The sequence below is a fragment of the Flavobacterium sp. UBA7680 genome (assembly GCF_002482975.1).
Taxonomy (GTDB): Bacteria; Bacteroidota; Bacteroidia; order Flavobacteriales; family Flavobacteriaceae; genus Flavobacterium.
Window position 1 is genome coordinate 1 of the sequence record NZ_DLHA01000017.1, and the last position, 102,836, is coordinate 102,836.

Annotated in this window: 80 protein-coding genes and 1 tRNA gene; 34 read left to right on the forward strand and 47 right to left on the reverse strand. The window is 34.2% G+C overall.

Features of this window, described 5'->3' with window-relative positions; genetic code table 11:
* Positions 1-484 precede the first annotated feature (484 nt).
* Positions 485-1,030 (forward strand): DUF6252 family protein, encoded by a 546-nt coding sequence (locus B3C18_RS02570; RefSeq protein WP_291141904.1) that lies wholly within the window; start codon positions 485-487, stop codon positions 1,028-1,030.
* A gap of 67 nt (positions 1,031-1,097) precedes the next feature.
* Here the strand turns inward: B3C18_RS02570 and carB are convergent, their stop codons facing one another.
* Both carB and rpmH read right to left on the reverse strand, forming a co-directional pair.
* A complete protein-coding gene (carB, locus tag B3C18_RS02575; protein WP_291141907.1) occupies positions 1,098-3,953 on the reverse strand; it encodes a carbamoyl-phosphate synthase large subunit in 2,856 nt (951 codons plus the stop codon).
* 147 nt (positions 3,954-4,100) lie between these two features.
* Positions 4,101-4,262, reverse strand: a complete 162-nt coding sequence (rpmH, locus tag B3C18_RS02580; protein WP_008464848.1) for a 50S ribosomal protein L34 — start codon at positions 4,260-4,262, stop codon at positions 4,101-4,103.
* A gap of 167 nt (positions 4,263-4,429) precedes the next feature.
* On the opposite strand from rpmH, the gene B3C18_RS02585 reads away from it, so the two are divergent.
* Positions 4,430-4,945: a DUF2892 domain-containing protein gene (locus tag B3C18_RS02585; RefSeq protein WP_291141910.1), complete on the forward strand. Its 516-nt coding sequence runs from the start codon at positions 4,430-4,432 to the stop codon at positions 4,943-4,945.
* A gap of 980 nt (positions 4,946-5,925) precedes the next feature.
* Here the strand turns inward: B3C18_RS02585 and B3C18_RS02590 are convergent.
* The 5 genes from B3C18_RS02590 to B3C18_RS02610 form a co-directional block, all read right to left on the reverse strand.
* Positions 5,926-7,227 (reverse strand): peroxiredoxin family protein, encoded by a 1,302-nt coding sequence (locus B3C18_RS02590; protein ID WP_291141913.1) that lies wholly within the window; start codon positions 7,225-7,227, stop codon positions 5,926-5,928.
* A 192-nt stretch (positions 7,228-7,419) separates the two neighbouring features.
* Entirely contained in the window at positions 7,420-9,066 is a 1,647-nt protein-coding gene (locus tag B3C18_RS02595; RefSeq protein ID WP_291141916.1) for a hypothetical protein, read from the reverse strand.
* 91 nt (positions 9,067-9,157) lie between these two features.
* Positions 9,158-10,555, reverse strand: coding sequence for a hypothetical protein (locus B3C18_RS02600; RefSeq protein WP_291141919.1), 1,398 nt, complete (start codon positions 10,553-10,555; stop codon positions 9,158-9,160).
* 142 nt (positions 10,556-10,697) lie between these two features.
* Positions 10,698-13,055, reverse strand: a complete 2,358-nt coding sequence (locus B3C18_RS02605) for a hypothetical protein (protein WP_291141923.1) — start codon at positions 13,053-13,055, stop codon at positions 10,698-10,700.
* A 195-nt stretch (positions 13,056-13,250) separates the two neighbouring features.
* Positions 13,251-13,451, reverse strand: a complete 201-nt coding sequence (locus B3C18_RS02610; RefSeq protein WP_291141928.1) for a hypothetical protein — start codon at positions 13,449-13,451, stop codon at positions 13,251-13,253.
* Positions 13,452-13,550: 99 nt separating this feature from the next.
* Here B3C18_RS02610 and B3C18_RS02615 point away from each other — a divergent pair, with 99 nt between their 5' ends.
* Positions 13,551-13,913 (forward strand): hypothetical protein, encoded by a 363-nt coding sequence (locus B3C18_RS02615; protein ID WP_291141931.1) that lies wholly within the window; start codon positions 13,551-13,553, stop codon positions 13,911-13,913.
* An 863-nt stretch (positions 13,914-14,776) separates the two neighbouring features.
* On the opposite strand, the gene B3C18_RS02620 is transcribed toward B3C18_RS02615, so the two are convergent.
* Complete coding sequence (locus B3C18_RS02620) at positions 14,777-15,436, reverse strand: YqiA/YcfP family alpha/beta fold hydrolase (protein WP_291141934.1); 660 nt, start codon at positions 15,434-15,436, stop codon at positions 14,777-14,779.
* Between the two features lie 285 nt (positions 15,437-15,721).
* On the opposite strand from B3C18_RS02620, the gene B3C18_RS02625 reads away from it, so the two are divergent.
* Positions 15,722-16,033, forward strand: coding sequence for a GNAT family N-acetyltransferase (locus B3C18_RS02625; protein ID WP_291141937.1), 312 nt, complete (start codon positions 15,722-15,724; stop codon positions 16,031-16,033).
* On the opposite strand, the gene B3C18_RS02630 is transcribed toward B3C18_RS02625, so the two are convergent.
* The 5 genes from B3C18_RS02630 to B3C18_RS02650 form a co-directional block, all read right to left on the reverse strand.
* The gene (locus B3C18_RS02630) at positions 16,030-17,460 is read right to left on the reverse strand and encodes an anion permease (protein WP_291141940.1); all 1,431 of its coding nucleotides are present in this window, start codon (positions 17,458-17,460) and stop codon (positions 16,030-16,032) included. The two genes, B3C18_RS02625 and B3C18_RS02630, sit on opposite strands and share 4 nt — an antisense overlap.
* A gap of 20 nt (positions 17,461-17,480) precedes the next feature.
* Positions 17,481-18,632 carry a porin gene (locus tag B3C18_RS02635; RefSeq protein ID WP_291141943.1) on the reverse strand — a complete coding sequence of 384 codons (1,152 nt, stop codon included), beginning with the start codon at positions 18,630-18,632 and terminating at the stop codon, positions 17,481-17,483.
* 232 nt (positions 18,633-18,864) lie between these two features.
* Positions 18,865-20,499 (reverse strand): ABC-F family ATP-binding cassette domain-containing protein, encoded by a 1,635-nt coding sequence (locus B3C18_RS02640; RefSeq protein ID WP_291141946.1) that lies wholly within the window; start codon positions 20,497-20,499, stop codon positions 18,865-18,867.
* Positions 20,500-21,488: 989 nt separating this feature from the next.
* The gene (locus B3C18_RS02645; RefSeq protein ID WP_291141949.1) at positions 21,489-22,664 is read right to left on the reverse strand and encodes a GlmU family protein; all 1,176 of its coding nucleotides are present in this window, start codon (positions 22,662-22,664) and stop codon (positions 21,489-21,491) included.
* Positions 22,665-23,257: 593 nt separating this feature from the next.
* Positions 23,258-23,512 carry a type B 50S ribosomal protein L31 gene (locus B3C18_RS02650; RefSeq protein ID WP_011921626.1) on the reverse strand — a complete coding sequence of 85 codons (255 nt, stop codon included), beginning with the start codon at positions 23,510-23,512 and terminating at the stop codon, positions 23,258-23,260.
* A 250-nt stretch (positions 23,513-23,762) separates the two neighbouring features.
* Here B3C18_RS02650 and B3C18_RS02655 point away from each other — a divergent pair, with 250 nt between their 5' ends.
* The 5 genes from B3C18_RS02655 (at position 23,763) to B3C18_RS02675 (ending at position 30,210) form a co-directional block, all read left to right on the forward strand.
* Positions 23,763-24,290, forward strand: coding sequence for a DUF4199 domain-containing protein (locus B3C18_RS02655; protein WP_291141952.1), 528 nt, complete (start codon positions 23,763-23,765; stop codon positions 24,288-24,290).
* A 9-nt stretch (positions 24,291-24,299) separates the two neighbouring features.
* Complete coding sequence (locus tag B3C18_RS02660; RefSeq protein ID WP_053472784.1) at positions 24,300-25,256, forward strand: glycosyltransferase family 2 protein; 957 nt, start codon at positions 24,300-24,302, stop codon at positions 25,254-25,256.
* 86 nt (positions 25,257-25,342) lie between these two features.
* Complete coding sequence (locus tag B3C18_RS02665) at positions 25,343-27,070, forward strand: phospho-sugar mutase (RefSeq protein ID WP_291141957.1); 1,728 nt, start codon at positions 25,343-25,345, stop codon at positions 27,068-27,070.
* A gap of 277 nt (positions 27,071-27,347) precedes the next feature.
* Complete coding sequence (locus B3C18_RS02670; protein WP_291141962.1) at positions 27,348-29,177, forward strand: ABC transporter ATP-binding protein; 1,830 nt, start codon at positions 27,348-27,350, stop codon at positions 29,175-29,177.
* Between the two features lie 331 nt (positions 29,178-29,508).
* Positions 29,509-30,210, forward strand: a complete 702-nt coding sequence (locus B3C18_RS02675; RefSeq protein ID WP_291141967.1) for a DUF2971 domain-containing protein — start codon at positions 29,509-29,511, stop codon at positions 30,208-30,210.
* Between the two features lie 194 nt (positions 30,211-30,404).
* On the opposite strand, the gene B3C18_RS02680 is transcribed toward B3C18_RS02675, so the two are convergent.
* From B3C18_RS02680 to B3C18_RS02695, 4 genes are read right to left on the reverse strand one after another with little or no spacing between them, the layout of a single operon-like run.
* Positions 30,405-31,124: a hypothetical protein gene (locus B3C18_RS02680; protein ID WP_291141971.1), complete on the reverse strand. Its 720-nt coding sequence runs from the start codon at positions 31,122-31,124 to the stop codon at positions 30,405-30,407.
* A 29-nt stretch (positions 31,125-31,153) separates the two neighbouring features.
* On the reverse strand, positions 31,154-31,753 hold the full coding sequence (locus tag B3C18_RS02685) for a hypothetical protein (protein WP_291141974.1): 600 nt from the start codon (positions 31,751-31,753) through the stop codon (positions 31,154-31,156).
* A 44-nt stretch (positions 31,754-31,797) separates the two neighbouring features.
* A complete protein-coding gene (locus tag B3C18_RS02690) occupies positions 31,798-34,263 on the reverse strand; it encodes a TonB-dependent receptor (protein WP_291141978.1) in 2,466 nt (821 codons plus the stop codon).
* A gap of 11 nt (positions 34,264-34,274) precedes the next feature.
* Positions 34,275-35,957 carry a M23 family metallopeptidase gene (locus B3C18_RS02695; protein ID WP_291141981.1) on the reverse strand — a complete coding sequence of 561 codons (1,683 nt, stop codon included), beginning with the start codon at positions 35,955-35,957 and terminating at the stop codon, positions 34,275-34,277.
* A gap of 179 nt (positions 35,958-36,136) precedes the next feature.
* On the opposite strand from B3C18_RS02695, the gene B3C18_RS02700 reads away from it, so the two are divergent.
* The 3 genes from B3C18_RS02700 to rny all read left to right on the forward strand — a co-directional run bounded on the left by B3C18_RS02700 (position 36,137) and on the right by rny (position 38,497).
* The gene (locus B3C18_RS02700; RefSeq protein WP_053472792.1) at positions 36,137-36,427 is read left to right on the forward strand and encodes a hypothetical protein; all 291 of its coding nucleotides are present in this window, start codon (positions 36,137-36,139) and stop codon (positions 36,425-36,427) included.
* Between the two features lie 5 nt (positions 36,428-36,432).
* Entirely contained in the window at positions 36,433-36,726 is a 294-nt protein-coding gene (locus B3C18_RS02705; RefSeq protein ID WP_056246511.1) for a cell division protein ZapA, read from the forward strand.
* 208 nt (positions 36,727-36,934) lie between these two features.
* On the forward strand, positions 36,935-38,497 hold the full coding sequence (gene rny / locus B3C18_RS02710; RefSeq protein ID WP_291141987.1) for a ribonuclease Y: 1,563 nt from the start codon (positions 36,935-36,937) through the stop codon (positions 38,495-38,497).
* Between the two features lie 57 nt (positions 38,498-38,554).
* Here rny and B3C18_RS02715 read toward each other — a convergent pair whose 3' ends face one another.
* The 5 genes from B3C18_RS02715 to B3C18_RS02735 all read right to left on the reverse strand — a co-directional run bounded on the left by B3C18_RS02715 (position 38,555) and on the right by B3C18_RS02735 (position 44,219).
* Positions 38,555-40,075: a PAS domain-containing sensor histidine kinase gene (locus B3C18_RS02715; RefSeq protein WP_291141990.1), complete on the reverse strand. Its 1,521-nt coding sequence runs from the start codon at positions 40,073-40,075 to the stop codon at positions 38,555-38,557.
* 142 nt (positions 40,076-40,217) lie between these two features.
* A complete protein-coding gene (gene xerD / locus B3C18_RS02720; RefSeq protein ID WP_291142904.1) occupies positions 40,218-41,114 on the reverse strand; it encodes a site-specific tyrosine recombinase XerD in 897 nt (298 codons plus the stop codon).
* Between the two features lie 78 nt (positions 41,115-41,192).
* Entirely contained in the window at positions 41,193-42,734 is a 1,542-nt protein-coding gene (locus B3C18_RS02725) for a hypothetical protein (protein ID WP_291141993.1), read from the reverse strand.
* A gap of 156 nt (positions 42,735-42,890) precedes the next feature.
* Positions 42,891-43,475, reverse strand: a complete 585-nt coding sequence (locus tag B3C18_RS02730; protein WP_291141996.1) for a porin family protein — start codon at positions 43,473-43,475, stop codon at positions 42,891-42,893.
* 228 nt (positions 43,476-43,703) lie between these two features.
* Complete coding sequence (locus tag B3C18_RS02735) at positions 43,704-44,219, reverse strand: outer membrane beta-barrel protein (RefSeq protein ID WP_291141999.1); 516 nt, start codon at positions 44,217-44,219, stop codon at positions 43,704-43,706.
* Positions 44,220-44,498: 279 nt separating this feature from the next.
* On the opposite strand from B3C18_RS02735, the gene B3C18_RS02740 reads away from it, so the two are divergent.
* From B3C18_RS02740 to B3C18_RS02750, 3 genes are all read left to right on the forward strand, one after another.
* On the forward strand, positions 44,499-45,065 hold the full coding sequence (locus B3C18_RS02740; protein ID WP_291142002.1) for a porin family protein: 567 nt from the start codon (positions 44,499-44,501) through the stop codon (positions 45,063-45,065).
* 125 nt (positions 45,066-45,190) lie between these two features.
* The gene (gene aroQ / locus B3C18_RS02745) at positions 45,191-45,604 is read left to right on the forward strand and encodes a type II 3-dehydroquinate dehydratase (RefSeq protein WP_180857410.1); all 414 of its coding nucleotides are present in this window, start codon (positions 45,191-45,193) and stop codon (positions 45,602-45,604) included.
* 171 nt (positions 45,605-45,775) lie between these two features.
* Positions 45,776-48,265, forward strand: a complete 2,490-nt coding sequence (locus B3C18_RS02750) for a DUF5686 and carboxypeptidase regulatory-like domain-containing protein (protein ID WP_291142011.1) — start codon at positions 45,776-45,778, stop codon at positions 48,263-48,265.
* Between the two features lie 257 nt (positions 48,266-48,522).
* On the opposite strand, the gene B3C18_RS02755 is transcribed toward B3C18_RS02750, so the two are convergent.
* The 4 genes from B3C18_RS02755 to B3C18_RS02770 all read right to left on the reverse strand — a co-directional run bounded on the left by B3C18_RS02755 (position 48,523) and on the right by B3C18_RS02770 (position 51,914).
* Positions 48,523-49,398 (reverse strand): cation diffusion facilitator family transporter, encoded by an 876-nt coding sequence (locus tag B3C18_RS02755; RefSeq protein ID WP_291142015.1) that lies wholly within the window; start codon positions 49,396-49,398, stop codon positions 48,523-48,525.
* Positions 49,399-49,479: 81 nt separating this feature from the next.
* Positions 49,480-50,793, reverse strand: coding sequence for a UDP-N-acetylglucosamine 1-carboxyvinyltransferase (murA, locus tag B3C18_RS02760; RefSeq protein ID WP_291142019.1), 1,314 nt, complete (start codon positions 50,791-50,793; stop codon positions 49,480-49,482).
* 97 nt (positions 50,794-50,890) lie between these two features.
* Complete coding sequence (locus B3C18_RS02765; protein WP_073486305.1) at positions 50,891-51,613, reverse strand: DUF4290 domain-containing protein; 723 nt, start codon at positions 51,611-51,613, stop codon at positions 50,891-50,893.
* 4 nt (positions 51,614-51,617) lie between these two features.
* Positions 51,618-51,914, reverse strand: coding sequence for a DUF493 family protein (locus B3C18_RS02770; RefSeq protein ID WP_291142027.1), 297 nt, complete (start codon positions 51,912-51,914; stop codon positions 51,618-51,620).
* Positions 51,915-52,189: 275 nt separating this feature from the next.
* On the opposite strand from B3C18_RS02770, the gene B3C18_RS02775 reads away from it, so the two are divergent.
* From B3C18_RS02775 to B3C18_RS02800, 6 genes are all read left to right on the forward strand, one after another.
* Positions 52,190-53,101 carry an alpha/beta hydrolase family protein gene (locus tag B3C18_RS02775; RefSeq protein WP_291142030.1) on the forward strand — a complete coding sequence of 304 codons (912 nt, stop codon included), beginning with the start codon at positions 52,190-52,192 and terminating at the stop codon, positions 53,099-53,101.
* Positions 53,102-53,706: 605 nt separating this feature from the next.
* Positions 53,707-54,240: an AAA family ATPase gene (locus B3C18_RS02780; protein ID WP_180857405.1), complete on the forward strand. Its 534-nt coding sequence runs from the start codon at positions 53,707-53,709 to the stop codon at positions 54,238-54,240.
* Between the two features lie 65 nt (positions 54,241-54,305).
* On the forward strand, positions 54,306-56,201 hold the full coding sequence (locus tag B3C18_RS02785) for a RecQ family ATP-dependent DNA helicase (RefSeq protein ID WP_291142035.1): 1,896 nt from the start codon (positions 54,306-54,308) through the stop codon (positions 56,199-56,201).
* A complete protein-coding gene (gene fmt, locus B3C18_RS02790; protein WP_291142037.1) occupies positions 56,201-57,148 on the forward strand; it encodes a methionyl-tRNA formyltransferase in 948 nt (315 codons plus the stop codon). Before B3C18_RS02785 ends, fmt begins: the two co-directional genes overlap by 1 nt.
* 180 nt (positions 57,149-57,328) lie before the next feature.
* Positions 57,329-57,601 (forward strand): HU family DNA-binding protein, encoded by a 273-nt coding sequence (locus B3C18_RS02795; RefSeq protein WP_012022249.1) that lies wholly within the window; start codon positions 57,329-57,331, stop codon positions 57,599-57,601.
* Between the two features lie 129 nt (positions 57,602-57,730).
* Positions 57,731-58,291, forward strand: a complete 561-nt coding sequence (locus B3C18_RS02800; RefSeq protein ID WP_053472839.1) for a YqgE/AlgH family protein — start codon at positions 57,731-57,733, stop codon at positions 58,289-58,291.
* Here the strand turns inward: B3C18_RS02800 and B3C18_RS02805 are convergent.
* Both B3C18_RS02805 and B3C18_RS02810 read right to left on the reverse strand, forming a co-directional pair.
* Positions 58,288-59,124: an aminotransferase class IV gene (locus B3C18_RS02805; protein ID WP_291142046.1), complete on the reverse strand. Its 837-nt coding sequence runs from the start codon at positions 59,122-59,124 to the stop codon at positions 58,288-58,290. The two genes, B3C18_RS02800 and B3C18_RS02805, sit on opposite strands and share 4 nt — an antisense overlap.
* A 54-nt stretch (positions 59,125-59,178) precedes the next feature.
* Entirely contained in the window at positions 59,179-59,571 is a 393-nt protein-coding gene (locus tag B3C18_RS02810; RefSeq protein WP_026727620.1) for an START-like domain-containing protein, read from the reverse strand.
* A gap of 151 nt (positions 59,572-59,722) precedes the next feature.
* Here B3C18_RS02810 and B3C18_RS02815 point away from each other — a divergent pair.
* A tRNA-Met gene (locus B3C18_RS02815) sits at positions 59,723-59,796 on the forward strand.
* 111 nt (positions 59,797-59,907) lie between these two features.
* Here the strand turns inward: B3C18_RS02815 and B3C18_RS02820 are convergent.
* From B3C18_RS02820 to B3C18_RS02830, 3 genes are all read right to left on the reverse strand, one after another.
* Positions 59,908-60,744, reverse strand: coding sequence for a class I SAM-dependent methyltransferase (locus B3C18_RS02820; RefSeq protein ID WP_291142053.1), 837 nt, complete (start codon positions 60,742-60,744; stop codon positions 59,908-59,910).
* 298 nt (positions 60,745-61,042) lie between these two features.
* Entirely contained in the window at positions 61,043-61,864 is an 822-nt protein-coding gene (locus B3C18_RS02825) for an alpha/beta fold hydrolase (protein WP_291142056.1), read from the reverse strand.
* 38 nt (positions 61,865-61,902) lie between these two features.
* Positions 61,903-62,673, reverse strand: coding sequence for an alpha/beta hydrolase (locus B3C18_RS02830; protein ID WP_291142059.1), 771 nt, complete (start codon positions 62,671-62,673; stop codon positions 61,903-61,905).
* A gap of 425 nt (positions 62,674-63,098) precedes the next feature.
* Between B3C18_RS02830 and B3C18_RS02835 the strand changes: the two genes are divergently transcribed.
* The 4 genes from B3C18_RS02835 (at position 63,099) to B3C18_RS02850 (ending at position 65,807) form a co-directional block, all read left to right on the forward strand.
* On the forward strand, positions 63,099-63,389 hold the full coding sequence (locus tag B3C18_RS02835; RefSeq protein WP_073486324.1) for a GNAT family N-acetyltransferase: 291 nt from the start codon (positions 63,099-63,101) through the stop codon (positions 63,387-63,389).
* Positions 63,390-63,603: 214 nt separating this feature from the next.
* Positions 63,604-64,224, forward strand: coding sequence for an alpha/beta hydrolase (locus B3C18_RS02840; RefSeq protein WP_291142064.1), 621 nt, complete (start codon positions 63,604-63,606; stop codon positions 64,222-64,224).
* Positions 64,224-64,574 carry a hypothetical protein gene (locus B3C18_RS02845; RefSeq protein WP_291142067.1) on the forward strand — a complete coding sequence of 117 codons (351 nt, stop codon included), beginning with the start codon at positions 64,224-64,226 and terminating at the stop codon, positions 64,572-64,574. The genes B3C18_RS02840 and B3C18_RS02845 overlap by 1 nt, the downstream gene beginning before the upstream one ends.
* Before the next feature lie 294 nt (positions 64,575-64,868).
* Positions 64,869-65,807 carry a ring-cleaving dioxygenase gene (locus tag B3C18_RS02850; protein ID WP_291142070.1) on the forward strand — a complete coding sequence of 313 codons (939 nt, stop codon included), beginning with the start codon at positions 64,869-64,871 and terminating at the stop codon, positions 65,805-65,807.
* Positions 65,808-65,918: 111 nt separating this feature from the next.
* Here B3C18_RS02850 and B3C18_RS02855 read toward each other — a convergent pair whose 3' ends face one another.
* The 9 genes from B3C18_RS02855 to B3C18_RS02895 all read right to left on the reverse strand — a co-directional run bounded on the left by B3C18_RS02855 (position 65,919) and on the right by B3C18_RS02895 (position 73,408).
* Positions 65,919-67,829, reverse strand: a complete 1,911-nt coding sequence (locus tag B3C18_RS02855) for a protein-disulfide reductase DsbD family protein (protein ID WP_291142073.1) — start codon at positions 67,827-67,829, stop codon at positions 65,919-65,921.
* 2 nt (positions 67,830-67,831) lie between these two features.
* Positions 67,832-68,356, reverse strand: a complete 525-nt coding sequence (gene msrB / locus B3C18_RS02860) for a peptide-methionine (R)-S-oxide reductase MsrB (RefSeq protein WP_291142077.1) — start codon at positions 68,354-68,356, stop codon at positions 67,832-67,834.
* Positions 68,357-68,364: 8 nt separating this feature from the next.
* Entirely contained in the window at positions 68,365-69,003 is a 639-nt protein-coding gene (gene msrA / locus B3C18_RS02865) for a peptide-methionine (S)-S-oxide reductase MsrA (RefSeq protein WP_291142082.1), read from the reverse strand.
* Positions 69,004-69,063: 60 nt separating this feature from the next.
* Positions 69,064-69,513 carry a thioredoxin family protein gene (locus B3C18_RS02870; protein WP_291142085.1) on the reverse strand — a complete coding sequence of 150 codons (450 nt, stop codon included), beginning with the start codon at positions 69,511-69,513 and terminating at the stop codon, positions 69,064-69,066.
* Between the two features lie 102 nt (positions 69,514-69,615).
* Complete coding sequence (locus B3C18_RS02875) at positions 69,616-70,158, reverse strand: peroxiredoxin (RefSeq protein WP_291142087.1); 543 nt, start codon at positions 70,156-70,158, stop codon at positions 69,616-69,618.
* A 120-nt stretch (positions 70,159-70,278) separates the two neighbouring features.
* Positions 70,279-70,695, reverse strand: a complete 417-nt coding sequence (locus B3C18_RS02880; RefSeq protein ID WP_291142907.1) for an OsmC family peroxiredoxin — start codon at positions 70,693-70,695, stop codon at positions 70,279-70,281.
* A 162-nt stretch (positions 70,696-70,857) separates the two neighbouring features.
* Positions 70,858-71,856 (reverse strand): hypothetical protein, encoded by a 999-nt coding sequence (locus B3C18_RS02885; RefSeq protein WP_291142090.1) that lies wholly within the window; start codon positions 71,854-71,856, stop codon positions 70,858-70,860.
* A 33-nt stretch (positions 71,857-71,889) separates the two neighbouring features.
* Entirely contained in the window at positions 71,890-72,384 is a 495-nt protein-coding gene (locus B3C18_RS02890) for a hypothetical protein (protein WP_291142092.1), read from the reverse strand.
* A gap of 166 nt (positions 72,385-72,550) precedes the next feature.
* Positions 72,551-73,408 (reverse strand): AraC family transcriptional regulator, encoded by an 858-nt coding sequence (locus B3C18_RS02895; protein WP_291142096.1) that lies wholly within the window; start codon positions 73,406-73,408, stop codon positions 72,551-72,553.
* A 200-nt stretch (positions 73,409-73,608) separates the two neighbouring features.
* Here B3C18_RS02895 and B3C18_RS02900 point away from each other — a divergent pair, with 200 nt between their 5' ends.
* From B3C18_RS02900 to B3C18_RS02920, 5 genes are all read left to right on the forward strand, one after another.
* The gene (locus tag B3C18_RS02900) at positions 73,609-74,019 is read left to right on the forward strand and encodes a VOC family protein (protein ID WP_291142099.1); all 411 of its coding nucleotides are present in this window, start codon (positions 73,609-73,611) and stop codon (positions 74,017-74,019) included.
* A gap of 138 nt (positions 74,020-74,157) precedes the next feature.
* A complete protein-coding gene (locus tag B3C18_RS02905) occupies positions 74,158-75,009 on the forward strand; it encodes a helix-turn-helix domain-containing protein (RefSeq protein WP_291142102.1) in 852 nt (283 codons plus the stop codon).
* Between the two features lie 75 nt (positions 75,010-75,084).
* The gene (locus B3C18_RS02910) at positions 75,085-76,242 is read left to right on the forward strand and encodes an MFS transporter (protein ID WP_291142104.1); all 1,158 of its coding nucleotides are present in this window, start codon (positions 75,085-75,087) and stop codon (positions 76,240-76,242) included.
* Positions 76,243-76,454: 212 nt separating this feature from the next.
* Complete coding sequence (locus B3C18_RS02915; RefSeq protein ID WP_291142107.1) at positions 76,455-78,836, forward strand: TonB-dependent receptor; 2,382 nt, start codon at positions 76,455-76,457, stop codon at positions 78,834-78,836.
* A gap of 136 nt (positions 78,837-78,972) precedes the next feature.
* The gene (locus tag B3C18_RS02920; protein ID WP_414655337.1) at positions 78,973-79,992 is read left to right on the forward strand and encodes a PepSY-associated TM helix domain-containing protein; all 1,020 of its coding nucleotides are present in this window, start codon (positions 78,973-78,975) and stop codon (positions 79,990-79,992) included.
* A gap of 76 nt (positions 79,993-80,068) precedes the next feature.
* Here the strand turns inward: B3C18_RS02920 and B3C18_RS02925 are convergent, their stop codons facing one another.
* Positions 80,069-81,997, reverse strand: a complete 1,929-nt coding sequence (locus B3C18_RS02925; protein ID WP_291142113.1) for a glycoside hydrolase family 97 protein — start codon at positions 81,995-81,997, stop codon at positions 80,069-80,071.
* 186 nt (positions 81,998-82,183) lie between these two features.
* Entirely contained in the window at positions 82,184-83,215 is a 1,032-nt protein-coding gene (locus B3C18_RS02930) for an aldose epimerase family protein (protein WP_291142116.1), read from the reverse strand.
* Positions 83,216-83,351: 136 nt separating this feature from the next.
* Here B3C18_RS02930 and B3C18_RS02935 point away from each other — a divergent pair, with 136 nt between their 5' ends.
* From B3C18_RS02935 to B3C18_RS02945, 3 genes are all read left to right on the forward strand, one after another.
* Entirely contained in the window at positions 83,352-84,260 is a 909-nt protein-coding gene (locus B3C18_RS02935) for an AraC family transcriptional regulator (RefSeq protein ID WP_291142119.1), read from the forward strand.
* A 128-nt stretch (positions 84,261-84,388) separates the two neighbouring features.
* Positions 84,389-85,798 (forward strand): sugar porter family MFS transporter, encoded by a 1,410-nt coding sequence (locus tag B3C18_RS02940; protein WP_291142122.1) that lies wholly within the window; start codon positions 84,389-84,391, stop codon positions 85,796-85,798.
* Positions 85,799-85,816: 18 nt separating this feature from the next.
* Positions 85,817-89,125: a DUF5107 domain-containing protein gene (locus B3C18_RS02945; protein ID WP_291142125.1), complete on the forward strand. Its 3,309-nt coding sequence runs from the start codon at positions 85,817-85,819 to the stop codon at positions 89,123-89,125.
* A 257-nt stretch (positions 89,126-89,382) separates the two neighbouring features.
* Here the strand turns inward: B3C18_RS02945 and B3C18_RS02950 are convergent, their stop codons facing one another.
* The 5 genes from B3C18_RS02950 to B3C18_RS02970 form a co-directional block, all read right to left on the reverse strand.
* On the reverse strand, positions 89,383-91,650 hold the full coding sequence (locus tag B3C18_RS02950; protein WP_291142128.1) for a GH92 family glycosyl hydrolase: 2,268 nt from the start codon (positions 91,648-91,650) through the stop codon (positions 89,383-89,385).
* Positions 91,651-92,017: 367 nt separating this feature from the next.
* Positions 92,018-94,357, reverse strand: coding sequence for a glycoside hydrolase family 95 protein (locus B3C18_RS02955; protein WP_291142131.1), 2,340 nt, complete (start codon positions 94,355-94,357; stop codon positions 92,018-92,020).
* 197 nt (positions 94,358-94,554) lie between these two features.
* A complete protein-coding gene (locus B3C18_RS02960) occupies positions 94,555-97,500 on the reverse strand; it encodes a discoidin domain-containing protein (protein WP_291142134.1) in 2,946 nt (981 codons plus the stop codon).
* A 196-nt stretch (positions 97,501-97,696) separates the two neighbouring features.
* Positions 97,697-99,226 (reverse strand): RagB/SusD family nutrient uptake outer membrane protein, encoded by a 1,530-nt coding sequence (locus B3C18_RS02965; protein WP_291142137.1) that lies wholly within the window; start codon positions 99,224-99,226, stop codon positions 97,697-97,699.
* A gap of 33 nt (positions 99,227-99,259) precedes the next feature.
* Entirely contained in the window at positions 99,260-102,283 is a 3,024-nt protein-coding gene (locus B3C18_RS02970; protein ID WP_291142140.1) for a SusC/RagA family TonB-linked outer membrane protein, read from the reverse strand.
* Positions 102,284-102,836 lie beyond the last annotated feature (553 nt).

Genomic DNA, 102,836 nt, shown 5'->3' on the forward strand with positions numbered 1-102,836 from the left:
ATATATTTTATTCGACAAACAAATACACAAAGCATATCGTAGAGATGTACAGCAGTGCGCCTTATGTGCAAAGTATATTTCAAAACACACGTGAATACTGGACGTAGACGCACTGCTGTGCGCCTCTACGGAAAATTGGGATGAATATATTTTATTCGACAAACAAATACACAAAGCATATCGTAGAGACGCACAGCAGTGCGTCTTATGTGCAAAGTATATTTCAAAACACGCGTGAATACTGGACGTAGACGCACTGCTGTGCGCCTCTACGGAAAATTGAGATGAATATATTTTATTCGACAACAAATACACAAAACATATCGTAGAGACGCACAGCAGTACGTCTTATGCGCAAAGTAAAAAAGCTTCAATTTTCAATGGAGTTTTTTTTAATGTATAATATACATTTTTTCTAATCTTACAAATTAAATGTTAAAATAAATTCATTTACATTTACTTCTTAATATAACAAATACCATTAATGAAAACACCAAAAATCCTTTTTCTATTTTTACTTTTAGCATTAAACAGCTGTTCAAGCGATAACAGCGAAAACCCGGAAGACCCAGAAACATCAAAATTTGCAATGACAGCAAAAGTTGATGGTACATTATGGGAAATGCAAAATCCGTTTGGTTCAGATTATGCTACAAAAACATTATTTGATATGTATCCGGCAGAAGAATATATTCTTTTACAAGGAAGAAACAAAAATTTTGTAGATGAAATTAGACTTTACATTAAGAGAAGTGATCTAAAAGTTGGGACATACCCTATAACAAAAAATACATTTGACGCTTCAAAAACACAAGTTGAAATCTCGTTCAACACTAAAGGAAAAAGTCAATATCCTGTTAATGGTTCAGTATCAATTACAGCAATTGACTTAACTGCTAAAAAAGTAACCGGAACATTTTCATTTAATTGTGTAGATGATGATGATGAACCAATTAGCGCTACTAACCCTGTTACAACAAAAGTAACTGACGGTACTTTTAGCTACAGATATGATGTAGTAGAGAAATAATCCTGATATATTTCTATATAAAAAAAGCTCCTTTAATGGGAGCTTTTTTTTATAATAGAATCTGAGATTATTTACTCAAATACATTTTTCTTCTAGAGTACAATTCGTAGAATTGATCATCTTTTAAGTCATCAATAAACAAGATGCTTTCTCCTGTTGATTTCATTTCTGGCCCTAACGCTTTGTTTACGTTCGGGAATTTACTGAAAGAGAAAACCGGTTGTTTGATTGCATATCCTTTTAATTGTGGATTGAAATCAAAGTCGGTTACTTTATTATGACCTAACATTACTTTTGTAGCGTAGTTTACATAAGGTTCTCCGTAAGCTTTTGCAATAAACGGAACCGTTCTTGAAGCTCTTGGATTTGCTTCGATAATATAAACTGTATCATCTTTAATCGCAAACTGAATGTTGATTAAACCAACAGTCTTTAAAGCTCTCGCAATTTTATATGTATGATCTTTAATTTGCTGCATTACGAATTCTCCTAAGTTAAAAGGAGGCAATGTTGCATTACTATCTCCAGAGTGAACTCCGCAAGGTTCGATATGCTCCATAATTCCTATGATGTATACATTTCCGTCAGCATCACAAATCGCATCCGCTTCAGCTTCAATTGCTCCGGCTAAATAGTGATCTAGTAATAATTTGTTTCCTGGAATTGTTTTCAACAAGTCGATAACGTGCTCTTCAAGCTCTTTTTTGTTGATTACAATTTTCATTCCCTGACCTCCTAATACATAAGAAGGACGAATTAAAAGCGGGAAATCTAAAGTATCAGCTAATTTTGAAGCTTCGTCTGCCGTTTCAGCGATTCCGAATCTTGGGAAAGGAATATGTAATTCTGTCAATAAATCTGAGAATCTTCCTCTGTCTTCAGCTAAATCAAGTGCATCAAAACTAGTTCCGATGATTTTTACACCATATTTAGATAATTTATCCGCTAATTTAAGAGCCGTCTGACCACCAAGCTGAACGATTACACCTTCTGGTTTCTCGTGTTGGATGATGTCATAAATATGTTCCCAGAAAACTGGTTCGAAGTATAATTTATCAGCAGTGTCAAAATCTGTTGAAACTGTTTCAGGATTACAGTTGATCATGATCGTTTCGTAACCGCATTCTTTTGCTGCTAAAACTCCGTGTACACAAGAGTAATCGAACTCAATTCCTTGTCCAATTCTGTTTGGTCCGGAACCTAGAACGATAACTTTCTTTTTATCTGTCAGGACACTTTCGTTTTCTACATAACGTTCTCCGTTTGCTTTTTCGATTTCTGCCTCAAAAGTAGAGTAGTAATAAGGTGTTTTTGCTTTAAACTCAGCCGCACAAGTATCAACCAGTTTAAATACACGGTTGATGTTTTTTTCCATACGTAAAGAATGTACTTCACTTTCCAGACAATTCATCATGTGCGCGATTTGTCTGTCGGCAAAACCTTTTTGTTTGGCTTCAAGCAATAATTCTTTAGGAAGGGTTGAAATTTTATAGTTTGAAATTTCTTTTTCCAGAACATAAAGTTCTTCGTATTGTTTTAAGAACCACATATCGATTCTTGTAATTTCATGAATGCGGCTCAACGGAATTCCCATTGCGATGGCATCATAAATTACAAAAACTCTGTCCCAGCTTGCATATGTAAGCTTTTCGATAATCTGCTCGTAATCTTTGTATCCTTTTCCGTCAGCTCCTAAACCGTTTCTTTTAATTTCTAAAGATTGGGTTGCTTTGTGAAGTGCCTCTTGAAAAGAACGTCCAATTCCCATAACTTCACCTACAGATTTCATCTGAAGACCTAAAGTTCTGTCAGATCCTTCAAATTTATCGAAGTTCCAACGTGGTATTTTTACGATTACATAATCTAAAGTTGGTTCAAAAAGAGCCGAAGTTGATTTTGTAATTTGGTTTTGTAATTCATCTAAATTGTATCCTAAAGCCAGTTTAGAAGCAATTTTTGCAATTGGGTAACCTGTTGCTTTTGATGCTAATGCAGAAGAACGAGATACACGAGGGTTAATCTCGATCGCTACGATATCTTCTTTATCATCTGGCGAAACTGCGAATTGTACGTTACATCCTCCGGCAAAATTTCCGATACTTCTCATCATTAAGATAGCGTAGTCACGTAATTTTTGGAAAGTTGTGTCTGATAATGTCATTGCCGGCGCAACTGTAATCGAATCTCCAGTGTGGATTCCCATTGGATCCATATTTTCGATCGAACAGATAATTACAACATTGTCGTTTTTATCTCTTAAAAGCTCTAACTCGTACTCTTTCCATCCCATTAAAGCTTTATCAATTAAAACTTCATGAATTGGAGACGCTTCAAGTCCGCGTGTTAAAAGCTCATCAAAATCTTCTTTTTTGTAAACTACTGCAGCTCCCGTTCCTCCTAGTGTAAACGATGGACGAATTACAAGCGGAAAACCAAATTCCTGTGCAATTTCTTTTCCTTCTAAATATGAAGTAGCTGTTTTTGCAGGTGCAGTTGGTACATTTATTCTTTCTAAAAGCTGTTTAAACTGCTCTCTGTCTTCGGTAATATTAATTGCGTTTACATCAACTCCTATTAATCTTACTCCGAAATCCTGCCAAATTCCTTTTTCTTCAGCTTCCAGACACAAGTTCAAAGCGGTCTGCCCTCCCATTGTTGGCAAAACTGCATCAATTTGCGGGTGCTCCTTCAGAATTTCAATAATCGATTTAGTAGTTAAAGGTTTCAAATAAATATGATCGGCCATAGAGGGGTCGGTCATAATTGTCGCTGGATTGGAGTTAATCAAGATAACTTCAATTCCTTCTTCACGAATCGAACGTGCAGATTGAGATCCCGCATAATCGAATTCGCAAGCTTGACCAATAACAATAGGTCCCGAACCTATTATTAAAACTGATTTAATTGATGTGTCTTTAGGCATTTTTGTATGTATTGTGTAGTTATATAAGTATTTTAAAAAACATTCTTAGTGTACTAAAAACTAGAATGTTGAGAAAATTTTTACCGACAAGGTATAAAAAAAGGCGATACTAAAAAAGTAATCGCCTTATGTATGTTTATACAAACATTATTTTTTGTGTCTAGGCTCGCTAGAAACAGTCAATTTATGTCTTCCTTTTGCTCTTCTACGCGCTAGAACTTTTCTTCCATTCGCAGAAGCCATTCTGTCCATAAATCCGTGCTTATTTCTTCTTTTTCTTTTCGATGGTTGAAATGTTCTTTTGCTCATTGCTTTGTATCTTTAAAATGGTGTCTATTATCTCTTTTTCTGTTTTTGAATACTGTTGCTCAAAAACCGAGTGCAAATATACAAAGACTTTTTTTTCTGGCAAGTAGTTTTATAAAAATATTTTTAATTCATTTTACTATATTTGCAATCACAAATTTACATGAATTATGTTTAATAAAATTATCAAACTTATTTTAGCCGGACTTCTTATTATAGCTGGCGTTTGGCAAATTATAGATAAAGAAACCGGTAATGGTATCTTCCTTATATTATTGTCTGCAATTCCTATTTTTCTTTATTTTAAAAATGAATTTATCCTTTTAGCCTTTCTTAAATTGAGAAAACAAGACTTCGAAGGTGCTAAAAAATGGCTGGCATACATCAAAAATCCAGAAACAGCGTTAGTAAGAAAACAACAAGGTTATTTTAATTACCTTCACGGTATCATGCTTTCGCAGACTAATTTGATCCAGGCTGAGAAACATTTCAAAAAAGCTATCGAACTTGGACTATCAATGGATATGGATCTTGCCGTTGCAAAATTAAACCTTGCAGGAGTTGCAATGTCACGCCGCAGAAAACTGGAAGCTACTAATTTATTAGCCGAAGCTAAAAAATTAGACAAACAAGGAATGCTGAAAGAGCAAATCTCAATGATGAAAGAACAAATGAAGAAAATTTAAATTTTCTTTAAATTACAATATTTTAAAATCCCAAATTCCAAAAAGAGTTTGGGATTTTTTTATTTTAGTCTGGTTTGTCATCCTGAGCGAAGTCGAAGGACACGCAAGAAACTCGACAAAGATTCTATAACCGCACCGTTTTAACGCAAAGAGACCCGACAGGTTTTAAAAACCTGTCGGGTCTGAGTAATATTGCGGAGTTACTTTGCGCCCTTCGACTTCGCTCAGGGTGACACCGATAATGTTAACCACACCGTTTGTCTTTGCGAGGAACGAAGCAATCTCATTAAGTTTATTACTAAAGTTGTTCTTTGTTAGTGCGGTTGCTTCGTTCCTAGCAATGGCAAGATTGGATAAAGATTCTGTAACCGTACAGTTTGTCATCCTGAGCGAAGTCGAAGGACACCAAGTAACTCGACAAAGATTAAGTTAGGAATTAACAGTACCGTTTGTCATTTCGACCGAAGGGAGAAATCGCACTAGAAATTCGACAAAGTATGTCGCCAATCTTTGTCGAATTTCTAGTGCGATTCCTCGTTCCTCGGAATGACAAAAATAACTCATAATTATATTACGGAGTTACTTTGCGCCCTTCGACTTCGCTCAGGGTGACACCGATAATGTTAACCACACCGTTTGTCTTTGCGAGGAACGAAGCAATCTCACTTAGTTTATTACCAAAGCTGCTTCTTGTTAGTGCGGTCGCTTCGTTCCTCGCAATGACAAGATTGGATGAAGATTCTGTAACCGTACAGTTTGTCATCCTGAGCGAAGTCGAAGGACACGAAAGAAACTCGACAAAGATTAAGTTAGGAATTAACAGTACCGGTTGTCATTTCGACCGAAGGGAGAAATCGCACTAGAAATTCGACAAAGATTGGCGACATACTTTGTCGAATTTCTTTGCGGAGCTACTTTGCGCCCTTCGACTTCGCTCAGGGTGACAAAACAATTATTAATTATCAATTATTAATTGTTAACTATTTCAAAATATCAGTATCCACAAGTCTCGCATATTTACCTGTGATTTTACCTTTTTCATCAATAGTAAAAAAAGTTGGGGTTCCTATTATGGCGTAGGTTTGGAAGTTTGGGCCTGCGAAACCTTTATAGTCGCATAATTGTTCCTTCCATGGGAGTTCGTGATTGTGGTCTGCGGCATCTTTGGTCATGTCTGCGGCTACGCTTATGATTTCGTAGCCTTTGTTTTTTACGATTTCGTAATTGCCTAATAACTGGTGAATTTCGTTTTCGCAGTTATTGCAGCCCGATTCGTAAAAGAATAATAACGTTTTTTTATTGATTGTTTTTTTGCCCGAAGCTGTCTGCAAAGCGGGCGCCGAACCGCCAATTACCGGAGCATTAATCGTATTTGCTAATTTCTTACTTGGCTTTTCCAGTCTTCCGGATTTTGAAGCATACTGACTTATGGCATCTACTAAATCGTCTTTTCCTTCTTTGGTAAAAACTGCTACTATTTTTTCTGTAAAAGCCGTATAGATTTCATTGCTTTTTATACGTGAGAGGATTTGTTTGGTATCTGTCAGTAAAACAGCATCGTCTTTAATTATCGTTTGCTGTAAATTGACCCAGCCTTCTATTCCCTGATTCCAGAAACCGCTGTTGTAAAGCGCCTGCATATCGAGTTTTTCTTTTACAAAAAGGTTTAACTCTTTTGCTTTTTCTTCTTCGGGCTGGTTAAAGGTGCTGCCTATGCCCATTAAAAAACGGTATATTTCTATAAAACGCGCTGCATATAAAGTACTTTTTGCGGTTTCGTTGCTGAGTGCCGTAAACTGCTGCTGCAGGTTTTCATTTTCTTTTTGAAAAGCAGTAAATAACGGCTCTTCCTTTTTATACAAATTAAGACCATACTGCACAAAACCCACTTTGTCCAGAATTACTTTTTGCTGCTCTATTTTTCGATTTAAAAAATCATTCTCGGGCGAGCCTTCGTATTTGGTGTTCTCAAAATTGGGCTGTTCTTCGAGGCAGGAAATAGAGAAATTTTCCTTGTTTACAATAAAATCCATGCCGCCGCCATCTGTAAGCATAAAATGCGAAATGCCGGCATATCCTTTTTTTGCTTGCGGAATAACCAGCACCGCTTTACCCGAGGTGTCGAGTGTTCCGGTAATAATAGTGTCTTTTTTACTGCCTCTTTCGAGTACATAAACATATTGTTTTCCGCCATAATGAGAAAAATTAATGTTTATGGTTTGTGAATGTACCGAAGTCAGCATGCCAAAAACAGCAAGACCTTGCAATAATATATGTTTCATGTTTTGTTTTATGATTGATTTAAAATTTTATTAAATACCAAAACGCCCTTCATTCCTGCTTGTGAGCAGGAAATGAAAAGCGCAGCGGTTCTTTTGGTAATCTTACTTTTAAATATTGTATAATTGAGGCGATTAAATATCACCTCCATTAAAGTTTTATTTCATCCTGAAAGCAGTTCTTGCTTCTAAGATTTATTTCTCTGATATACAACGTACTGGAAATGCGTAGCGTTGTTCTCCTTTTGGTAAAGGCGAAATAGCAGAATTTCCTCCTCCAGAATAAAAGTAATATTGTGTAGATGAGTAAACATCTGTACTCGAGTAAAAAAGATTACCAGAAGGTTTCAGAGGGCTGGTTATAACATCAGCAGTAAAGAAATTACCCTCAGAAGGAAGAAATAATGAAGTACCTATTTGCAACCCTCCTTTTAAGGCTCCAGCTACCCCTTTATAAGTTAAAGTATTGTATTTAATTACTGCCTCCCATTCTGCTTTGGTAGGTACACGATAACCGGGATCGCAGGGATCATTAGTTGTATTTTTTGGATTGCTCCACATACCTGCAGGTCTAACGGCAATCCAACCAACCGTCGTTCCTGGAACAAGAGAGATAGGATCTTTTGATCCCCATTGATAATAATTAGTTTTATATAAATCCGGGTTAGTATAGTCAAATGGATCTAAAGACTGGTCAGTCCCTAAATTATGACACATAAAGGCTCTCCACTCTGTATCGCTGACTTTTGCACCGCAGCACATACAGTCTTTTATTTCTGCTTTTAGTTTTACTGTTTTTTCCGCACCGGTCCCATCATTAAAAATAGCATATATAGTCACATATGCAGCATTTGCAGTTGATAAACCTTTAGCTTTTCCTTGCGGACCACTTAATGTTGTTTGATATGTTACTTTTACTGTATAACCATTAGGTTCAAAGTTACTGACAATCTCACCCTTATATCCCGATTTTTCTACATATTGAAAATGAACATTACTTACAGAACCTTGTGGAGTAAAAGTGTAAATCTGTGTGTTTATATTTGATTTAGTAAAATCTGCCTGCTGAGATAAACGAGAGCTTAATGTACCACAAGTATCTCCTCCTTCGGTTTGTGCAATATCAAAACAAGTTCTTCCGCTTAAAGTACCATTTCCTGCCGCTATATTCTCCGGATTAGCTGCTGCAGTAACTGCAAATACATGAGAATTTCCCGTTGGGTTACCTGTACAGCCGTTTTTTACAACACAGTAAAAACTAGCGGTTCCCGCACCCGAAGGTGTATATAAGTATGAAGCCGAAGTTGCACCACTTATAGATGCCCCAGATGGACTGCTAAACCATTGATAAGTAGCCTGAACAGCATTTGTTACAGATACTGATAATGTTACTGCACTACCCGCTGTAGTATTTTGCGCCGTACTAGATTGCGCCGTAACCACAGGTGTAGGACATGCACTGTTCATAGTAATTTCATGCGTCAACGAAACAGACTTGCCGCATTCGTTTTCAGCTATTACGGTCACTGTAACTTTCAGTCCTTCAGCTCCGCTAGCCGGAAGCTGTACAGCTGCACTAGCTCCAGAACCGCTTACAGTCGCACCATTGTTAGCTGCCCATGTATAAGATGTAGGGTTGAATGTACCCGATGCCTGTAGTGTAACTTTTGCTCCAAATGTTGCCGTTGCAGGATTAGAAACCCATGAAACCACCGGTAAACTTGATACCGTTGATGATACTGTTTTTACCGCCATTGTACTGGTACAGCCTGTTGTATTGGTAACAGCTGCGTTGTAAAGTCCGCCTTCTGAAACTGTAATGGTTTGGGCAGTCTGGCTCATTTTTACATTATCCTTGTACCAGGTATACGTGTAAGTTCCTGCTGCTGCCGGTACAATTGTTAAATCTGTACTTCCGTCACAAAGTATGGTTTTACCCGTAATGCTTGGCTGTCCGGGAGTATTTCCTGTTGTAATGTTTTTTTTCTAACACATGTGCTTCTGCAGGACATTTTGCTCCGGTGTTATCAGTAGCAATCATACGCAGTGACATGGTAGTTTGAGAACTTGGTACTATATAAGGATTAACCGTTATGGCATCATTACCATTGTACCAAGCATACGTAATTCCGTTTTGTTTATTGGCGACACTTAAATCCAAGCTCCCGCCTGCACAGAATGATGTAAAAGTATTTAACGGTTTTCCGTTTACTAATATATCGGCATCAACAATAGTGATTTGTCCTGATCCTGCACCTTTTTTTACCTGAATCGTGTTCGATTGATTTGAATAACAGCTTCCGCTTTTTACCGCTGCAAACCATTCGCCAACACTGCTGTCTCCGCTAATGCTGACTGTCGAGCCTGATTTTTCTTCTACTCCATTATGAAACCAAACTACACTTCCTGTAGTTACTGATGCCGAAAGTGTAACTGAATTTGTACCGCACAATACTCCGTCATTAGAAGCTAATGCTAAGATAGCAGTTGGTGCCACAGTACCAGATTCTGTAATGTTTTTTTCGTTTGCTGCGTTTGTATTACAGCCTACAGCACCCATCGAAATGTTGTATTTTCCTTTTTGCGTAGCAACATAGTAATTAACGCCTCGGGCTACTTCAATACCATTACGGGCCCAGATTAATTTATCAAGATTAGCCGTATTGGCCGGAACTGATAAATATACAGAACCGCCTGTACATAAAGTTGTTCCAGACGCTGTTATGGATGGCACGGCATACGGCATTGAACTACAGTCTACACCATTTTGAGAAAATAAAAAATCTTTGTATAAATTAGTACAGGTACTTGTAACACGCACTAATACAGTACGTATGTTTACAGACTCATTTACGTTAAAATTAATTTTAAAAGTTCCGTTTGTATTATCTGCGTCTAATGTTGCATATTCTGAACCTGCTACAATGCTGATATTAAATGGCCCGTTAAGACAATCGGGATCTGTAATATCAAATTTTTGATTACAGCCTGTTCCATCGGCAGCTACACTTACACAAGGCTGCGGGCTTATTGTAGTCTGCGATGTACCATCACACATACTTATCCAGCGCGATGCGTTCCAATATTCCACACACTTGGTGTCGCTGTTATAAATGGTAAGCCCGTTACCTTTATCTGTATTTTTTACTGCAAATGCGTCACGCTGAGCAGTTGTCATTTGTGGCAGTCGAAGTCCGCCTTTGTTAAGCAGTTCAAGCACTGAGAAAGGCTCAGGAGCTTTTTTACCCCCTACGGTCATTTGGGCCTGTATGTTGGCCGTAAATAATATGGCTGCAAACATTAGCCATGAATAAAATAGATTTTTCTTCATTATATAATGTGTTAAGTTGTTTTAAATTTTGAAACTGTTCATTGACAGAGACCGCGAGTCAATGCATAACAGATTACAAAACATATTTTCATATGGATATAATCTGTATTTGATTCGCTCTGGTCTCTAAAAAAAGTGAGTATTAAAGAGAAGAAACTACACGCCAGTTCGTTTGATCTGACTGTAAAGTAATTTTAAGAGTTCCGCCTGTAGCAGAATAGTAAGGCGCAGTAATTTCGCTTGCACTAAATGTATCTGAATAAACTACAGGGACATTAAATTTAACGGTAACTTCGGCACCTGCGGCATTTGACACATTATTTTGAGCAATTACCAAGACTCTTCCTGTACTGCTTGCTGCAGCCGGAAGGGTTACTGTAATGTCGCCAGTCAATTTAGATGCGATAATAGTATAATCACTATCTAATACCGTGTAATTTGTACTAATTGTTTTAACTCCCATTACACTGCTAACTGCCGGTGCTTTCCAAACTACATTACCACTTCCATCTGCAGAAGTTGCTATATATCCTGCAGCAGGGGCAGCACCATCTGTACCTTTAGCAATTGCCAATGCAGTCACTGATGTTTTATCTGAGTTCTCATCTATTCTAAGAGAATTGGAATTTTTTGTAGCATTCCAGATATTAAAAACCCCGTTTGATTTATACATAGTAAAATCCTTAAGCGCAGTGTTTCCTCTATCAGATATAACGGCTTCGTATTTAATTTTTGCCGTATTTATATTGTTGATATTCTTAGAACTCATCTCTAAATCCTGAGTTGCGGTATGGTTTCCTAAATTATCTCCAGCTCCTAAAGCAGAAGCAGCTTTCCAAACCACATTACCACTTCCGTCTGCTGATACCGCTACCAAACCGGCAGCCGGAACACTTCCATCAGTTCCTCTGTAGATAGACAAGTTGTTTACTCCTGTTTTTCTGGTTACTTCGTCAATAGTTAAATCATTACCTGCTTTCGAATTATTGTAGATTCCAAATGTTCCATTATTTTTATATAAACCAAAAACATTTGTGTTTTCAGGTACTCTGTCAAATATTTGGAGTGTGTTTTTGATATCAGCATTGTAAATATTATTAATATTTTTAATGCTCATATTTAAATTTGTTGTTGCTGTATGGTTTCCTAAATTATCTCCAGCTCCTAAAGCAGAAACAGCTTTCCAAACCACATTACCACTTGCATCTGCTGATACTGCTACTGAGCCGGCAGCCGGAACACTTCCATCTGTTCCTGCCTGAATAGCCAGATTGTTTATTGTCGTTCTTCTGTTAGCTTCATTTATTGTTAAATCGTTTGATAATTTTGAACGGTTATAGATTGAAAATATTCCATTGTTTTTATATAAACTAAAATAATCTGTATTTGAACTTGTTCTGTCAAAAATTTGAAGATCATTTTTTATATATCCATTAAAAATATCTTTTATGTTTTTGTTTGACATCTCAAGATCCTGAGTTGCAGTATGGTTACCTAAGTTATCACCCGTAACAGTTAAAGAAGAAGCAGATTTCCAAACCACATTACCGCTTGCATCTGCAGAAGTTGCTACATAACCTGCGGCAGGGGCAGCACCATCTGTACCTTTAGCAATTGCCAATGCTGTAACAGATGTTTTATCTGAATTCTCATCTATTTTAAGAGGATAGGAACTTTTTGTAGCATTCCAGATATTAAAAACTCCGTTTGATTTAAACAAAGTAAAATCCTTAAGCGCAGTGTTTCCTCTATCAGATATAACGGCTTCGTATTTAATTTTTGCCGTGTTTATATTGTTGATATTCTTCGAACTCATATCTAAATCCTGAGTTGCGATATGGTTTCCTAAATTATCTCCAGCAACTCCTAAAGCAGAAGCAGCTTTCCAAACCACATTACCACTTGCATCTGCAGAAGTTGCTACATAACCTGCGGCTGGCGCAGTACCATCTGTACTTAAAGAAATAGCCATGTTATATAACGTTGTTTTTCTGGTAGTCTCATTTATAGTTAAATCATTTCCTAATTTTGAACCATTGTAAACCCCAAAATTCCCAGTATCTTTATAAATAGAGTAGGTAATTGCGTTATTTCCATCCCTGTCTTTAAATATTGCATCATGAATATTTGAAATACTATTATTACTCATATTTAAAGTAGTAGTAGCTGTATGATTGCCTAAGTTATCTCCTAATGACGCTCTTGTTACCCATTTTAATACTCCATTAGCATCGGCAACCAAAACATTATCTGTAGAAGCTCCGGTTTGAAGCCCTCCAATCGTTAGTGTGTTAGCTGCAGTAGTTGTTAATGTGGTAGGTTTTAAAAGAGCACCGCCCAATTGCACATTTCCGGCATTGGCCGTTAAACCATTATCTGCCGTATTTAAAGAATTAGGGTCCATTTGTACTTTTTTACCGTTTATGGTAACAAAAGTTTCCTTTTGTGCCATAACAAATCCGCTTTGGATGAGTAATAGCATACATACTAGTTTTTTCATTTTAATTGATTTAGTAATTATTGAATTCTTCATTATACACTCTTTTCAAAAGAGATAAAAAGGTGTAAAATTAGTTTCAAAAAAAAATAGTATTTTACCTGTTAAAGTTTTTTAAATAACAGATTAAGACAAATATGTAGTTAGGAGAATTTCTTTTTGATCTGGTAAAAAGGGACTGCTTTTAAGAAATTTTATTTAGGATGCTTTATTTGTTTTCTTTTGAAATTCTTCAATTAAAGCTTCTCGGTTTTCAATTATTCTAATCAGTGTTTCTTTTGCGATTTCATCGCCACGAAGGAACCTCATTTTTGCTGCAGGGGCTTTAATGCCCATAACCTGACCAAGTAAGGTGTAATCACCATACAGCGTTTTTTCCTTAATTTGTTCGATTGTCATAACAAAAAGTTTATCTTTGAATGCATAAATAATATGCAAATATATACAGAAATCTGTATAATAAAGCTTACAAAATCAAAAATCTGTAATTTTTTTCTGATGAATGACATAACTACAAGGTTTTTAGATGTTTACAGATACCTTTATGAAAACAAAATTGTATTGAACCCTAAAAGCTTTGCGAAAGAAATAAATATAAGTACGTCCTTAATTACAGAAATCTGTAAGTTAAGAACAAATGCAGGAATAACTCCTATACAGAATTTATTGCAGAAATATACCGATATTGATGCAAACTGGCTTTTAACAGGTGAAGGATCTATGTTAAAAAACAACAGGGTAGAAATTAATATAAACTATAAAGAATTAGCCGAAGCAAGACTTGAAATTATTGAAATGAAAAATGAAAAAATTAAGTCTTTAAACAAAGAGGTAGCTGCTCTTAAGGATGCCAAGCGCTAATTTTATCTCAAAACTTTGATTAAAATATTGATCAATTTTAAAAGTAACGGATACAAAAAATTAAAATATTTCTTTCTCTGTTTTTCTTCTATTCTTTATAAATTATATTCACCTTCACTACAAAATAAAAAAAACCGCAAACTCAACTGATCAGGATTGAAATCATCTTGTCTGCGGTAAAAATTCCAATTAGAGATGGAAAAATTTTAATGCTATACTATTTAAATTAGTCATTAAAATAGGGCTTTATATCAGGACTTTACTCTTTTTTATTACAGCTCTATTTTTTTGTAATTCTTGCAAATAATACTCCAAATATATACAGAAATCTGTAATAAACAAATTTCTGATACAAAATTCTGTAATTATTTTCTTATGAATAATATAACTTAAAGGTTTTCAAATATTTACAAATATCTAATAGAAAATAGAATTATTGTAGATCCTAAGAATTCTGCACAATAAATAAATATAAGCGTATGGTTAATTACAGAAATCTGTAAAACCTTTTCACGCTGAAGGGTAAAAATTACTTTTATCTTATGTCTTTGCGAGGAACAAAGCAATCTCAATTTGCTTATCACTAAAGTTGTTCCTTGTTAGTGCGGTTGCTTCGTTCCTCGGGATGACGGTGTGTATGGTTCTTTGTCAAAGTTTTGTCATTTCGACCGAAGGGAGAAATCGCACAAGGAGCTCCGCAAAGCATATCACCAATCTTTGTGGAGTTACTTGCGGAGATCCCTCGTTCCTCGGGATGACAAGATTGAGGAAGATTATTGTGGAATTACTTTGCGCCCTTCGACTTCGCTCAGGGTGACAACTCATAACTCATAACTCATAACTCATAATTCATAACTTATAACTCACTCCTCTAATATAATCGAAGGCAAATTCTCATTAAGCCATTTGTATTTATTGAGAATCATAATATGGGTTCCGCCTTTTACTACTATACAGCTGTTGATATATTTTATAGGAAAAACTTCGTCCTGATCGCCGTGAATATGAATGACATTATCGTCGACATTATTTCTGTCCCATAAAATAACCGATTCTACCGCCCATTGCAGATAATTAAGATCACGAACGGCTAAAAACTTCTCGTATAATTTAATGCGTTTATTGATTTTTTCTCCAAAAGAGTATTTCGCCAGACTTTCGATATTCAAAATCAGCTTCATAGGAATCAATTTGTAAGCTTTTGTCTTCTTCCCTATTTTCATTCTTCTCGGGAATTCGACATTACTTCTTACACTCGAAATGATGATTACTTTTTTGGCCTGAACATGTTTTGCAATTTCCTGCACTAAAATTCCTCCAAAAGAAACGCCAATTAACACAGGGTTGTCATGCTTGATTTTTTTTGAAATTCGGAGTGCGTAATCTGATAAGGCTTCTTTGGGATGCGGAATTTCCCATTCTAACAAACAGGTTTCAAATACAGATTCGTCTAATTTGATTCTTTCAAATATAGCAGGGCTGGCCGCGAGACCAGGCATAAAATATACGGGAATTTTGCTCATTTGTTTAAAATGGAATTACAACTACAGCTCTTAATTTCAAGCTAAATTTACTTTTTTTAATAATATCTACAGCAAATCGCACACCATAATTGCATTTTAAAACAAATTGAGTTGTAAAAATAAACGATTTTGCAATGAACCCGATGCTCAAAAAATAATTTCATATTGAAAATCAAATGATTACCTTTGCATTCCAAATCACCAGCAGCTAAACGTCTTTTAAAAAGATTTTAGCTGACTATATTTTTCGTTCTTTTTCTAATATTTTTTAACCTACCCCAAAACATGACAAATATGGAACCTACCGAAGCTATGGAAATCAAAGACAACACTTTTGCAAGACAATTTGAAACCGTGGTCCCTGAAGGATTATTAAGCGTTGAGTATTCTTTTCAGGAAAAAAAGATTTTTTTAACCAAAATCAACACGCCCGAAAACTTTGAAAATCAACCTGTACTTGACACTTTACTTAAAAGCATTTTGGAATTAAGTACCGAGAAAAAATTTAGAGTTGTGCCGATTCACCCAAAAATTGCGGCCTTTTTTAAAAAAAATCCAAAATACAAAGATTTACTGCCACCGGGAATCAGAATTTAAAAATCACCGATTACCCAAAGCCATAATCCGCCAATTACCATATAAATAAAAAGCATTATAAGTCCGGTTATTAAACCTTTGACCCACCAGCTTTTTAAATCGACATATCCGCTCCCAAAGAAAACGGGAGCCGGACCATGTCCGTAATGCGTTAATGTTCCGTAAATGGATCCCACAAAACCAAGCATAAAAGCCAGAAGTAATCCCGGAATTCCCAACGAAACCCCAACTCCTAAAAGTGCTGCATACATTGCCGCCACATGCGCCGTTGCACTCGCAAAAAGGTAGTGGCTGAAAAAGTATACTAATATAATGATAGGAAAAGCCATCTGCCAGCTTAGCCCGCCAATTTCGGCTTTTATAACATTGCTAAACCAGCTGATAAAACCTAATTCGTTTAAAGAACTTGCCATCATTACTAATACCGAAAACCATACGATGGTATCCCACGCTCCTTTTTCGGCTTTTACATCATCCCAGGTTAAAACGGAAGTAAGCAGTAAAATTACCAACCCAATAAAGGCGGTTGTGGTAGCATCAATAGAAAACAAATCGCCTGTCATCCAAAGAAATAATAAGATAAAGAAAGTCAAGAGCATCATCCATTCGTTTCTGGTGATTGGGCCCATTTCTTTTAATTTTTGAGAAGCGATTTGCGGTGCGTCTCCGGTTTTTTTAAGTTCCGGCGGATAAATTTTGTACAACACAAACGGAATCACAAAAAAAGCGCACAATCCCGGTACGATTGCCGCGGCTGCCCAGGACATCCAGGTTATTTTTATTCCCAGATTAAGGGCAAATTTTTGACACATTGGGTTACTCGCCGTTCCGGTAAGAAACATGGAGGATGCTATTAAATTCATATTATAACAGTTCAATGTTAAATACGAACCTAGTTTTCGATGTGTTTCTGGTTCTTCCGGCATTGAACCAAAACTCATTGACATGGATTTCATTATGGGATAAATAATTCCTCCGCCGCGGGCTGTATTACTTGGTACGGCTGGTGCCAAAACTAAATCGGCAAGACCTAAACCGTAGGCTAATCCAAGCGAACTTTTTCCGAATAATCGAATAAACAGAAAAGCAATTCTGTTTCCTAAACCTGTTTTTATAAATCCGCGTGCTATAAAAAATGAAATTCCAATAAGCCAGATTACTTTGTCTCCAAATCCTTTTAAGGCCAAGGTTATTGATTTTCCGGCATCACCCGGCGCTAAAACCTGCGTAAAAGCGGTTAACGCAATGGCAATCATACACATGGTTCCCATTGGGGCGGCTTTTAGAATAATTCCTAAAATGGTCGCGACAAATATGGCAAATAAATGCCAGGCTTCGGGTACAACTCCGTTTGGCGCAGGAATAAACCAAATTGCTGCTCCAACTGCAAGTGTAATCAGGGTTTGAGGAATTTGTACTTCTTTCATGGTTTTGGAATTAAATTAAACTACAGCCTGCACTGAAACTGAATTAGAAATAAATTATCATTATAGGTTGATGTATCCGGGATATTTCGGTCGAAATGGTCTATTTCAAATCCCATTTCTATACGACCTGTATAGTTTTTTCCAAATTCAAGACTTATCATAGGGGTATAAGTTTGTCTTACATTTGAATCGATTTTAAAACTAGGATCAAATCTTTCATAACGGCAGGATACTTCTAAAGAAGTTAATTTTTTATAATCGATTTGATATCGCACATTGGGCAAAAAATAAATACCTCGCATTTGATAATCGGCCACATCAGCTGTTCTGCTATCAACGGGTAAAGAAAAATATAAGTTGTGATTTGTTCCTCGCTTGTATTCTATCTGCAAATCAAAAGTAAAACGGTCTGTAAGTCTGAAATCACTGGTAACATCTGCACCAAAGGCAAATACTTTTTCTTTGGAATATTTACCAATACCGCCGTTTAATCCGAGGTTAATTTTATGTTTTTTTGATAATTCGAAAACCAGTCTCGAAGAATATTGTTTTCCGTTATCGTTGTCTTTTTCCTGATTTTTTCCGTTTCCGTTTAAAACCGAAACCGAATAATTTACAGGAATTTTACCCAGATCAAAGTTTCCGGTTGCAGAGGCTCCAATTTGAAAGCTTGTCCAGCCATTTTTTCCAAATTCATAATATTGATTTGAGAAATCAAATGATTTTATGATATCAACCGGAACTAATTCCTCAATACCAAAAGCGGGACGAAACTGTCCTCCTAAAACGGCAATGTATTTATTAAAGGTATATTTTGCATAGGCATTTTCGAGAACCTTACCTTTTGTATCTGATTTAAAATCGGCAAGGTTTACTAAGATTACCACTTCTGTAGCTTCGCTTAATTTTGTATTTAGCCCTACACGCATTCTTTTAATATCAAAGGAACTTTGGGTTACGTCGCCCGTAGAATGATGAACTCCCATAACGTCTACATTATCTCCAAAACTTTCGAGATATCGTGCCTGAAAAAGTCCTTTAAATTGAAATTGGGGGTACTTAACACCATCTTCAGAATCGGCTGCTTTTTGAGTTTCGGCAGTTTGCGCATTCGTGATAAGTGGTATTATAAAAAGGATAAAAGCAATTCTTATTAGTAAAGGTGTATTCATACGCTCCAGAAATAAAAAATTGAACTTGGTTAATTGTTTGAAAAAACCTAAAAACAACTAAAAGGTAATTGGAAATATCTTACGAAAATAGGAAAAATAGTAATGTCTTGTAAAAATTGTTGCATTAAAATTACATTAGTTTTTTACCTTTAAGATATTAAGTTAATGGTAAAAACTAAAAAAGGCCGCTAAATTTTAGCGGCCTTTGTATTTTTATTTTTATGAGAAAAGATTATTTTTCAATTTCTCTCATTGAGTCCATTTTTTTATGAGCAAGGAAACCTGCAACGTCTTCAAAATGTTCTTTTACTCGTTTGTTTCCAAATTCGAATACTTTAGTTGCCAGTCCGTCAAGGAAATCACGGTCGTGTGAAACTAAGATTAATGTTCCGTCAAAATCACGTAAGGCATCTTTAATGATGTCTTTGGTTTTCATATCCAGGTGATTTGAAGGCTCATCCAGAATTAACAAGTTAACGGGCTCTAACAATAATTTAATCATTGCCAAACGTGTTTTTTCTCCTCCAGAAAGTACTTTTACTTTTTTGGTAATATCATCGCCCTGAAACATAAATGCTCCCAGAATATTTTTGATCTGTGTACGGATATCTCCTACTGCAATGGCATCGATTGTTTCAAAAATGGTTGCATTTTCATCTAATAATGAAGCTTGATTTTGTGCAAAATATCCAATTTGTGCATTATGTCCAACTTCAACGCTTCCTGAATCAACGCCTATTTCTTTCATAATCGCTTTGATCATGGTCGATTTTCCTTCTCCATTTTTTCCAACAAAAGCTACTTTCTGTCCACGTTCGATTACAATATTAGCATCTTTAAAAACCACATGATCTCCGTATGATTTTGACATTTCTTTTACAATAACCGGATATTGTCCAGAACGTGCTGCCGGCGGGAATTTTAATCGCAATGCTGATGTATCTACTTCGTCAACCTGAACAATCTCCAATTTCTCCAACATTTTTACACGAGACTGTACAGCATCTGTTTTTGAGAATGTTCCTTTAAAACGGTCGATAAAGGCTCTGTTATCAGCAATCATTTTTTGCTGTTCGTCGTAAGCTTTCTGTTGGTGAATACGACGGTCTTTTCTTAATTCTAAGTAATGAGAATATTTTGCTTTGTAATCGTAAATTCTTCCCATTGTTACTTCGATCGTACGGTTTGTAATATTATCTACAAACGCTCTATCGTGCGAAATCACTACAACTGCTTTTGCTGAATTCACCAAAAACTCTTCTAACCATTGAATACTTTCGATATCCATGTGGTTGGTTGGCTCATCCAGTAAAATCAAGTCTGGTTTTTGTAATAAGATTTTTGCCAGTTCGATACGCATTCTCCATCCTCCTGAAAATTCAGATGTTTGTCTTGTGAAATCTTCACGTTCGAAACCTAAACCTACTAAAATTTTCTCTACTTCAGCTTCGTAATTTACTTCTTCAATGGCATAATATTTCTCGCTTAAGTCCGAAACTCTTTCGATCAATTTCATGTATTCGTCACTTTCGTAATCTGTACGAACGGTTAACTGCTCATTGATTTCGTCAATTTCAGCTTTCATTTTAAAAATCTCACCAAAGGCTTTAGATGCTTCTTCCATTACAGTCGAACCGTCTTTTGTCAATAAATGCTGAGGCAGGTAAGCTACAACGGCATCTTTTGGCGTAGAAATACTTCCGGTAGAAGGTTTGCTTTGTCCTGCTATAATTTTTAAAAGTGTCGATTTTCCTGCACCATTTTTACCCATAAGGGCTATTTTATCATTTTCATTGATAGCAAAAGAAACATCGCTAAAAAGTGTAGTTCCACCAAACTGAACCGAAATATCGTTAACTGTAATCATTATCTTCTGTGAATTTGTTTTATCGGTTAATCGTTTTTGTGACTACCCATTTTTTTCGTGCTGCAAAGATAGATTAATTAGATAATTAGGCAATTAGAAAATGTGGCAATTTATTAATTAGATAATTTTGAGAATGTGGTAATTAGAAAATTTTCTTTTTTGCCACGACCCGAGCGACAGCGAACAGGCGAAGCAATTACACGAATTTTCACGAATTATTTTTTCAACTGGACTGAAGTCCAGCTCTACAATATAATTCGTTCCTTCGGAACTTTAATTGAGAGTTTTTGGTTCTTCGTATTATTGGGCTCGCTTTTGTTTGGTTAATATGTAAAAAAAAATAAAACCCGACAGGTTTTAAAACCTGTCGAGCTACAAAAATTATCTCATTATCAAAATCAATATTTCCGTGGCTCTTAACCGGATTAAAATCCGGCCCTACAATATAGATCGAGCCGAAGGCTCTCAATTAAAGTTCCGAAGGAACAAATTATATTGTAGGGCTGGACTTCAGTCCAGTTTAATATGTAAAATAAATAAAACAACAGGTTTTTTAAAACCTGTCGGGTTACAAAAATTATCTCATTATCAAAATCTATATTTCCGTGGCTCTTAACCGGATTAAAATCCGGCCCTACATATAGATCGAGCCGAAGGTTCTTTTTTTAAGTTCCGAAGGAACGAATTATATTGTAGAGCTGGACTTTAGTCCAGTTTAATATGTAAAATAAATAAAACAACAGGTTTTAAAAACCTGTCGGATTGAAATTATCTCTGTTTCGTCAAATTCTATATTGCTCCTCTTAACTGGACTGAAGTCCAGCCCTACAATATAATTTGTTCCTTCGGAACTTTAATTGAGAGTTTTTGGCTCTTCGTATTGTTGGACTGGCTTTTGTTTCGTTAATATGGGAAAAATAAAACCCGACAGGTTTTTTAAAACCTGTCGGGTTGAAATTATTTCATTATCAAATTGACTAATTATCTAATTAATCTTTTCTCCATTTTTTAGTTTCCTCAAAAACGTGTTCTAATATTGAAGCCTCTATTTCATCAAAATCAATATTACGTCTTCCCATAACTAACTTTGCAGTTTCGAAAGCTTTTTTGGTAATATATGTTGTAAAACCTGCTGCCCCGCCCCAGGAAAAACTCGGAACAAAGTTTCTAGGAAAACCAGATCCAAAAATATTGGCACTTACTCCAACAACAGTTCCGGTATTAAACATCGTATTGATTCCGCATTTACTATGGTCACCCATCATTAAACCGCAAAACTGAAGTCCGGTTTTAGCAAAACCTTCTGTTTCGTAGCTCCACAATTTTACTTCTTCGTAGTTGTTTTTCAGGTTTGAGTTATTACTGTCAGCTCCAATATTACACCATTCGCCTAAAACTGAATCCCCAAGAAATCCATCATGACCTTTGTTTGAATTAGCAAACAGAACAGAATTTTTAACTTCTCCTCCTATTCTTGATCCGGGACCAACTGTTGTTGCTCCGTAAACTTTTGCGTTTAGTTTTACCTGTGCATTTTCGCATAAGGCAAAAGGCCCGCGAATTACAGTACCTTCCATGATCTCGGTATTTTTACCTATATATATAGGGCCGTTTGATGCATTAAGGGTTACAAACTCTAATTTTGCTCCTTCTTCAATAAAAATATTTTCAGGCGCAATTGTATTTACACTTTTAGGAATTGGCTGTGATTTTCTGTCTTCAGTCAAATAAGCGAAGTCGGCACGAATGGCAGCGTCATTTTTTGAGAAAATATCCCAAGTGTGTTCTACTGTCAAACATTCATCGTTATATTGAATGATTTCATAGGTATCGAAATCAACTTCTTCCTGATTTTCTGTTGTAAAAAAAGCAATTACATCTTCTCCTTTAAAAATTGCCTGATTCGGTTTTAAGTCCGAAACTAATTCTGCAAGCGTATCATTTGGCAAATACGCAGCATTTATCATTACGTTTTCTTCCATTTCTACCATTGGGAATTTAGCAGAAAGGTAATCCTCTGTAATTGTTGTTATAGTCGATCCTAAACAAGTTTCCCATTTTTGGCGAATCGTCATAATTCCGATTAAAATATCAGCCACGGGTCTGGTAAAAGTAAAAGGTAAGAGAGCATTCCGGACGGGACCGTCAAAAAGAATGTAATTCATAAAATTAATTTAATGTGTTAAAATTTGTTTGGTTACCGAGGCCAAAGTTACAAATATTTATGTGTTTCATTAATATATGTTTTTTCTGATAGGCTATGTTTTTTTTTGTGATAGCCACGACTCGACCAAAGGGACAGACGAAGTAATTCACGAATTTTTATATTCCCTTAATTTTAATTGATTTAGATTGTGATTATTTGGCTAAAGCCTATTTTGGGTTTTGATTTTATAACCTTCAGATAAATCTGAAGGCAATTGAAAAAATGTTTCCTGAATAATCAATTGCCAACATCTTTAGATGTTGGTGACTTAATCAACATTGCTAAGGCTTTAGCCAAATCTTCTCCATTTGGAATAAACAATCTCAACAACAAGAGAAATATAGCCAGCGGTTTCAACCGCTGGAACACAATATATTCACAATCTTATCTTTTTGCACCCTGTGGTTGAAACCACAGGCAATATTTTAAATTCGAAAAAGAAAATTAGTGAATTACTTCGTCTGTCCCTTTGGTCGAGTCGTGGCTAACAAAAAGAGAGCATAAAAAAAGCCTCCCAAATTGGAAGGCTTCTTATATAATTTTAAACAGCTATTATTTTTTAGCGTGTTTTGCATATTTAGTTTTGAATTTATCAATACGTCCTGCAGTATCGATAAGTTTAGATTTACCAGTATAAAAAGGGTGAGATGTTCTAGAAATCTCCATTTTTACAACTGGATACTCAACTCCGTCAACTTCAATTGTTTCTTTTGTATCTGCAGTAGATTTAGTGATAAAAACGTCATCATTTGACATGTCTTTAAATGCAACTAATCTGTAATTTTCTGGGTGAATTCCTTTTTTCATCTTTACTTTTTATTTATTGTTTAGAACATTTTCATTTTGAAGCTTTTTCATGGTTAGAAAAAGGTATAAACAAACGATGCTCTTTTTTGTTTAAAATTTTAATTAATTTTGAGTTTGCAAATTTACAATTCTTTTTTAATAAACAAATAGTTAGCGCACTTTTTTTTAGTTAAATTCAAAAAGCTTTTTTTCTCCTTGATTATATTGGGAATTGCTATATTTGTGGATTAATTTTAAAACATATAGAAATATGATTAATGAAGTTATAAAAAAGAATGGAGTTACATACGGAATTATCTTAGGTGTTATTTTGGCGTTAATCACGGCAAGCATATATGCCATTGATCTAAAATTATTTGTTTCTGGCTGGATTGGCGGTCTGTCGTTTGTTATTTATTTAGTAGTTGGTATTTTACTGCTTACAAAAACAAAAAAAGAGATTGGTTTTTTCTCTTTTAAAGATGCCTTCACCACATTTTTTATAGCTACAATAACTGCTCTTGCAATTTCTACTGTTTTTAGCGTCATATTATTTAATGTAATTGATCCGGAAGCAAAAGAAACAATACACCAATTACTTATTAAGTATATGGCTGAAACGTTACAAAAATTTGGAACTCCGGCTGCTGCTATCAACGAAGCTTTGGCTAAAATGAAAGAAACCAATCCTTTCTCAGCTATCGAACAAATAAAAGCATTGGTTTTTAGTATTATTGGCTACTCCATTTTAGGATTAATTTTAGCTGCATTTTTTAAAAGCAAAACTACACAAGAATAAAAATTATAAATGAATCTATCTATACTTATACCACTTCTAAACGAGGAGGAATCGCTTCAAGAACTCTATTCATGGATTATTAAAGTGATGCAGTCTAACAATTACTCTTATGAAATCATTTTTGTAGATGATGGAAGTACGGATGATTCTTGGAATATCATTGAAAGTTTTTCTAACGAAAACCCAAATGTAAAAGGAATTCGCTTCATGAAGAATTTTGGAAAATCACAGGCTTTACATGCTGGTTTCGCTAAGGCAAAAGGCGATGTTATCATTACTATGGATGCCGATTTGCAGGATAGTCCGGATGAAATTCCGGAATTGTATGAAATGATTACCAAAGAGAGATTCGATTTGGTTTCGGGATGGAAAAAGAAACGCTACGATTCTGTTGTGGCTAAAAATTTACCTTCAAAATTATTTAACTGGGCTGCCAGAAAAACTTCTGGTGTGGAGTTAAATGATTTTAACTGCGGGTTAAAAGCTTATAAAAATGCAGTTGTAAAAAACATTGAAGTTTCGGGCGAAATGCACCGATACATTCCTGTTTTAGCGAAAAATGCCGGTTTCGGAAAAATTGGAGAAAAAGTAGTGATTCACCAAGCTCGTAAATACGGCGAAACCAAATTTGGTATGGAACGTTTTATTAACGGATTCCTTGATTTAATTACGATTTGGTTTTTATCAAGATTCGGAAAAAGACCTATGCACTTGTTTGGCGCAATGGGTTCAATCATGTTTATTATTGGATTTTTATCTGCCGGATATATTGGGGTTTCAAAACTATACCATATGTATAGCGGAGTAAAATACAGCCTGGTAACTAATAATCCGTGGTTTTATATAGCATTAACAACAATGATTCTGGGAACTCAGCTTTTCTTAGCTGGATTTTTAGGTGAAATCATTTTGAGAACTAAAAGCAACGAAGCAAGATATAAAGTAGCACGAGAAGTGAATTTTTGAGACAAATCAGGAAAAAAAAATCTTTTTGAGTCAAATTAACCTTTGAAGAAAAACTATCTTTATTTAAAACATAAAAGAAAATTTACATGAACATAGCACCTAATATTTTAAACGCTGTAAATGAATGGCTGACACCAACTTTTGATCAGGAAACGCAAGCCGCTGTAAAAGAATTAATGACAACATCTCCAAAAGAACTTGAGGAAAGTTTTTATAAAAACCTTGAATTTGGAACTGGTGGTATGCGCGGCGTTATGGGCGTAGGAAACAACAGAATTAATAAATATACACTTGGAAAAAATACTCAGGGTTTATCTGATTATTTACATGAGGTTTTTCCAAACCAGCCTTTAAAAGTTGTTATTGCTTACGACTGTCGTCACAATAGTAATACTTTGGCAAAAGTTGTTGCTGATGTTTTTTCGGCAAACGGAATTCAGGTTTACTTATTCTCAGATTTAAGACCTACTCCGGAATTGTCTTTTGCACTTAAATATTTGGGATGCCAATGCGGAATTGTTCTTACGGCTTCGCACAACCCGCCAGAATACAACGGATATAAAGTATACTGGCAAGATGGCGGACAAATTGTTCCTCCGCAAGATGCGGCTATAATTAACGTAATCGAAAATTTAGGCTACGATAAAATTAAATTCAGCGCAAACGAAAGTTTAATCCAATATATTGATACTGAAATTGATAAAGCATTTGTAAAATCATCTATCGAAAACGCAAGTTTTAATACTCCGGCTGAAGCCAAAGACAATCTGCATATTGTTTTTACTTCACTGCACGGAACTTCTATAAAATCTGTTCCTGATACTTTATCTCAGGCGGGTTATAAAAATGTTCATATTGTACCGGAGCAGGCGGTTCCAGACGGGGATTTCCCAACTGTAAAATCTCCAAATCCGGAAGAGCCTGAGGCTTTGACTATGGCTTTGGCTCTGGCAGATAAAACAAATTCTGACATCGTTGTGGGTACAGATCCTGATTGCGACCGTTTAGGTGTTGCGGTTAGAAACAACGACGGTAAAATGATTTTGCTTAACGGAAATCAAACGATGATTTTAATGACTTCTTTCCTTTTAAAACAATGGAAAAAAGCCGGAAAAATTAACGGAAAACAATTTGTGGGTTCGACTATTGTTTCGACTCCAATGATGATGGAACTGGCTACAAGCTACGGTGTTGAATGCAAAGTTGGTTTAACCGGATTTAAATGGATCGCTAAAATGATCAAAGATTTTCCTGAACTTCAGTTTATTGGCGGAGGTGAAGAAAGTTTTGGTTTTATGGTTGGTGATGCTGTTAGAGATAAAGACGCAGTTGCTGCTACTTTATTAATATGCGAAGTTGCTGCTCAGGCAAAAGCTGAAGGAAGTTCTGTTTACAAAGAACTTTTACAGCTTTATGTTGAAAATGGTTTCTACAAAGAATATTTAGTTTCACTGACTAAAAAAGGAATGGAAGGTTTACAGGAAATTAATCAGATGATGATTGATTTACGCGAAAATCCTTTGAAAGAAATCAATGGTCAGCGTGTGATTATGGTGGAAGATTATGATTCATCTACAGCATTGAATTTATTGACAAATGAAGTAACTGCGATGGATATTCCGAAATCGAATGTATTGATTTATTATACAGAAGATGGATCTAAAATTTGTGCAAGACCAAGTGGAACGGAACCTAAAATTAAATTCTACATCAGCGTAAACGCCGAATTAGAATCGGTTTCAGATTTCGATGCTGCGGAAAATTTCTTAGACGGAAAAATACAGAATATCATTGCAGACATGCAATTGAAATAAAAAAACGAGTGACAAGCTCTTTAAATACCTATTACAGCTGTGCAGAGAATATCTGCACAGTTCATTAAATTTTGATATTTAGAACTCTGGTTTACATTTAGAACAAATGCAAATCAGAGTTTTTTAATAAAAAAAACTAAAAAAAAATTGAAAACTAATCAATTGGATTAATTTTGTGCAGTAAAAATTCCCCCAACAAATTAATTATAACCAAAAAAAATATTGCTAAAACTCGAAAGAGCAATACCACAGCAGAAAAAATAATATTCAAAAATAAATGAGTAATTTCAAAAAAATAGTTCCTTTTATATATCCGTATAAAAAATATGCGTTCTTAAACATCTTTTTCAATGTTTTGTATGCACTTTTCAGCACACTTTCGTTTGTTGCTTTAATACCAATGCTTCAGGTTTTATTTGATAAGACAAAGCAAAACACAGTAAAACCGGTATTTCACGGGATTATGAAAATCCAGCAATACGGCGAAGATTATCTAAGCTACTACATTACAACAACAAAAGGCACACACGAATCAGGCTATGTTTTATCGATAATGGTAGCCATAATAATTTCGATCTTTTTATTAAAAAACTTAGCCGATTATGCTGCAATGTTTTTTATCACTTTTTTACGAAATGGTGTTTTAAGAGATATGCGAAATGCAATGTATAAAAAAACGCTTGAACTGCCTTTGGCTTTTTATTCTGAAAAAAGAAAAGGAGATGTAATTTCCAGAATTTCTGCTGACGTAAATGAGGTTCAGACTTCGTTTTTGGCAATTTTGGAGCTTATTGTAAAAGAACCTCTGACTATTATTTTCACTATAGTTACGATGTTAATTATCAGCCCGAAGTTAACTTTGTTTGTCTTTATATTTATTCCGGTTTCAGGTTATATTATTTCATTAATTGGGAAACAGCTTAAAAAACAATCGACAAAAGCACAACAGGAACAAGGTACTTTTTTATCTACAATCGAAGAAACTATTGGTGGATTAAAAGTAGTTAAGGGTTACAACTCTGAAAATTATTTCAGTAACGTTTTTCAAAACTCTACAGAGCGTTTTTTCAGTTTATCAAACAGTATTGGTAATCGTCAGAACTTAGCTTCACCAGCGAGTGAATTTATGGGAATTACAGTAATTGCAATTTTACTTTGGTACGGAGGTCAGATGGTTTTAATTGATAAAACGTTAGACGGTGCTGCTTTTATTGCATACATGGGATTAGCTTATAATATTCTAACTCCTGCAAAAGCGATTTCTAAAGCTTCATACGGAGTGAAAAGAGGAAATGCCGCTGCAGAACGTGTTCTTGAAATTTTAGATCAGCACAACCCTATTACAAGCAAAGTTGATGCGATCGAAAAAACAACTTTTGATCATGATATAACCATTCAGCATATCAACTTTAAATATGAAAATGAAAATGTTTTAAAAGATTTTTCTCTTCAAATTAAAAAAGGACAAACTGTTGCTCTTGTTGGACAATCAGGAAGTGGAAAAAGTACTATTGCTAATTTATTAACCCGTTTTTATGACGTAAACGAAGGTTCAATTTCTATTGACAATATCAATATTAAAGATATGAATCTGCAATCGCTTCGTAGCTTAATGGGATTGGTAACTCAAGACAGTATTTTATTTAATGATACGATCAAAGCCAATATTGCATTAGGAAAATTAGACGCTACAGATGATGAAGTTATCGATGCGCTTAAAATTGCCAATGCGTATGAGTTTGTTAAAGATCTTCCTTTAGGAATCTACACTAACATTGGTGACAGCGGAAACAAACTTTCCGGCGGACAAAAACAACGTTTATCTATTGCGAGAGCCGTATTGAAAAATCCACCAATTATGATCCTGGATGAAGCAACATCGGCATTAGATACTGAAAGCGAAAAGTTTGTTCAGGTGGCGCTTGAAAACATGATGCAGAACAGAACTTCGATTGTGATCGCGCACCGACTTTCGACTATTCAAAAAGCAGATGTTATTGTGGTAATGCAAAAAGGAAAAATCGTTGAACAGGGAACGCATGATCAATTAATTGCACTCAACGGAACTTACAATAAACTTGTAACTATGCAGTCTTTCGAATCTTAAGACTTACATCATAACCAAACAATCTACACAGATTAAGGAAATATTAAAACTCAGTTTAATTTCTTTAATCTGTGTTTTATTTTATAACTTTAAGTAGTAAAGATTAAAATCAAACCGTTGGGCGTAATCCATAAAAAATAATAATTAAACACATAGAAACATAGACCTTATGTTTTAAAAAAAAGTAAATCAAATAGAAACTTGTTTCTCACACATAGCTATGTGTTGTTAATGCAAGTGAAACGCCTTTCTTATGTTCAATAATTCTATGTTTCTATGTGTTAAAAATAATTACACCCAACGGGTTAAAATCATTTAATTCTTATGGACAATGTATCTTAACAACCCCAACATCAAACTGCCAAACGATCCTGATACTATTGTTTGGAAATATCTTGACCTATCTAAATTTCTTGATTTATTACTTTCTAAGAAACTGTTCATGTCACGGTCTGACAAGTTTGAAGATCAATATGAAGGGACTTTTAGTGAACCGACTTATGAAGAGATTAAAAAACTTGCGGTTGACAATCCTGACTTTTTAAATTATTATAAAACACATCGCGAGCAGGTTGCTGTAAGCAGCTGGCATATTAACGAATACGAATCGTTTGCTATGTGGCAGATTTTTACTCAAAACAGCGAAGGTTTAGCGATTCAGTCTACAATTGGGAGATTGCAAAAAGCTTTAAAGCCTGAAAATAATTTTGATCAGTATATTGGCGAAGTAAATTACATCGATTATAAAAAAGAATATATTCCGTTTGAAGATTTGTTCTTTCCTTTTTTATTTAAAAGAAAGAGCTTTCAATACGAACGTGAAGTCCGTATTCTTACCGATACTTCAAAAAGCGATATCAAACTAAATGACGGAATAAAGATCAATGTCGACATTAATCAATTGATTGAGAAAATATACATTCATCCGAAATCTGAAAACTGGTATAAAAAATTGGTAATCGAATTGGTTGAACGCTTAGACTTTGGTTTTGAAATCGAAAAATCTGACTTAGAAAGTGATATATTGATATAAAATTGCTAACGATCTGAGATGCTAAGATTCTAAGTTTTTTTTAGCCACAGATTATACAGATTAAAAGGATTTTTTGCATAGTCTTAAAAAATAAAAACGCCCTTTAAAAATTAAGATTTAATTTTTAAAGGGCGTTTTTATATGTATAAAGATTTGAAAATCTTAGAATCTTAGCATCTCAGAACCTTAGCAACTTAGATAGGTTTATAACTTTTAACCTCCCATTTTTTAGAAGCTAAGTCGATATAATTGTAATGTAAAACATCGTTTTTATCGAATTGACCGTTTTGGTTCGTGTCTTCAATAGTTCTAAAATACAAACGGTTTTTAGATTCAATCAAGTTCCAGTCAACTAATTCCTGAAGATCTGCTGAGACTTTTGTAAAGTTTTCTCCGCTGATATCGCTTAAATATAAAGTTTTAATATCGCTGGTATCAATTTTTCCGTCTTTGTTGGTATCAGAATCTGTTAAAGTATACACCATAACTTTATTTTTAGTTTTATCTGCAACGGTTTTTAAATACGTTGCTGTTAAAATCAAAACAGGTTTATCTGATAAAGCATGAATCGAATCTGAATCAGTTTTTTGAAATTTCAGGTTTTGCAAATATCCTGTAATTTCATATTCGCCTAAGTTAGAGATTGTAAAACTTACATCGTTTACGCTTGAAGATCCATAACGCGCTTTTGAACCTTTTTCAAAAACTCTTAAATCTCCAACCGGATGAATTAAATAATCTGTTCCTTCCATTTGAATAGGCAGATCAGCAACTTCAATCTGAGTCGAATCTGTTTTCGTAACACTTACTTTATTTGACACATCGTAACTTACTTTTGGCTTTTTAACTTCTTCACGACAGCTAATTAAGGTTCCAACAATTGCTAAGGCTATATATTTAAAGTACTTTTTCATCGACAAATTATATTCAATTATCAAATATACTATTTTTGATTGTAATTTTTGTTTTTATTGAATTTTACTAGTGCGAAGATATTTAAAAGCACCATTCCGAAGTAAGCTAAAAATAAAACCCAATTCTTTTTATACAAAGACAAATTATGTTGTAATTTTCTTTTTAGCGCTTGTTCTAAGAAATATTCTCTATTAACTTCTCCATAAGAACACGTAAAAGGAACTATTGCCTTTAAGTCTTTTTTAGGCTTAGGTTTAGGCATCATAAAAACCAAAAAATCATTATCATTTTGAATAAATATAGGAATCTTTTCTATTGCAAAAAAGTCTAAAAGCCTAATGTATACTTCATAGCGCATTTCATTCCCTAAATGAATCTTAATACCATTTATAGTATCGTGTTCTCGCTTCATTTTTCTTAAAGCAAATTGAAGATCATTCAATTTTGGTTTTTCTAAATCTTCCGTATTATTTAAAATAAATACATGATAATTCCTCTTGATTGCTAAAAGCGCCTCTTTCTGGCTAGAATCTGGTAAACTTATATTTATACTGCCTTCAACCTTAAAAGCATCGACTTTATAAAAATGATAAAAACAAAACAAAGGGATTAAAACCAAAGAAATCATTCCCGGAACGTAAAAAATTTTCTTTCTCTTTTCACGTTTTGCGATCATAATCTCGCATTCAGTTTTATATTAAAAACTCTCGAAGTCATATAATTTGGAATCGCGTACTGGTTTTTAGAATACACATCGCGAACCCAGGTATTTGTAATTGCATTTTGATTATTAAAAAGATTGAAAATTTCCAATCCAACAGCTAATTCTTTGAAGTTTTTTAACCAACTTGTTTTAGAACTCTGTGTGCTGCTGTCTACAAAAACTTTAGCAAAACCAATATCAGCTCTTCTATAATCGTTTAATCTGTTTTGATACAAATACGGATCAGAATATGCTGGAGCGCCGCCTGGCAAACCTGTATTGTAAACTACATTAAGATAAACTTTTACACTTGGAATATTCGGCATATAATCCTGAAACAACATCGCAAATTTTAAACGTTGATCTGTCGGACGAGCGATGTAACCTTTGTTTTCGTAATTTTCTTCTGTTTTTAAATACCCAAAACTCACCCACGATTCTGTTCCCGGCACAAATTCTCCGTTCAATCTAAAATCTAAACCTTGAGCATAAGCTTTTGCATTATTATTTGCAACATATCGAATGCGGACATTATCAATTGAATACACATTTACATCCGAAAGGGATTTATAATAAAGCTCCGTCACCCATTTAAAAGGGCGGTTCCACATTTTAAAATTATAGTCATTTCCTAATACAACATGAACCGCTTCCTGCGCTTTTACATTTGGATTTACAACGCCATCCAAATCACGAAGTTCTCTGTAAAATGGCGGTTGATGGTATAATCCTCCCGAAATCCTGAAAACCATATCACGATCCCAATCTGGTTTTATAGCAAACTGCGCACGCGGACTTACTACAAACTGATTTTTTCCTTCTTCTATAGCTCCAGTAACATTCCAGCTTTGAAAACGAGCTCCGATGTGATACCAAATTTGGCTTGAACCCAATTCTGACTGTTTGTTCCATTGTGCGTAACCGGAAAATCTATTGATCGTATTAAAATTTGTAGCACGAATATCCTGATAAGGTAAAAGCGGGCCTGTATAAGGCGAATACGGCTGATTATTTTCTGGCAGAATAACCAACGGCGGATTTATAGAAAACCCTGCAGAATCAATCATCTCCCACTCTACTATTCTATCTCGAATTGATTCTCTGGTGTATTTTAATCCAAATTCCAACTGGCTTTCTTTCCAGTCTTTAAAACCTTTAATTTCGGCATTTGCAATTAAAGCATCTAAATCATTTCGGGCGTGATTTAACTGCGAACCAATTCCACGTGTAAAATCGATTGACGACGCATCTGTTGGATTTTCTGCATTAACATTTCCTAAACGATATTGGGCTAAAATATCAAAATGTTCTTTTTCTGTGGTATGAAATAACGAACCAATAAATTTTAAAGTCAGCGAAGGCGAAACTTTATAAGTTGTTTTAAAAGCGCCAAAATAAGTATCATATTGATCTTTTTCCTGACCTTCGTAATAAACCGCTAAAGCCATTGGTTGATCAATAGTTCCAAATTTGGTTTCGCGGGTTAAAGGCTGATACAAATATTTGTTCTGCGAAATATTTCCTAAAAAGCTAACCTGCCATTTTTCAGAAATATCATAATTTATATTGGTTTGAATATCAGCAAAAGTTGGTGTGTAATTCGTCTGCGTATCCTGACTGTTTACCAATAAACTATTGTTGCGATAACGAACTCCGGTCACTGCCGACCATTTTTTATTTTTCGAAACTAAATCTACAGAAGCACTTCCGCCTAAAAAACTTGCTTCAAGCGAAGCCCCAAACTGAGTTGGTTTTCTATAGGTAATATCTAAAACAGATGATAATTTATCTCCAAATTTTGCCTGAAATCCTCCTGCAGAGAAATCAACGTTTTGAACCAAATCTGTATTGGTAAAACTCAATCCTTCCTGCTGTCCTGAACGAATTAAAAACGGACGATAAACTTCGACTTCGTTTACATACACTAAATTTTCGTCATAATTTCCGCCTCGAACTGCATATTGCGTACTTAGTTCATTATTTGAATTTACGCCGGGAAGTGTTTTTAGAATATTTTCGATACCGGCATTTGCTCCGGGAATCTTTTTTATAGTAGCAGCATCAACAGTTGTAATTCCCTGAACTCGTTTTTTATTTCGGGAAGAAACAAAAACTTCTCCCATTTGTTCCTGAGAATTATTCATGACAGGATTAAAAACAAAAACTTCATCTGGTTTTAAAGTAACCGTAAGGCTGATCATTTTTAATGAGATATGTGTAAAAATGATCGAAGTTTTTTTATTCGAAATTACATCAATTTCAAAAAAACCATTTGCATCAGATTGTGTATTGTTTTTACCCGAAGTTATATTGACATTCGAAACAGGATGATTTTCATTATCTAAAATAATACCTTTTACATGAGCATTTTGAGCAAATGAAATACAAGTAAAGCACAAGAAAAGTAAAGCGAATATTAACCTGTTTTTATTCAAAGATTTGGATTTTATTTTTGTTGACTTCTAAAAAAATGAGTTTCAAAGATAGTAGAATTTCCTACATTATCAACTACTTCAATTTTTAAAAAGTTTTCACCTTCTGTCAAATATTGATCGTCAAAAATATGGGTAATTTTTCTATTTTTATTTTCATATTCAAATAAAACCCAGCTTCCGTTTAAATAACCGTTATACGACTTTATTCCAGATAGAGAATCGCTAATAGTAAACTCAATTTTGTTCTGGTCACTGATCCATTTTCCTTCAACAGGTTTTGTAATTTTTATAACCGGAGCAATCGTATCAAGGACCAAACCATACGTTCCTAATATTTTTGCTTTAGCAGTAAAAACATCACCTTTTCTAAGAGTTCCGTTATAGCTCGTTCCTTTTCCTATATATAATTTATCCTTCAAAGCTTCTGGATAGATAGTATCTTTTATCGTAATTGTAAAATTAGAATGCACGGGAACGGTATCATCGTGAATATAAATTTTGTTGTTTTTTACATCAAAATTCAGATTAAAATCATCATAAAAAGTTCCGGCAGGAAAGAAAACCGACATATTATCTTTCTCAAAATTGGAATCTTTGTTGTAACGAACAAAATATTTTGAAGTTACAGGTTCTGCTGGAACAAGCGGTGTTTCCAAGTCATATTCAATTGGAACTGAAATCGAATTTGAATTTCCGAAATAATCTGAAACTTCAATTCTATAATTAGAAGTCAGATTTGGCACAGCCGAAATTATCCCTCGCAGCGAATCTGTTTTAATAATACTCAATGCAAAAGGTGTTTTCATAAAAAGTTTCTGCACCCGCTGGCTTGTCTTTTTATATCGCGGATAATCGATAAAAGCATTGATGTAACGCATTTCATCAAACGAATAGGTATTGAATTGATAATTATAATTCTGGTTTCCGTTTAAAAAAGTTGACACATTAAAAACGCCATTTTTATTAAAAGAAACATCATCAGTATCAGCGGCATTAATTCCAAAACCAATTTTTCCGTTCGTTTTTACTTTTGAAGCAAGATAAGTTCCGTCTTTTTGAAGCGTCATATTTACAAGTAACGGCTGTTTGGACTGATTAACCGTTGCATTATCCAGCGGATAAACATATAAACTTGATAATGTTGGTTTCTTGGTATCTTTAATATTTTGGTCAAAGCCAAAGAATATTGGGTTAATTACAAATTCTGTTTTAGTATCACGAATTTCAAAATGAAGATGTGGCCCTTCAGATGAACCTGTATTTCCTGAAAGCGCAATTAATTGCCCTTTTGTAACCGGAAGTTCATCTGGTTTTAGGATCATTTCAATTTCATAAGCTTTATCCTGATAGTGTCTTTTTTTTACATAATCCTGAATTGGCCCAAGGGTTGTCTGCAAATGTCCGTACACAGAAGTATAGCCGTTTGGATGTGTGATGTAAATGCATTTTCCGTTTCCAAAAGTCGAAATTTTAATCCTTGACACATAGCCATCAGCAATCGCATACACATTTAATCCTTCTTTTTGATTCGTTTTTAAGTCAAAACCGGCATGAAAATGATTGGGTCTTAACTCGCCAAAATTCCCCGAAAGCTGCATAGGAATGTCCAGCGGCGGACGAAAGTAATTTTTAGGATATTGTGTCTGGGCGAATAGAAAAGGGCAAAAGAAAAAGGCAAGTATTGAAAATTTCATAGGTAACATTTTTGCTAAGGTAAAAAATTAACAGGTAAAAACCGAAGAAAAACTTACAAAAACACAATTGATTGAAATTCATTTATTTGTCTATTTTTAATGCAAAAAAATCGAGAAAAAATTGCATTAATAAAAAGGAATACTAACTTTGTATGATTAAGTAATGAATAGGATTTATAATGAGTGTAATTGCCGAAATAATTGATACTCTTGAATATAAAGTCGAGAAGCTTTTTGAAAAATCAAAAGGCCTGGAAAAAAATAATCAGGAATTACGATTAGAATTAGACAAAGCGGTGCAAATTATCCAGAAACAATCTGAAGAAATGGAAGCTTTGAAAAAGCAATATGAAACACTTAAGATAGCCAATTCGTTGCTTGGCAGCGACAACAACAAGAGAGAGACAAAGCTTAAAATAAATTCATTAATTCGCGAAATTGATTACTGTATAGCACAACTATCAGATTAGAAAACATGGACGGAAAGCTTAGAATTAAAATATCAATTGCCGACCGCGTTTACCCTTTAACGGTTGAACCAAGTCAGGAAGAAGGCCTTAGAAGCGCCTCAAAAAAAATTGATGCTATGATCAAGCAATTCGAAGAAAGTTACGCAGTTCGCGACAAACAAGATGTATTAGCCATGTGTGCACTGCAATTTGCATCACAGGTGGAACAAAAACAAATTGATAACGCAATCGATGGCGAAGAAACCATTGAACGAATTAAAAGATTAAATTCGCTTTTAGATCAATATCTCGAAAATTAAACGTTCTTTACATAAACTAAGATACTGCCTACATTAGTTCACAATTGGTAAACTCAACACTAACAATTTAGAATGAGCAAATCGTCGCTACTATAGTATGCCCAGCTTTGACCGGGAAACTTGAACAGTGAGTTAGCTCAAAACTTGTCTTTACGAGTTTATACAAGCAATTAATGTAGGCTTTTTTTATATATAAACCCTAACAAACATGGACATCATAACGATCATTATTTCAGGTATTGTAGGTATTGCGGCAGGTTTTGCAATAGCTAAAATCATCGAAAAAAGCAATATTTCAAACCTAATCAAAAATGCTAAAAAAGAAGCTTCTTCCATTTTAAAAGATGCTAATTTAGAAGCTGAAAACATAAAAAAAGATAAAATCCTTCAGGCAAAAGAACGTTTTATCGAATTAAAATCAGAACACGAACAAGTTATTTTGGCACGCGATAAAAAAGTAGCCGAAGTAGAAAAACGTGTACGTGATAAAGAATCTCAGATTTCTAACGAGCTTTCTAAAGCTAAAAAAGTAAATGACGATTTTGAAGCTAAAACAGAAGAATACAACAACAAAATTGAAGTTTTAAACAAAAAACAAGCTGAAGTTGACAAATTACACAAAAGTCAATTGCAGCAGCTTGAAGTAATTTCAGGGCTTTCTGCAGAAGAAGCGAAAGAGCAATTAGTTGAGGGTTTAAAAGCTGAAGCTAAAAGCAAAGCTATGTCTCACATTCAGGAAACTATTGAAGAGGCTAAACTTACAGCTCAGCAAGAAGCTAAAAAAATCATCATCAACACTATTCAAAGAGTTGGAACAGAAGAAGCAGTTGAAAACTGTGTTTCTGTTTTCAACATTGAATCTGACGATGTAAAAGGTAGAATTATTGGCCGTGAAGGTCGTAACATTAGAGCGCTTGAAGCTGCAACGGGAGTTGAAATCATTGTTGATGATACGCCGGAAGCTATTATCCTTTCTTGTTTTGACCCGGTTCGTAGAGAAATTGCTCGTTTGTCTTTACACAAATTAGTTACTGACGGACGTATTCACCCTGCAAGAATTGAAGAAGTTGTTGCTAAAACGGCTAAACAAATCGATGACGAAATTATCGAAGTTGGAAAACGTACTGTTATCGATTTAGGAATTCACGGTTTACACCCTGAATTGATTAAAGTTGTAGGTAGAATGAAATACCGTTCTTCTTACGGACAAAACTTATTACAGCACTCTAGAGAAGTTTCTAAACTTTGCGGTATCATGGCGGCTGAATTAGGCTTAAATGTAAAACTGGCAAAAAGAGCTGGTTTACTTCACGATATTGGTAAAGTTCCAGATACAGAAAGTGATTTACCACACGCATTATTAGGTATGCAGTGGGCTGAGAAATACGGCGAAAAAGAAGAGGTTTGCAACGCTATTGGTGCGCACCACGACGAGATCGAAATGAAATCATTATTATCACCAATTGTTCAGGTTTGTGATGCTATTTCAGGTGCAAGACCAGGTGCAAGACGTCAGGTTTTGGATTCATACATTCAACGTTTGAAAGATCTTGAAGATGTTGCTTACGGATTTAGCGGTGTAAAAAATGCTTATGCAATTCAGGCCGGTAGAGAATTACGTGTTATTGTAGAAAGCGAAAAGGTTTCTGATGATAATGCTGCAAATTTATCATTTGAGATTTCACAAAAAATCCAAACAGAAATGACTTATCCAGGTCAGGTAAAAGTTACTGTAATTAGAGAAACAAGAGCAGTTAATATTGCTAAATAATTCTCTTTCTATTATATAAAATAAAAAAGGCTATCGTTTGATAGCCTTTTTTATTATTTAAAGATCATTAAAGACGATTTTAAAGCTCGTTCCTACTCCAACTTCACTTTCTACAGAAACGGTTCCTTTCATCGCTTCTATTTGGTTTCTGGTAATATATAACCCTATTCCGCGAGCTTCTTCATGTTTATGAAATGTTTTATACATTCCGAATAATAATTCTCCGTAGACTTTTAAATCGATTCCTAAACCGTTATCTGTGATTTTTAAAGATTTATAACCTTCAGGCTCGATTCCAAAATCAAATACAATAAGCGGGTCCCGATCCGGATGCGCATATTTTATAGCGTTTGTGGTAAAATTAAGCAAAACACTTTCAAGATAAGCCGGATTAAAATTAATGGTCAAGTATTGCGGAACATTATTTACAATCGTAACTTTTTTCTGTTTATCGTATCCTTTTATAGTTGCAACTGTTTTCTCTATATATTCGCAAAGCATCAAAGGCTCAACAGCAATATTAATGTTACTCTGTGTTTTGACAATTTGCGTTAAGTTAGAAATCGTCTCATTTAAATCATTTGAAACTGTACGAAGATGTTCCAGCATTTCACCAACTGTTCCTTTCCCTCCATCTTCATCAATAAAATCTAAAATCGATTTTATATTTCCTGCCTGCGTATTTAAATTGTGCGAAACAATATGCGAAAAATTTAATAGTCGACTATTTTGGTCGCTATACAATTTCATTGTTTTTAAAAGCTCCAATTCTTTTTCTTTTTGCAGAGAAATGTCTGTATGCGTTCCAATAACACGCAATGGCTTACCATTTTCATCACGTTTTATTACTTTTCCCCTATCCAAAATCCATTTATAATTACCGCTTGAAGTCATTACACGATGGTAATTTTCATAATACGGAATCTTATTATCAAAATGTTCTTTAATGTCTGAGTAATATTTTGGAAGATCGTCAGGATGCACGATTTTATCCCAGCGTTCCGGGTCATCAAAAATATCTGCCGATTCTAATTCTAAGATTTTTAAGGAGAGTGAGGAATAAAAAACATTATTGGTTACCATATCCCAATCCCAGATTCCAACGGTTGATGCATCAAGCGCAAACTGGAAACGTTCTTCAGAAATACGGAGTTTTTCTTCTTTGTCTTTCAAATCGGTAATATCAGAAATATGTCCAAAAAAACTAACTTTTCCATCAGCAGATAATTCTGTTTTTGCAGAAACCTTAAACCATCGCAATCCTTTTTTCGGCAAAACAGATCTGAACTCTAATTCCCAAGGCACAATTTCTTTACGCGCTTTTACCAGGGACTGAAAAAATTTCTCTCTATCCTGTTCAAAAACCCGCTCGTAAATAATCTGCTTAATATCGTCTGTAAATTCTTTGAAGGAAAGTTCGAAAATCTCATCAACAGATTTGCTGACAAGAGGAAAAGTATAATGATTATTAGTATCTATAACAAATTGAAAAAGCAAATCTGGCATTTCGGCAAATAATTTTCTGTAAAAATTATTTACTTCCAGGCAGTCTTCATTACTGTATAAGTCAAAAATCATATGTCGCTATTTAAGTAAATAATATCCCATTGGATTTGGGTTAAAAAAATCCTCAAAATCCTTTTAATTTACTTCCTTTGAATACAAATGTGATACCAAGTTATAACTTTTGATGTAAAAAAACCACACTCTTTTCAAAAAATTACTTCCGCGGATGGTAGGAATGCATTACTTCTGTCAGGAAGCTTCTGTCCAAGTGCACATAAATTTCTGTTGTTGTAATAGATTCATGTCCCAGCATTAATTGAATAGACCTTAAATCGGCACCATTTTCCAGTAAATGTGTTGCAAAAGAATGACGTAAAGTATGCGGGCTTATATTTTTATTTAAGCTGATTTTCACAGCTAAATCTTTTATAATAGTAAAAATCATCGCACGTGTTAACTGGTTTCCTCTACGGTTTAGAAACAAAGTATCTTCGCATCCTTTTTTAATATTGAGATGTACTCTAATCTCATCCTGATAGATTTCAATATATTTTTTAGTTAATTTTCCAATGGGTACAAAACGTTCTTTATTGCCTTTTCCTGTAATTTTTATAAAACCTTCGTCAAAAAATAAATCTGATATTTTAAGCGAAACCAATTCAGAAACCCGAAGTCCGCAGCCATACAATGTTTCCAAAATAGCACGATTTCGTTCTCCTTCATTACTGCTTAAATCAATAGCTGCGATAAGTGCATCAATATCTTTTATTGATAATGTGTCGGGAAGTTTTCGTCCGGTTTTGGGGCTTTCGATTAATTCAAGCGGACTGTCATTCCGATAATCTTCGAAAACCAAATAATTAAAAAAACTTTTCAAACCCGAAATAATCCTCGCCTGCGATCGTGGATTTACTTCTTTTGAAACCGAATATATAAACTGCTGAATGGTTTCATCTGTAATTTTTATGGGCGAAACATCAATTTGATTGGTTTCTAAAAAAAGACATAACCGCTCAATATCAAAACTATAGTTTTCAATTGTATTTTTAGACAAACCTCTTTCTATTCGCAGATACGATTGATAGTCTTTTATATAATTGTTCCATTTCATATTTACAAAGTAAAACATTTTTGAGCATAAAAAAACCTTCCATTTCTGGAAGGTTTAACATATTGTTTATTATTGAATCTATTGAACCCTAGCTGGTTCAACTGTAATTGAATACAAACCAGAATTATATTCTCTTGTGGTATAAGTATTTCCTGTAGCCCCTATGATTACATTATCCGCAAAATTAACAATTACATCTCCAAGCAAATCATTTCCTTGAGTAAAGGTTCTTTGAATCGTACTTGTCGCCGTAACCTTCTGACTAGTCCCATATTTAAGTCCAATTTTTACATATTCTTGAAAACCTCCACTCACTTCAACACCAAAATTAGAGGCAAACTCAACGCTACGTGATTCTGTTAAAATTGTAGTCTCAGTCAAATCAATCTCTTCAATATCAATTTTGATCGATGAAGCATACTGATCTAGATCCCAGTTAAAAATTGGAATATTTAAGTTCATTTGCTTCAACTCAGTAAATTTTCTAACATAAATATAAGATCGAGGAACATTAGTCAAAATTCTTTTCTCGATTGTATAAGCAAATAAATCATCCCCTTTTGCATTAAAATACTTAATTATCTCACTACCTACCCCATTTTTTCCATTAACGATTATCCTAACTTTAAACTCAAAATTTCCTCCTGTCCATCCTGCTATTGGCCCTGGACTAACTGGTTGTAAAGTAGGATCTCCAGTTTGATCCGCTATTTTATTATAAGCCGCAACTGGATCTCCTTGCAGAGAAAATGTTTTAATAGTTTCTTGAAAATTATATTTAAAAGGCCCTTTAGGAGTTCCTGGTGTAATATCATAATAGATATAGTCTCTTTGCCAGCCATCCACATTAGCAACTGTATATGTATTGTAGGCAGTAGCTAATTTTGGATCTAAAGATAAAATAGGAACTGTTCTTGCTGTTTGATTATTAATTTTCTTTGAACCATCAAAACAATCATCTAAAAATTTATAATTTAATCCATTAATAAGAGCGACATTAGTCGTTTTAAGATTTTTATTAGTAGAATTATTGTTCGGAATTATCCTTTCATTATCTTTTAAAACTATTATTGGAAAGCCAGGAATATATTTTGCTTCTATAACCTGTTCCGTGCCATCTTGATTAATAATTGGCACGTCATTACTTGTAGTAAGCCTTACAGCTACTTTAGGAACCTGATTTTGTGTATCCCATAATTTAGCTGAAAAAGAGTTTTCCGGTAATTCAGGAACAAGAATTGTAAGCGTTGGATTATTTATTTCTATATTATTTAATAAATTTTCATTCCCTAAGTTTTTAAGAATTAAATCTCTAACTGTACGATTATTTTCTAGAGTTTCATTTTTAATCATTTGATACAAAACCTCATAATCGTTGTCAAACATTTTTAAAGATTCATTTTTAATTAAATCTCGTAAAGCTTTACTTTCGTTCATTGACTTAACAAGAGCTTTACCGAATTCTCTTTTTAAACTTGATTTTGAGTCATACAAATTATCGACTTTTAACTTATTAACTTCTACACTTGATACAGCTTCATTCTCATCACGATTGTCACAACTAGAAAAAGAAAACAAAGCAAGACCACTAATCAAAAACATTTTTAAATTTTTTTTCATAATATATTTATTTATTAATAATTTAACTAATATATAAATAAATTCTTATATTAAAATTGAAAATACAAAATAAATGAAAATAAAAACTTACATTTATGCGTAAAGCAAAAAAACCTCCCATTTCTGGGAGGTTTTTAAGTATTTTAATAATTATGATTAGAACTTATATCCTAGTGATAAAGAAAGAACATTATTGTTAACTTTATAGCTATCTACATAATCTTCCCAATCTTCAATGTCCTGATTAATATCAACAACATTTGCAAGACCAAAATAATAACGAAGATTTACAGATAAGTTTTCAGTAAAATTATAACCAGCACCAATATTGAAACCAGCATCAATAGATTTGTAAAGATCTTTAACATCTTCTCCATCAGTTTTAGCAGATACTAAAAATCCTATTTGAGGACCAGCTTCAACTGTAAATTGATCTGTAATAAAATATTTAGCCAATACAGGAACGTTAATGTAATTTAAGTTGGTGTTGTAACTCTCTCCAAAAAACTTTTCTTTAGCACCTTGAGTAGAAAACAAAAGCTCTGGCTGAATAGCTAATTTATCAATAATTTTAATTTCGGCAAATCCTCCAACGTGAAAACCAACTAGTGATGATACGCCACTAGCATCTCCTCCTAGTGTCGAAAGGTTAAGACCACCTTTTACTCCAAATCTAGTTTCCTGAGCATTAGCGAAACTAAATGCCATTACTGCTATAGCAGCTAAAATAATTCTTTTCATTACAATTTGTTTTGGGTTATTAATTTTCAAATATAAAAATATTCTTCATAAATAACTGCTTGGATTTTAACAAAAAAAATAGTAATAAGCATACAAATTGTTAAGACAAGGTGAAATTGGCTTTAATTGAAAAGAAAAAAGCTTCCTCAAAAAATGAGAAAGCTTTTAAAAAAACTAACTAAAATATTTTCTTTTAGAATTTGTAAACAACTCCAAAGCTTACATCTCTCAAATCAGTTCCCAGACAAAAGTGTTAGTTTTATCTGCTCCATGTCCACCATTGTTGTTTACACTGTAACCTAAACCAGCCCATGTAGCTTCAATAGCAAAATGATTAGACAAGAAATAACTTAAACCTAAACCAATATTTGCACCAAACTCATTTGCTTTAGCGTCAGTATGCTTAAATTTTGTATTAGTAAAATCAAGACCTGCCTGACCAAATACTGAGAACTGAGAAGCAGGAGTAAAATAATATCTACCAAAAGCTCCAACAGTAAGAGCGTCAGTTGCATCTTTTACAGTTCTATACCCTAATTTACCTCCAATTGCAATTTTTTCAGTTACGAAGTAACCTACTCTTGGCTCAATTTCAAAAGCACTAGTTTTATCATCACCTGTTTTTTCAGAACCTACAGTTAAAGCTCCAGAAATAAATGCATCACCTTTAGCGAAGCCCGTTGTTTGCGCATTTGCAGATGCAAATCCTAATACTGCAATAGCAGCTAAAATAACTTTTTTCATGTTTTATTTTTTTAATTACAATTCAAAACTAAGATTATACTTAATAAAAGATAACCCCTAAAAGAAAGAAAAGTATCAAAATAAGACAGAAAGAAACTACAAATATTAATCTGGTTTTCAGTATTTTAAAACAAAAATCATTAATTTAGCATATTAAAAATCTTAAAAAAGTGTGAATTTTAATAATTATCTGAACATCGATATAAAACAATAAATTCAAAATAATGTAGTTTTGAATAAAAAGAATAACATTTAAATACCAAACTAAAAACAACTTTTATGAAGAAAATACTTTTAGCAGCTGTATTGTTCATTGCAACATCAGCTACAATTCAAGCACAATTATTACAATTTGGGGTTAAAGCAGGGGTTAACTTTGCCAGCCAGCCTGGAGATGCAACACTAGATGGTGTCGGATTTGATAAAGAAGGAATTACTAGCTATCATGTTGGTGTTGTTGCAGAAATAAAATTATTAGAAAAATTTGCTATTCAACCAGAGCTTTTATATTCTACTCAAGGAGCAACTTACAAATTTGCTGATGCTCAGGAAGATTTTAAAAATGAATTAGCATATTTATCTATTCCAGTAATGGCTAAAATCTACGTAACAAAATCATTAAGCTTGGAAGTTGGACCACAAGCTTCATTTTTATTAAACCAAAAAAACAAAGTAGATTTCGAAGATGCTAATACTTTTGATTTTGCTGTTAACGCAGGTTTAGGATTAAAAATCACTAAAAACATTTTTGTACAAGGTCGTTATAGTTTAGGGTTAACAGATGTTTCTGCTAATGCCGATGTTAGAAACTCAGTAGTTCAACTTTCTGCAGGATTCTTGTTCTAGAAAATATCACATACTTTAATAAAAACCGGTCTATTAATTAGATCGGTTTTTTTTATTTTTACACAACTCAATTGCAATTGCAAAAAACAATAGCAATATCAATATTTCAATAAATAATTTTAAATATGAAAATCTGCATTATCAACGGACCGAATTTGAATCTTTTAGGAAAACGCGAACCAGAAGTTTACGGAAGTCAGACTTTTGAAGATTACTTTGAAACGTTGAAACAAAAATTTCCAAACATTGAACTTTCTTATTATCAAAGTAATATTGAAGGCGAATTGATTGGAAAAATTCAGGATGTTGGCTTTTCATTTGACGGAATTATTCTTAACGCCGGCGCTTATACACATACTTCAATTGGTTTAGGCGATGCTATGAAAGCGGTTACAACTCCTGTTATCGAAGTGCATATTTCTAATACTTATGCGCGCGAAAGTTTCAGACATCAATCGTATTTATCTGGAAATGCAAAAGGTGTTATTTTAGGATTTGGATTAAAAAGTTACGAATTGGCGATTCAGTCATTTTTATAAAAATTTTATAAACGGATGTCACCCTGAGCGAAGTCAAAGGCCTTATCACAATGCGAGGGGCTTCGACTTTGCTCAGCCTGACAAACGACTTTGATTTCCTGATTACAATTTAACAAATTATTAATAAGCTCATTTTCAACTTCTTTTATTTTTGTGAGAGAAACCACTTTCATGAAAAACTTTATATTATTCGCCTTTTTATTTTTTTCGATTTCCAATTTTGCCCAAATCAAAGGAACTATAACCGATGAAAAAGGGAATCCGCTGCCGTTTGTTTCTATTTTTGAAGAGAATACCTATCGCGGAACTACTTCAAACGAACAGGGACAATATCAATTACAGGTAAAAGAAATTGGTAAAAACAGAATCGTTTTTCAATATCTAGGATTTAAAACTCAGAAAATAACCGTTTCTGCAGATTCAAAAACAGTAGCTTTAGATGTAAAAATGCAGGAAGAAAGTTTTGCGTTAAATGAAGTTGTTATTGATCCTAAAAACAATCCTGCAAATGCCATCATAAAAAATGCGATCGCAAACAGAAAAGAAAACTCTGAAAAAACAGCTCGCTTTACTGCCGAATTTTATTCGAAAGGAATTTTAAAAGTAAAAGATTTACCTAAAAAAATATTAGGTCAAAAAGTAGATCTTGGCCCGGATTTATCTTCTAACTTAGATTCAACCGGAACGGGAATTTTATATTTATCAGAAACTATTTCGAAAGTTTCTTATCAAAAACCCGATAAATTAAAGGAAACTATAATCGCCTCTAAAATCTCTGGAAACAATAAAGGTTTCAGCTATAATACTGCCGCTTTATCAACTTATGATTTCTATGACAATACATTAGAATTTGATGTAAACCTTATCTCTCCTATTGCTAATAATGCTTTCAGTTATTATAAATACAAACTGGAAGGAAGTTTTTATGACGATAATAAACAACAGATTTACAAAATTAAAGTAATTCCGAAACGAGATAAAGAACCTGTTTTTGAAGGTTACATTTACATTGTCGATGATAGTTTTGCCATTTATGCCGTTGATTTCGACATTAAAGGTTACCGAATGAAAAATGAATTTACTGAAGTAATGAATTTAAAACAAAGCTTCAGCTACAATGCAAAAAACAAAATCTGGTCAAAAAATGCACAGACACTTTCGTTTAATGCGGGCGGCCTTGGAATAAAATTTTCGGGTCAGTTTAATTATATTTATTCCAATTATGAATTTCCGGAATCGTTTGCCAAGAAAACTTTTGGAAACGAAATCGTAGCTTTTGATTTAAATGCCAATAAAAAAGATGATTCGTTTTGGAATGAAATTCGCCCGATTCCGTTAACACTCGAAGAAAGTACAGATTACACAAAAAAAGACAGTTTACAAGTTATCAGAAAATCTAAAAAATATACTGATTCTATTGATGCAAAAGAGAATAAGTTTAAGATTTTAGATATTCTTGGCGGTTACGATTATAAAAATACGTTTAAGAAATACTCTTTTAAATTTGACGGTTTGCTGAGTCCAACATCTTTAAGTTTTAATACGGTTCAGGGATTTAATCTGGGAACTGGATTTTCATTTAAAAAATGGAATGAAGAAAAAGGAAAAAGCACTTCTATAAGTACAGATTTCAATTATGGTTTTTCTGATGAACAACTTCGTGTTATTGGCGAATTCAGTCACCGATTTAATACTATTAATTATGCTACAATTTCGGCTTCGGGCGGAACAAAAACTGCACAGTTTAATGGTGCTGAACCTATTAGCAAATTGATCAATTCTGTAAGTTCGTTGTTCTTTAAAGACAATTATATGAAATTGTATAATTTAGAATTTGCTCAAATTAATTATGCCCAAGATGTTGCAAACGGATTAAATTTAAACGCAAGAATAGCTTACGAACAAAGAAAACCTCTTTTTAATACAACTGATTATTCGTTCTTTAAAAGAGATGATATTTATTCGTCAAATAATCCGCTGGCGCCAAATGATTTTAATACACCTGCTTTTGATCAGCATCATTTAATGAAAGCTAATTTGACGGCCAGAATTAATTTTGGAAACAAATACATTTCAAGACCAGACGGAAGATATAATTTTAAAGATGAAAAATATCCAACCGTATTTTTAGCTTTTGAAAAGGCATTTGCGTCAAGTGAGAAAAAATACGAGTTTGAAAGAATTGGTGCTGCTGTTCAATACGATTTAAAATTAAATAACAAAGGTGTTTTAGGAATGAATTTTAAAGCCGGTAAATTCTTTAATGCCGAAAATATTTCTTTTATAGATTACAGACATTTTAACGGAAATCAAACTCACATTGGCACCAGCGATCGTTATTTGAATGTTTTCAACTTAATGCCGTATTATGACAATAGTACAAACGATAGTTATTTTGAAATGCATTTGGAGCACAATGATATGGGATTTGTAACGAATAAAATTCCGCTTTTAAATCTTTTAAAATCAACAATGAATCTTGGTTTTCATTCGCTGGCAATTCCGGATCGTAAACCATATACCGAATTTACAGTTGGTTTAGACAATCTAGGTTTCGGAAAGTTTAAATTATTCCGAGTTGATTATGTGCATTCTTATCAAGGCGGAATTCAGCAAAATGGTGTAGTGTTTGGGCTGAAGATTTTGAATGTTTTGAATTAAGGTGCTAAGGTTCTGAGATGCTAAGATTCTAAGTTTTATGAATCCTAAAAACCATTACTTTCTTTCATTAAAATCATAAAAAATCCGCTTATCTGCTAATCTGGGCAAAACCGGACTGCAAATAAGCGGGTTTATTTTTCAAAGTTTGAAGATCTTTGCGCGGGCTTCGACTTCGCTCAGCCTGACAAAAATTAGTATTAGATTCCTAAAAGAAAACTTAGAATCTTAGCATCTCAAAACCTTAGCAACTTAGAACCTCAATGATAATCATCTGGTTCAATATGAATCAAAACATTTCCTAACTGGGGAATTTTCTCTTTTAAAGTATCTTGTAATTTATGAGATAAATCATGACCTTCTTTTACAGAAATACTTGCCGAAACAATGGCATGAAGATCGACATGATATTTCATTCCTGCTTTTCTAATAAAACATTTTTCTGTTCCAAGAATTCCGGGCACTGTTAAAGCTTTTACACGAATTTCTTCGACTAAATCGTCGTTCATGTTTTCATCCATGATTTCGCCAAGTGCTGGTCTGAAAATTTTATAACAGTTATACAAGATAAAAAACGCAGCAAAAAGCGCTGCCCAATCATCTGCAGATTCGTAGCCTTTGCCCATTATCAATGCAATCGAAATTCCGATAAATGCGGCAACAGAAGTTACAGCATCACTGCGATGGTGCCAGGCATCGGCAGCAAGAGACGAACTATTGGTTTCTTTACTTCGCTTCATTACTAAACGATACGAATACTCTTTCCAAAGAATTATAGCCCCTAAAACATATAATGTCCATGATTTTGGTAAATCGTGCGACGATTGAATATTAGCAATACTTTCGTACCCAATAATTGTTGCCGAAGTAATTAAAAAACCAACAACCAAAAAAGTAATTAAAGGTTCTGCACGTCCGTGACCGTAAGGATGATTTTCATCTGCCGGTTTGTTAGAATATTTGATTCCGAATAAAACCAAACAGGACGAAAATATGTCTGCTGTTGATTCGATTGCATCTGCAATCAAGGCGTATGAATTGCCAAAAAAACCTGCTAACCCTTTTATCAAGGCTAAGCAGGTGTTTCCGGCTATACTAAAGATAGTAGCTTTTATAGCTTTTTGTTCATCTGTCATTTAGACTATTTTTTTCGCCACGAATTTCACAAATTACACTAATTTCTTTTGTGAAATTTGTGGCTATGTCTCCTTCTCTTTTTATGCTCTTACAATTTTTGCTCCAATAGCTCTTAAACGTTCGTCAATACGCTCGTATCCACGGTCAATTTGTTCGATATTTTGAATTGTACTTGTTCCTTTTGCAGAAAGCGCCGCAATCAATAATGAGATTCCCGCACGAATATCAGGAGAAGACATTGTAGTTGCTTTTAATTGAGATTCAAAATTATGTCCCATAACCACAGCTCTGTGTGGGTCACATAACATAATTTTTGCTCCCATGTCGATTAATTTATCAACGAAAAACAAACGGCTTTCGAACATTTTTTGATGAATCAAAACATCTCCTTTTGCCTGAGTTGCCACAACTAAAACAATACTTAATAAGTCAGGAGTAAATCCCGGCCAAGGTGCATCGGCAATTGTTAAAATAGATCCGTCGATATCTGTTTTTACTTCATATCCATCTTTGTGAGCAGGAATATAAATATCGTCGTTACGTTTTTCAATTGTAATTCCTAATTTTCTAAATGTATTTGGGATTAAACCTAAATTTTCCCAGCTTACATTTTTGATCGTGATTTCGCTTTTTGTCATAGCCGCAAGACCAATCCAAGAACCAATTTCGATCATATCAGGAAGAATTGTATGTTCGCAACCACCAAGGCTTTCAACACCTTCGATAGTCAATAAGTTAGAACCAACTCCAGTGATTTTTGCTCCCATAGAGTTCAACATTTTACATAACTGTTGTAAGTAAGGCTCACATGCAGCGTTGTAAACAGTTGTTTGTCCTTTTGCTAAAACAGCAGCCATTACGATATTTGCAGTTCCTGTTACAGAAGCTTCGTCAAGAAGCATATCTGTTCCTTGCAATCCTTCTTCTGGAGATTCAACTCCATAAAAGTGATCTTCTCTGTTATATCTGAATTTTGCTCCAAGGTTAATAAAACCTTCAAAGTGAGTATCTAATCTACGACGGCCAATTTTATCTCCTCCCGGTTTTGGAATATATCCTTTTCCGAAACGTGCCAAAAGCGGTCCAACAATCATAATAGAACCACGAAGCGCTCCACCTTCTTTTTTGAAAGCTTCTGTTTCTAAATATCCAACATTAACCTCATCGGCTTGAAACGTAATCGAACCCGGTTCATTGCGTTGAATTTTAACCCCTAAATTGCCCAGTAAAGTGATTAATTTATTGATGTCAATAATATCGGGAATATTATTAATTCTTACTTTATCTCCCGTTAGAAGTACGGCACATAAAATTTGTAATGCCTCGTTTTTTGCTCCTTGCGGAGTGATTTCTCCTTTTAAAGGAATTCCTCCTTCGATTTTAAAAATTCCCATAGATTTTTTTTAAGGTTCTAAGGTTCTGAGATTCTAAGGTTCTAAGGTTAAGCTAAAATCTTAGCACCTTAGCTGCTTAGTATCTTAGCAACTTCTTCTATTTTTGATTATTGTTTTTTTGAAAAGTTTTAGGTTTACCGCCTTTATTATTGTTTTTGTTATTTTGAATTTTAGGCTGTCCCGCAGGTGTAATTTTGTTAGACACACGTTTGTTTGTACGCATTAAATCTGTTGTGTTCAACAGTTCTTCTGTACTGTGCAGCAAGTTTATTTTCCCTCCGGACAATTCATATAAATGTTCAAAAATAACATCGTCTTTTACTGTGTCTTTGTTCCAACTCAAAAATGATTTTTTCATGTGGTTGGCAATTACCATAACCAATGCATTTTTCATTTCGCCATCTTCCCATTTATTGGCAACATCAATCATATATTTGATATTGTTTCCGTAAAATCTGTATTTTGGAAAATTCTGAGGGTATTGTAAAACGTCTGGTTTTAACTGCAGTACATCTCTTGAAGGAATTGGGTATGGAGATTCTACATTCAATTTAAAATCAGACATAATAAAAAGTTGATCCCATAATTTATGCTGAAAATCCGGCACATCACGCAAATGCGGATTTAAGCTTCCCATAACCTGAATGATATATTTCGCAGCTTTGTTGCGTGTTTCATCATCTTCGATTGCAGTAGCCTGATCGATCAGTTTTTGTAAATGACGACCGTACTCCGGAATAATCAAACGCTGTCTTTCAGAATTGTATTCTAAATTATACACAACGTCATTTGCGACTTCTTTTTTATATTTTTCGACCATAAGTTTATAATGAAACTATACCTTCTATTGTAGATACTTCTTTGTATTTACCAATCACCTCGTCAGAGCTGTTCATGGTAACATCTACAGAAACACTGGTAAATTTACCAGTTTTAGATTTTGTTGTTTTAATAACCGCGCCCATTCTGTCAAAAGCTTTTTCAACACGTTCAACATTATCGCCTACAGAAGGCACAATAAATTTGTACAAATATTCTGCTGGCCAAGTATTTGAGTTATCTAATTCGACTTTTAATCTTTCGAAAAATTCGGCGGTATTTTTTTCTTTATCGTTCTCCATTCGTAATTAAAAATAAACGCAAATATACGCTTTTGATTTCAGATTTTAGATTTTAGATTTTAGATTTTTTTCATTGGAGAAACTGTAGATTTTTTGTCACGAATTTCACTAATTTACACTAATTATATTGGGGTGAATATCTTCTTAAATTTTGCTGACTTTTGATTAATTTTCAAATTAAAATTCGTGAAATTCGTGGCAAACCTTTATATTTGAAATACTTTGCTATTTCACTTCCGGTAATTATCGGAGTTATGAGACTAAATCACATTATAATGAAAAAAATCCTTTTGCTTTTTATAGTACTTATATTCAATAATATTCATGCACAAGAAGTTAAAACTATAACCTATTTTCAGAATGACACCTTAAAACTGGATTTAGATTTATATCTGCCAAAGAAAAAGTCTAACGAAAAAATCCCGTTGATTATGTTTGCTTTTGGCGGCGGATTTTCTGGCGGAGAGCGCACAAGCGAAAAAAACTTCGGAATGTTTATGGCCGAAAACGGTTATGCGGTTGCCAGCATTTCGTACAGTTTATATATGAAAGGAAAAGATTTTGGCTGTAAAGGTGTTTTAACCGAAAAGATAAAAGCGATTCAAATTGGTGTGAGTGATATGTGGCAGGCTACTTCATTTTTAATCGAAAACGCAGACAAATACAATCTTGATTCTTCTAAAATCTTCATTTCAGGAATTAGTGCTGGTGCCGAAATTGGTTTTCACGCTTCGTTTTGGGATTATAAACTCATGAATTTATACAAAAGCAATTTGCCGGAAAACTTTAAATATACTGGATTTATTGGAGGTTCGGGTGCTATTCAGGATATCAATTTGATTACTAAAGAAAAAGCAATTCCGATGTTATTGGCGCATGGCAGCAATGACGATACGGTTCCTTATAGTGCTGGTTCACACCGCTCCTGCCCAACAAATGCTTCGGGCTGGTTAATTTTATTTGGTTCCTATGCGGTTTACAACCAAATGAAGGATTTACATAAAGATATCGAACTGATTACTTTCTGCGGCGGCGGACATGAATTTTCCGGTTATCTTTTTCATGATGGACAACAATATGTTCTGGATTTTGTGAATGATGTCTTGAAAGGAAAGAAATTTGAATCGCATTTGATCGTTCCTTCTAAAAAGGGAAAAGGTTCTGGGAAATATTTGTTTTGTGAATAAAAAATTTAATGATGTCAAAACCATTATTCTGTTTCCGGTTAGGTATCTAAAACAAACATTCTTAAACTGGACTAAAGTCCAGCCCTACAATATCTGGCGAGCCTTTGGCTCTCTTTCAATCTGGTTCTGAAAGAACAATCTATATTATAGAGATGCACTTAATCCAATGATTGCAATATTGACAAAACATATGTCTCTTTTCACAATTTAGTTCCGAAGGAACGATCCATATTGTAGAGCTGGACTTTAGTCCAGTTAAATAATATTTGAGAAGTCTACATACCTTTTACAGCAACATATTTTAATTCTTTGGAATTTTAATGAGTGACATTAAACCTGAATAATTTTATTTTCACAAATACCTACAAGGTTTTGAAAACCTTGCAGGAAACGTAATCCTGGAAATCATTCCAAAAACAAAACCATCTCTCCTATTTAGCCCTGATGGAAGCGGAAATCCTTTTGCTTTTTCCTTTAAAAAGCAAAAGATTGGAGCGGACAGCAGGAATTCTTACCTGCCAAAAATGCTAAATTATTCGCTCTTGATAAATATTCTTTTTAAATACGAATAAGTTTAGGTAAATTTGCGCTTTATTTTTAGAATAGTGCAAAAACAAATCATAGTTCTCATTGGCGGCCCTGGTACAGGAAAATCTACGCTTATAAACGAATTAGTCGCTCGTGGCTATTGTTGTTACCCTGAAATTTCTAGAGAAGTTACACTCGAAGCCCAAAAAAGAGGTGTCGAGCAATTGTTCTTGGAACAGCCTTTATTGTTTAGCGAAATGCTTTTGGAAGGGCGTATTCAGCAATTTGAAAACGCTAAAAAAGAACCCGATACTATCGTTTTTATAGATCGCGGTATTCCTGATGTAGTGGCTTATATGGATTATATTGGCGATGAATATCCGGAAGATTTTGTAAAAGCATGCGAGGATTATAAATATTCTAAAACTTTTATTTTACCGCCTTGGGAAGAAATTTATCAGAGCGACACGGAGCGTTATGAAAATTTTGAACAGGCACTTACCATTCAGAAGCACTTAATTGAAACGTACAAAAAATACGGTTACGATTTAATTGAGGTTCCGAAAGATACGGTTGAAAACAGAATTCTTTATATCTTAGACAAAATTTAGCAGCCGGTTTTAAAGTTGTAAAACTAGAAACTGATTTCTACATTTTTAACTTTAAAACAGAGGCCATGCAGGACGCACAGGAAATTCTTTTAAAATACTGGAAACACCAAAGTTTCCGACCGTTGCAAAAAGAAATTATTGATTCGGTTTTAGAAGGGCAAGACACTTTTGCGCTGCTGCCAACCGGAGGCGGAAAATCGATTTGTTTTCAGGTTCCTGCCATGATGCGCGAAGGAATTTGTCTGGTAGTTTCTCCTTTGATTGCCTTGATGAAAGATCAGGTAGCGAATTTGCAGAAAAGAGATATTAAAGCAATTGCTCTTACAGGCGGAATTCATACGGAAGAAATTATTGATCTTCTGGATAACTGCCAATTCGGAAATTATAAATTCCTTTATCTTTCTCCAGAACGTTTACAGTCTGACTGGATTTTAGAACGCATTAAAAACCTTCCTATAAATTTAATTGCTATTGACGAAGCGCATTGTGTTTCGCAATGGGGTCACGATTTTAGACCGGCTTATTTAAAAATTTCAGAACTTAAAAAATACTTTCCTAAAATTCCGTTTTTAGCTTTAACAGCAACTGCGACTCCACGAGTTGTAGAAGATATTAAAACAGAACTCGGATTAAAAGATACCAAACTTTTTCAGCAGTCTTTTGAAAGAAAGAATATTGCCTACATGGTTTTTGAAGTTGAAGACAAATTGTATCGCGTTGAACAGATTTTGAAGAAAAATCCTCAGCCTTCTATTATATATGTGCGAAACAGAAAATCATGCCTGAATATGTCAACGCAATTGCAATCGTTGGGATTTCGGTCAACGTATTATCACGGCGGACTTTCAGCTCAGGAAAAAGATAAGAATATGCAATTGTGGATGTCCGAACAAGCGCAGGTTATTGTAGCCACTAATGCGTTTGGAATGGGAATTGACAAAGACAATGTAAAAACGGTTATTCATACACAGCTTCCAGAAAACTTAGAAAATTATTATCAGGAATCTGGGCGCGCGGGACGAAATGGCGAAAAGTCGTTTTCGGTTTTATTGTTTAATAATTCTGATGCAAATCAAACAGAGCAGCAGTTTATAAGTGTTCTTCCTGATAAAAAGTTCTTGAAAACAATGTATATCAAATTGTGCAATTATTTTCAGATTGCTTATGGTGAAGGTTTAGACGATTCGTATTCTTTTAAAATGAATCATTTTTGTCATAAATACGACTTCCCTACTTTAAAAACGTATAATTCTTTACAGTTTTTGAATCAGCAAGGAATCATTACGATGTCTCAGGAATTTTCAGAAAAAGTTACGATGCAGTTTTTAATCGAATCGAAAGAAACAATTCGATACATGAGCCTCAATCCGAATGATGAAGAAATTATTCTGGCGATTTTAAGAACGTATCCGGGAATTCATGAAATGAAAACACCGCTTAATCTTTCGTTGATTGCAAAAAAATCAAATCATACTGAAGAACAGGTTACCAATCTTTTAGAAAAACTGAAAGAGAAAGACATTATTGAGTACAAATCTAAAAACAACGACGCAACGATTTTATTTAATGAAGTTCGAGAAGATGATTTAACGATAAACCGAGTTTCTAAATATCTTGAAAAACAAAACAAACTAAAACGCGATCAGCTTTCGTCAGTTCTCTATTATATAAAGGAAGACAAAACGTGCAAGAATAGATTGGTTTTAGATTATTTTGGAGAAGAAACTAAATCGAATTGCGGCGTTTGTTCTTTCTGTATAACTCAAAAAGGAAAAATCACTGAAGCCGATTCAATTGCTGATAAAATTCTTCACTTATTAAAGGCAACTGCATTAACTTCGCGCGAAATTCAGAATCAAATAAAATTAGATGCTAAAGATGTTATTGTGGTTCTTCAGGAATTACTGGAAAACAATCATATCATTATTTTAGCCAATAATAAATACGCTTTAAAATCATAATGGAAAAATTACGAATTATATTTATGGGAACTCCGGAATTTGCAGTTGGCATTCTGGATACCATTATTAAAAACAATTACGAAGTTGTTGGCGTTATTACAGCGGCAGACAAACCTGCTGGACGCGGACAAAAAATAAAATATTCGGCCGTTAAGGAATATGCTCTTGCAAACAATCTTACTTTATTACAGCCAACAAATCTAAAAGACGAAAGTTTTTTAGCTGAGTTAAAAGCTTTGAATGCCAATTTACAAATTGTTGTTGCTTTTAGAATGTTACCAAAAGTAGTTTGGGAAATGCCAAGTTTGGGAACATTTAATCTTCATGCTTCTTTATTACCAAATTATCGTGGCGCGGCTCCAATAAACTGGGCTATTATTAATGGAGAAACCAAAACTGGTGTTACTACATTTTTTATCGATGATAAAATCGATACCGGAGCGATGATTTTAAATTCGGAAATTGCAATTGAACCAACAGAAAATGCCGGGCAGCTGCACGACCGATTAATGCATTTAGGAAGCACAACTGTTATTGATACTTTAAAGGTGATTGAAAACGGAAATGTTACTACTACAATTCAGGAAGATAATAACGATATCAAAACGGCTTATAAACTAAATAAGGAGAATTGTAAAATTGACTGGACAAAACCCGGAGATGAAATCAATAACTTAATTCGTGGTTTAAGTCCTTATCCTGCAGCGTGGTGTTTTTTGAAAGATAAAAATGAAGAATTGAATATAAAGATATATGAAGCCAAACTGGTTGCAGAGGTACATTCTTATGAAGCTGGAACTTTAATTAGTAACAAAAAAGAAATCAAAATTGCAATAAAAGAGGGCTTTATTCAGTTATTAAGTCTGCAATTACCTGGTAAGAAACGAATGCAAGTAGCAGAATTATTAAATGGGATAACTTTTTCTGATAGTGCAAAGGTCTATTAAGGTCAGTAAAACAGGGGTTTCTACCTGTTTTTGATCGATAAACAACACGCTTTATGAACAAAAAAAACAAGTTATCAACAATTATTGCTAAAATTAGATAAAACACTTGCACGCAACGGATTTCCTACTAAATTTGTGTATTAACAATTTTTTTTAACCAACAATTAATAACTAATTATTATGAACAAATCAGAATTAATCGATGCTATCGCTGCTGATGCAGGAATCACAAAAGCTGCGGCTAAATTAGCTTTAGAGTCATTTTTAGGAAACGTAGGAACTACTTTGAAAAAAGGCGGAAGAATTTCATTAGTAGGTTTCGGATCTTGGTCAGTATCTGCGAGAGCTGCTAGAGACGGTAGAAATCCTCAAACAGGAAAAACTATCAAAATTGCTGCAAAAAATGTAGTAAAATTCAAAGCTGGAGCTGAATTAGAAGGTGCAGTGAACTAAGTAAGAAAGTTCTCTAAACTAAATAATATAATTAAGACCCTCCTTATGGAGGGTTTTTTTGTGCGGTTTAACGATTTTTTTTGTGAATTTAAAAAATTTATGATTAAATTTAATAAAAATTGTAGCCGTATGATTTCAGAAAAATTAAAAAAAGGACACCTGCTTATTGCCGAGCCTTCAATAATTGGAGATTTATCATTCAACAGATCGGTAATTTTATTAGCAGACCATAACAAAGAAGGATCAATAGGTTTTATCATTAATAAACCATTAAAATATACTATTAATGATTTAATACCTGAAATTGAAGCCAGCTTTAAAATATATAACGGAGGCCCAGTTGAACAAGACAATCTGTACTTCATTCATAATATTCCTGACTTGATCCCGAATAGTGTCGAGATTTCTAACGGAATTTATTGGGGTGGAGATTTCGAATCAACCAAAGACTTAATTAACGACGGATCGATCAATAAGAACAATATTCGTTTTTTCTTAGGCTATACTGGTTGGGACGAAAATCAGCTTGAAAACGAAATGCAGGGAAACTCCTGGATCATTGCTGACAATAATTACAAAAACAAAATTATTGGAAAATCTACTACCCATTTCTGGAAAGAACAGATTATTGAACTTGGCGGTGATTATGTTATTTGGTCAAATGCACCTGAAAACCCATATCTGAATTAATTTTCGGATATGGATTCATTTAGTTTCTGTACTAATAAATGAGCCCGATTACTTGTAAACTCTTTTTTTCGGTATTTGCTTATCGGTTGTATCCCTGTGATTACATTTGTTAGAAATAATTCATCTGCTTTTTGAAGATCAAACGGCGAAATTATTTCTTCCACGACTTCTATACCTTCCACTTTTTTAGCTAAGGCTAAAATCTGCTTGCGCATAATTCCGTTTAAACATCCTTCAGAGATTGGAGGTGTAATTAGTTTTTTACCCAAAATCATAAATAAATTTCCCTGCAAAGCTTCGACAACATTTTTAGTATCGTTTAGTAAAATACAATTTGCCAATCCGTTTTCATGGGCAAAAATACTTCCGGTAACATTAATCATTTTATTAGTCGTTTTAATCGACGATAATAATTGTTTTGTCACATAGAAGTCTTTATACAAATCAACTTCGTATTCAGCCGTATTTAAAGCGTACAAAGTATTGTCAAGAGGTGTTGCATGAATTAAAAAAGAAACTTCATTTGTTTTTGGCAGATACAAACCTCCATCGTTTCTAAAAACAGTTATTCTGGCTCTCGCCGATGAAGCAATGTTTTTTTGCTGCACAAGATTTAAAATCTGCTCTTCAAAATATTCCATTGTAAAATTCATAGGAATTTCCATTCTAACAACACGCATCGAAGCCATTAATCTGAAATAATGATCTTCGAGAAACAAGATTTTATTGTTGATTATTTTTACTGTTTCAAAAACGCCGTCTCCGTATAAAAAGGCACGATTTTGAGTTAGCATATTTTCTTCTTGTGCAATGTTTCCGTTAAAATTGATCATAAAAAAACCCTGAATTTTGTTCAGGGCAAATATAAGGCATAAAATAGACTTTTACTAAACAGATCCTATAAGATGTTTTAGGTCTGAGATTTGATTCTCCCACAATTGTTTAGCTTCGCCTACTTCTTCTTTTTCTGCAAAATCGACTACCATTAATGATACATCCTTAGTTAATTCATCAACTAAAATATGGAGTTCAAAAAAGTATTCAGTATCCTTACTGCTTTCATCAACCCATTTAAACTTTACTTTTTCACCTGTTTTTTTAGACGCAAGACGTGCTTTTTCCTGCGAATCATTCCAGATGAAAGTAAAAAATTCACCTCTTGAATTAACGTTGTCAGCAAACCATTCTGATAAACCTGACGGAGTTGATATATATTGATACAATAATTGTGGCGAAGAATTGATCGGAAACTCGATTTCGTAACGTATTTTTGAATCCATGTGCTACTTTTAATTTTTTCGAAATATAAGAATATATGTCCAAAAACAATGCGTTTTTAAAAATATTTTTTTTTCTTCATTTTATTCTTGTAAGCTTTAATATTATTTCTATCTTTGCACCCGCAATCAGGAATTCAATGATAGCAGTCCAGGCGAGGTAGCTCAGTTGGTTAGAGCGCAGGATTCATAACCCTGAGGTCACGGGTTCAACTCCCGTCCTCGCTACAAAAAGGCAAAACCCTTAAACAGAAATGTTTAAGGGTTTTTTATTGGGGTTAATCCAGAGTTTTTGCATAGAAAGTATTTCTTTACTTGATGATTAATGTTTCTAAAAGATTATTTTACTCCCAAGATCACAAAAGAGTTTCCTTCTATAATAACTTTATCCGGATACGCTTTTTGAACGATTTCTAAAACTTCAGTTTTAATTTTTTGACGCATTTGATCATCAGCATTGCTTAAAGCTGCTACTACGGGAGCTGCAATTTCAGTCATCATGCTCCAATATCTTTCCGGAGTTTCATAGTTTAATTCCCCGTTTACTTCATAACCTTTGACATCTTTAAAACCTGCGTTATGAAATAAATCTTCAATTAATCCAGATTTTGCACATCTAAAAACACCCGGAGCTCCAGGATTGGGAGGAGGTAATTCCATATTTCTGTTAATTGCCCCACCAATAGCTGTGAGCCAAAAGTTTTTTTCGGGAATATCCCAAACAGAAGTTACAACTCTCCCGCCGGGTTTAAGAACCCTGAAAATTTCTTTTGCTGCTAAGTCCATATCCGGAAAAAACATAAAACCTAAACGGCAGCTGACCGCATCAAAAGATTCATCTGAAAAAGGAAGTTCACAAACATCGCAATTCACAAAATCAACATTTTTTATACCTCTATTTTCAGCATTTTCATTTGCGATTATCAACATATCATTCGATAAATCTGTAATGGTTACTTTTTTAGCATAATTGGCTATACTAAGTGCAGGCTCACCTGTTCCGGATGCAATATCCAAAACATGATCTGTTGCTTTCAAATCAAGCAGATCAATCATTTTTTCTCCCATTGGTTTAAGAAAATCCATCATTTCCTTATCCCATTTTTTCCAGCCCGGAGAAAATTTATTCCATGAAGTTTTTTGCTGTTCCCGAATTTCCTGAAGATGTTTTTCCATAGCTCCTATTGTTTAATGTTTGTAATTGTAATTAATAACTCAATTCCTTAATTATTACTGCAAACGTTTCGGGGCTAAGCGTTAAGCGATTTTTTTATTTTTGAAGCCATCAAAGGTAAAAATTCTTAATAAAAAATCAATACAAAACATTGAAAACCTGATAGTTGCATTACAAAACAAATAAACTACAAAAAGCATATCTAAAAAAACATTCAGAGATTTATAAATAAAAAAATCTCTGAATGTTTAAATGGAAAAAATTTTCTTTCTTCTGATAGAAAATCTTTAAATAAAATACTTAAGGTTTAATAAAGTCAAGAATATCCGCATTAACTCTATCTGCATCTGTTGTTGGTATTCCGTGGCAAAGTCCTGGGTAAGTAATTATTTTTCCGTTTTTTACCAGTTTAATCGCTCTTAATGCAGTGACTTTATAAGGAACTATCTGGTCGTCTTCGCCATGTAATATAAGTACAGGGAAATCAACACTTTTTAAATCTTCGGTAAAATCTGTTTCAGAAAATGCTTTTATGCAGTCATAATGTGCTTTAATTCCGCCATTCATTCCCTGACGCCACCAATTATCCTGAATTCCTTTTTTAATATCTGCTCCTTCTCTATTATATCCATAAAACGGAAAAGTAATATCGTGATAAAACTGCTGTCTGTTATTGGCTGTATTAAAACGGATATCATCAAAAACTTCTATTGGCACTCCGTCTGGATTCCCTTCGTTTTTGATCATATACGGTGTTACAGCACTAATAAGTATTACTTTTGACACACGGTTTTTGCCATATTTTGCGGCATAATGAATCGCTTCACCTCCGCCTGTAGAATGTCCGATATGTATAGCATCTTTTAAATCTAAAAACTCCGTAAGTTCTGCAACGTCTGCTGCGTAGGTATCCATTTCATTTCCGGAATACGTTTGTGTAGATCTTCCATGTCCTCTCCTGTCATGTGCAATTACCCTAAATCCCTTGTCTAAGAAAAATAGCATTTGTGCATCCCAGTCATCTGCTGATAAAGGCCAGCCATGATGAAAAAAAATAGGCGTACCAGTACCCCAATCTTTATAATAAATCTCTGTTCCGTCTTTTACTGTAATCTTGCTCATTGTATTATGTTTTAATTGTTAGTATGCATTATCGAAGTTTATAATTGTTCGTACCAATCTAAAATATAATCTGCCACAGATTCCCAGCCTGGCTCGCCACATATAAAATGGCTTTTGCCCTGAAAAATCTTCAGGTCGACCTTGCTGTTACTGTCTTTATATTTTCTGGCCAGAGTGGTTGTAAGTGACGAAGGAAAAATGGCATCACTGCCGCCTCCAATAAATAAAATTGGATTATGAGGTTTGCTGAAATCAATATTAGAAAAAGAATTCAATACCAGTTCACGGCTTACTTTATAACTTTCCGGAACGGCATAAGTATCAAAAGCATTTGCCCTGTCTCTTTCAGGAAGTGTGTTAAAAAAACACCTGTCATACCATTCGCGGCTGCCCATGAAGTATTTTTGAGAAGAAAAGAAACCAAATGCCGGCAGGGCCGCTTTTAAAGTAACAAGTGGAGGAAATACATTTTTTGGAGGCGCACCATCAACACTTACTGCTGCAGCTGCTTTACCTAATTCTAATAATTTCATCGCCGCCATTCCTGCCATTGAATGTCCAATGATTAATGGCTTTTCTGGCAAAGTATCAATTAATTTAACAATATTGCCAACCACGTCTATAAAACCCGTTTTGGTAAGATCAGGATGAACTTGTTTTCTTAAGTCAGAAGGAATTCCATCGTGTCCGGGATTAGCCGGAGTATAAACGGTATAGCCTTTTTGTTCGTATCGGTCTTTCCACTTTTCCCAGCTGATTTGGTTTACAAAGTTTCCGTGTATCAGAATAATAGATTTTGATTTTGTCATAAGATTAATATTTAATGAGTAATTGAGGTTTATAAAATATGACGTACCTTACTTCTAAATTAGCAGTATAATCCGGGGTAAAGCACCTATTAAAGATCAGATTTCAATCATTTTATTAAGATTTCCAATACTTTAGAAGTATTCTGATTTCTTTCCTATATCTAATCATCGAAACAGATAAAGCAAGCACTATGCTAATTTACTAATTTATTGATAATCAAATAAATATACTTTGAAAAAATTATTCTAATAACTATATTTCGCTAAAAGAATTCACCGATAGTGAAATATAAATAATGAACAAATAGTATCTATTTTAAATCTGGCAAGTAAAATTTTTCTTAATCTAGGTTAATCAGCAGATTTGTGTGTATTGCCTAAGTTTGTAAAAGAAATTAACAACATCAAATTATAACTAGAACAATATGGAAACGATAAAACTAGAATTAGACGAGAAAAAACATGGAGCTTTTAATCTTTATGTTGATGGTAAAAAACAAGGTGAAATGACGGTAAGTATTAAACCTGATTTATTGACTGTTTATCATACAGGGGTTGAACCGGAAGCTGAAGGAAAAGGCTATGCTAAAAAACTTTTGGACGAAATGGTATCTTATGTTCGTGCTAATAATTTAATGGTTTTAGCGCTTTGTCCTTATGTTCATGCACAATTTACAAGACATCCGGATGAATATCAAGATATTTGGAAAAAATAATTTCTAAATTATTAAACACATAGAAACATAGCTTTTTATTGCGTTTAAAAGGCGTTTCACTTGTTTAAATACACATAAGCTTCTATGTGTTAGAAACTAGTTTCTTTTATTTACCTTTTTTAGAAACTAAAATTCTATGTTTCTATGTGTTTAAAAAAATTATTCCTTAATCTGCGTGCAAAATCTGCCTTGCTCAATTTAAAAATATAACATTATGAATACAGAAATTTTAACCGACGGTATTCCTTTAAACGAAGCTAAAAAAGCTTTGATTATGATTCACGGTCGTGGTGCAAGCGCTCATGATATACTTTCTATTGCAAAACATCTTAAAGTTGATGGCTTTGCATTAGTAGCACCTCAAGCCGAAAACAGAACCTGGTATCCGTATTCTTTTTTAGCCCCTCTTAATGAAAATGAACCTTCTTTTTCAAAATCATTAGAAGCTATTCATCAGGTTGTTGTTGCAATTCAGCAAAACGGAATCGAAAAAGAAAACATTTATTTTCTTGGATTTTCTCAGGGCGCTTGTCTGGCTTTAGAATTTACAGCCCGAAATGCTGCAAAATACGGAGGTGTAGTCGCTTTTACAGGCGGACTTATTGGCGATAAAGTATATGAAAATCATTATGCCGGAAATTTCGAAAACACACCAATTTTCATCGGAACAAGTGATCCTGATTTTCATGTTCCTGTTGAAAGAGTAAATGAATCTGAAGCACTTCTTCAAAAATTAGGAGCTGACGTTACTAAAAAAATCTACCCAAACATGGGACACACTATAAGTCAGGACGAAGTAGATTGTGCAAATGCATTAATTTTCAACAAAAAATAATGATTACAATAACACGAGTTTACAGCGATACCAACGGCGAAAGTCATTTTGAAGATTTTGAGGTTCCGTTAAAAAACAATGGTGATATCGGATTTTTATCTGATGATGAACCTGTAAAATCTATTGTTTTTAGAGAAGTCAACCCTTCTTATGATTATGATTTTCACATTGCGCCAGACCGTCAATATATTGTTTTATTAGAAGGCGGTGTAGAAATCGAAACTTCTTTAGGAGAAAAAAGAAAATTTGAAACGGGATCAATTCTCTTAGTTGAAGATACCACAGGAAAGGGACACAAAACAAAAAATATTGAACCCAAACTTCGAAAATCAATATTTATAAAATTATAAACTGCCGGCATTCTGTCGGCTTTTTTATTTAAGAAATAACCACACTATATTTTTATCGATTTTCTAAATAAAACAGCTTCATTTATAAAATTGCGATATATCGTAAAAACAAAAAAACACAACACAACTAAAATACTAATAACCAAATAGATAACATACTTGGAATGTTATTTGGTTATTAGTTTACGGATAATAAAAAGAGGCTTTTATTTCTTAATCTAGGTTAATCGATCCAGAGCGATAATGGAGGTAAATTTGTATAAGAAATCAATAACAATTTAATAATACAATACCATGGAAAATAAAATTTTAGGTTTACACCATATAACTGCAATTGCAGGTGACGCAAAAAGAAACTTCAACTTTTACTCTAATATTTTAGGATTACGTTTCATTAAAAAAACAGTAAATTTTGATGATCCGGGAACGTATCACTTTTACTTTGGTGACGAGGTTGGAAGTGCTGGAACAATCTTAACATTTTTCCCTTGGGGAGAAGGAATTCAGCAAGGAAGAAAAGGTTCTGGAATGGCTACAGAAATTGGATATTCTGTTCCAAAAGGAAGCTTGGATTTTTGGCAGAAACGTTTTGAGCAATACAATGTAATTTATAATAAACCATCTGAAAAATTCGGAGAAAAATATCTTACTTTCTTAGATCCTGACGGTTTAAAATTAGAATTAATCGAATCTAAAACAGACGATAACAGAAAAGCGTGGGAAACTGATGAGGTAAAAGCAGATGTAGCTACAAAAGGTTTTCATAACATTACTTTGACTTTAAACGACATTAAACCAACTGCCGCAGTTTTAACGGAAATATTTGGTTACAAATTAATCGATCAGGATGTAAACCGTTACCGTTATGCTACAGATGCTGTAGAAAATGCTGCAATTGTTGACCTGGTAGAATTAGCTGATGAAAAACGCGGTTTAAACGCAAATGGAACTGTTCATCACGTTGCTTTCCGTGTAAAAAATGATGAGATTTTAATGCACTTCCGTGAAAAAATCGAAGCTTACGGATTGTCAATTACACCGCAGATAGACAGACAATATTTCCATTCTTTATACTTTAGAGAACCGGGAGGTGTTTTATTCGAAATTGCTACAGATAATCCCGGATTTACTGTAGATGAAAGCTTAGAAGAATTAGGTAAAAACTTAAAACTTCCTGCTCAATACGAGTCTCAAAGAGCTGCTATCGAAAATCATTTGGTTAAAATTAATTAATGATATTTTTAGAATAAACTAAAAAGCAAACCCTTAAACATTTCTGTTTAAGGGTTTTTTATTGGTCTAAATCAAAAGATAAAATTCTCAATTAAGTGTCATCAAAATAACTTAAAAATTCTCAATTCCTTTTTGCAAAAACGCTGCGTATTTTTTTACATCAGGTTCGTATACTGCTGGTTTAGAAAGCATATTTCCGTTTGTATCCATCAAAGCATAATATGGCTGTGAATTAGTTTGGAACTTTTCAGTTTGAAAATTACTCCATTTATTCCCAATTGTTTTGATCTTTTTCCCGGTAGTTTTTGAAATAAACTGCTCCTTTTCCGGAAGTACTGTTGTATCATCGACATAAAGAGAAATCAGTATATAATTGTTGTTGAGTTTTTCCCATACTTCTTTATCACTCCAAACATTGTCTTCCATCTTGCGGCAGTTCACACAACTCCAACCCGTAAAATCAAGTATGATAGGTTTATTTACTTTTTTCGCATAAGCCAGTCCTTCTTCATAATCATGAAAACAGTTGAGATTTTGCGGACAGGGCTGCGAATGCTTTTCTGTTATATTTTCTGTATTGGACGAAACAGAAGCAATATTATTTTGATTCCATTCTTTGTAAAAAGACGGCGGTAAAAATCCGCTGGCTAATTTCAAAGGGGCACCCCACAGCCCCGGTATCAAATAAACCACAAAACTGAATATCAAAATAGAAGATACAAAACCGCTGATTGAAACTGTTGAATTGTTTTCGTATTCATCAAACTTTAGCTTGCCCAGCATATAAAATCCAAATAAGGTAAAAATAACAATCCAAATGGCTATAAAAAGTTCACGCTTCAATATTCCCAATCCATAAACAAGATCGAAAGTTGAGAGAAATTTTAGAGCAAGAGCCAATTCTAAAAAACCTAAAATCACTTTTACTTTTCCAAGCCAGCTTCCTGATTTAGGCAGTTTTTTAAGCATACTCGGAAAAGCAGCAAAAAGCAGAAACGGAATGGACAGCGCAAATGAAAACCCAAACATTCCTATTGCTGGACCAATAATACTTCCGCTGATTGCAGCTTCTACCAAAAGATTTCCAATAATTGGCCCAGTGCAGGAAAACGAAACCAATGCCAATGTGAAAGCCATAAAAAATATTCCAATCAATCCGCCTTTGTCTGCCATTTCATCTGATTTGTTAAGCCAGCTGCTTGGAAGTGTTATTTCAAAAGCGCCTAAAAATGAGATCGCAAAGACAACAAAAATCAAAAAGAAAATAAAATTCACGATACCATTACTTGCCAAAGCATTTAAAGCATCTGGCCCTAAAGTCAGCGTAACGGTTAAACCAAGTGTAACATAAATGGCTATAATAGATGCCGCATAAATAATCGCTCGCTTTATTCCTCCATTTTTGGTAAAATAACTAACCGTAAGCGGAATCATAGAAAATACACAAGGCGTCAATATTGCTAAAAATCCGCCTAGGAATCCGCCCAAAAATATCCACCATAAATTAGCTTCTTTTGCTGGCTGCACATAATGCGTATTTCCTGCACTTTTTTTAGGTAAATATTTTAAATTAATTTCTTCGGTTTCTGGCGGAAGACACATCGTATTTCCGCACGACATATAAGTGATATTCGCTTTAATCTTTATACTGTCTTTTACTTTAGGAATTATTTTTTGCATAAAAGTGACTTTATTTTCAAAATAGTACAAAGTCTGATTCTCAAACTCCTTCTCTATTCGATTGAGAGGTTTGGGTTCAATTACTTTGCCTGCAAGAACATATTGATCCGATTCTTCAAAATTAAAAGATGTCGGAAGCGGACCATCCTGTATTTTATTAAACTGACTGTTAATATGCCAGTCTTTTTTAATTACAGCCGAAAATTTTAAATGTAACGTATCTCCAGAACCTTGTTCAATACTTGATTTCCATTTTACAGGATTTTCCTGAATCTGGGCATTTACATTTATAAAAAACAAAATGAAAAGTATTCCAAGAATACCCTTAAATTTTTGATACATATTTATTTATTTTTTGATTCTCCTTCTGGTTCAAAATCAAGTGAAATAGAATTCATACAGAATCGTTTATAAGTAGGCGCTGGGCCATCATCAAAAATATGTCCCAAGTGCGCATCGCATCGTCCGCATAGAACTTCTGTACGGCTCATTCCGTGCGAGCTGTCGTCGTGATAACGCACACTGTTTTTTCTAAGAGGTTCGTAAAAACTCGGCCATCCGCAGCTGCTGGCGAATTTGGCATCAGATTTAAAAAGTATGTTACCACAGGCTGCACAATAATAAGTTCCTTTAGTGCTGCTTTTCCAATATTTCCCTGTAAAAGGTCTTTCGGTATTTTTTTCTCTTGCAACCAAATACAAATCAATCGGTAATACTTTTTTCCATTCGGCATCAGAAACAGTCAGTTTTGACGTATCGGTATTTGAATAGTACGGATTATTTTCATGTCCTTTATCCGATTTCATATTTTGAGCATAACCGCTGGCGGTCAATAAAATTGCCATACAGCTTAATACTATATTTTTCATAGTGATCACTATTTGAGTTTCTTTTTAAATATTTCCCTGAATTTTTCCAGCTCCGGCTGAATTACATATCGGCAATACCCCTGATTGGGATGCTTTTTATAATATTCTTGATGATAACTTTCGGCATTATAAAATTTAATGAAAGCGGTTACCTCTGTCACGATATTACGTTCGTAGATTTTTTTCTCTTTGAGCTGCGCAATGCAATATTTGGCTCTCTGTTTCTGAGTTTCATTATGATAGAAAATAGCAGAACGGTATTGTGTTCCAACATCATTGCCTTGACGATTCAACTGCGTTGGGTCATGTGAAAGAAAAAAAGCTTCCAGCAATTCATCATAAGAAATTAAAGACGGATCATAAACAATAGAAAATGCTTCAGCGTGTCCGGTTGTTCCTGTGCAAACTTCTTCATAACTGGGATTTTCAGTAAGACCGCCGGTATAACCAGGCGTAACTTTTAATACGCCTTTAAGCTGTGAAAATTTAGCTTCTCCGCACCAAAAACAGCCTGTAGCAAATGTTGCCGTTTCGGTTTGAATTGCTGTTGTTTGAGTTGAATCGGCTGAACTTTTAAAAGTGTGAAATGCAAATCCTGAAAGCGAGGAAAATATCAGGACATAAATTGCCAGAACGTGTTTTTTCATAAATTTTATTATTAATTCAGATAGAAATCTGAAATCTTCTGATTCAATCAAAAGCCTAGATTATTGAGCCGAGGCTTCTTTAGCAAATTCAAGCAATCCTGCACCATCAACATATCCAATATGATTGGCAATTATTTTACCCTTTTGATCCAAAATTAAAAGTGTCGGCAGACCTTCAATTCCCCATGTTTTGGCTAGTGTAGTTCCTTCTCCTTTTTCTACATCAATACTGAAATTGATATAATTTTTATTGAAATAAGCAGCTGCCTTTTGATCTTTGAATGTAGTTTTCTGAAGCTGTTTACAAGGCGCACACCATACGGCGTATGCATCTACGAAAATATTTTTATGACTTTTTTTAGCCATTGAAAGCGCTTGCTGATAATTCTTCGGAACAAAATTTATTTCATTTCCTGTTTTCTTCTGAGCTTCTGCATTCAAAGAACAAAACATTGAAAACAGAAGAAAACAAAATGATATAATGCGGGAACCGTTTTTTAAATTTTTCATTTGAATAAAGTTTTAAGATTAGCCGCTCCTCGCACCGATGCCTTCAGTAACCTTGAAACACCGATGCTTAATAGCGGACACTTTAAAAAATAGAACTTATTATTATTTTTTTAGATAAGAAAGTACTTCTTTAGAATGATCTTCACCTTTCATAAAATCTCTGAAGCTGTAAGCAATAACACCATCTTTTCCAATCACAAACGTTTCACGTCCGCTCAAGATCATAGTGCCTAAGTTTTCTTCTTTTACACCAAACAATTTCAATACTTTATTATCCGGATCGCTTAACAAATCAAAAGGAAGTTTTTCTTTTGATTGAAATGCTTTATGGCTTTCAACTGTACCTTGGTTAATTCCTATAACAAGAGCGTTGGCATCTTTGTATTTTGCGTAAGCATCTCGAAAAGCGCATACTTCGGCAGTACAAACAGGGCTCTGATCCATTGGATAGAAAAAAACCACTATGTTTTGTTTTCCCAAATGATCTGTCAGTTTAAAATCTTTTCCGTCTTGATTTTTTAGAGTAAATCCGGGAGCTTTATCTCCTTTTTTTAATGTTTCCTGTGCGTAGATATTCGAAGCTGTTAGAGAAAGAACTGCAATTATCATCATTACAATTCCTTTAATTTTTTTTGATGTTATCATGATTTTAAATTTTAAATTGTGTCATTATTGACCTTGTAAAATTGCAATACAAAAAGGAGTTTACTTTTGCTATTAAGGTCAATTATTTGGTAATTTGGTTCAGCTTAAAAATTATTTTATTTAAGCGAAAAGCTGCGCCTCAGAAGTAATCTGAATACTTAAAGCTTTTGATATTAAGCAATTTTGTTCTGCTGCTTTTGTAACGGCTGTAAATTCTTCTTCACTAATTCCCGGAACACTTCCTGTAATCGAAAGATGTATTCCCGAAATAGCAAAACCTTCCATCGTTAAAGTCGCTTCAGTATTCAATAATGTTGGAGTCAAACCTTTTTCTGTCAAGGCAAAACTTACTGCCATTGTAAAACAGCCTGCGTGTGCCGCCGCTAATAATTCTTCGGGATTTGTACCTTTTTCTTCTCCTGTAAAACGAGTTTTAAAACTGTAGTTGGTTTGATTTAAAATCCCGCTTTGAGTTGTTAATTCTCCTTTTCCTTCTTTTGCACTTCCTGTCCATTGTGCTTTTGCTGTACGTTTCATTTCTTTATTATTATTTAATTTGATTGTCATTATTGACACTGCAAAATTGCGTTATACTTAAGAGAAGGATTTTGCCAATAAGCCCAATTATTTGGCGATTTAGTTCAAAAAAAGCCCTAAATCTTTTTAGATTAGGGCTTTTGTTATCAGCTATTTTGTTTGTTAGAAAGACAATAGAGAAATTCCGGCATTTACATAACCCGCACTTGTATTATCACTTGTAAAAGAAGCATTGCTGTAATGTTCACCATCTTTAAATAATCTGGAAGAGAAATAATTGTTGATACCGCCTCCCACGTTTAACATGATATTTTTGGCAAAAAGATATTCGAATACTGCACCGCTTTTAAGCTCGATTGTATTATAACTTACTTTACCATCCAACAGATTATTTCGACGGTTGTAAAAAGTACTGAACGAACTTTGGTTGGAACCGAGAATAACCCATGCATTTCTCGCCACTTCTTTTTTAAGATTAATTCCTGTCGGAATATCTACAATAAGTTCTAATCCTGACGAAAGGAACTTATGATAATAGTTTATAATGGGTTCTACCGGAATTGGAGAAGAAGGATCGATCAACACCAAAAGTCCGACAGAAAATGAAGAGTTCTCTGTTTTCTTTATTGGTAAAGTAAAACTTCCATTAAAATTAAAACGTTTCACAGAATTTAGATTATCTGAAATACCTCTGGCAACCAATGAATATATAATGGGATGATTAAAAATACGGTCAGATCTGGAATAATTTACCGCCACATCTATGGTATTTCTATCTGATGTTAAAGGCATTAATTGAGAATCAGTAAAATTGGTTATATCTTTAAGTTCGATGGCGGTATAGGTATAAAATACCGTTGCCGAAAGAGAATTTCCACTCCATTGAATTGCCGGAGAATTGAAAAAAGTGGTGATTCGTTCGGTCTTTATTTTTCCGTTTGCAAAATCTTGATCATCCAATTTTGAATCAAAATCACTGTAACCAAAACTGCTCGCAGAAACACCAAACTGTCTCAATGCCGGATAGCGAATTGCGAGTTCTCTTTTTCCTGCACTTGTGGTGTCTGCCGCAGGATGTACAGAAGACATACTGACCATGTTTTGCGCTTGTAATACGCACGAGAAAAGTAATGTATAAATGAAAAAGGCTTTTATTTTCATGGCTTCGTTATTTAAAATAGTATGTTTCCTGATTTAAAGTCCTGTTGTTTTATTGATAAACTTCTGTTTTCTAAACTGATAAACTGAACCGGCAATAAAGAGCAGTAATAAAACAAGAAGCGTATTCCCGATTACAGGATCTTTAATATCCTTAGCCAATGGATCTCCAAGCGGAACTCTGGTAAAAGTTTCATTAACGGTTGGAACCAGTGACAGAAAAAAACTAAAAGACAACCAGAAATTTTCAAAATAACGTGCTCTTTCGCTGTTTTTTCTTTTTGAATTCAGAAAATAAGCTGCTAATACCAGAATAATTATAAAAATAGCAAAGACATGCCCCGGATTAAATCCGCCATGTTTGGAGATCCCTAACGAAGTTAGTGAGGTTACGACTGTTCCGTAAAAATATATTTTACCGGATAATGTGTTCAAATTGATTTTACCATATTTGATAAAATCTACTACTGCCGCTACAATGGCGGCAACACCTATAATTGTGTGAAAAATTCCTAAACTTGATAATCCCATTTTTTATGATTTAAATTTGTTTGAAAATACATAGCAAACTTCCGATAGATCAAGGAGAATGGTTTTGTCAATTAGTCCAACTATTTGGCAATTTGGTTCACAAAAAAAAGCATCCTTCAAATAAATGATAAGGATGCTTAAATATTTTATAAAATGAGTTTTAAAATTACTCTTTGTTATTTAGTTTCTGACGGTAATTTGTTGGACTGACATTGTATTTACTGGTGAAACTTTTGGTAAAATTTGCCAAGTCATTAAAACCACAGTCAAATGCTATTTCAGTAATTCGCTGATCCGAGACTTGCAGTAATTCAGCAGCTTTCTCCAGTTTTTTAACTTTGATATAATTCGCTGGTGTATCATGGAATATTTTTGCAAATTCTCGTTTGAATGATGAAACACTTAAATTATTTTGCTGCGCCAGTTCTTCAATTGTGAGTTGTGAAAACAGATTTGCTTCTATAATTTGTTTGAAAGTATAAGTTGTAGGAGAAAAAAGCTGTGATAATATGAGTTGTATGGATTCTGAATTTTGTGTTTGAGAAAGCAAAAGTATAATCTCCTTTACTTTCAACACCAAAATATCTTCGTTGATCAAAGAAGGATTTTCAAAATAAAACAATAATCCTTCAATGTACTTTTGAATTAGAAAATCGTTGTTTATTTTTTCACTTGATTTATTTGATATTACGTTCTTAGGTTTTTGAAGTAATAACGGAAGTTCTCTGTCGTATATTTTTTTTAATATCTCTGGATAAAACGTAACAATTACAATTTCACAATTACTGTTTGATTTTGAATTGTGTATTTGTTTCCCTGAATTTATACAGTTTAGTAATAAAGAATAATTTGTAGCAACGCTTATTTGTTCCTCATCGATTTGATATTCAACATCTCCATCTTTTACATATAAAAAACAAGCCTGCTCCGTAACCGGAAAATCAAAATTAAACGGCGGTGTCAATTCAATTTTTTGAATTAGTGTTTTGCCGTATAGATCGTGTTTTTTATAGTCGTTTATCATAATTTTTTATTTTCTTCTTTCAACCTTATTAAGTGTCAGTTACAAACTCTTTCTGACCGTTATTATTATAATTGGATTGTTTTTTTAATTCTTTACGTTAGTTTTTATCTTAAACTAAAAAATAAAAAAACTCAAGTCTCCTGACAAACAGCTGTCATAATGCCCCATTACTTTTGTCCTATAACTTAAAAAATAAAGATATGAATTTAGTATCAATTCGCATTATTACTGCCCGTTTAGAAGAATTAGTGAAATTTTATGAGCAGGTTACGGGTATAACTGCCGTACAATATACTCCAGATTTTGCTGAAGTTAAAACACCCACAACAACATTAGCAATTGGAAGTACCAAAACCTTACTTTTTTTTGGAGGCGATGAAGTTGCGAAACCTGCTCAAAACAGCAGTGTTATTATAGAATTTAAATCCGAAGATGTAGAACAAGACTATATTAGACTAGCAGATTATCTTCAAAATAATATAGTGCAAAAACCCACCACAATGCCGTGGGGTAATAAATCATTTTTATTTCGTGATCCTGATGGTAATCTTGTCAATTTATTTACGCCAGTCACAGCAGAAGCTATTGCAAAATTTAACGCTCAAAATTAACTCTAACTATCGAAGAAATTCAGGTGAATTATAAATAGTATTTCCTGAGTCAGATTTCAATTGAAATCTGACTCAGGATTATAATTGAGTTTCCGCATATGAATTATTTTGTAGTTTTATAAAAATTTTGGGTGAATTATGCCGACTAAAAAAGAAACTATAGAAATACATAAAGATGAGCTAAGCACCCCAGGCATCGATATTGCTACATTTGATAATCTTCAGGAATATCTGAACACTGCCCACAGAGACGATCATTATATGTTTGTTATCCTGCAAAATGGAAATTTTCTTTGGGAACTTGATTTTAAAGAAATAACCCAGATTGGTCCATCTGTAGGTTTCGTAGCACCCGGACAAGTACATCGCTATCTTGAGGCAAAACAATGCAAAGGCTGGTTGGTATTTGTAGATAATGATTTAGTTCCGCTTCAATATCGAGACATTTTCATTACCTATTTAAATGCAAAACAATCTGCATCGGTAATGAATGATGAAACGGTTTTTAAAATGCTCCCATTACTTGTGTCAACGCTTGAACAAGCACATCAGCCGTTGTTTAATTCTGTCTTAAGATCAATGATAGAAACTCTCGCTGGTATGGTCGCTTCAAAAATTTTAGATTCACAAAATTCCGTGATTCGTCCGGAAGGACAAAAATACAATACTGTCGTAAGATTTAAACAACTGATAGCTGAGCACAAAACAAAAGTAAAACAGGTTCAGGAGTATGCCTCTCTTTTAAATATTTCACCGCTTTACCTTAACGAAATTGCAAAACAAATCACAGGATTTCCGGCAAGTTACTGGATCAATCAGGAAATTTTACTGGAGGCCAAACGCATGCTTTATTACACCACACTCGATGTTAAACAAATAGCTTACGAGTTAGGTTATGAAGATTATCAATACTTTTCACGCTTCTTTAAAAAGAATACCGTAATGACTGCTCTTGAGTTTAGAAATTCAAAACCATTAATTGTCCAATAACAGCCATTAATCGGCTATGCCCTGCACTGCCCTTCCCGTTTATCTTTGCCGTTGTATAATTATAATAAATCTACAATGGTACAAACCAACAATTTTACTAAAATGATCACACCAATAATTCTATCGGTGTTTGCTATTTACTTAACTATTGGCATGACTCTGGGAATTCTGCCTGGTTTTATAAAAACAAATTTAAACCTCAGCAATTTTATTGTGGGCTTAGTTATCGGACTACAGTCATTGGCGACTTTGTTTACAAGGGCATATTCCGGAAAAATAACCGATACAAAAGGAGCCAAAAACAGCAATCATCTGGGAGTATTACTTATGATTATTTCAGGAGGCATTTATGTAACAGCTTCTTTATTTTCTAATAATGTTTTAGTCGCTATAATTTTATTGATAATTGCCCGAATCGTACACGGTACTTCTGAAAGTCTTGCTATAACTGGTGCTTTATCGTGGGGAATAGGTCTGGCAGGCATACAGCAATCGGGAAAAGTAATGACATGGAACGGAATTGCCATGTATGCAGGAATTGCAATTGGAGCTCCGGCGGCTTTATGGCTCAAAAGTACTTATGGCATAACGATCGTATTCATTTTAATCTGTTTGCTTTCTGCTGCAAGCTGGCTTTTTACCCTAAAACTGCCTTCTTTAACTGTCGACCCTTCTCTAGTGAGATCTCCGTTTTACAAAGTTGTGGGACTTATTTCGCAACAAGGACTGGCGTTGGCATTTTCTGCTATTGGGTTTGCCTGTATATCGTCGTTTATTGCGTTGTTGTTTTTAGATAAAAACTGGGGAAATCCGTCATTGGCTTTCATGGCATTTGGATTCTTTTATATAATAACAAGAGTTCTTTTTTCTTCATTTCCTGATAAATTTGGCGGTTATAAAGTGGCACTTGTATCTCTGATTATTGAAATTATAGGCCAGCTTTTAATTGGATTTGCGCCTTCAAAAATGATTGCTTTGGCAGGCTGCGGTATTACCGGAATAGGGTTCTCATTAATATTTCCATCTTTGGGCGTATTAGCAATTAAAAAAGTAATTCCACAAATGCGCGGAACAGCTTTAGGAGCGTACGCTGCTTTTTTTGATCTTTCACTTGCCTTGGCCGGGCCGGCAGCGGGACTTATAGCAGGTTTCTATAATTATCAGTCTGTTTATTTTTTTGGAGGAATCAGTTCGCTTCTGGCAATAGCAACTTTATCTTATAAGAAACAGTAACTACACTTTCTATTTTTAAAAAATTAAAACCTCATTTTTATAGTGAGGTTTTTTCTTTTATATATCCCTTACTATCAATTTTAAGATTCTGAATTTTTCGGCTTAATATTTTTAATTTTATTTTAAGAAAATTTTAATGTTCCTATATGATTTTATACTTCTATTTATATATTTGTAATCAGTCTAAATAAGAATAAATTACAGAATTTCATATGAAAACAACATTTAAAACACTTAAAAACAATGTTTTAACAAGAGTGTTTCTAGCGTTACTGACTATTTTTTTGTGTTCAGAAACTGCTTTTTCTCAGTCTACTTTGGGAACAATTTCAGGTAAAGCAATCCTGAAAGACGGAAATCCTTTACAAGGTGCTACAGTAAAAATTTCAGAATTAAATAAAACTACAACAACAGATTCTGATGGTACTTATCTACTAAAAAACATTCCTTTTGGAACTTATTTAGTTGAAATAAAACTAAACGGTTATGACTCTACTCCTGCTTCTGTTTTAGTCGATCAAAACAATTCAAATCCAACTCTTAATTTTGAACTCGCTTATACTTCGCAAAAATTAGAGGAAGTTATCGTAAGTTCTGGAGGAAACCGATTTGCAAGAAAAGAAAGTGAAGAGGTTTCTAAAATGAAACTTAAAAACATGGAAAATCCGCAGGTTTACAGCATTGTAAGTAAAGAACTTATGAAAGAGCAGGTAATCACAGATTATAATAGTGCTTTTAAAAACATTCCGGGTGCAGGTATTTCGGAAGTTAGAAACCAGGGAAGATCAACTAATATTTCGAGAGGATTTGCAACACCTCAATTAGTAAGAAACGGAGTTGGAAGTTTTACTTATAATTCAATTGATCCTTCTAACTTAGAGCGTATTGAAGTTATCAAAGGGCCATCGGCAACATTGTTTGGAAGTACAATTTCTTCTTTTGGAGGTTTGTTTAACAGGGTAACAAAAAAACCTTTTGATTTCTTTAAAGGTGAAGTATCGTATTCTGCAGGTGATTGGGATTTAAATCGTTTTACAGCCGATATTAATACACCAATTAATGATGATAAAACAGCTCTTTTCAGAATTAATACAGCTTTGCATAGTGAAAGAAGTTTTCAGGATGCAGGTTTTAGTAAAAGCTTTTTTATAGCTCCAAGTTTTTCTTATCAGGTAAACGAAAGAATGACTTTACTTATTGATGCTGAGTTTAGTGCATCAAAAGGAGTTTCTCCAACGAGATTAGCTCCTTTTACCGGAGCTGGTGCTACTGCACATAGTATTGAAGAAATGGGAATCCCTTATAAACTTTCATTTGCTAACAATACTGTAAATTTCACCGCTCAGCAGTATAATATATTTGCACAGTTAAAATATCAAATTTCAGATGAATGGACGTCACAAACTATTGTTTCGCGTACAAGATCATCATCAGAAGGATATACTGTAGCATTGACAGCTATAAGTAACGAAACATTAAGACAACAAGTTACAAATCAGGACTATCCTTATTACGGTACAGACATTCAACAAAACTTTAATGGGGATTTCAAAATTGGAAACTTACGTAACAGAGTTGTAGCAGGTTTAGATTTCTACAGCCTTCGTGCAACGCGTAATGATGCAACGATAAATATGCCGGCTATCAATTTTAGAACACCGGGAGATGCTTATAATAACTTTACCATTGATAAAATAAAACCATTATTTGCGGGAGTTAATTATGTTAATTATGTATCTAATAACGAAAGAACATATAGCGCATATATATCTGATGTATTGAATATTACTGATCGATTAATTGTAATGGGAGGCGTTAGAGCTGACCGTTATTTTAATAAAGGAACGTACTATCCGGCTACTAACACTACTACAGGTGATTACAACCAAACCGCATTTTCTCCTAGATTTGGAGCAGTTTATCAAATTGTTAAAGAGAAAATCTCTGTATTCTCTAATTACATGAACGGATTTAATAATGTTGGAGGTTCAGATTTTAATGGAGATACTTTTAAACCAAACCACGCAAATCAGTTAGAAGGAGGATTTAAATTCGACTTTGATAAAATTAGTGCTACTTTGAGTTATTATAATATTGAAGTAACTAACATGACCCGTAATGATCCGGATCATGCCAATTTTCAAATTCAGGATGGTACGCAGTTAAGTAAAGGTTTTGAAGCTGAACTTATTGCAAATCCTATTAAAGGTTTAAATATTGTGGCTGGTTACACGTATAACGACAGTAGATTATCGAAATCAAATCCGACTACTAACGGATTACGTCCAACAACTGCAGGTTCGCCAACAACTGCCAATCTTTGGGCAAGTTACAGATTAACTCAAGGTGCAGCATCTGGTCTTGGATTTGGTGTGGGAGGAATTTACGGAAGCAATTATTTCCAGACTAATACAGCTACTTTTAAATTCCAAATTCCTGAATATACTGTTTTAGATGCTTCTGTTTTCTATGACAGACCAAAATACAGATTAGGTTTAAAAGTGGATAACTTAACAAACGAGAAATACTGGTCATACCGTTTAGCTGCTCAAAATCCAACGAGAGTTACCGGAAATATTACCTTTAAATTCTAAGATTTTCAGTTCGTTATTTCGACTGATATTATTTACATTTGGGCTTTTATAATAAGTTATGACCAAAGGTTTTAAAAAGACAATAAGACAAATACATTTGTGGCTCGGTTTAGCATCGGGCCTCATTGTTTTTATAGTGAGCATCACCGGATTTCTTTATGTTTTTGAAGAAGAAATCCGTGATTTTTCACAGAAAGAATATCTGCATGTTCCGGTTCAGCAAAAATCATTTATAGGATTAAAAACTATAATTGAAAATTATGAAAAACTGGAGCCTAAACAGAAAATTACAGCTTTAAAAGTAAACAGAGAAGAACCTAATGCTGCCATTGAGATTTCGACCAAAAAGAAAAAGACCTATTATTTTAATCCATATGACGGAAGCTTAATCAACAAGCAAAGTTCTGACTGGTTAAATGTTGTTCTTGAAATACACCGTACTTTATTACTGGGAGACGTTGGAGAATTCATTCAAGGCTGGTCGGTAGTGATTTTTATCATTATGCTGATTACCGGACTTATATTATGGTTTCCGAATCAAAAACGATTACTAAAGCAGTCACTAAAAATAAAGTGGAGCGGATCTTTTAAAAGAGTCAATTATGATCTGCATCAGGTTTTAGGATTTTATGCTTCTATTATTTTGCTTTTGATTGCTTTTTCTGGGACGTATTTTAAATTTGAAACCGTTAAAAAATCGGTTAGTATAGTAACCGGAAGCAAACTTAGAAAAGGTGATGAGATTTTATCTAAAGAAAAAATTGATTCAACCACAATTCCGGTACGATACAATAACATTTATGAAAGTGCCAACTCCAAATATCCGGGAGCAACTTCTGTTTCATTTTCAATTAGAAAAACGGGGGAACTTAGAGTTAGAATGACATATCCAAATGATTGGGCAAGAAATCAAAACACAATTTTCTTTGATGGAAAAACGGGTCAAATGCTTCGCACAAAGCTTTACAAAGACAACAATGCTGCCGATGTATATGAAGCCAGTAATCATGATTTACATACTGGTGTTTTCTTTGGTCTCACAGGGAAAATAATCTGGAGTTTGGTAAGTTTGATTGGAGCTTCTCTTCCTATAACCGGATTTATTATTTGGTGGAAAAAAGGAAAGAAATCAAAAACTAAAAAGGTTAAAGCCTAAAAGCTTTCATCCAATAGAAATAAAAAAAGCCTTTAAACGTAATGTTTAAAGGCTTTTTTACTTTTAATATCTTCAATTATTTTATAAACTGAATAATAAATCCTCCTTTTGGAGCTAAATTATAATTCCATTTTGAAGTTATTGGATAATTTGAAACCTTAAATTCCATTAACGGATCTGCACCTTCAGAAATAACCCTGAATTTTGAAAAACCCTTACCATATTTCGCCAAATCAATTGAAACTGGCAATGCTGTATTTGTACCATTTATTCCAATAATATAAGATAAATTATCTTTTTGACGAGATAAAACAACTGTTTTCCCTGGTTCTGCAATTATAGCTTCGGTTTTATCCCAAGTTGCTGGCATCTCTTTAAATAAATCTTTAAGTTCAGTTGGAAGTGAATTGAATACTTCTTCTGAATCGGCAAAATGAATAATTCCTGATGTATAAATCATAGCCATAGCCAATTCATGAACTGCCGTATTTAAACGCGTAAATTTTCTAAATGTCAAAGCAAACGGAGTATAATCTGCAGGTCCCGCAACGTTTCTTGTAAAAGGCAAAACTGTATTTTGCTGTGCAGCCATTTCAGGAAATCTTGGTTCGTAAAAATAACTTTCTGTCCCTAAAATAGCTTCTGCCGTTACAAAGTTTGGCCATGTTCTATGCCATCCTCTTGGTACTGTTGTACCGTGCAGGTTCACCAACAAATGTTCTTTAGCAGCATCTTCAAAAACCGATTGAAGCGTACTCATAACTTCTTGTCGATCTGAGCACCAAAAATCTATTTTAACGCCTTTTACGCCCATATCAGCCAGCTCCTTAAATCTTTTTTTCCTTTTTTCAGGATTAAAATATTCTGCCGAATACCCCCAAACTAATGGCTGAACTCCTTTAGATAAAGCATGATCGATAATTTTTCCTTCTTTATTGGCTTTTTCCCAACCCGCATCAAAAAGCGTATATCTAAAACCAAATGAAGCCGAAACATCAGTAAACTTTTTATACATTTCTGGCGTGAAATCATCAGGATGCGACCACCATGACCATGCTGCTTTTCCCGGCACAATCCATGAAGTATCTTCAATTTTAGAAGCCGGAGCCAAATCAGTAATCAAAGTTGATAATAATATATCGCCTGCTTTATCGCCAATCAAAATAACTCGCCAAGGCATTGTCCACGGTAAATTTGATTCAGGATAAGCATTTGTGTCTGGTAAAGGCAAAGTGAATTTTTCGTCTTTTTCAGCAAAAGCTATTTTATACATTCCGCCATTAGAATCCGGCTGCAAGTGACAGCCCGGAAATACGCCTTCTGCTCCTGATTCTGCAATTAAAACCCAATTTTTAGTATCGTTTACATTAAAAAGTGCCGGCATACACCATCCAACCGAAACATTTCGCGCACCGCTTATTGGATCTCCGGATTTTACATTCACATAAAAATCTTCATAACCCGGAGTATAATCTCCAGCCTTATTGTACGGCTGAAGCCAGCCTTTTGCATTTTGATCAATATGAAATCCTGTAATTTCATTTTTAACCACTCTGGTTTTCTCTTCTTTCTCAGTAAACTTATATCTAAAAGCAACTCCTTCTTCTCCAGCAATTAAATCGATTGTGATTAAAGCGCCTTGCTTATTCTTAAATGTTATACTTTTAGTTTTAAAAATATGATCAGCAACTTTATTATTGGCAACTTTAAGCTCGTATTTTTCACGCTTATCTTCGATAGGCGAAACATTAACAACCGACAAACCAGATGTAAAATCATTATTTTCAAGATTCAATCCCAGCGGAGAATCTAAAATTATTGTTTTATCTCTGCGGGTAACTTTATACGACAACTTTCCATCTTCGGTTAAAGACAAAGTAATTTTATTTAAATTATCCTTAGACTTCAGGTAAAGGTCTTTGTTTTGAGCTTTACTGCTTGTCAGTACAAAAAATACTGCGGGTATCAGTAAGCTCAAAGTTCGATGAATAAACATTTTTCTCATTATATAATTTTTAAAGGTGATAGTTCAATTTTGTTATTAATAGTTGCGGTTATTTTAACACATAGATTGTAAAGTTTATTTTGCCACGAATTCCACTAATTAGCACGAATTAATTAGTGAAAATTTGTGCAATTCGTGGCAAAAAAAAATCCTTTTTAATCCCCATAATCTGTGGCATAAATATTTTTAATTTTCAAGAGTCACAACATCAAAAGCATAATTAATCGTTTCATTATAAACCTGCTCTGCTTTGAATATTGTATTAGGAAAATGTGCATGATTAGGACTATCCGGATAATATTGACATTCTAAACAAAGTCCGTCAAAAGGTTCATAAAACTTAGAATGTTCCCCAATTACTGCGCTGTTTAAATAATCTCCCGTGTACAATTGCACGCCCGGATAAGACGTAAATACACGCATTATTCTTCCCGATATTTCTTCGAATAATTCACAGACAGAATCTTCATCAACATTATTTCTATTAAAAATATAATACGTATTCAGTCCGCCATCTTTCATAACGTCCCCTAATTTATAATGATAAAAAGAACAATTTTCTGCAGGTATAATTCTTCCTGTCGGAATATAATCTTCTGTACTTTCTACTATTTTGTCGGCCTGAATATTTAGATAATGATTTCGTATTTTTTCGGCACAAGCCGATAAATTAAAATAAGAATGATTTGTAAAGTTTATAGGAGTTGGTTCATCGGCTACAGCCAAAAATTCAATTTTCAGTTCGTTATTATCCGTCCATTTATAAATGACTTTAGTTTTTAAATTTCCGGGGAAACCGCCATCGCCGCTTTCATTTTCCAAAGTAAAAATTACAGCATCCTCTTTTATACTAAAATCAAAAACCTTGCTGTTAAATCCCGCTGAACCGCTGTGATTATTGTTCTTCCCGTCATTTTTATCTAAATAATAGGTTTTATTTTCAATAGAAAATTCGGCATTATTGATTCGGTTCGCAAAACGACCCACAGTTGCTCCTATATAGGATTGATCTTTTATGTAACCCTCTAAAGTTGGAAATCCTAAAACTACATTTTCCTTATTTCCGTTCTTATTCGGCACTACTATGGATTTTACTATGGCTCCATAATTAAGCAGTTCTACATAATTTCCGTGAACATTTGTAAGGGTAAATTTAAAAATTTCTTTTTCTGCATACCGCCCAAAAGGCTCATATGCAATTGTATTTAAAGGATTCATATTGTTTTAAAAAAGGATTGAAAACACCAAGGCTATAATAGTGTTTCAAATGTACTTTTGATTATTCGTCTCAAAATGGACATTTTTTTTAAAAGCATGGATTAAATTACGATATTTGGAAAAGACAATCCGAAAAATGAAAAATTCATCTCAAAAAGAAAAAACAAAAGTTAAAGAAGGTTTCTTAGGACAGCGCATGATTGTGATTCCTAAAAACATTCTTTCAAACATTAAAAAGAATCCTCTTATTGCGAGTTTGTATTTTACAGATATTGGAGTTTTTCCCAATGCAAGTCATCATTCCATGAAACGAAAACACGGAAGTAAGCAATACATCCTGATTTATTGTTATAAAGGTGAAGGCATTATTAGCAAAGAAAATAAAACTATAACACTCAAAGCGAATACCTTTTATATTATACCTCCAGAAGTTGCCCATGATTATTATGCTTTAAAACAAAACCCGTGGAGTATTTTCTGGATTCATTTTACCGGACCACAGGCACCACATTTTTACGATAAATTCATAACGGAGTTTCCGGATTCTGCACCGCAGCTTTCCCTTGAAGAAAGACGCATTGAACTTTTTGAAAACATACTCGATGTTATGGAAGACGGTTACAGCGCAAGTAATCTTGAATTTGCGAATCTTTCGTTATGGCAATTGTTAAATGCTTTTTTATATGAGAAATTTTTCATTCAAAAGAACCGAAAATTTTCAGAGGATAATACTATTGAATCCGCAATTGACTATATGAAAAAACATCTGGATCTTTCATTAAAAATCAATGATGTTGCTGCTTATTTTAATTATTCATCGTCTCATTTTTTTACCTTATTTAAAAAACAGACGGGCTATTCTCCTATACATTATTTTAATTATTTAAAAATGCAGAAAGCCTGTCAATATCTTAGTTTTACTAGTATGAGTATAAAAGAAATTAGTTTTAATCTGGGCTTTAATGATCCGTTGTATTTCTCCAGATTGTTTAAAAAAATAATGAGTACTTCACCTATACAATATCGTACAGAATACAAACAGTAACGCAATGGTTTTCGTATTTTAATACACCGCATCAAAAAATCAGATTATAATCCATCTATTCAAAAAAAATATCCATAAATCAAAGGTTTCTATTCCGCTAATTTTACAAAAGCTATTAAACCCTTTTTATGAAAAATTATAATTATACCTTTTTACTATCGATTAGCCTTGTTGCAGCATTGGGTGGTTTACTCTTTGGCTACGACTGGGTTGTAATAGGTGGTGCAAAACCATTTTACGAAATTTATTTTGGCATTTCAGATTCTCCTGCTCTTCAGGGCTGGGCGATGAGCAGTGCCCTTGTTGGCTGTGTGGCGGGAGCAGCAGTTGCCGGAAAGCTGGCAGATACGTACGGAAGACGTCCTATGTTAATTGTTGCCGCCGTATTATTCTCCTTATGTGCCATTGGTACAGGGGCTTCAGAAACTTTTACCATATTTATTATCTGGCGAATTATTGGAGGAATCGGAATTGGGATTGCTTCTACAATATCCCCTTTATATATCGCAGAAATTGCGCCTCAGGAAACCCGCGGACTTTTTGTGTCAATTAATCAGCTTACTGTAGTTATAGGAATTCTGGCAGCACAAATTACCAATATGCTGATCACAGAAGTTATTCCTGCAGGTTATACTCACGCTCAAATTCTAGCTTCGTGGAACGGACAAACAGGCTGGAGATGGATGTTTTGGGCAGGATTTTTCCCGGCAGTTTTATTCTTTCTTTTAATGTTTTTAATTCCCGAAAGCCCTAGATATCTGGCTAAAAAAGGAAAAAATGATACAGCAGAAGCAACGCTTACCAAAATTGGCGGATTAGCTTACGGAAAAGAAGCTATCACAAAAATAAAAGAAACTTTTACAGACGAAACGGAGAAAACCGATTTCAAAATGTTACTGGACAAAAAGGCTTTGCCTATATTGACTATTGGTATTGTTCTAGCTGCTTTTCAGCAATGGTGCGGTATTAATATTATTTTTAATTACGCTCAGGAAATCTTTGTTTCCGCAGGTTACAGCATCAACGATTTATTTATGAATATCGTGATTACCGGAAGCATCAACTTAGTTTTTACTTTGGTTGCTATGGGAACTGTAGATAAAATTGGCCGTAAAAAATTAATGCTTTTTGGTTCTGCTGCATTGGCGGTAATTTATGCTTTACTTGGGTATTTTTATTATACCAATGTTACCGGTTTTCCTTTATTATTACTGGTATTATTAGCTATTGCAATTTACGCAATGTCACTTGCTCCTATTACGTGGGTTATTTTATCTGAAATTTTCCCTAACCGAATCAGAGGTGTTGCGATGTCTATTGCCACATTTGCGCTTTGGATTGCTTCTGCTCTATTGGTACAAACATTTCCAATTTTCAACGAATACCTGGGCACGTCAGGAACTTTCTGGGTGTACGGTATTATCTGCGCCTTAGGATTTGTATTTGTTTTCAGAAAACTTCCTGAAACTAAAAACAAAAGTCTTGAAGAGATTGAGGAACTAATGGTTTCTGATCGTCAATCGAAGAATATTCAATAATCTAAATTTCATTACATCATGCAAAAAGTAAATGTTTGGAAGGAAAAAATAATCCTGCCAACTTATGAGGTGGGCAAACCTGAAAAAAATCCTGTATTTATTGAGAAAAGAGTGTATCAGGGAAGTAACGGATCTGTATACCCTTATCCGGTTATTGAAAAAATAGCAGACGAAAAAACGAACAAAGAATATCAGGCGGTTTATCTTGAAAATGAATTTATTAAAATAATGATTTTGCCTGAACTTGGCGGACGAGTTCATATGGCGTACGATAAAACTAAAAATCGTCATTTTATTTATTACAATCAGGTTGTAAAACCGGCATTGGTTGGACTTACTGGCCCGTGGATTTCGGGCGGAATCGAATTTAACTGGCCGCAGCATCACAGACCAACGACTTTTGATCCTGTTGATTTTACGATTGAAGAACACGAAGACGGAAGCGCAACAGTTTGGTGCAGCGAAGTAGAACGTATGTTTAGAACCAAAGGAATGGCAGGTTTTAGATTATATCCTGATAAAGCTTATTTGGAAATCAAAGCACAGTTATACAACAGAACATCGTTCCCTCAGACATTTTTATGGTGGGCAAATCCGGCAGTTAAGGTAAATGATGATTATCAATCGGTTTTTCCACCAGATGTAAATGCTGTTTTTGATCATGGTAAACGTGACGTTTCTTCTTTCCCAATTGCAAAAGGAACCTATTATAAAGTTGATTATTCGCCGGGAACAGATATTTCCCGTTATAAAAATATTCCGGTTCCAACATCTTATATGGCGATTGCTTCGAAATATAATTTTGTGGGCGGATACGAAAATGATTCAAAAGGCGGGTTACTTCACGTTGCAAATCATCATGTTTCTCCAGGCAAAAAACAATGGACATGGGGACACGGCGATTTCGGCCGTGCGTGGGATCGTAACCTTACGGATGAAGATGGCCCGTATATCGAATTAATGTGCGGTGTTTATACCGATAATCAACCGGATTTCACTTGGATTATGCCGGGAGAACAAAAGGATTTTACGCAGTATTTTATGCCATACCGTGATTTGGGGATTGTGAAAAATGCGACCAAAAATGCGATGGTTAATTTAGAAAGCATTAATGATAAATTAGTCATTAAAGCTTATACAACTGGAGTTTATCCTAAAACTAATGTTACTTTAAAGAATAATGATGTTGTTATATTTCAAAAACAATATGATGCATCGCCATACAATTCATTCGAAGAAACAATTGATTTTAATTTTGGTTTAGAAGGGTTATCAATTGCCGTAACCGATGCTGATGATAAAGTTTTGGTAGACTGGAATTACGAAGGTCAAAACGAAGATGAAATTCCTGAAGCTGCAAAACCTGCTCTTGCTCCGGAAGATATTGTAAATAACGAACAACTGTTTCTAACAGCTCAGCATTTGGAACAATATAGACACGCTACGTATAGCCCGATTCCGTATTATGAAGAAGCTATAAAACGTGATTCTGGCGATATTCGTTCAAACAATGCAATGGGATTGTGGTTAATGCGCCGAGCAAAATTTGCAGAAGCTGAACCTTATTTTAGAGCAGCAATAAAAACGCTGACACAGCGAAATCCAAATCCGTATGAAGGCGAAGCTTATTTTAATTTAGGATTATGTCTTAAATATCAAAATAAAAATGAAGATGCTTACAATGCTTTTTACAAATCAACATGGAATGCAGCCTGGCAAAATCAGGGTTATTTTTATGTTGCACAGCTTGATGCTTTAAAAGGCGATTATGAATTGGCATTAACGCATATTAAAAAAGCAATTTCTAAAAATACCGAAGATCATAAAGCATTGCATTTAAAAGTGGTACTTCTGAGAAAATTAAATCAAAAAGAAAAAGCACTGAAGCTTGCCAATACTTATTTAGAAAACGATTCATTTAATTTTGGATTGCTTTATGAGAAATATCTTTTGAGCAATGATAAAAAAGACCTCAGCTATTTTAATTCGCTTATCCGAAACAACATTCATACGTATATCGAATACGCTTTAGATTATAATGCCGCAGGTTTTTATGAAGAAGCTGCCGGATTATTAAATGAAGGTTTGAAAGATGAAAATACGTACCCAATGGCGTGGTATTTTGCAGGTTCTTTTTATGAAAAATTAAATGATTTCGGTCAAGCCGAAAAATGTTTCAAAATGGCCTCTGAAGCAAAACCAGATTATTGTTTTCCAAATCAGGTTGAAGCTGCGTTGGTACTTCAAAATGTAATTGAGAAACAAACCAATGATGCAAAAGCTTTGTATTATTTAGGCAACTTTTGGTACGCTGCGAAGTTTTATGATGATGCTATTTCCTGCTGGGAACAATCTGTTGCGATAGACAATAGTTTCCCTACGGTGCATCGTAATTTATCATTGGCGTATTACAACAAACTGGGCGACGAACAAAAAGCGCTTTCGAGTTTAGAAAAAGCTTTTTCATTAGATTTAGAAGATTCAAGAATCCTGATGGAATTAGATCAATTGTACAAACGTTTGAACAGAGATTTGGTTTTCAGACTTGCTTTCTTAGAAAAACATTTAGAATTGGTAATTCAGCGTGATGATGTTTATTTAGAAAGAGCTGCTATTTATAATCTTTTAGGAAAACACGATAAAGCACTTACTTTATTACAAAACCGAATTTTCCATCCGTGGGAAGGCGGCGAAGGAAAAGTAAGCGGACAATATCTTATTTCTTTAACTGAAATTGCAAAACAGCAAATCTCTCAAGGAAATTATGACGCAGCCATAGAGCTTTTAGAACAAGCACAAATTTACCCTGATAATTTAGGCGAAGGAAAACTGCCGGGCGCACAGGAAAATGATATTCATTATTGGCTTGGTGTTGCTTTCGAAAAGAAAAATGATCTGAAAGAGGCTCAAAACTGGTGGCAAAGCGCCACACAAGGATTGGACGAACCAACGGCAGCTATTTTTTACAATGATCAGCAGCCGGACAAAATTTTCTATCAAGGTTTAGCTTTCTTAAAATTAAATAATGCTGCCGAAGCTGGTAAACGTTTTGAAAAGTTAGTTGCATATGCTCAAAAGCATGTAAACGATTCGATTACGATCGATTATTTTGCAGTATCACTTCCAGATCTTATGATTTGGGAAGATGATTTAAATAAACGAAATAAAATTCACTGTCTATATATGCAGGGATTAGGACTCCTAGGCCTTGAGAAAAACCCACAAGCAGAAGAAACATTCAACACCGTTCTTGATGAAGAAAAAAGCCATTCGGGCGTTACGATACATTTATCCTTATTGAAAAATGAGGAATCAGTTTTTGTTTAAGTTAGTATTGGTCATTTAAGTTTAAGTAGTAGCCCCGATAGGTTTTAAAAACCTGTCGGGGCTTGTGGTTTTGATCCTGCTAGGTTTCCAAAACCTTGTAGGTATAAATTTTAGAGACGTAAAAAAATGAATATTATAAACCTACAAGGTTTTGGAAACCTTGCAGGAACTCCGTGAAGGCGATAAGAATGCGTGCAATAATAAAATTAAAATCTGCGATAATCCATTCAACCCGCAAAACCCGTGGGCAATAATATCTAATTAACTGGTCTATCCTCTAATTTAATTCCCCATTTTTTATTCGGTTTTGATCCCATACTAAATTCTAAAACTCCACCATTATCAATATCCGATTGATGAATAAAAGTCTTAGTATACATTTTACCATTTAGCTTGGCGCTTTGGATATAAATATTTTTATCCGAAACATTCTTTGCCACAACTTTAAAAGTCTTCCCGTCTTTCAACTGAATTGAAGCTTCTTTTAATAATGGAGAACCAATAACATAAATACTGCTCGCAGGATTAACAGGATAAAATCCCATGGCGCTAAAAATATACCAGGCCGAAAGTTCTCCGCAATCATCATTTCCAGAATAACCAGATGAAGTCGTGTTGTACATTTTCTTCAAAATTTCTGCAGTATATTGCTGCGCTTTCCAAGGCTGACCTGCATAATTATATAAATAAGCAATATGATGACTTGGCTCATTTCCATGTGCATATTGCCCAATAAAACCAGAAGCATTATCATTTACTTCTTCCGGTTTATCTTCTAAAGTGAAAAAAGTATCTAGCTTTTTGGTAAAAGCATTATCTCCTCCAACCAAATTTATAAGTCCTTTTACATCTTGCGGAACATACCAAAAGTACTGCCAGCCATTTCCTTCGGTAAAAGGATATCCGCCGTTTGCACCATATTTTAACGGATTAAAAGGTTCGATCCAGTTTCCTTTATCATCTTTGGCTCTAAAGAAACCTATTTGTTTATCGTATAGATTTTTGTAGAATTGTGAACGCTTCGTAAAATGATTGTAATCATCTGTTTTTCCGAGTTTCTTTGCTAATTCTGCCACACACCAATCATCATACGCCATTTCTAAAGTCAAGGAAACGGATTGTGATTTTAAATTTTCGGGAATATATCCGTACTTTTCCCAAATGTCAAATGGTGATCCTGGATGTTCACGAGTTGCTGAATTCTTTACAGCTTCAAATGCTAAGTCTGCATTAATACCTGATAAATTTTTAAGCACAGCATCAACCACAACCGGAATAGCGTGATTGCCAATCATACAATAATTTTCCTGCCCCCATAACTGCCAGATTGGTAAATAACCAAAAACTTTGTAATACTCCAACATGCTGTTTACAAAATCAGCAGAACGTTCCGGCTGCAAAATGGTATACAAAGGATGTGCGCCTCGATATGTATCCCACAAAGAAAAGGTTGAGTAATAAGGTTTAGAAGAATTTCTAACCGTAAAATCAGCCGATGGATAATCGCCGTTTACATCTGATAAAGTATTCGGTTGAATAAAAGTATGATACAAAGCGGTGTAAAAAATCTGTTTTTGCTCGTTTGTACCGTCAATTTTTATTTTTCCGAGTTCCTTTTCCCAAACAACATCTGCAGCATTTACAGTTCCGTTAAAATCCCAATTCGGAATTTCGGCTTGCACATTCAAACGTGCATTCTCAATGCTTGTCGCAGAGATTCCAACTTTCACCAAAACTTCCTGTTGTTTCGAAATATTAAAATCTAAAATAGCTCTGATTGCATTTCCATTTACGACTTTAGCATTCTCATAAGCATTATTTCCGTCTTTTATATGATTATGAATTATGGGCTGTGAAAATTCAACATGAAAATATACTTTACGCATTGGTGCCCAGCCTGTAATAATACGATATCCTTCTACAGTATGATCATTTGGAAACGACAATTGTGAAGCAATAATACGTGTATTCCAATCTGATTTTTTCATCGAATGATCTAAATCAATGATAATATGAGCTTCTTTATTTTTAGGAAAACTGTATTTATGAAAACCCGCATGTGTTGTCGCCGTTAATTCTGCTTTTATCTGATAATTCAAAAGTTCTACGCTGTAATAACCCGGTTTTGCCCATTCTTTATCATGCGTAAATTTGGATTGATACACGTTTTGTCCTTCTGCTTCTTTGACTATTGCACCGCTAAAAGGCATTAACATTACATCAAATAATTCTGCAACGCCAGTTCCGCTTAAATGCGTGTGACTGAAACCTGCAATGGTATCATCATTATAATTATAACCGCAGGCAACACTCCAATCGGGTGTATTGCGGGTATCTGGGCTAAGTTGCACCATACCAAACGGAACTGTCGCTCCGGGATAATTATTTCCTGAAAGTGGCGATCCGTGCGCCGCTCCTGTTCCAATAAAAGGATTAACGTGTGAGATTATTTTTTCTGTTGTCTGCGCTGGTACAAGTATAGAACTTAGAAATGCACCGCACATTATTATTTTATTTAAAGTCATTTTTTTTAGGATAAAAATTAATGATATGATTTCATTCTTCTATTTAATTGCCTCCAACTTTAGCTGAAGGTTATTGAAATTAGACTCAAATAGGGCTTTAGCCAAAACTTTTTTTAATTGCCTCCAGCTTTAGCTGGAGGTTATTGAAGTTAGATTCAAATAGGGCTTTAGCCAAAATCATAATGTTTTGGCTAAAGCCCTTTGTTAATAGACTTTTTTTAAACCTCCAGCTAAAGCTGGAGGCAATTAATTTTTATTGATATTACTGAGTCCTGCAAGGTTTCCAAAACCTTGTAGCTTTAGTTTTTTATTTCACTTTACAATTTAATACCTACAAGGTTTTGGAAACCTTGCAGGAATATAAAAACTACAATTTTGAAGATGTGATTTCTTTCAATTCTCCGTTTACTTTCACTTTTACTTTTGCGGGTACAGGAGATAATATTTCATATTTGGTGATTTTTCCTTTTTCCCATTTCATGTTTATGGTAAAGTTTCCTTCGGCTTTAAGCCCTTTTACTTCACCTTCCTTTAACCAAACATCTGGCATAGCAGGTAATAATTCAATAAATCCGGCGTGGCTTTGAATCAGCATTTCACCAATTCCTGCTGTAGCTCCAAAATTGCCGTCAATTTGAAATGGCGGACCTGCCGAAAGTAAATTTGGATAAACTCCTCCTCCTGCTCCATAATTAATATTCGTAGCAAGCGTTGGTCTCAAAATTGTTTTTAATAATTTATACGCTCTGTTTCCTTCTTTCAAACGGGACCAAAACAGCATTTTATAAGCAATTGACCAGCTTGGCCCGTCATCACCTCTAACTTCAAGTGTTTTCTTTGCTGCTTCGGCAAGTTCCGGTGTGCTTTCCGGAGTTATTAAAGAGGCAGGATATAATCCGTATAAATGAGAAATGTGACGATGCTGTGCGTCTGGTTCTTTATAAGGTTTTAGCCATTCCTGAATTCTTCCGTCAGGACTAATAACTCCCGGCGGCGGCAATAATTTTAATCTTTTCTCAAGATCATTACTCAAATCTTTATCGATTCCCAGTTTTTGAGAGGCCGTGATTACATCATTAAATAATTCACGAACAATTTGATTGTCAATTGTTGGCCCCATACAAACGTGAGCATCTTGTCCATTTGGTAAGAAAAAGGAATTTTCAGGTGAAACTGATGGCGAAGTTACCAGCCAGCCTGTTACCGGATCTTTTACCAGCATGCTATTATAAAACTGAGCCGCTCCTTTTATAATTGGATAGATTTCGGCAAGATAATTTTTATCATTTGTGTACAAATAATGGTTCCATAAATTGTTGCATAACCAGCCTGAACCTGCTTTTGCAATTCCCCATGAAGCACTTTCACCCGGTTCTGTAAATCCCCAAACATTCGTGATTACGTGCGCTACCCAGCCATCGGCATTGTAGTAGGCTTTTGCTGTTTTTTCTCCGTAAGGAACCATTTGTTTCACCAAATCTTTTAAAGGGAGATTTAATTCTGAAAGATTTCCGGTTTCCAAAGCCCAATGATTCATCTGAACATTTACATCAAGATGATAATCACCGTTCCATGGCGTCTGAACCTGATGCGCCCACAATCCTTGCAAATTTGGAGGTAATAATCCAACTCTAGTGCTGCTGATACTTAAATAACGTCCGTATTGGTAAAATAAAACCGGAAGCTCTGTATCTGAATCAGGTTCTTTTAAAAAAGCATTTAAACGCTCATTTGTAGGCAGTATTTTTTTGTCTGATTTTCCAAAATTTAAAGTCACACGATTGAATAGTTTCTGATAATTCTGAATGTGAATTTTCTTCTGATCCTGATATTTCTTTTGAATTGCTGCATCTAAAATTTTATCTACAGAAGATTCAAAATCTTTATCTTTAAAATCAGTTCCTGCAGATATATAAAGCACAACTTCCGTGGCATTTTTTATTTCAATTGTATTATTAGTATATAAAGCACTTCCGTCAGTTGTTTTGGCTTTTACTTTGGCTTTATATTTCATTCCTTTTCCGTCAATTCCATTGTTCAGCTGACCTGTCATAACAAGGGAATTGTCGTTTTCATTTGCCGTTTTAAAATGTTCTGGTCGGTCTAACTGTACGATGAAATTTAGTTTTCCTTTTTTACTTGAAGTCAGTTTTACAAAAAGAACATCATCACCAAAACCTGCAAAATATTCACGTTTGTAAGTAACTCCATCAATGGTAAATTGTGTTGCTGAGGTTGCGGTTTGTATGTTTAGGTTTCGGCTGTAATTTGTGGCTTTCGATTTGGTTTTGTAATCAAATTTCAGGGTCATGTTTCCTAAAACCTGATAACATCCAAATTGCACATTTGCACCATCGCCACTTCCTGATCCAGGGCCTGTGCAGACAAAATTCTCATTGATCAATTTCTCGGCTTCCGTATTTTTATCTGCTAAAAGCAATTCTCTTATTTGAGGCAGAAATGAAAATGCTTTGTAATTGTTGGCATCTTGTGGTGATCCGCTCCATAAGGTGATATCATTTAAAACTAATTTCTCGGTTGTAACGCCGCCGTCGGGCATAATTCCTAAACGTCCGTTTCCTAAGGGTAATGTTTCTTCCCATTGAGAGGCTGGTTTTCTATACCATAATTCCAATGCGTTATTTTGTGAATAACCTAAAATGGGTATTAGTATAAATAGTAATGCTTTTATTTTTTTGATATTCATGTTGTTTGTTTTTTTGCCACAGATTAAAAGGATTAGAATGATTTTTATTCCGTGGTAACTTCATATTTTCTTGGCGTTTTAGTTCGTTTGGATTAAACCTGACAGGTTTTAAAAACCTGTCAGGTTTACTATGAGGATCTTCTAGTGTTTAAATTATACCTACAAGGTTTTGGAAACCTTGCAGGATTTGAAGCTGATTATTTATTATAAGGAGTCGCTTTTACAACTGGTTTTTCTCCATTTTTTAAGGCTGATTCATCAAATTCTATTGTAACTTCTTTGCTTTCTCCTTTTAACAAAGTAAAGTAACTATCGCTTACAATTGCAGGTAATATTTGAGTTCCGGATTTTTCATTTACTGCTTGTATCTGAATTCCGAATGCAATTCCTGAAGGGCTTGAAATCTTCGATTTAATAGCATACTTCCCGTTTTGTTTTACCACTTTAGTGGAAACATTTACGTTTGCTTTTGACAATTTATTCAAATCGGTGAAATCTTTCATATTAGAACCTCTCCAATAAAAATTCTCACTTATTACTTTATTCTGGGCATCTTTTAATTTTAATCGGATGAAATGTACCGGACTCAAACTAGAAGTATCGGTATTAGTTTCTGCTCCAAAAACTTTGAAATCATACAAGGAATATCCCCAGCCAGAACCGCGTTTTATTCCCAGCATTCGAACATAACGACCTTTGGTTTCATCAAACGAAATATTCTGAAGTCCTTGTTTTCCATCTTTAATACTACTCACGTCTGTCCAGTTTTTTGCATCTGTACTTATTTGAATTTTATATTCTTTGCCGTATGCGTTTTCCCAATTTAAAACTACACGATTGATAATATATTCGTTTTCAAGATCTACATAAATCCATTCGTCATCTGTTGATTTACTTGCCCAACGGGTATTTGAATCACCGTCTGTAATATCTTTAGTATTTCCTCCATCTGTCGATGATGCAATAACATTTTTTTGAAAAGCTAAATCTTTCTGATTAGAGTAAAACGGAATTACGAAACTTTCCGTCGCTGTATTAGAATATGAATCTATAACAGCATTTTGACTGAACTTCGTTACCGATTTCCCATCTAAATTATAAACCGTTGCTTCGGCAGTCAAATTCTTGAAATCAGTTCCGGTCGTATTAATTACTTTAACCGAATTATTTACAGGACTCCACTGAATATGCATAGGTTCGCAAGCCGACTTTACGCCCCAATACGCTCCTGTTAAATCATAATAATAATCGTAAGTCTGCCAAACCATACTTGGATAAGAGGACTGACTCATCCAAATCATAATTCCAGAAGCGTCTTCCCACATATGGTCTAACCAGCCTTCGTACATGGCTTTGTTGGTTTCGATATTTAATAATTGGGCTTTTTGGGTATATTCTTCCAGATTATTTGGTTTACCGTAACGTTCTGTTATGCTTTTATCATAATTATCCGGAGAAGCATTAAAGGCTTTTTGTCCAAAGAAATGTTTGTCCCACATATCGTTTCTTGGCCACCAGTCTTTTTCGGGAATAAATTTTTTGAAACTTTCCATATTCGGAAAAACGGCTGTACCAATTTCAGATCTTAAACCCCAGCTTGGGCCGTCTCCTGTCCCTACGTAAGGTTCAGGATATTTTGTAAAATAAAACCTTGGATCTTTATTGCCCCAAAGTCCGCTGCCGCTTAAGTTTCCTGTATTAGAACAAGGCTGATAATAACGATCGTTGTTGTCAAAAGTTTTGATGTTTTCGGCAATCCATCCGTTAAGCGGAGGCTGTGGCAAACCTTCATTATTTCCGCACCAGATTGCAATACTGGCGTGATTTCGAACTCGTTTGATTTTTTCGATTACATTACTGTTGAAAACGTGAATATCTAAAGGAAGGTTCGGATTTGCATTTAGCCAAAAATCGTCCCAAACCATAATTCCGTATTTATCGCAAGCCTGATAAAATTCATCATCTGTTGTTGAACCTAACCAGTTACGAATAATATTGTAATTCATTTCTTTATGAAGTTTGACTTTCAAATCGTATTCTTCACCTCTGCAGCGAAGCATATACTCGCTCATTCCCCAGTTTCCACCTTTAAGAAAAACACGTTTTCCGTTAATCGAAATGTGCAAAACTCCGCCTTCTGTATCGTAAGTATATTTTTTGATTCCGAAAGTTATTTTTTGGGAATCAGAAACTACATCTCCAATTTTAAAAGTGAATTGGTAGGTATATAAATTAGGATCTCCGTAACCATTTGGCCACCATAATTTAGGGTTTTGAATGGAAAGTTCCGGAAATTGTTCTTTGCTTAATTTTACACTTGTAACTGCATTGGCATCAAGACTTATTTTTTTAGAAAAAGTAATATTTCCGGGCATTATTACACCTGTTAAAACTCCTTCCTGATTTTGTGCAGATGAATTTTTAAGGTCGACTTTTACATCTAAATCTGCACGTGCATTCGTTGGCAGATTGGTATGAACCCAAGGATCTGCAATTGTTACTTTATCTGTATTGCTTAAAAAAACATCATCTGTAATTCCTGAATTTAATCCTGGCACATACGGCATCCAGTCCCAGCCGGCACTTGAAATATAAGTTGGGCTTCCGTAATTGTTTAAAGGCTGTTTTGGAATACTTACCAAAATTGTCAGTACGTTTTTTGCTTTGCGATGTACTAGCTTTGTAACATCAAATTTTCCACGCTGCATCATTCCGCTAAGCGTGGCTAATTTTTTTCCGTTAAGATAAATATCACCTTCGCGATTAATTCCTTCAAAGTTGAGCCAGATTATTTCTTTGGTAAAATCTTCAGGAATATTAAATTCTGAACGATACCAAAAACTGCGATCGTATTTTGATTTATCGACCTGATAAATATTGTCGCCAAAATTGGGGTCTTTTTCTAAACCGCTTACTACATAGGAATTAAAAACCGTACCCGGAACTACTGCTTTTACCCAGTCTTTATCTGAATAATCGGCAGCTGTTATTTTAAGACTGTCTTTTCCTAATTCTGCCTGCGGTTTTACTTTCCAGACAATGTCTGAAGAGTTCAGACTTACTTTATTCTGAGCATAAAAATGGAACGATAAGGCATTTAAAACAAATAAAGTGATATAAACCTGAATTGTATTGAATTTCATATTGTTATTTGAATGATGAAAAATTGTAACTAAAAAATAAGAATGCCATTTTGGAATAAGTTTTTCTAACAGAATTCTCAGGACTGTTTTATTACCTATACCCAAAATGGCATTACAAATCAAAAACTGTGATTATTAACCAAAAAATCACATAACCAAACGATAAAAACTATTTTAAATACTTTTCTAAATGATATTAATAACCAGGATTTTGATCTTCTGGGTTTATATCATCATTTAACTGGATTTCTTTTAGAGAAATTGGATATCTATTATGAAACTCGGCAATTGTACCGCTTTGTGCTGCCCATTTATTACGAGCTTTTACATTTTGAACCAATTTTCCTGTACGGATAAGGTCCATTCTTCTCCAGCCTTCAAATGCTAATTCACGCATACGCTCATCCAAAATTCTGTCTCTGAAATCTGCCTGAGAAAGTCCTGTCCAATTCATTCCCGCCGGAAGTGTTCCTCCAAAAGCACGAGTACGAACTTGATTTACATATCCTTCAGCATCAGTAGTACTTCCTAATTCGTTTAAACATTCTGCGTAGCACAACAATACATCAGCATAACGGATATAGGGTTTATTTTTTCCTGAATTCCAGAATGATTGTCTTCCGTCTACACGAACATCTTCGTATTTTTTTACGTGCGGATCTAATTCATCTCCTCCAAAACCTGCAGGGATTGTTGGTGTAATTCCTCTATAAGTAAAATCATAACGAATACTTGCATCTTTACGTCTATCACCTGGTTCCCAGATACCACCTGCTGATTTATCGCTATAGCAATATTGTGTAGGAACTAATAAATCATATCCTCCAAAATAAGCATACTGATCTAAATTTGCTATTGCTCTAGAACCTGTCTGCCATTGAATTTGGTTGTTGTCAGGCCAAGTGTTATTAAATTGAAACTCATAAAGTGACTCTGTAGAGTTAGCATGATCAGGGCTAAAAACATCTGCATAATTTGCTAATAAGCTGTATTTCCCTGAAGAGATAACTTTTCCTAGCCATTCTTTTGCCTGAGTATAGTCACGTGCACCAGAAGCTACAGGAGCATATAAAAACACTTTACCTAATAATGCCTGAGCAAGATATTTGACTGGCAAAGCTTTATTTGACTGTGTAACTGGCAAATTTGCTTCGGCTACTTTAAGATCATTGACAATATAAGTATATACATCTGGCAATGAATGCCTTCCATATCCTAATTCCTGAGTACGTGCCTGATCCAAAATTGGAATTTCTCCCCAGTATTGTGAAAGCTCAAACATTAAACTAGCTCTTATAAAACTAGCTTCTCCCAGCAATATATTTCTTCGGGCTGTATCAGCTTCTGTATTATTGTTCAAGGCATATATTGCCTGACCAGCACTTTGTAAAACTAACCAGCGTGAATCCCATTGCTCAGCCAAAGCTGTATTTTCCTGAGAAAGAAAACCATTATAGTAATCTAATCCCGCTTGTCCCGGAGTTGTCATTACCTGAAATGCTCCTTGCTGCGTTTCATCTGTTCCTAATTGAAACATTAGTCCTCCTCTATCTTTTTGTACATTTCTCCATGAAGAATACATTCCTAAAACAAGAGGTTCAATATTATCCATTTTTGAATAAGTCTGTTCTTCAGTAAGAGCAGTATTTGGGTCCTGATCTAAGAAATCTGAGCAGGAAGCAAAAAGCATTATAGATGCCATTGCCGTTAAAATTTTTACTTTCATAATTATATTTTTAATTATTGTCGAAAATTATTTTTAAAGTGAAACATTTAAACCTAAAACAAACATTCTTGAATTAGGATAACTATCTCCTCCTTCTGGATCGTAACCTTTATATTTTGTGATCGTAAATAAATTAGATCCGGTAACATAAAGTCTTAGATTTTGAAGATATGCTTTCTCCAAAATTGAGTTAGGAAAGTTGTATGACAACGTCAATGCATTTAAACGTAAGAACGAAGAATTTTGAATTGCCAAAGATGTCTCATAACTGTTAAATCTTCCTCCTCCATAGTAAGCTCTTGGTACATCTGTATCAGTATGCTCTGGTGTCCAACGGTCTAATAAATCAGTATGAGCAGCGCTCATTCCGCCAGAACTCATAAAACTTTCATAAGCAGAACTAATTCTTCTTCCTCCAATAGAGTAAGCAAAAACAGCATTTAACCCGAAACCTTTGTAGCTAAAATCAGTTGCAAATCCTCCATAAAAATCCGGATCTGTGTTTCCTACTACATAACGGTCGTTATCATCAATTTTTCCGTCTTTGTTTCTATCTACAGGAACAATATCTCCCGGTTTAACTGTTCTTCCTCCAAAATTGATTTTGCTTATTTCTGTCATATCTGATGCCTGAGCAATTTTATCAAACTCAAATACATAAATAGAATTAACAGATTTACCTACGAATAAATTTCCTGTTCTTTGAATTTCAACTCCAGTGTAACCTCCTGTATTGTAAATCGCTGTAGTTTCTCCATATAACTTGGTAATTTTATTTTTGGCAGATGAAATGTTTCCTGAAACATCCCAGTTAAGATTATTATTTTTTAAGATTTTATAGTTTGCAGTAAACTCAACTCCTTTGTTTACCATCGTACCTACGTTGTCTATTCCAGTAGTAAACCCACTTAAACTAGTTACGCTTTTTACCATTAACAGGTTGTCATTTTTAATATCAAAATAATCCACTGTCATAGAAAATCTGTTATCTGAAGTTGCAAAGTCTAAACCAAAATCAAATTGTTTTTGTCTTTCCCATTGTAAATCAGGATTTCCTAAATAATCGCTTGGTTTGTAAACGACACTTCCATTTGTATAAACTGGTCTATATTTACTTACATAAGCATAGTTAGGTATGTTTTGATTTCCTGCAATACCATAACTTCCTCGAAGTTTTAATAATTTAATACTTTCTACAGATTGCAAAAATTCTTTAGCAATATCCCATCCTAAAGCTACAGATGGAAAAGTTCCCCATTTATTATTAGGTCCAAAACGAGAAGAACCGTCTAAACGTGTTGTAACTGTTGCGAAGTATTTTTTATCATACGAATAATTCAATCTTCCTGTATAAGAAAGTAATGTCGTTGTCACAAAATCTGAACCTAATGAAAAATCTTGTTTTTGAGACGCCCCATTTAAGTACATATAAGTAAAATCATCTGATGAAAAGCCTCTTGCATCAACTTGTGTGTAATTGTTTGAATTTTTCTGCATAGAAAAAGCTCCAAGTGCACTAAAATCGTGTTTTCCTATTGATTTATTATATGTGATTGTATTATCCCATTGGTAGTTCAATTCACTGTATCTGTAATGATTAGCATCTCCGTTTGCCGAATTTCTAATAGATTGTCCTGTATCCATTGGCTGGTACGAAAAGTTTGCCTGATCAGTAATATCTACAGAAAAAGTAGTTCTTAAGTTTAATCCGTCAGCAGGTTTAATGTTTACATAATTACTTGACATTAAACGGTTTTTAGAACTTACATTATCAATCGTTAAACTTTTAATTGGATTGTAAGCATCTGCGTTCAATACGTCTCCGTATTTCAAATAAGTAGCATCTGGATCAATAGGCAATAGTGGATTAGCGCCTAATGCATTTCCGAAAGCACTTCCTTCTATATAACTTGCTTCACTACGTGAAAAAGTAGTACTTGTACCTATTTGAAGCCATTTTTTAACGTCCTGCGTCAAATTGATTTTTCCGTTATATCTTTTGAAAGAAGACTTTTCTAAAAGTCCATCCTGATCTGCATAGTTGAAACTCACAAAATAAGAACCTTTATCTCCTCCTCCCGAAAAAGAAAGATTGTAATTAGTCTGCATTCCTGTTCTTGCTACTTGATCTAACCAGTTGTAGCTTTTTCCTGTTCTGTAAGATTCTAATTCGTATGGGGCAAATACTGTAGATCCGTCTGATTTAATCTGGTTGATGTAAGCAGCACGATCAGCAGTTGGATTTTGATCCATATATTGATTTGCAAATGCATCAACTCTAAGGTCAAACAATTGCTGTCCGTTCATTAACGGAAGCGTTTTGCTAAACTCAGACATTCCAACCCAGGTATCAAAGTTTATTTTACCTTCTCCTTTTGTTCCTTTTTTAGTCGTAATTACCACAACTCCATTTGCTCCTCTTGCACCATAAATAGCTGTAGAAGAAGCATCTTTTAAGATATCAATATTCGCAATATCATTAGGGTTTATCGATTCAAAACCGCCATCTATAATAAGACCGTCTACTACAAATATTGGATTTGTACCAAATTGTATCGAGTTGTTTCCTCTAATTTTAATAGAACCACTTGAACCCGGAGTTGTATTTTGCTGTACATAAACACCCGCTGCACGCCCTTGCAATGCCTGCACTGCGTTTGCTGTTGGTGTTTCCAGCAGTTTTTCTCCTTTTACGTTTCCTACTGCTCCAGTAAGATCTCCTCTTTTTACTGAAGCTCCTACTACAATAATCTCAGTTAATTCCTGTGGACTCGGAGTTAAAGAGACATTAATTTCAGATTTATTGGCAACAACGCTCTGAGTATTAAATCCTATAAACTTGAACTCTAAAGTTGAGCCGGATTTTACGTTTGACAATTTATAACTGCCGTCTATGTCTGTTACTGTAGAAGTCTGTGTACCTTTTACCAGAATTGTGGCTCCTGGCAATGGTAAATTTTCATTGTCTGTAACTTTACCGGTTATGGTTTGGGAGTAAAGTGTACCGGCACACATCATAACTACTAAGAAGCATAAGTATCTTATTGCAATTCTCATAATAATTTGGTTTTTTAGTTAATAAATTAGTGAGTTAGTTTTATTCTTTTTATTGAGCATTAAAATATGAGAAAACGAATTGACTTATACTATACTATACTACAACATTACAAACATACAAATATTTTCATTACATCCAAATTTATGTTTTAAGAATTTCATATTTTTTTTGATGATTTATTTCGGCTTTAACAGAAATACCAAGCTTTAAAAAGGAAAAAGAAAATAAAGGAATAATTAATTTAAAGAAATCTCAGACAAAACCGAAGAGTATTTTAATCTAAAACAAAGAAAACAGGTATAATTTACCTGCAAAATCAAAGAAATAATTTTCGACAATTTTCAGGTATTTCAACCCAAATACAAACAAAAAAAGACGCACTGCTGTGCGTCTCTACGTTAAAATCTTTGTGTATTTATATCGTTTTGTTTTACTACACATAGACCTGACAGATTTTAAAAACCTGTCAGGTCTCGATTGAACACAAAAAAGACGCACTGCTGTGCGTCTCTACAGAAAATTGGGATATTTGAATTGTCAATTTTATAATTA

What these genes read in the sequence shown, in the direction of transcription:
- B3C18_RS02570 (WP_291141904.1), top strand. Translation starts at nt 485, where the DNA reads ATGAAAACACCAAAAATCCTTTTTCTATTTTTACTTTTAGCATTAAAC.
- carB (WP_291141907.1), bottom strand. Translation starts at nt 3,953, where the DNA reads ATGCCTAAAGACACATCAATTAAATCAGTTTTAATAATAGGTTCGGGA.
- rpmH (WP_008464848.1), bottom strand. Translation starts at nt 4,262, where the DNA reads ATGAGCAAAAGAACATTTCAACCATCGAAAAGAAAAAGAAGAAATAAG.
- B3C18_RS02585 (WP_291141910.1), top strand. Translation starts at nt 4,430, where the DNA reads ATGTTTAATAAAATTATCAAACTTATTTTAGCCGGACTTCTTATTATA.
- B3C18_RS02590 (WP_291141913.1), bottom strand. Translation starts at nt 7,227, where the DNA reads ATGAAACATATATTATTGCAAGGTCTTGCTGTTTTTGGCATGCTGACT.
- B3C18_RS02595 (WP_291141916.1), bottom strand. Translation starts at nt 9,066, where the DNA reads ATGAGCCAGACTGCCCAAACCATTACAGTTTCAGAAGGCGGACTTTAC.
- B3C18_RS02600 (WP_291141919.1), bottom strand. Translation starts at nt 10,555, where the DNA reads ATGAAGAAAAATCTATTTTATTCATGGCTAATGTTTGCAGCCATATTA.
- B3C18_RS02605 (WP_291141923.1), bottom strand. Translation starts at nt 13,055, where the DNA reads ATGAAAAAACTAGTATGTATGCTATTACTCATCCAAAGCGGATTTGTT.
- B3C18_RS02610 (WP_291141928.1), bottom strand. Translation starts at nt 13,451, where the DNA reads ATGACAATCGAACAAATTAAGGAAAAAACGCTGTATGGTGATTACACC.
- B3C18_RS02615 (WP_291141931.1), top strand. Translation starts at nt 13,551, where the DNA reads ATGAATGACATAACTACAAGGTTTTTAGATGTTTACAGATACCTTTAT.
- B3C18_RS02620 (WP_291141934.1), bottom strand. Translation starts at nt 15,436, where the DNA reads ATGAGCAAAATTCCCGTATATTTTATGCCTGGTCTCGCGGCCAGCCCT.
- B3C18_RS02625 (WP_291141937.1), top strand. Translation starts at nt 15,722, where the DNA reads ATGACAAATATGGAACCTACCGAAGCTATGGAAATCAAAGACAACACT.
- B3C18_RS02630 (WP_291141940.1), bottom strand. Translation starts at nt 17,460, where the DNA reads ATGAAAGAAGTACAAATTCCTCAAACCCTGATTACACTTGCAGTTGGA.
- B3C18_RS02635 (WP_291141943.1), bottom strand. Translation starts at nt 18,632, where the DNA reads ATGAATACACCTTTACTAATAAGAATTGCTTTTATCCTTTTTATAATA.
- B3C18_RS02640 (WP_291141946.1), bottom strand. Translation starts at nt 20,499, where the DNA reads ATGATTACAGTTAACGATATTTCGGTTCAGTTTGGTGGAACTACACTT.
- B3C18_RS02645 (WP_291141949.1), bottom strand. Translation starts at nt 22,664, where the DNA reads ATGAATTACATTCTTTTTGACGGTCCCGTCCGGAATGCTCTCTTACCT.
- B3C18_RS02650 (WP_011921626.1), bottom strand. Translation starts at nt 23,512, where the DNA reads ATGAAAAAAGGAATTCACCCAGAAAATTACAGATTAGTTGCATTTAAA.
- B3C18_RS02655 (WP_291141952.1), top strand. Translation starts at nt 23,763, where the DNA reads ATGATTAATGAAGTTATAAAAAAGAATGGAGTTACATACGGAATTATC.
- B3C18_RS02660 (WP_053472784.1), top strand. Translation starts at nt 24,300, where the DNA reads ATGAATCTATCTATACTTATACCACTTCTAAACGAGGAGGAATCGCTT.
- B3C18_RS02665 (WP_291141957.1), top strand. Translation starts at nt 25,343, where the DNA reads ATGAACATAGCACCTAATATTTTAAACGCTGTAAATGAATGGCTGACA.
- B3C18_RS02670 (WP_291141962.1), top strand. Translation starts at nt 27,348, where the DNA reads ATGAGTAATTTCAAAAAAATAGTTCCTTTTATATATCCGTATAAAAAA.
- B3C18_RS02675 (WP_291141967.1), top strand. Translation starts at nt 29,509, where the DNA reads ATGTATCTTAACAACCCCAACATCAAACTGCCAAACGATCCTGATACT.
- B3C18_RS02680 (WP_291141971.1), bottom strand. Translation starts at nt 31,124, where the DNA reads ATGAAAAAGTACTTTAAATATATAGCCTTAGCAATTGTTGGAACCTTA.
- B3C18_RS02685 (WP_291141974.1), bottom strand. Translation starts at nt 31,753, where the DNA reads ATGATTTCTTTGGTTTTAATCCCTTTGTTTTGTTTTTATCATTTTTAT.
- B3C18_RS02695 (WP_291141981.1), bottom strand. Translation starts at nt 35,957, where the DNA reads ATGAAATTTTCAATACTTGCCTTTTTCTTTTGCCCTTTTCTATTCGCC.
- B3C18_RS02700 (WP_053472792.1), top strand. Translation starts at nt 36,137, where the DNA reads ATGAGTGTAATTGCCGAAATAATTGATACTCTTGAATATAAAGTCGAG.
- B3C18_RS02705 (WP_056246511.1), top strand. Translation starts at nt 36,433, where the DNA reads ATGGACGGAAAGCTTAGAATTAAAATATCAATTGCCGACCGCGTTTAC.
- rny (WP_291141987.1), top strand. Translation starts at nt 36,935, where the DNA reads ATGGACATCATAACGATCATTATTTCAGGTATTGTAGGTATTGCGGCA.
- B3C18_RS02715 (WP_291141990.1), bottom strand. Translation starts at nt 40,075, where the DNA reads ATGATTTTTGACTTATACAGTAATGAAGACTGCCTGGAAGTAAATAAT.
- xerD (WP_291142904.1), bottom strand. Translation starts at nt 41,114, where the DNA reads ATGAAATGGAACAATTATATAAAAGACTATCAATCGTATCTGCGAATA.
- B3C18_RS02725 (WP_291141993.1), bottom strand. Translation starts at nt 42,734, where the DNA reads ATGAAAAAAAATTTAAAAATGTTTTTGATTAGTGGTCTTGCTTTGTTT.
- B3C18_RS02730 (WP_291141996.1), bottom strand. Translation starts at nt 43,475, where the DNA reads ATGAAAAGAATTATTTTAGCTGCTATAGCAGTAATGGCATTTAGTTTC.
- B3C18_RS02735 (WP_291141999.1), bottom strand. Translation starts at nt 44,219, where the DNA reads ATGAAAAAAGTTATTTTAGCTGCTATTGCAGTATTAGGATTTGCATCT.
- B3C18_RS02740 (WP_291142002.1), top strand. Translation starts at nt 44,499, where the DNA reads ATGAAGAAAATACTTTTAGCAGCTGTATTGTTCATTGCAACATCAGCT.
- aroQ (WP_180857410.1), top strand. Translation starts at nt 45,191, where the DNA reads ATGAAAATCTGCATTATCAACGGACCGAATTTGAATCTTTTAGGAAAA.
- B3C18_RS02750 (WP_291142011.1), top strand. Translation starts at nt 45,776, where the DNA reads ATGAAAAACTTTATATTATTCGCCTTTTTATTTTTTTCGATTTCCAAT.
- B3C18_RS02755 (WP_291142015.1), bottom strand. Translation starts at nt 49,398, where the DNA reads ATGACAGATGAACAAAAAGCTATAAAAGCTACTATCTTTAGTATAGCC.
- murA (WP_291142019.1), bottom strand. Translation starts at nt 50,793, where the DNA reads ATGGGAATTTTTAAAATCGAAGGAGGAATTCCTTTAAAAGGAGAAATC.
- B3C18_RS02765 (WP_073486305.1), bottom strand. Translation starts at nt 51,613, where the DNA reads ATGGTCGAAAAATATAAAAAAGAAGTCGCAAATGACGTTGTGTATAAT.
- B3C18_RS02770 (WP_291142027.1), bottom strand. Translation starts at nt 51,914, where the DNA reads ATGGAGAACGATAAAGAAAAAAATACCGCCGAATTTTTCGAAAGATTA.
- B3C18_RS02775 (WP_291142030.1), top strand. Translation starts at nt 52,190, where the DNA reads ATGAAAAAAATCCTTTTGCTTTTTATAGTACTTATATTCAATAATATT.
- B3C18_RS02785 (WP_291142035.1), top strand. Translation starts at nt 54,306, where the DNA reads ATGCAGGACGCACAGGAAATTCTTTTAAAATACTGGAAACACCAAAGT.
- fmt (WP_291142037.1), top strand. Translation starts at nt 56,201, where the DNA reads ATGGAAAAATTACGAATTATATTTATGGGAACTCCGGAATTTGCAGTT.
- B3C18_RS02795 (WP_012022249.1), top strand. Translation starts at nt 57,329, where the DNA reads ATGAACAAATCAGAATTAATCGATGCTATCGCTGCTGATGCAGGAATC.
- B3C18_RS02800 (WP_053472839.1), top strand. Translation starts at nt 57,731, where the DNA reads ATGATTTCAGAAAAATTAAAAAAAGGACACCTGCTTATTGCCGAGCCT.
- B3C18_RS02805 (WP_291142046.1), bottom strand. Translation starts at nt 59,124, where the DNA reads ATGATCAATTTTAACGGAAACATTGCACAAGAAGAAAATATGCTAACT.
- B3C18_RS02810 (WP_026727620.1), bottom strand. Translation starts at nt 59,571, where the DNA reads ATGGATTCAAAAATACGTTACGAAATCGAGTTTCCGATCAATTCTTCG.
- B3C18_RS02820 (WP_291142053.1), bottom strand. Translation starts at nt 60,744, where the DNA reads ATGGAAAAACATCTTCAGGAAATTCGGGAACAGCAAAAAACTTCATGG.
- B3C18_RS02825 (WP_291142056.1), bottom strand. Translation starts at nt 61,864, where the DNA reads ATGAGCAAGATTACAGTAAAAGACGGAACAGAGATTTATTATAAAGAT.
- B3C18_RS02830 (WP_291142059.1), bottom strand. Translation starts at nt 62,673, where the DNA reads ATGACAAAATCAAAATCTATTATTCTGATACACGGAAACTTTGTAAAC.
- B3C18_RS02835 (WP_073486324.1), top strand. Translation starts at nt 63,099, where the DNA reads ATGGAAACGATAAAACTAGAATTAGACGAGAAAAAACATGGAGCTTTT.
- B3C18_RS02840 (WP_291142064.1), top strand. Translation starts at nt 63,604, where the DNA reads ATGAATACAGAAATTTTAACCGACGGTATTCCTTTAAACGAAGCTAAA.
- B3C18_RS02845 (WP_291142067.1), top strand. Translation starts at nt 64,224, where the DNA reads ATGATTACAATAACACGAGTTTACAGCGATACCAACGGCGAAAGTCAT.
- B3C18_RS02850 (WP_291142070.1), top strand. Translation starts at nt 64,869, where the DNA reads ATGGAAAATAAAATTTTAGGTTTACACCATATAACTGCAATTGCAGGT.
- B3C18_RS02855 (WP_291142073.1), bottom strand. Translation starts at nt 67,829, where the DNA reads ATGTATCAAAAATTTAAGGGTATTCTTGGAATACTTTTCATTTTGTTT.
- msrB (WP_291142077.1), bottom strand. Translation starts at nt 68,356, where the DNA reads ATGAAAAATATAGTATTAAGCTGTATGGCAATTTTATTGACCGCCAGC.
- msrA (WP_291142082.1), bottom strand. Translation starts at nt 69,003, where the DNA reads ATGAAAAAACACGTTCTGGCAATTTATGTCCTGATATTTTCCTCGCTT.
- B3C18_RS02870 (WP_291142085.1), bottom strand. Translation starts at nt 69,513, where the DNA reads ATGAAAAATTTAAAAAACGGTTCCCGCATTATATCATTTTGTTTTCTT.
- B3C18_RS02875 (WP_291142087.1), bottom strand. Translation starts at nt 70,158, where the DNA reads ATGATAACATCAAAAAAAATTAAAGGAATTGTAATGATGATAATTGCA.
- B3C18_RS02880 (WP_291142907.1), bottom strand. Translation starts at nt 70,695, where the DNA reads ATGAAACGTACAGCAAAAGCACAATGGACAGGAAGTGCAAAAGAAGGA.
- B3C18_RS02885 (WP_291142090.1), bottom strand. Translation starts at nt 71,856, where the DNA reads ATGAAAATAAAAGCCTTTTTCATTTATACATTACTTTTCTCGTGCGTA.
- B3C18_RS02890 (WP_291142092.1), bottom strand. Translation starts at nt 72,384, where the DNA reads ATGGGATTATCAAGTTTAGGAATTTTTCACACAATTATAGGTGTTGCC.
- B3C18_RS02895 (WP_291142096.1), bottom strand. Translation starts at nt 73,408, where the DNA reads ATGATAAACGACTATAAAAAACACGATCTATACGGCAAAACACTAATT.
- B3C18_RS02900 (WP_291142099.1), top strand. Translation starts at nt 73,609, where the DNA reads ATGAATTTAGTATCAATTCGCATTATTACTGCCCGTTTAGAAGAATTA.
- B3C18_RS02905 (WP_291142102.1), top strand. Translation starts at nt 74,158, where the DNA reads ATGCCGACTAAAAAAGAAACTATAGAAATACATAAAGATGAGCTAAGC.
- B3C18_RS02910 (WP_291142104.1), top strand. Translation starts at nt 75,085, where the DNA reads ATGGTACAAACCAACAATTTTACTAAAATGATCACACCAATAATTCTA.
- B3C18_RS02915 (WP_291142107.1), top strand. Translation starts at nt 76,455, where the DNA reads ATGAAAACAACATTTAAAACACTTAAAAACAATGTTTTAACAAGAGTG.
- B3C18_RS02925 (WP_291142113.1), bottom strand. Translation starts at nt 81,997, where the DNA reads ATGAGAAAAATGTTTATTCATCGAACTTTGAGCTTACTGATACCCGCA.
- B3C18_RS02930 (WP_291142116.1), bottom strand. Translation starts at nt 83,215, where the DNA reads ATGAATCCTTTAAATACAATTGCATATGAGCCTTTTGGGCGGTATGCA.
- B3C18_RS02935 (WP_291142119.1), top strand. Translation starts at nt 83,352, where the DNA reads ATGAAAAATTCATCTCAAAAAGAAAAAACAAAAGTTAAAGAAGGTTTC.
- B3C18_RS02940 (WP_291142122.1), top strand. Translation starts at nt 84,389, where the DNA reads ATGAAAAATTATAATTATACCTTTTTACTATCGATTAGCCTTGTTGCA.
- B3C18_RS02945 (WP_291142125.1), top strand. Translation starts at nt 85,817, where the DNA reads ATGCAAAAAGTAAATGTTTGGAAGGAAAAAATAATCCTGCCAACTTAT.
- B3C18_RS02950 (WP_291142128.1), bottom strand. Translation starts at nt 91,650, where the DNA reads ATGACTTTAAATAAAATAATAATGTGCGGTGCATTTCTAAGTTCTATA.
- B3C18_RS02955 (WP_291142131.1), bottom strand. Translation starts at nt 94,357, where the DNA reads ATGAATATCAAAAAAATAAAAGCATTACTATTTATACTAATACCCATT.
- B3C18_RS02960 (WP_291142134.1), bottom strand. Translation starts at nt 97,500, where the DNA reads ATGAAATTCAATACAATTCAGGTTTATATCACTTTATTTGTTTTAAAT.
- B3C18_RS02965 (WP_291142137.1), bottom strand. Translation starts at nt 99,226, where the DNA reads ATGAAAGTAAAAATTTTAACGGCAATGGCATCTATAATGCTTTTTGCT.
- B3C18_RS02970 (WP_291142140.1), bottom strand. Translation starts at nt 102,283, where the DNA reads ATGAGAATTGCAATAAGATACTTATGCTTCTTAGTAGTTATGATGTGT.